Raw genomic sequence first — 115,343 nt, 5'->3', positions numbered from 1 at the left:
GCTGTCAGCAGCAGGGCGAGGTGGTGGTGACGGTCAAGAGCAAGGTCGGCTTCTACAACCGCAACCCGCTGCGTGTGCAGGAAGAACTGGAGACCCTGGCGCGCAACGAGGCCCCGGGCGCCAATGCCAATACCGTCCAGGCGCAGGGCCAGCCGGCCGACGGAAGCCAGCGTTTCAACGCCTTCCGCTGCCCACCGCGCTGAACCGTTGGGCTGGGGCGGGGGCGATTCAAATGTAAAGATGCGGTAAAACCAGCCAGCGGCTAGACTGACGCCCCCTCGCCTGACGCCATGGCGCTACTTCGATGCTCTTCCAGAATGTCTCCATCGCGGGACTGGCGCATATTGATGCGCCGCACACGCTGACTTCCAAGGAAATCAACGAGCGCCTGCAACCGACCTACGACCGCCTCGGGATCAAGACCGACGTGTTGGGCGACGTTGCCGGTATCCATGCACGGCGCTTGTGGGACCAGGATGTCCAGGCATCCGACGCCGCCACCCAGGCCGCGCGCAAGGCGCTGATCGATGCCGGCATCGGCATCGAGAAGATCGGCCTGCTGGTCAACACCTCGGTGAGCCGCGACTACCTGGAGCCGTCCACGGCGTCCATCGTGTCCGGCAACCTGGGGGTCAGCGACCATTGCGTGACCTTCGACGTGGCCAACGCCTGCCTTGCCTTCATCAACGGCATGGACATCGCTGCGCGCATGCTCGAACGCGGCGAGATCGACTACGCGTTGGTCGTCGATGGCGAAACCGCCAACCTGGTCTATGAAAAGACCCTGGAGCGCATGACCTCCCCGGACGTCACCGAGGAGGAGTTCCGCAACGAACTCGCCGCGCTGACCCTGGGCTGCGGCGCTGCCGCGATGGTGATGGCGCGCACCGAGCTGGTGCCCGACGCGCCGCGCTACAAGGGTGGCGTGACCCGCTCGGCCACCGAGTGGAACAAGCTGTGCCGCGGCAACCTGGACCGCATGGTCACCGACACCCGCTTGCTGCTGATCGAAGGCATCAAGCTGGCACAGAAGACCTTCCTGGCCGCCAAGCAGGCGATGGGCTGGGCGGTGGACGAACTGGACCAGTTCGTCATCCATCAGGTTAGCCGCCCGCACACCGCTTCGTTCGTGAAGTCGTTCGGCATCGACCCAGCCAAGGTCATGACCATCTTCGGCGAACACGGCAACATCGGCCCGGCCTCGGTGCCGATCGTGCTGAGCAAGCTCAAGGAGCTCGGCCGCTTGAAGAAGGGCGACCGCATCGCACTGATGGGCATCGGCTCGGGGCTGAACTGCTCGATGGCGGAAGTGGTTTGGTGAGTGGCTGTCAGGTCGAATGCCACAAGAACGTGTTAAAAAAAATGGATTTTTAGAACGCGTCGCTGCATCATGTTCGTTCTCGCAACATGAGTAGGTGACATGGACGACACCTCGGTTTTCGATCCGACCAATTTCGATCCGACCAAGCCCCATAACGCTCTCCCGCCGCTACCGCCGGCGGGAGATATCGAAACCCGCAGCCTGCTCAAGGCCTGCATCGTTGCCCGCACCGCGTTGGCCGAGCTGAAGCAGGCCACCGCGCTGCTGCCCAATCCGGCCGTGCTGATCAATACGATTCCGATCCTGGAGGCGCAGGCCAGTTCGGAGATCGAAAACATCGTCACCACCACGGACGAGTTGTTTCGTTACGCAGACGATCAGGAGCGCGCGCAACATCCCGCGACCAAAGAAGCGCTGCGTTACCGCAGTGCGCTGTACGAGGGATTTCAATCGCTGCAGCAGCGGCCGCTGTGTACCGACACCGCTGTTGTGGTGTGTAGCCGCATCAAAGCGGTGCAGATGCAGATTCGTCGCGTGCCGGGCACTGCGCTGGCCAACGACCAGATGCAGCAGATCATCTACACCCCGCCGGTTGGCGAAACGCTGCTGCGCGACAAGCTCGCGAACTGGGAGCGCTTCATCCATGAGCACACCGACATCGATCCACTGATCCGGATGGCGGTGGCGCACTACCAATTCGAAGCGATCCACCCGTTTACCGACGGCAACGGCCGCACGGGGCGGGTGCTGAATCTGTTGATGCTGATCGAACAGGGTCTGCTGGATGTGCCGGTGCTGTATCTGTCGCGCTACATCATTCGCCATCGCAGCGATTACTACCGCCTGCTGCTGGACGTGACGCGGCATGGGCACTGGGCTGAGTGGATTCATTACATGCTCGCTGCGGTCGCGGAGACCGCTGCCTGGACAACCGCGAAAATTCAGGCGATCCGCGGCCTGGAGACGCAGGCGCGTGATCACGTTCGCCGCCTTGCACCCAAAGCGTATAGCCGGGAGCTTGTCGATGTGATTTTCAACCAGCCGTACTGCCGCATTCAAAACGTGGTGGATGCGCTCGGCGTGACGCGCCAGACCGCAGCGCGTCATCTCAAGGAACTGGTGGATATCGGAGTGCTCAAGGAGCAGCGTCTCGGCAAGGAGAAGTTGTTCCTGCATCCGGCCTTCCTGCAACTACTCTCCGCTGACGGTCATCAACTGCCGCCTTACCGAGAAAGTCCGCAAGAAACCCCATGATCTCTAAGACTGCTGCCACTTTATGCATCCAGTGCTGCCGTCTGATAGGGCGCAGCATGCGATCGCTGCAGGATTTTTATCTGCATCGCTCGGGCCAACGCCAGCGCGATGTAGCTCTTCTTGAAACAAATCGGATCCCTTTGGCATGAACTACCCAGGCTACCCCTTCACCCCCAAGCGCCTCGATGTGCGGCCCGGCGTTGCGATGTCGTATTTGGACGAGGGTCCACGCGATGGCGAGGTGGTCGTGATGCTGCACGGCAATCCATCGTGGAGCTATCTGTGGCGGCATCTGGTCAGCGGGCTGTCCGATCGCTACCGCTGCATCGTGCCCGACCATATAGGCATGGGTTTGTCCGACAAGCCGGACGATGCACCCGATGCGCAGCCGCGCTATGACTACACCTTGCAGTCGCGCGTGGACGATCTGGATACCTTGCTGCGGCATTTGGGCATCACCGGGCCGGTCACGCTGGCGGTGCATGACTGGGGCGGCATGATCGGGTTCGGCTGGGCGTTGTCGCATCACGCGCAGGTCAAACGATTGGTGATCACCAATACCGCCGCATTCCCGCTGCCGCCGGAAAAGCCGATGCCATGGCAGATCGCGATGGGACGCCATTGGCGGCCGGGCGAGTGGTTCATCCGCACCTTCAATGCGTTTTCGTCCGGCGCTTCATGGTTCGGCGTATCAAAGCGCATGCCCTCGGCCGTGCGGCGCGCCTATGTGGCGCCCTACAACACTTGGCGCAACCGTATCTCCACGATCCGTTTCATGCAGGACATTCCGCTGTCGCCGGCCGACAAGGGCTGGTCGTTGCTGGAGCGTTCCGCACAGGCCTTGCCGTCGTTTGCCGACCGCCCTGCGTTTATCGCCTGGGGCCTGCGCGATATCTGCTTCGACAAGCACTTTCTGGCCGGTTTTCGCCGCGCGTTGCCGAATGCGGACGTGACTGCATTCGAGGATGCCAATCACTACGTACTCGAAGACAAGCATGACGTGTTGGTGCCGGCGATCCGAAAGTTTCTAGACACGCATCCGCTGTAAGCGATGCACGCCGCTGCTGACCCATGCGCAGGTGCGCAGGTCAGCAGCGAGGCATTTTCACGAGGTTGGCAGCGGATTGCGCTGTGCGTCGTCCACGCCGATCCAATCGTCCTGCGTCAGCGCATGCAGCCCATGCGCCAGGCGCGATTTGTCGCATTGCGCACTGCGCTCGCCGAATTCCAGCGAGGCCGGTACGGCGGCGCAGGAGGACGGGCGGCGGTCGTGGATGCTGCAGCGGCTGTAGCGGCCGATGTCCGCATCCAGGGCGATGCAGCGCGGTTGCGATTGCGAGGTGCCGCGCATCACGCGCTCATGCGTGCGCAAGGAGTCGGTCAGTTCGATCGGCACCCTGCCGCCCAATGCGGGATCGGCTTCGCTCCAGTGGAAACTGACGCGGAAATAGGCGCAGCAAGCGCCGCAGGTAAGGCAGGGGTGTGCCATGGAATGCCGGGCCTGGCGCGGCGAAATCGCGTGGGGAGCGCGGCATTTTGACCGAACCGTGCTGCGATACAAGGGGCGTGGTGGCGCGTAGGTCAGCGATTCATCTGCCTGGACGGATCAGGACCGGCAAAGAGCATGCATGCATTGCGCGGTGGTTAGGCCGCACGGCGCCAAACAGGCGCCGCATCCGTACGTCGGCTCCCGTTCGATCAGTCCGGTCGCGGCGTGCGGCGCGCCATCCCTGCAAGGGCTAGTGCGCGCCTGATCCTGGAAATAGATGCAAGCGGCCGGCACCATGAGTGCATGAGTGATAATACGGCGATGACCACTCTCTGCAATATCGCTGCCACCTTGCCGCAGCTGGCGCGCGAGCGCCCCGATCAGATCGCCATCCGCTGCCCCGGCCGCCGCGCCGCCAACGGGTTTGCGGCCTACGACGTGACCTTGAGCTATGCCGAACTGGATGCACGCAGCGATGCGATCGCGGCCGGCCTGGCACTGCACGGCATCGGCCGTGGCGCACGTGCAGTGGTGATGGTGCGGCCGTCGCCGGAGTTCTTCCTGCTGATGTTTGCGTTGTTCAAGGCCGGTGCGGTGCCGGTGCTGGTCGACCCGGGCATCGACAAACGCGCGCTCAAACAGTGCCTGGACGAAGCGCAGCCACAGGCGTTTATCGGGATTCCGCTCGCGCAGCTGGCGCGCCGGTTGCTGCGTTGGGCGCGCTCTGCCAAGCAGATCGTCACTGTCGGTGGACGCTACGGCTGGGGCGGGGTGACGCTGGCGCGCGTAGAGCGCGATGGCGCCGGCGCTGGCAGCCAACTGGCCGATACCGCACCGGACGATGTGGCGGCGATCCTGTTCACCAGCGGCTCCACCGGCGTGCCCAAGGGCGTGGTGTACCGGCACCGGCATTTTGTCGGACAGATCGAGCTGCTGCGCAACGCGTTCGGCATGCAGCCCGGTGGCGTGGATCTGCCGACGTTTCCACCGTTTGCCTTGTTCGATCCGGCCTTGGGGCTGACCTCGGTGATCCCGGATATGGACCCGACCCGTCCGGCCACCGCCGACCCGCGCAAGCTGCACGATGCGCTCAACCGCTTCGGAGTGACGCAGTTGTTCGGCTCGCCGGCGCTGATGCGCGTGCTGGCCGACTATGGGCAGCCGCTGCCCAACGTGCGCCTGGCAACGTCGGCAGGCGCACCGGTGCCGCCCGATGTGGTGGCCACCATCCGCGCGCTGCTGCCGGCCGATGCGCAATTCTGGACCCCGTACGGCGCCACCGAATGTCTGCCGGTAGCGGCGATCGAAGGCCGCACGCTGGACGCGACCCGTGCCGCCACCGAAGCCGGGGCCGGCACCTGCGTGGGGCAGGTCGTCGCGCCCAATGAGGTGCGCATCATCGCCATCGACGATGCGGCCATTGCCGATTGGAGCGGCGCGCGGGTGCTTGCCTTGGGTGACGTCGGCGAGATCACTGTCGCCGGCCCCACCACCACCGATACCTACTTCAATCGCGACGCGGCCACACGCATCGCCAAGATCCGTGAGCGCAGCGACGATGGCAGCGAGCGCATCGTGCACCGCATGGGCGATGTCGGCTATTTCGATGCGGAAGGACGCTTGTGGTTTTGCGGGCGCAAGACCCATCGCGTGGAAACGGCCACCGGCCCGCTGTACACCGAACAGGTGGAGCCGGTGTTCAACGTGCATCCACAGGTGCGGCGCACCGCCTTGGTCGGTGTAGGCGCGCCCGGGCAACAGCAACCGGTGCTGTGCGTGGAGTTGCAGCCGGGCGTGTCGGCATCGGCTTTTGCGGACGTGCAAACCGCATTGCGTGCGCTGGGCGCGGCGCATCCGCATACCGCCGGCATTACGCGTTTTCTGCGGCATTCCGGCTTTCCGGTCGATATTCGCCACAACGCCAAGATCGGCCGCGAAAAACTGGCGGTCTGGGCGGCGCAGCAGCGCTCCTGACGTCCACGATGTCCGCGCATTATCGTCTGGATGATCTGCGCATCGATGTGGCGCGGCAGCGCGTGGAGCGCGACGGCGTGGCGCTTGAGGTGGGTGGGCTGAGTTTTCGCCTGTTGCACTACATGCTGCAGCAGGGCCAACGCGTGGTGGATTTTGACGCATTGATCCAGAACGTGTGGGCACCGGCGCTGGTCAACGAAGAAACCGTCACCCAACGTGTGCGGCTGCTACGGCAGGCCTTGGGCGACGACTCGCGGCAGCCGCGCTATCTGCGCTCGGTACGGGGGCAGGGCTATCAACTGTGCGTGCCGGTGCAGCAGGAACAGGCGCCACCTGTGCCCGCGCCACGGCGGTATGGCGCCTGGATCGCCGCTGCCGTGGCGATGCTGGTCGTGGTAGGCGGCGGTGCGGCCTGGTGGGTGCAGCGTGGCGACCCACCACCCGCGAAGGCGGCGTTGCTGCAACGTGCCGACTACTACGCCGGCATCGGCCAGCGCGACGACAACGACCGCGCAATCGGTCTGTATCGCCAACGTCTGCAGCAAGCGCCGGACGATCGGCAGGCCCAGCTCGGGCTCAGTCGTGCCTACGCCGCACGCGTGTGCCAATACGATGGCGACGGCGGATTTGCACAGCAGGCCCAGCAACTGGCCGATGCGGTGATCAAGGCGCAACCACGCCTTGCGGCCGCCTACGCTGCGCGTGGTTACGCGCTGGATTGTCAGGGCCGCAATGGCGCTGCACTGGCCGCCTACGAGCAGGCGTTGCAGCTGGATCCAGCGGCCGATGCCGTGCGCGGCTCGGCCGCCTACCTGTACGAGCGACAGGGCAAACTGGTGCAGGCGCTGTCGGCCAACCTGGCCGTGCGCGAGCCAAAACGCGTGCGCTTTCTGCCGATCCAGATTGCCAGCAACCTGAGCCTGCTCGGCTATGCGAGTGGCGCCGAAGCACGCTATCGGCAGAACTTTCAGCTGTATCCGGACGATGCGTTTTCCAATCTGGCCTGGCCCACGTTTCTGTTCGAGCATGGCCGCGCGGCAGAGGCGCAGACGGCATTGAACGAAGCGTTGGGCCGCGGCACCGACTATGCCGGGCTGTCCTTGTTGCAAGCGCAGCTGGCGTGGTCGCGTGGCGACACCACGCTTGCACGCAGCGCGGCGCGGCGGGCCTTGCAGCTGCGTCCACAGGGTAGCTTTGCGCAGACGGTGGTGTGGGCGCTGCACGCCGAGCCGCCTCCGCCAGCCGCCACGCTGACCGCGCATGCGCAGGAGTTGCTCGGCAGCGTCGCGCGTGGCGGCGACCCGTTCGATGCAGTCGATGCCGCGGTGCTGTTGCTGAGTGCGGATGCGCCCGACGCGGCGATGCGCGCCTTGCAACGCGCCGAGGCCGCCGGCTACCGCAACGCCGGCTATTTGCGTCAATCGCCGCTGCTGCAGCCATTGCGCGGGTTGCCGGAGTTTGCCGCCTTGCTGGCACGTATCGATGCCGATCTTGCTGCCCAGCGTGGTCAGGTACGGCGTGCTGATGTGCTGCGTGCGCAGGCAACATCCAACGACGACTGACACTTGGGTGAGCGTGCTCCGGACGGGCCGACTGCATGCTCAGACGGTGAGGCCAGATCCAGAATGGGCCATTGATATCTGCGCGCAGCAGGCACCGGCCGCGCCCTGCGGCGCGTCGGTGTGGTGTGGCATCGGTTGCCAGGTCCGGGGGGCGAACACGCCATGCACGCCAACTAGCGTTTTGGAGCGGCTAACTGACAGCTGCGTTCACCGCCAGGCAGGTGCGACCGGTGCTCGGTCTGGCAGTGCCACGCGTACATGCCGAGTCAGAGCGCGCCGTCCACACCCAGCTGACGACTGCTTGCGACGTTGTTTTACCCGCTCTCAGTGCTCAGGCAGCGCCTTGAGCACATAGTCGGTCAGCAAGCGCTGCGACTGTTGGTGCATCTGCCGCGTGTTGTACGCGCTGCGTGTGAGCACCACCACCAGGCGTTCGTCAGGCACCACGAACACGTAGTTGCCGCCATTGCCGGACATCGCCCAGGTATCGCGTTGCACACCGCGCACCGGAAACCGGAAGTGCCAGATCAGATAGCCGTAATCGGCATCCTCGCGTGCCTGCGCATGCACGCTGGTCATCGCCTGCACCCAGTCGGCAGGAATCACCTGGCGGCCTTGCCAGCGGCCGTGTGCCAGCAGCAGTTGGCCGAGCTTTGCCAGGTCGCGGCTGCGGTAGCGAGTGCCGCCACCGCCCATGCCCACACCTTCGGACGACAGGTTCCACTGCGCCCGCTCGATGCCCAGCGGTGTTTCCAACACTTGCGCCGAAAAGGCCTGCAGCGGCTTGCCGGCGACTTTTTCCAGCATCGCACCCAGCAGGAAGGAGCCGGCGGTGCAATAGGAAAACGCGCGGCCGTGCGGGCTCTGTGCGGGCCGCGGCGTCCACGGCGCATAGCCGCGGATCGGTAGATCCAGCGCGAACTGCGTCCAGTCCGCACTCACGTACATGCGTTCTTCGTTGCCGGCCGAAAATGTATTTTCGTCGTTGCATTCCAGCTGCGAGCTCATCGTCAGCAGGTCTTCGACGGTGATCGCACGCTTGCGCGGATCGGGGTGCTGCCAGTGCCGCTCGCCAAAAGCGTCGTAGACCTTGGCCTGCACGTCGGGGATCAGCTTGCGCGCGATGGCCGCCCCGACCAGCAATCCGGTCACGCTCTTGGTCAACGAGCGGGTGTCGTGCAGGGTCTGTCGATCGGCATCGCCCAGGTAGCGCTCGTAGACCAATACGCCGTCGCGTGCGATCACCAGGCTGGTGGTGGAGGGGGCCAGATCGGCGGCGAGCGCCTGCTCCATCTGCGCCAGCAGCGGAAGGTTCCAGCCCTTGGCGGCAGCGTTGGCGACCGGCCAGCCGTCGTCCAGGGCTGGCGGTGTGGCGGCCGGCGGCGCGGGCGCTGCTGCTGTCGAGGCGGCAACTGGTGCCGCGGCGTGCAGCGCGGAGACGTAAAACAGGGGCAGCAACAGCAGTGACAGGCGGGTCATGGCAACTCCAGCGATCGAGGGTCCGGCCATGACGCCTGCGCCGCGAATGAACTGCCTGATGCTGCAATGAAGATTTATGAAGGGCTTTGCGATCAAGGGGTTAGCTACACCGCTCGCGAGAAAAAATGCACGCCGCGTCGCCCTGACGGTCCTGTCCGGCTATTGTGTGCGCCCTGCAGGAGCGATGGGTGTGGCGTGATGAAAGTGCTGGTGACCGGCGGTGGTGGATTTCTTGGCCAGGCGTTGTGCCGCGGCTTGCGTGCGCGCGGGCACGAGGTGGTGAGTTTCCAGCGCGGCGATTACCCGGTGCTGCAGACGCTGGGCGTGGGCCAGATCCGTGGCGACCTGGCCGACCCGCAGGCCGTGCGGCATGCCTTCAGCGGGGTCGATGCGGTGTTTCACAACGCCGCCAAGGCCGGCGCCTGGGGCAGCTACGACAGCTATCACCAGGCCAATGTGGTGGGCACGCAGAACGTGCTCGACGCGTGCCGCGCCAATGGCGTGCCGCGGCTGATCTACACCTCCACGCCCAGCGTCACCCATCGCGCCACCCATCCGGTGGAGGGCCTGGGCGCCGACGAAGTGCCGTATGGCGAAGACCTGCGCGCCGCGTACGCAGCGACCAAGGCGATCGCCGAGCGTGCGGTCCTTGCGGCCAACGATGCGCAGCTGGCCACGGTGGCATTGCGTCCGCGGTTGATCTGGGGGCCGGGCGACAATCATCTGTTGCCGCGGCTGGCGGCACGCGCACGCGCCGGTCGCCTGCGCATGGTGGGCGATGGCAGCAACCTGGTGGACAGCACGTACATCGACAACGCCGCACAAGCGCATTTCGATGCGTTCGACCATCTTGCGCAGGGCGCTGCCTGCGCGGGCAAGGCGTACTTCATTTCCAACGGCGAACCGTTGCCGATGCGCGAGTTGCTCAATCGCTTGCTCGCGGCCGTGGACGCGCCGGCAGTAACGCGCTCGTTGTCGTTCAAGACCGCGTATCGCATCGGTGCGGTGTGCGAAACCTTATGGCCACTGTTGCGTCTGCCAGGCGAAGTGCCGTTGACGCGGTTCTTGGTCGAACAGTTGTGTACGCCGCATTGGTACAGCATGGAACCAGCGCGCCGCGACTTCGGCTATGTGCCGCGTATCAGCATCGAAGAAGGCCTGAATCGGCTGCGATCCTCATCTTCCAACGACATCGCCATCACTCGATAAAGACCGCCATCTGATCAGGATACGTCTGCGCCGATTCGGCACGACAACTTCTGGAACCCTTGCCATGCTGCATTACGCCATCATCTTTTTCGTCATCGCCATCATCGCCGCTGTGCTGGGCTTCAGCGGTATCGCCGGTGCGGCGACCAACATCGCCTGGATCCTGTTCGTGGTGTTCCTGATCCTGGCAGTGATCTCGATGTTCCGTCGCGGCAAGGTCTAACGCCTCACCGCGATACGTCACGGCAGCGGCGCTGCCGGTCGGCGCTCACATGGCCCGCTTCCGCAAGGAGGCGGGTCATGTGCGTTATGGCGATTTTTAGCCGGATTTTTGCATCTCACAGCAACTTTTCCAGGTATTGCACTTGCTTGCCATTGGCCAACACCGTATCGCCGATCGGCACGAATCCCAGGTGTCGATGCAATGCGAGTGAGGCCGGGTTGGGCGGGCTTAGATTGACTTCGCACACCACGCGCGGTTGCGCTGCTGCACGCGCGCTGCGGATGAGGTCGTCGTACAGCTGCACAGCAAGGCCGCGTCGCTGCGCATGGGCGGCGATCACGATCCGGTCCACGTACACAAAGCGCGCGAAGCGCTCCGCCAGCCATGCAAAGTTCGCATTGGCATAGGCAGCGCTCTGATCCAGTGCGATCAACAGGCCGTCGGCCGGTGGGACGAGGCGGGCGTGCCAGGCCATCTGCAACAAAGCAGTGAGCCCATCGGCATCGAGCAACGACAGTGCGGTGGCGTGCGTATTGTTGAGTGCGAGCAGTGCCGCATGGTCGTGCGCTTGCACTGCGCGTAACTGCGCCGCACTCATGCGCGCGCGTCCACCGCGCTGCGCAGCAGTTGATCGTCCGCATGCCGTTGCAAGGCCAGCTCGATCAACTGCGTGATCAAACTACGATAGTCCAGCCCGCTTGCCTGCCATAGTTTTGGATACATGCTTATGCTGGTGAAGCCAGGCAGCGTATTGACCTCGTTGATCACGATGCGCCCGTCCGCACACAGGAACACATCCACGCGTGCCATGCCGGCACAGTCCAGTGCTTGTACGCCTGCACCGCAAGTTGCTGGATGCGCTGCTGCGTCTGCGCATCGAGATCGGCGGGGATCACGATGTCGGCGCCATCTGCGCTGATGTATTTGGTGTCGTACGAATAAAACGCATCGTGTACCACCACCTCGCCGCACACGCTGGCCTGTGGCGTGGCATTGCCCAGCACCGCGCATTCGATCTCGCGACCGACAATGGCCGCTTCCACCAGCACCTTGTGGTCGTAGGACAACGCCAATGCGAGCGCGGCGGCAAAGGCGTCCGCGCTGCGCACCCGGCTGACGCCCACCGATGAGCCCTGGTTGGCCGGCTTGACGAACAGCGGCAACCCCAACTGCGCGATCAGCGCATCCACATCGGCCTGCGCGGCGGTGTGGCGGTTGAAGCAGACAAACGGCGCCACCGCCAGGCCTGCATCGCGCAGCACGCGCTTGGCCATGTCCTTGTCCATCGCCACCGCCGAACCAAGCACGCCGGAGCCGACGAAGGGCAGGTTGGCCATGCGCAACAAGCCCTGCAGCGAGCCGTCCTCGCCCAGGGTGCCGTGCACGATCGGAAACACCACATCGATCTGCGCCAGCGCCTGCTCGGTATCCACCGGCCGCAGCTGCGCCTGCTCAGCGCCGGGTAGCACCGCCACCGAGCGGCCGCTGCGGTGCAGGGCGATCCGGCCCGGGTCGTCGGCATCGTGCAGAAAGCTGTCCGGCGCGCTCAGATGCCACTGGCCCTGCTTGTCGATGCCGATCAGCACCGGCTCGAAGCGCTGCGGGTCGAGCGCGTCCAGGAGGTTGCGCGCCGATTGCAGCGAAACCTCGTGCTCGGCGGATTTGCCGCCAAAGATGAGACCGACCCGGATCTTGCGCATCGCCTGCTCCTGCCAACTGTTCGAGAAGGGCGCCAGCATGCCCGTGACCGGCCGGCCGAAGGAAGTCGGCAGATCCTGCGCGGTCGGCAGCTGTGCACGGACGCCGCGCTCATCGCCGCAGGGCGCGATGGCCCATGACGTGCGGCCTACAAAGCGCAGCATCCCGGCGAGCCGCCGTGCAGTGCGCGCCGACCGTCCAGGCAATCCAGGCAATCCAGACAGCGACCCCTGCATCGATCGCTCCACCGCCAAGCACGCGCCTGCCATGGCCACCGCAACAGCCTCCGGCGCGCAGCGCCTCATCACCGTCAGTCAGCTGCGACATGCAGGGGCGGTAGAATGCGCCCATGCCCGGATCACTCTTCAATTCCCTCAAGCCGCTCGCCGGCCAGGCCCTGCAGGCCGCGCTCAATCGCGCACTCGCGCTGGACCCGGATACCCGCGACGCCCTGTTGCCGCTGGAAGGCCAGCGCATCGCGCTGACCCTGGACGCGCCCGCCTTGGCGCTGCAGATCCGCGTGCACGAGTGCCAGCTGCTGGTCGGCCCGGTCGATCAGACACACGAGCCGGATCTGGCGGTGCGCAGCAGCCTGGCCGGGTTGCTGGGGCAGCTGCCGTTTCTGGCCAACGCGCGCCGCAGTGGTGCACCGGCGGGGCGGCTCAAGGTCTCCGGCGATGCGGAACTGGCGCGTCAGCTGCAGCAACTGGCCGGCCGCTTCGACCCGGATTGGCAGTTGCCGTTCGTGGCGGTGTTCGGCGAGATCCTGGGCGTGCAGATCGCCGGCGCGGTGCGTGCAGCGTTGCAGCAGGCGCGTCGCAGCGCCTCGGATCTGGCGCATAGCGCGGCCGAATTCGTCACCGAAGAATCGCGCGATGTGGTGCCGCGTGCCGAGCTCGAGGCCTTCCACGATGATGTGGACGAACTGCGCGACGACGTGGAGCGGATGGCCGCGCGCGTGAGCCGCCTGCGTGCCGCCGGAGGCGCGGCATGAAGGCGATTTTGCGGGCCAGCCGCATTGGCCGAGTGATTTTGCGCTACCGCCTGGACGACCTGCTGCAAGGCACCGCCGCCGAACGCTGGCTGCGCTTGGCCAAGCCGTTCGTGCCGCGTGCCAGCGCCGAAATCGCCGCGCAATCGCGCGGTGCACGGCTGCGGTTGGCATTGCAGGAACTCGGCCCGATCTTCGTCAAGTTCGGGCAGATCCTGTCGACCCGCCGCGACCTGATTCCCGCCGACGTGGCCGAAGAACTCACCTTGCTGCAGGACCGGGTCAAGCCGTTCGATGGGCAGGCCGCGCGCCTGATCGTGGAAGGCGCGCTCGGCCTGCCGGTCAGCGTGGCATTCGCCTCGTTCGACACCGTGCCGCTGGCATCGGCCTCGATCGCGCAGGTGCATGCGGCCACCTTGCCGCCCGATGCCAACGGCGTGCGCCGCGAAGTGGTGGTCAAGGTGTTGCGCCCGGACATCGAGCGTCAGATCGACGCCGATATCGCGCTGCTGCATTCGCTGGCCACGCTGGTCGAACGCACCCATCCGCGCGCCGACAAGATCCGTCCGCGCGAAGTGGTGGCCGAGATCGAAGGCACCTTGTCGGCCGAACTCGATCTGCAGCGCGAAGGCGCCAATGCCAGCGTGCTGCGCCGGTTCTGGGAAGGCTCGGACGATCTGTACGTGCCGGAAGTGATCTGGTCGCACACCGCCGAGCGCGCGCTCACGCTGGAGCGCGTGTACGGCATTCCGTCCGACGACATCGCCAAGCTCGATGCCGCCGGCATCGACCGCAAGGCGCTGGCGGCCAAAGGCGTGCGCGTGTTCTACACGCAAGTGTTCCGCGACAACTTCTTCCATGCCGATGCGCACGCCGGCAACATCTGGGTCGATTCGGACCCGGAGCGGCGCCTCAATCCGCGTTTCATCGCGCTGGATTTCGGCATCATGGGCCAGCTCTCGCAGGAAGATCAGTACTACCTGGCCGAGAACTTCATGGCGATCTTCCACAAGGATTATCGCCGCATGGCCGAGCTGCACGTGGAGGCGGGCTGGATGCCGTCCAACGTGCGCATCGACGAGTTGGAAGCGGCCGCGCGCTCGGTGTGCGAGCCGTACTTCACCCGGCCGCTGTCGGAAATTTCGCTGGCGCAGGTGCTGATCAAGTTGTTCCGCGTGGCGCAGCGCTACGAGTTGACGCTGCAGCCGCAGTTGATCCTGCTGCAGAAGACGCTGCTCAACATCGAAGGTGTCGGCCGTCAGCTCGATCCCAAGCTGGATATCTGGGCGGTGGCGCGACCGGTGCTGGAGCGCATCCTGCGCGAGCGCTACAGCCCGCGCAGGATGCTGGGCGAACTGAGCAAGCGGCTACCGGAAATCATGACCCACGCACCGGACATGCCGCGCCTGGTGCACAGCTGGTTGAAGCAGCAGGTGGAAGGCCGGCATCAGCTGGACATTCGCTCGAGCGAATTGCGCGCGCTGGACATCAGCCTGCGCAAGCTGCAGACCCGCGTGGTCACGGCCATCACCGGCAGCGGGCTGTTGGTGGTGGCGGCCGTGTTGTACGGCCTGCATCCGAATGGCTGGTACCTGGGCACAGTGCCGGTGTGGAGCTGGATCAGCGGCGGCGCCGGGTCGGTCGCGTTGCTGGTCGCCTGGCTGCGTCGCTAGGCAACTGGCTGCGCGACAATCCGCGCGTGCACGCTGCTGCACTGCCCGCGTGCAGCGCATCGCTGCACACCGCGGCCGTGACATGCAGCGCGATGTTGCCGGGCACACGCGAACGGGTGGCGGTTCGCGCCCTGGTGTGAGCCCGCACCGCCAATCCTGCACACCCGCGCGTCAGGGCGCGCGGTGGGCGTGCGCCACTTGGTCGAAGAACTGATAGATGCCGTCGTCGCTCATCTGGCGTGCGTTGGCCAGCTCGCCGGCACGCGTGGTGTAGAGCAGCGTGCCGGCCGGCGATACCACCACCGCAGCCGGGATGCCGTTCTGGATCGGGTCGCCGTAGCGCTGGCTGATGTCCAGGTTGTGGTCGAAATTACCCACGTTCACCTTGACCACAACAAACGAGCGGTCGATCAGCGGCGCGTTCTTTGCGCTGTGCAGCGAGGTATCCAGCGCACGGCAGTCGTGGCACCAGTTGGCGCCGAAAATCACCAGCGTGGGTTTGTGGGTTTTCTTGCCGGCGGCCAGCGCATCGCGCAGCTGGGTGCCGGCGTCGGCATGGTCGTCGTACGGCAGGGTCGAAGACTGCGCCAGCGGAGCGACCGCCAGCAGGCAAAGCAGGAGCAAGGCGCGCATGGGGGACGCTCCGTGAGGGGGAATCGGCATGCTGTGCCAGCGGCCTGATGCGGTCAACGGGCGCGTGGATAGCGCAGCGCAGTGGCATGCGGTGTCAGCGATGCGGATAATCCGCCGGTGAGCATATCCTCCAAGCATCTGCAGATTCTCTACCAGGACGACGTCCTGGCCGTCGTCGACAAACCCGCGGGCCTGATGGTCCACGACAGCAAGCTGGCGCGCGGCGAGGACGACTTTCTCGCCGACCGCCTGCGCGAGCAGCTGGGCAAACCGATCTTCCTGGTGCATCGGCTCGACCGCGCCACCAGCGGCTGCCTGCTGCTGGCGTTTGACCGCGACAGCGCCAGCGCGCTGGGCAAGGCCTTGATGGCCGGCGAGGTGGATAAAAATTATCTGACCGTGTGCCGCGGCTGGCCGGCCGAGGATCGGTTCATCGTCGATCACGACCTGGATGGCGGCCCCGGTAAACCGGTCAAGAAGCCGGCGGTGACGCACTTCCAGCGGCTGGCGACCGGCGAGCTGGAGATCCCGTCCACCGGCTTTGCCACCTCGCGGTATGCGCTGCTGCGCTGCCAACCGCAGACCGGGCGCTTTCGGCAGATTCGCCGGCACATGAAGCATCTGTCGCATCACATGATCGGCGACACCAGCCATGGCGATGGACGCCACAACCGCAGTTTCCGCATGCTCGGTATCCACCGCATGCTGTTGCACGCCGAGCGCCTGGAATTTCCGCATCCGGCCGATGGCAGGCGCATCAGCATCACCGCGCCGCTGGATGTGGAATTTGCCAAGGCGTGTGCGTTGTTTGGGTGGGAGATTGCGGAGTTGGGAGTAGCGCAACCAGCGTGATGTGGCGTGCCTGGTTCAGAGATCGAGACGTCCACTCAGCCTGCAAGACATCTGCGCAAGCATCCCCTCACCCCCCCAACCCCTCTCCCGCAGGCGGGAGAGGGGCTCAAGCGCGACGCGCAATATTCGCCTTCCCGCGTTGCCGCCCTCCCTGGTCGCCTTCCCCGCGTGGCTTTCTTCCCTGCGTTGCTTCCTTCCCTCGCTTGCGGGGGAAGGTGCCCGAAGGGCGGATGGGGGCAGGCTCGCCGCTGCGGGCTCAAGGCAGCAGCTCTTCCGGCGGCAGAAGCGCCAAGAGAGATCGAGACGTCTACTGAGCCTGATCGAAACGTCCACTCAGCCTGCTAGACATCTGCGCAAGCATCCCCTCACCCCAACCCCTCTCCCGCAGGCGGGAGAGGGGCTCACGCGCGACGCGCAATGTTCACCTTCCCGCGTTACCGCCCTCCCTGGTCGCCTTCCGAGTTGCTTCCTTCCCTCGCTTGCGGGGGAAGGTGCCCGAAGGGCGGATGGGGGTACGCTCGCCACCGCGGGCTCAAGACAGCAATTCTTCCGGCGGGAAAGCGGCAAGACAGTCGTCTTCCGCCAGCTGAAAAGGTGACGCACCCGTCACCGGCAACGCACGCAACTCGCATCGGCAACCGTTGCAGGAATCGCGCACCGACGAATTCCCACTCCTCATTCCCGGCTGCCTCCTCATTCCCGGCTGCCGTCCTTCAGGGCTTCTTGGCCGCCGCAGGCTCGTTGACGATTTTTTCCAGATCCTTCTGCAGATCGGCAAACAGCGGCAGCATCTTCTGCTGGATGGCGCCCATCAGGTTCTGGGTCAGCGCCGGTGTCTTGTCCAGCAGGCTCTGGCCGGCCGAGCTCTCGTAGAACTCGGCCATCGCCAGCACGTCCTCGCGCGAGAACGAGCGCTTGTAGATGTCCACGTACATCGGGCGCAGCTCCGACCACGACAGCGCCTTGCGCACGGTCTGGCGGGTGCGTTCCTGGATGCGTTGCAGCTGCGCCTGCTGATCGGCGTCGAACTGGCGCTGCGCGGTGAGCTGGGCGAATTGCTGCTGCTGCATCGCTTCGATCTGCGGCAGCATGGTGTCGAGCATGGTCTGCGCGCGCGAGGCGGCCAGCAGACGGTTGACGTCGGCATCGGTGGGTGCCTGCGCCAGCGCGGCCGGGGCGGCCACCGCCAGCAGGGCGAGCAGCAGCAGACGGCGGGCAAGCGCGCCTGCGGCGGCGAACGAATGAGGTGTCATCGGAGCATCCTGCGATCGGGGAACCGGCCGCAGGATACGGGAAGCAGGCGTTCGCGCGCGCGTCCACGCCGCTGCCGATACAATCGCGGGCTAATGGCCAGCGACCCGATCCAGATCACCCCCAGCCTGACGATTCCGCCTAGCGAACTCGTCGAACGCTTCGTGCGCGCCAGCGGCGCGGGCGGGCAGAACGTCAACAAGGTGTCCACCGCGGTGGAACTGCGTTTCGACGTGGCGGGGTCGCCCTCGCTGCCCGAGCCGTTGCGTGCGCGGCTGTTGTCGCGTCGCGACCGCCGCATGACCGCCGAGGGCGTGCTGGTGATCGACGCGCAGCGCTTTCGCACCCAGGACCGCAACCGCGACGATGCGCGCGAGCGGCTGGCCGAGATCATCAGTGCATGCCTGTCGGTGCCCAAGCGTCGGGTCGCTACCAAACCGAGTCACGGTGCCAAGCTGCGGCGGCTGGATGCCAAGCGTGAGCGCAGCCATATCAAGCGTGGACGCTCTGCGTCCCACTGGGAGTAAGCGTGAGTCACACCGACCCGTCGTTGCCGCCGGTCGCACAGGCCAACATCCTGCTGCAGTCAACCCCGCCCAGAATGCCGCGTGCGCACGGTCGCTTCGGCCGCTGGCTGGGCCGTACCGCTCTGCGCCTGACCGGCTGGCGGCTGCTTGGGCGGCTGCCCGACGAGCCCAAGTTGGTGATGATCGTGGCGCCGCACTCGTCCAACTGGGATGGCTTTGTGGGCTTTGCGGCCAAGTTTGCGCTCGGCTTCGATGTGCGCGTGCTGGGCAAGGCGCAGCTGTTCTGGTGGCCGCTGGGGCCGCTGCTGCGCAAGTTGGGCGCCATCCCGCTGGACCGCAGCTCGCCGCAGGGCACCATCGGCCAGGCGGTGCGGTTGATTCGCAACTCCGAACAAATGTGGTACGTGATTACCCCCGAAGGCACGCGCAAGCGTGTGGAGCAGTGGAAGGCCGGTTTCTGGAAGATCGCTTCCGATGCCAAGGTGCCGATCCTGCCGGTGTATTTCGACTACCCCAGCAAGACCGTGGGCATCGGCGAACCGTTCTGGACCGGCACCGACATGGCCGCCGACATCGCCGCCATCCGCACCTGGTACCGGCCATGGCGCGGTAAGCATCGCGATACGTTGTGAGGGGCGGGAGAGCAGCCGAAGAGTTGCTCAGGGTCTCCCAACTTATGTAAAGCGGTATGGAGGGCTGATGGACATTGAAACTTGGGCATCGGCGTACATCGCCTTTCAGCAAGATGGCGCGGGCACAAACGAAAACCACCCGCTTTGGTGGGCAGTTAAAAGATTCATGGATGCTCCAGGCAGTGATGAATCTTGGAGCACGATTCTCGCAATCCTGGGCAAGAATCCTCCCGATTCCGTGATTGGCGTGCTCGCGGCTGGGCCACTTGAAGATCTAATTCAGGATTCCGGGCTCGACTATATTGAGCGAATCGAGCTGGAGGCACGCCGTAATCCGGCATTTCGTCATTTACTTGGCGGCGTGTGGAAGAGCGGCACACCAGAGGTGTGGGCGCGTTTAGAGGTGGCAAGGAGTTCCACTTGGTGACGCTCAACAGTTCATTCGAGCCTAATTTACTTTGCGGATCAGCTAACTCCTGATTTTCGGCTATCACCCGGTGTTAGTGCGACCCCACTGCGCAGCCGATAGAGCGCACCGGAATTGGCGAATATGTCGAACCCGCCTTCGCTGATCGCGCTTGCCGCTTGCCCGACACCGCCGGTCACTCAATCAACTTGCAATGAGGAAACACCATGATCGCTTCGTCCGCTCGCGCGCTATGCCTCTCACTATTGCTCTGTACCGGCCCGGCGCTGGCCGCCACGCCGATGCTGGTGATCCATGGGGGCGCGGGCGTGGAAAAATCCAGTCTTTCGCCCGACGAACAAGCGCAGGCACGTGAGGCGATGCAACGCGCGCTGCGGGCCGGCCATGCGGTGTTGACGCGCGGCGGCAGCGCGGTGGATGCGGTGGCCGCCACCATCACCGTGCTGGAGGACGCGCCGCAGTTCAACGCCGGGCGCGGTGCGGTGTTCACTCACGACGGCAAGAACGAGTTGGATGCGGCGATTATGGATGGCGCCAGCGGCAAGGCCGGTGCGATTGCCGGTGTGCACACGGTCAAGAACCCGATTCTGCTGGCGCGCAGCGTCATGGACCGCTCCAAGCACGTGATGCTGGTCGGCGACGGTGCCGAGCAGTTTGCGCGCGAGCAGGGCGTCACCTTGGTCGAGCCCAGCTATTTTCGTACCGACAAGCGTTGGCAACAGCTGCAAAAAGCGCTTAAGGCCGAAAGCGGCGACCGTCAGGCCCAGGCCGCGCTCGACCTGGAAACCGCCAAGCACTTCGGCACCGTCGGTGCGCTCGCGCTGGATCGCGACGGCCATCTGGCTGCCGGCACGTCCACTGGCGGCATGACCAACAAGCGTTACGGCCGCGTCGGCGATGCGCCCATCATCGGCGCCGGCACCTATGCCAATGCGCAGTGCGCGGTGTCCGGTACCGGCTGGGGCGAGTTCTATATCCGTGCGGTGGCAGCCTACGACATCTGTGCGCGCATGAAATACGCCGGGCAGTCGCTGCAACAGGCGGCCGAGGCGGTCATCGATCAGCAGATCCCCAAGGCCGGCGGCGATGGCGGTGCCATTGCGCTGGATGCGCAAGGCAACATCGCCTTCCCGTTCAATACCGAAGGCATGTACCGCGGCTGGATCGGCGCCGACGGCAGCCCGCATGTGGCGATCTTCAAGGACGAGACGCTCTGACGGACGGGGTCGGCTGGGTCCCGGACCCGCTAACCGTTTCGACTGAGTGCTGCCTCGCGATCGAACCCAGGAAAGCCGCAAAACCCCCTGCTACACCGTGTCGCTCACACCGGCCAGGCGTCGAGCCTGCGGCTGCGCGCTTGCCTGCACCGTCCCCAAACCGCTGCATCCACCCAATCCAACGGCACATGCCAGCATCGCGCAAACCCGCTAGCGTGACCGGCTGCCGTACCCACTCAGGAATCACACGCCATGTCGCGTACCGTCGTTCTGGCCGCCGCCATCACCCTGGCATTGGCCGCATGTTCTGGAAAAGAGCCATCCGGTAAGGAGTCCACCACCGTGCCCGAAAAGACCACCACCCCGGCCGCCGACGCTGCGCCGAACCCGTTGCTGAGTGCCAGCACCCTGCCATTCCAGGCGCCGCCGTTCGACAAGATCAAGGACAGCGATTACCTGCCCGCGTTTGAAGAAGGCATGCGCCTGCATCTGGCCGACGTGCGCAAGATCGCCGACAACACCGAAGCGCCCACCTTCGACAACACCATCGAAGCGATGGAGCGCAGCGGCGAAACGCTAACACGCGTGTCGCGCATCTTCTTCGGACTGGTGCAGGCCGATACCAGCGACGCACGCCAGAAAATCCAGGAAGAGATCGCGCCCAAGCTGGCCGCGCACAAGGACGAGATCAACCTCGACCCGAAGCTGTTCGCACGCGTCAAAACCCTGTACGACCAGCGCGACACATTGAACCTGGAGCCGGAACAAAAGCGTCTGGTCGAGCATGATTACGAAGACCTGGTGCGCGCCGGCGCGCAGCTCTCCGATGCCGACAAGGACAGCCTGCGCAAACTCAACGTGGAAGAAACCACGCTATCCACCCAGTTCCATACGCGCCTGGTTGCAGCCTCCGCTGCCGGTGCAGTGGTGGTCGATGACAAGGCCAAACTCGACGGCCTGAGCGAAGGCGATATTGCCGCCGCCGCCGATGCCGCCAAGGCACGCAAGCTCGATGGCAAGTATCTTCTGACCTTGCAGAACACGACCCAGCAGCCGGTACTGGCGTCGTTGAAAGATCGCGCGCTGCGCGCCGAGGTGTTGAAGGCTTCCGAAACCCGTGCAGAAAAGGGCGATGCCAACGACACCCGCCAGACCATCCAGCGTCTGGCGCAGCTGCGTGCGCAAAAAGCCAAGTTGCTCGGCTTCGACAATTACGCCGCTTATAGCCTGGGCAACCAGATGGCAAAGACTCCGGAAGCGGCGCTGAAACTGCTGACCGACACCGTGCCGGCGGCCACTGCCAAGGCGCGCCGCGAAGTGGGCGAGATGCAGAAGGTCATCGACGCGCAACGTGCCGATGCAAAGACCGGCGATTTCAAGCTTGCCGCCTCCGATTGGGACTTTTACGCGGAGCAAGTGCGCAAGGCCAAGTACGATCTGGACGAGTCGCAGATCAAGCCGTATTTCGAACTGGATAACGTGCTGCAGAACGGCGTTTTCTATGCGGCCACCCAGCTCTATGGCATCACCTTCAAGCAGCGCACCGACATCCCGACCTACCACCCCGACATGAAGGTGTACGAAGTCTTCGATGCCGATGGCACCTCGATGGCGTTGTTCTACACCGACTACTTCAAGCGCGACAGCAAGTCCGGTGGCGCGTGGATGGACGTGTTCGTCGAACAGGACGGCCTGACCGGCACCAAGCCGGTGGTCTACAACGTCTGCAACTTCACCAAGCCCGCTGCCGGCCAGCCGGCGTTGCTGAGCTTCGACGACGTCACCACGCTGTTCCATGAGTTCGGCCACGCGCTGCACGGCATGTTCTCCAAGGTGAAGTATCCCTCGATCGCCGGCACCAGCACCTCGCGCGATTTTGTGGAATTCCCCTCGCAGTTCAACGAGCACTGGGCGTCCGATCCGAAGGTCTTCGCCAACTACGCCAAGCATTATCAAACCGGCGCAGTGATGCCGGCCGAACTGGTGGAAAAGATCAAGAAGGCCAAGACCTTCAACAGCGGCTACGCCACCACCGAATATCTGTCGGCAGCGCTGCTGGATCTGGCCTGGCACACCCAGCCGGCGGATGCGCCGTTGCAGGACGTGAGCAAGTTCGAAGCCGATGCGCTCAAGCGCTTCAAGGTGGACCTGGCCGAAGTGCCGCCGCGCTACCGCAGCAGCTATTTCGACCACATCTGGGGCGGCGGTTATTCGGCCGGCTATTACGCGTATTTCTGGTCGGAAGTGCTCGACGACGACGCTTTCGAGTGGTTCAAGGAAAATGGCGGATTGAACCGCAAGAACGGCGATATTTTCCGCGCCAAGATTCTCTCGCGTGGTAACACCGTGGATCTTGCTACGCTGTACCGCGACTTCCGCGGCAAGGATCCCAGCGTCAAGGCGCTGTTGGAGAATCGCGGTTTGACCGAGTGATCGGCAATCCTTAATCGGTGAACGAAACGGGATGGCGGTGCCATCCCGTTTCGTTTTTATCGCCAGTCATTCGCTCTCGCCAAGTCATCGGCCATTGCGCATGGGCACTATCCCTGGCCTATCGCCTTCAATGAGGTCATTGCATCTTCTGCAACAGCAAGCGCTGTCCTTAACCCCGCCATGCCGATCAGCTCGGCAGCACATGCCCGATGCCGGAAAACCGATTAACGTTGCCGGCTGCTGTGATCACTCAGGAATTCCATACTCCATGTCGCGTACCCTCATTCTGGCAGCTGCCATTACCCTGGCGCTGGCTGCCTGTTCCGGAAAAGAAGCGCCGGATACGCAGTCCGCGACCACGACCGGCAATACCGCCACCAGCCAGTCTTCTGTGGCCAGGTCAAATCCGTTGTTGACCGCCAGCACGCTGCCGTTCAAGGCGCCGCCATTCGACAAAATCCAGGACAGCGATTATCTGCCAGCCTTCGAGGAAGGCATGCGTCTGGAACTTGCGGACGCGCGCAAGATCACCGCCAACCCCGAGCCGGCGACCTTCGAAAACACCATCGAAGCATTCGATCGCGGCGGCGAGGTACTGTCGCGCGTGTCGGATATTTTCTCCGGGGTGATCTCTGCCGATACCAATTCGGCACGCGAGAAAATCCAGGAGGAGCTTGGGCCCAAGCTGGCGGCGCATAATAATGAAGTTATTCTGGATCCCAAGCTGTTTGCGCGCATCAAGGCGGTGCATGACCAGTCCGATGCGATGAAGCTCAATCCGGAACAAAAGCGCCTGGTCGAGATCACATACAAAGGGTTCGTCGCATCCGGCGCGCTGTTGTCCGATGCCGACAAGATCACCGTGGGCAAGCTCAATGTGGAGGAAACCACGCTGTCCACGCAATTCCACGCAAAGCTGGTGGCTGCCACGGCCGCCGCTGCGGTGGTTGTGGACGACAAGGCCCGGCTGGCTGGCTTGAGCGAGGGCGATATCGCCGCGGCCGCCGATGCCGCCAAGCAGCGCAAGCTCGACGGCAAGTATCTGTTGACCTTGCAGAACACCACCCAGCAGCCCATTCTCGCCTCGTTGAAGGATCGTGCGTTGCGTGCGCAGATCATGCAGGCTTCGCAGAAGCGCACAGAACAGGGCGATGACAACGACACGCGCAAGGTGGTCCAGCGACTGGCGCAGTTGCGCGCTCAACGCGCCAAGTTGTTGGGCTACGACAGCTATGCCGCTTACGTACTGAACGACCAGATGGCCAAGACCCCGGATGCGGCGCTAAAGCTGCTGACCGACACCGTGCCGGCGGCCACGGCCAAGACGCGCCGCGAAGCAGCCGAGATTCAGAAAGTCATCGATGCCCAGCAGGGCGGTTTCAAGTTGGCCGCTTCCGACTGGGATTTCTATGCCGAGCAGGTACGCAAGGCCAAGTACGATCTGGACGAGTCGCAGATCAAGCCGTATTTCGAACTGGATAACGTGCTGCAGAACGGCGTTTTCTATGCGGCCACCCAGCTCTACGGCATCACCTTCAAGCAGCGCACCGACATTCCCACCTATCATCCGGACGTGAAGGTATACGAGGTGTTTGATGCAGACGGCACCTCGATGGCGTTGTTCTACACCGACTACTTCAAGCGTGACAGCAAGTCCGGTGGCGCGTGGATGGGATCATTCGTCGATCAGAGCGGGCTGACCGGTGCCAAGCCGGTGGTCTACAACGTCTGCAACTTCACCAAGCCCGCTGCCGGCCAGCCGGCGTTGCTGAGTTTCGACGACGTCACCACGGTGTTCCATGAGTTCGGCCACGCGCTACACGGCATGTTCTCCAAGGTGACCTACGCGGGGATTTCCGGAACCAAAACACCGCGCGACTTCAAGGAATTTCCCTCGCAGTTCAACGAGCACTGGGCCTCCGATCCGAAGGTCTTCGCCAACTATGCCAAGCATTATCAAACCGGCGCAGTGATGCCGGCCGAGCTGGTGGAAAAGATCAAGAAGGCCAAGAGCTTCAATAGCGGCTACACGATCACCGAGACCCTGTCGGCATCGCTGCTCGATCTGGCCTGGCACACCCTGCCGGCCGATGCACCCTTGCAGGACGTGGGCCGGTTCGAGACCGATGCGCTCAAGCGCTTCAAGCTTGACATGGCTGATGTGCCGCCGCGGTATCACAGCAGCTATTTCAACCATATCTGGGAGATGGGTTATGCCGCCAGCTATTACGCCTACCTCTGGTCGGAAGTGCTCGACGACGATGCCTTCGAATGGTTCGAGGAAAATGGTGGCTTGAACCGCAAGAATGGCGATATTTTCCGCGCCAAGATCCTCTCACGCGGCAACACTGTCGATTCGGCCACGCTGTACCGCGATTTCCGCGGCAAGGATCCCAGCGTCAAGGCATTTCTGGAAAATCGTGGTTTGACGGAATAAGCGATGCGTTTGGGTGGCTATGTGTGCACCGGTGAGCGCTCGCAGTAGACGAAACGGGATGGCCCTTGTGCCATCCCGTTTGCGTTGGCGCAATCGAGAAGGTGCAGTAAACCTACGGCTGTTGCTGTTGCTGCTGTTTTCGCCATTGGCTTCCCAATCCCCATGCCGCAGCGGCAAGTCCGGTCGCGACAACCCGCGGGGCGGCGTGTATGGATGCGCGAGTTTTTTTGTAAGCAACATGCACGTCCCTGATAAAAATGTATCCCGCAGATTGCGAACCTGTCGCAGCGCAACGGGCTAAGGACGTGTTTCGTTGTTGCTCGATTGGCCACCGGCTGATGAAACATGCTTGCTTACTCGCGCAAGTCCCCACACGCAACAACGGCCCTTGCCATGCCTTTCGTCACTTCCACAGCCCATCGCCCAGGCGCATCGTCGGAGCGCCAAGCCGGCTGCCGACCACCCGACAGATCTCCCATGCACCCATCGCATCCCACCTCCCGCCTTCAGCGCGCCGCACAGTGGTCGCGCAAGGAACTGCTGCCGCTACTGGTCATGCTGGTCTTGCTGACCGCTGCGCGCTCCTCGTTTGCCAATCATTACCAGGTGCCCAGCGGCTCGATGCAGCCGACCTTGCAGCCGGGCGATCGCGTGGTGGTGGATATGCACGCCTACGGCTGGCGATTGCCGCTGAGCAACCGCATCGTCATCGATGGCGACCGACCGCAGCGTGGGGATGTGGCGGTGTTCGATTCGCCGCGCGATGGCACGCGGTTGATCAAGCGCGTAGTGGCCGTGGCAGGCGACCGTGTGGATTTGCGCAATGGGCATTTATCCATCAACGGCCAACCGCTGCAGATCGATGACGATGGTGAGCGCGAGCGCTTCGGTGCGCGCATTGCGCACCTGAATCTGGATGCCGGCGGTGGGCCGGATCTGCACGATGTCCGCGTGCCGGCCGGCAAGGTATTGGCGGTGGGCGACCACCGCGGCGATAGCCTAGATGGGCGCTATTTCGGTTTTGTCGATGCCTCGGCGGTGTACGGCAAGGCGGTGGCGGTGTATTACCGGCGCGGCGAAGGCCTGGAGTGGAACCGGCTGTAGGCACTAGCGCGGCAGTGCATGCACAGCGCGTGCGGGCCTGCAGGCCAACACGCGCAGCCGATACGCAACCGCCTGCAGCGGGTCGTGATCAGAACGCTACATCTGCCAGCGTGCAGGAGGTCTCCCACAAGCGCGTTGCCACCTGCCGGTCGTGGACCTGGCGGGCGATGGTGGCCGGGCCGGAGGCGCCCTTCAGTTCGAACAGGCCATCCGGGCCGTAGTATCCGCCGCCCTGTGCCTGCGGGTCGGCGGCGGCATACAACGTGGGGAGCGCGCCGGCGGCCGCGGAGTGGCTGATGTAAGGCCCCAGCAGCGCGGTCGCTGCACCGATTGCGGTGCGGCGACCACCAGCCGCCGGTCCGTTGGCGATCAGGGCGGTACGCGCCAGACCGGGATGCGCGGCGATGGCGCGCAGGCCCCAGCCCTGCGCGTCGCTGCGCCGCTGCAGTTCCATGCTGAAAATCAACATCGCCAGCTTGGACTGGCCATACGCCTTCCATGGCCGATACGGGCGTGCGGTCTGCAGATCATCGAAATCGATGCGGGCACTGCGATGCGCCAGACTCGACAGGTTGACCACACGCGGCGCCGCTGCCGCGCGCAGCAACGGCAGCAGCTGCGCGGTCAGCGCGAAATGCCCCAGATAATTGCTGCCGAACTGCAGCTCCATTCCGTCGGCGGTGGTCTGCCGCTGCGGCGGCGCCATCACGCCGGCGTTGTTGATCAGCAGGTCCACCCATTGCTGGCGCGCGCCAAGTCGCTCGGCGAACGCGCGCACCGATGCCAGGTGTGCAAGGTCCAGCGTTTCCACGCGCACCGTGGCGTGCGGATGCACAGCGAGCAGCGCCTGCCGTGCGGCTTCGCCCTTGTCGGCGTTGCGCGCAGTCAGCACCACGCTGGCGCCGGCACCGGCCAACGCCAGCGCGGTCTCATAGCCCAGCCCGCCCACGCTGGCGCCGGTGATGACGGCCACTTTTGCGCGCTGCGGTGGCAGGTCGGCCAGGGTCCAGCCGCTCATTGCGCCAACGCCAGCGTTTCGGGCAGCGTGCGCCACCAGCGCTCGCCGGTGGCCGGGCTGCGTAAATCCACCCGTTCGCCCATGTGCGGGGTGGCCAGTGCGATGTTCGCGGCCGCTGCGAGGGCCACGATGCGTTCCAGCGGCTCGGACCAGACATGCATGGCCAGGTCGAAGGTGCCGTTGTGGATCGGCAGCAAGGTGCGGCCGCCGATATCGATAAACGCCTGCAGGCTCTGCTCCGGTTGCATGTGCACGTCCGGCCACATCTGGTCGTAGGCGCCGTTTTCGATCAGCGCCACATCGAACGGCCCCAGGCGCTGGCCGATGGTCTTGAAGTGCGGGCCATAGCCGCCGTCGCCGCTGAAGAACACCCGCAAATCGGCGTCCTGGATCGCCCACGAGCACCACAGCATGCGGTCGCGGTCGAACAGGCCGCGGCCGGAAAAATGCCGCGACGGCGTGGCGGTGAGGGTCAGGCCACCCACGTTCACCGATTGCCACCAATCCAGCTGCCGCACCTTGCCCGGGTCCACGCCCCAGCGCACCAGCAGATCGCCCACGCCCAGCGGCGCGACGAATACACCGACGCGGTCGGCCAGGGCGCGGATGGTGGCGCGGTCCAGATGGTCGTAGTGGTTGTGCGACAACAGCACGCCGGCCAGCGGCGGAAGGTCGTCCAGCGCGATCGGCGGCGCATGGAAGCGCTTGGGGCCGGCAAACGCGAACGGCGAGGCGCGCTTGGAGAACACCGGGTCGGTCAACCACAGGCCGCCACGCAGTTTCATCAGCACCGTGGAATGGCCCAGCCGGAACAGGCTATGGTCGGGCGCGTCGCGCAGCTGCGCCGCGCTCAGTGGCAGCACCGTCAGCGCCTGCGACGGCATCGTGTGCGCGGGCTTGTTGAACAGCACTTCCCACAGCAGGCGCAGGCCAGCCAACACACCTGGCTGACTCAAGCGGGTGGGCAGTGCGTTGCGGAACCGGCCGTTGCGGAACTGCGGCGAGGCGGCATGCGAAGCGGTAGGCGGCAGGTGGCGGGACTGGGTGAGCACGACGCTATCCATCGTTGGGGGAGGGCGAGCCGGCGGTGCCGGCGCTGTAGTTACACTACACAGTGTAGTTTTATTTTGGAAATGTAAACTGCTCGGTGTAACATTGCGCCATGTCCAGTTCATCCGACGCAGCGCCGGCACCGCAGCGGCTTACCGACCGCAAGCGCCACGCCATTCTCGAAGCGGCCATCGCCGAATTCAGCCAGCACGGGTTCGAGGCCACCAGCATGGACCGCGTGGCCGCGACGGCGGGCGTGTCCAAGCGCACCGTCTACAACCATTTCTCCAGCAAGGACGCGTTGTTCGGCGAGATCCTGCGCGGGCTGTGGCAACGCAGTGCCGAGGCAGTGAGCCTGGTTTATCGCCCCGACCAATCATTGCGCACGCAGTTGACGCAATTGCTGCAGCAAAAGCTGCGGCTGCTCGACGATGCCGCCTTTATCGATCTGTCGCGCGTGGCGATTGCCGAATGCATCCACTCGCCCGAACGCGCGCGCGCCCTGCTGGCTCAACTGGGCAGCAAGGAAGAGGGCACCACCACCTGGCTGCGCGCCGCGCTGGCCGATGGCCGCCTGGCAGCGGTCGATGCGGAATTCGCCTCGCAGCAATTGCAGGCGCTGGTGAAGGGGTTCGCGTTCTGGCCGCAGTTGGCGATGGGCCAGCCGCCGCTGTCGCCCGCCCAGCAGGCGCAGGTGGCCGAGTCGGCGGTGGAGATGTTTCTGGGGCTTTACGGGCGCGAGTAAGTGCCGTGACAGTACTGCGGCGCGTCTAAGCGGTGCATCGCCGTAGCCTGCCGCCAGAGCGCGGCGTCGGTGAGCGTGCGGTGGCAGTGCGATCTGCAAGAAGCGTTGCAGCCGCAGAATCCGCTCCAGCGTCTTGGCGCTTTAGCCGAATGCCACGTGGCAGCGGCGCGGCATCCTGCGTTCGCTCAGGCCCAACGTGGCAGTGAGCTCACCAGGCGCATCGCCGACCCGGCTGAGCTGCCTACGCGGCAGTGAACCGACAAGGTCTGCCACCAGGGAGGCCTTGATCTTTCTGAGCTGCCTACGCGGCAGTGAACCAGCTCGTGCTGACGCCGCACCCAGTCACGCTTTTCTGAGCTGCCTACGCGGCAGTGAACGCCAACAAGATGAAGATGCGTCAGCAGCACATTTTCTGAGCTGCCTACGCGGCAGTGAACAAAATCTGAAGTTCAAATCTCCTGACTTGATTTTTCTGAGCTGCCTACGCTGCAGTGAACGCCGACAAGATGAAGATGCGTCAGCAGCACTTTTTCTGAGCTGCCTACGCGGCAGTGAACGTGATGCCCCTGGCGCTCCCTGGCGGCATGACTTTCTGAGCTGCCTACGCGGCAGTGAACGCGCTTACCCCGTCCTCGAAGATCTGGTCATCTTTCTGAGCTGCCTACGCGGCAGTGAACTATGACGGCGTTGGCTGGGGCGCGGTCGTCTCTTTCTGAGCTGCCTACGCGGCAGTGAACAAGCCCTGGGCGGCTACGTGGACAAGCTAACCTTTCTGAGCTGCCTACGCGGCAGTGAACAAGACGCGCCCACACATGCCGGCCTCGCTTCTTTCTGAGCTGCCTACGCGGCAGTGAACCCAGCTACGAGGGAGTGAGCGTCTATCACTCTTTTCTGAGCTGCCTACGCGGCAGTGAACATGGGCGAATTAATCAGCGCGTGTTCGGAGGCTTTCTGAGCTGCCTACGCGGCAGTGAACTTTCGGAACTTCCGCGAAAGCCGAAGAGTTGTTTTCTGAGCTGCCTACGCGGCAGTGAACATCGACACCCACGCGGCGGCACAGGAGCGGCATTTCTGAGCTGCCTACGCGGCAGTGAACGATTCGTGTATGGCGATCAGGTTTCCATTGATTTTCTGAGCTGCCTACGCGGCAGTGAACATCCAGAAACCGCTTACCGCCACCTCTCGGCAATTTCTGAGCTGCCTACGCGGCAGTGAACACTCATAGCCCTCGGTGTCGAAGTTGGCCATGTTTTCTGAGCTGCCTACGCGGCAGTGAACATCTCGGCACCAGCGAGGTTGGCCGACTGGATTTTCTGAGCTGCCTACGCGGCAGTGAACGAGATGGCGTTGGCACATGCGATCCGTAACAATTTCTGAGCTGCCTACGCGGCAGTGAACGTTGACATGGCCCGCCACGCCACCAGCTTGCATTTCTGAGCTGCCTACGCTGCAGTGAACTCGCACCGCTGCTGGGCCGCCAGTTCGCCCACTTTCTGAGCTGCCTACGCGGCAGTGAACGAAGAGATGCTGATTCATACACCGTTTTTCCATTTCTGAGCTGCCTACGCGGCAGTGAACCGCTTCTTCACCTGTGACAGCCCGCTATGCTTTTTCTGAGCTGCCTACGCGGCAGTGAACTCTCCGACGGGAGAATCTGGCTTTCCTGGCGCTTTCTGAGCTGCCTACGCGGCAGTGAACCTCATCACCGAGCCGTGGCGTACCACCATGATTTTCTGAGCTGCCTACGCGGCAGTGAACGCGCCATTCATCCCGCCGACTGCCTCGGTGGTTTTCTGAGCTGCCTACGCGGCAGTGAACTATTTCCCACTCATCTCTCTCTCCATTTCATTTTTCTGAGCTGCCTACGCGGCAGTGAACCATCAAGGTCTTGCACCGTCATTTCGCGGTATTTTCTGAGCTGCCTACGCGGCAGTGAACACGAATGCCCGATGTGTGGCGGCACGGGCGGCTTTTCTGAGCTGCCTACGCGGCAGTGAACACGTTCATGCATGAAATGGGGCATGTCTATCTTTTCTGAGCTGCCTACGCGGCAGTGAACAGCGTTTGATGCGTACCGGGAAGCTGCCAAATTTCCTGAGCTGCCTACGCGGCAGTGAACGTCGCACCCGCCTGCTGATGTTGTCTTTGACTTTTCTGAGCTGCCTACGCGGCAGTGAACTGTGCGGCACGCGGCGCATCTGCGGTGGTGATTTTCTGAGCTGCCTACGCGGCAGTGAACCTAGATCTGCGAGCACTTGCTTCTTTTCTTTCTTTCTGAGCTGCCTACGCGGCAGTGAACATGAAGTTGAGGCAGCGACCGTAGGCCCAATCTTTCTGAGCTGCCTACGCGGCAGTGAACATGACTTGGCCATCGGCATGGATGAGATCGCGTTTCTGAGCTGCCTACGCGGCAGTGAACGCCCCGAACGTGAAGCGCAGATACGCCGCGAATTTCTGAGCTGCCTACGCGGCAGTGAACGTGCAAGCCTGCGCGCAGCCGCGCCAGGCTGTTTTCTGAGCTGCCTACGCGGCAGTGAACATTCACGCCTTCAAGGTCTTGCGCCAGGTTGTTTTCTGAGCTGCCTACGCGGCAGTGAACAGCACAAGGTCTACTACCTCACGTTCCCTGACTTTCTGAGCTGCCTACGCGGCAGTGAACGTCAAAAACTGACCGTTCTGCAGGGCTGGAATTTTCTGAGCTGCCTACGCGGCAGTGAACTAGTCCTGCCCCAGCTTGGAACATTCCGCATATTTCTGAGCTGCCTACGCGGCAGTGAACTTTCGACGGGTTTGTTCCGACTGAAGCAGTTGTTTCTGAGCTGCCTACGCGGCAGTGAACCTGGATTCCGTGCCAGCACTGCGGCGAACGCCATTTCTGAGCTGCCTACGCGGCAGTGAACCGTGGCGGCGCGCATCGCGCGACGAACATCCATTTCTGAGCTGCCTACGCGGCAGTGAACAAGAGAAAAAGCCCCTCAAGGTATTGATGGGCAAAGCAAGATCGGCCAAACAAGGGCAGACACCCTTTTGACAAGGTGCCTGCCAAGTCGTTGATTTTAAAAGAAGCCTTTTCTTCGGCTGGAAAAGGGTCAGAACCAGGGCACGGTGGCTTCCTGGCTCAGGCCGTAGCTGTTGAAGCCGCCGTTTTTCGCCTCGGACAAGAGGGGGCCGTGGCGAATGAACAGCGGAAACGAGGCTTGTCCGGTGCTGCGGCTGCCGATGACCACGAAGGGCAGTGCCAATTGTTCGGCTGCGGCATCCGGGATGCGTTGTGTCGCTGCCTCGGCATCGATTCCATGACGCCGCATTGCGCGACGACGCAGACGCGACGGGCTGCTCTTGGCCTGCACACGTGTGACGTGCCGATGCTCGGTATCGGCAGGAACGGCCATCACGGGCGACACCACCAGATGGTCGAGTATGCCGTGAAGCCAGGGGCTGGCCATCAACGCCTGTAGGCCGGCCTGCTCGCCATGCAGACGCAGGTGCGTGCCCAGGCTCGGCTTGCGCGCGTCATGGCGAGGAAAGCTCACGCCAACGTCTTGGCGCTGCTGCTGCACGAGTGAGCGGTGCAGACGTCCATACAGGCCGCTGAGCAGCTGATGCGGCGCAAGCTCCGGGTCGGGACGAAGTTGGAGATCCACATAGTGGTCCATGGCGTCAGCCCGCGTCGCCAAACACGCCACCCCGGATCAGCGTGGCGATCACGAAGTGCTGCTGATCCGGCTCGGGGAGTTTGTCCTTGAGCACCCAGCTATCAAGCAGCGTGTAGAAATCCAACTTGGCCTTGGGCTGCCGGTAGGCCTTGCCTTGGGTGGTGACCGAGCCGTATGGCTCAACCGCAATCGGGCCATTGTCTTCTGCCTCCGGGTACCAGGTGTCGATGGTGCGCAACGCATTGCCGATCTTCTGCGAATGGATCGCGGCCACTGCGTTGTCGCCGTCGCCGACCGCATAGAGCGTCTTGCTCTTCTTGCTGCTGCCCTTGTCCAGAATAAGCTCTTGCGAGGGAAACACCTCCTGGCCCGCACCCACACGCACGAATGCGGTGACCTGCAGCAGAAGATGCGTATTGCCCGCCAGCGCCCCGGCGATCAGCGAGGACAGGGCGGCCAGATCTACGGATTCGGCGGCCGGCGCCTGCAAACTGCGTAGCAAATGATCGTGCGCCTGGAACGTCCACTGCGCTGCGGCGGCGCCGTTCTTCAGGTGCGCCACCTGCACCTCCACCTGCTCCGCACCGATGCGGTTGCGCCACAGAAAGCGCCCGTTGGCGATGTTGGCCGCGTAACGCTGGGCCAACGTGCCGAAGCCATGCTGCTGCACGTAAGCGGCGACGGTGGCGGTGAGCTTGCTGCGGTAGTCGGCGTCATTACAGGCCGAAGGTGTGCCGGTGCCACCAAGTACGCGCAGGGTGAATTGCACCTTCAGCGTATCGGCATCCAGCGGCAGGGCCGCGACGTCCACCGTCTGCAAGTTGGGGTTTTCGATCGCGGCATCGAGTTTGGCTGGGTCCTGGTCCTTGGTCTTGAGACGGTTGGAAATGGTGCCGCGCACGGATTTTTCGCGCAGTTTGACCGGCTGCCAGTCGGCGGACGTGGTGCGTGTTGCCCATGCGCCGGAAAACAGCAGCGCGTCGGAAGGATCGAGCTTGCGCTCGAAGGCGAGGACGGAGGCGGTCTTGAGTTCGTTTGCCATGCTGAGAATTCCTTGTCGTACTTCAGTCGAAAGAGAAGTTGAAATCTGGCGTTTCATCGTCAACGGCCACCGCAACAAAGTCGTTGCGACAGCGGTACATCTCCTGCTCGGTCACACCGCTGGCGTACCAGAGCAACTGCCGCGGTGCGTCCAGGCGGTGTGGGCTGATCCACTGGCCGAGCGAGTACAGACTCTCGACGAAGCGGAACGGTGTACTGGTGTCGCGCGCATTGACCACGCTGCCGGGCGTCTGCAGATCGCCTAGGGCGCCGTAGCCCACCGGGATGGGAACCGTCCAGCCACGCCCGGTGCGGTCGTTGGTCCATCCGGGCGTGTCATCGGGCGTGGCTTGGTCTTGGTAGCGCCAATTGATGCGCGCCAGCGACAGCCAGGCATCCAGTGCGGTGGCATCGGGATCGACGGCTCGCAACTCGGTCAGGCGGGCGTCGAGCAGGTCGGCGCGTTCCACCAGCGCGAAGCCTGGCAGCAGCCGCAGGCGTGCCTTGCGGAATTGCATGGCGCGGTCGTCCTCGGTGCCGGTCAGGTCCAGCGTCCATGGTTGGTAGCGATGGCGCCAGGGTTGCGCAGGCGGGCGTACGCTGCCGCCTGCGATCCGCATGCCGGCGAGCAGGTCTGCCACCGTGGCGGTATCGGCCTGCTGTGCCTGCGGGTCGTCCTGCCAGCGTTGGCTGGACACGCCCAGTACCAGGCTCAGCTCCAGGTGGATGCGGCCTTCCTCGACGATGGCGGCAGTCTTGCCGTCCTTGCCGACCGGGTTGCGGGTCAGATGAAAGGCCTTGACGAAGCCGCTGTCGGTCACCTGTTCCTGATGCGCGTGGCAGACCGCGCCGATCGCCTGAAACCTAAGTTCCAAACCGGCGGCGTGGACCTTACGCTGCAGCGCCCACATCAGTCCCAGAAACGCTGTCATCGAGGGGAAGCCGTGGGTAAGCGGGCTGGAGACGGCATTCGCGTTGTGGACGAGCAGGTGCGGCAGCACCAGCAGGTGGCTGACCATCGGGCACCGGTTCATGCCTTGCCTCCGGTGGGCGCACGCCGCTGCAGTGGCACCGGCCAGGTCGCCTCGACGATCGCCTGCTTGGCCCAGTGGCGGTATTCGCTGTCGCCGACACCGGTCAGCCCCAACTTGTGCAACCGCGCATTGACCCAGTTGGCGAAGCGCGCTGCCACCTGGTCCGGCCAGTCGCCGAACGTGTAGGCCGCGTTGAAGGCGTCGTCGTCGTGTGTCCACTCCGGGTGCTGCGGGTCGCGGCGCACCGGCAGTTCGGTGCGCTCGGGGTCCAGCCACAGCTGTTCGTCCAACGGCAGCATGCAGTCCGCATCGCGCGTCCAGCCGGGTGTGAAACGGGCATGGGTCTGGCTGGCGAACACCGCCAATTGCGCGCCAAGCGCCTGTTCGATGCGTTCACGGATCTGGTGCGTCTTTTCATTGGGCGTGGGATCGCCGAGCAGGAAGTCGGCTAGTTGCTTCACTAGCGCGCGTACCTCCTTGCCGTAGCCGAATCGCTCCATCGCCGACTCGGTCTTCAACAGGCTGCGCGGATGTTCCAGTGTCCAGCTCGGCGGCAGCGAGGCCAGCAGGTAGTTCACGCCACCGCGCTCGCTGTTGAGCTGTGAAATGTTCTGTGGCTTGGTCCCGCCGAGTTTGCGTGCGACCAGATGGCGGTAATCGCGATAGCTACCGACATGCGGTTGCTTGGCGCGCAGCGCCTGACGGCCCAGCTTGTTGGTCTCGCCAAAGCGGGCGTCCTGGATCTCGGCATGGACGACATGCGCCAGCGCGCTGGAGAACATCGGCTGCAGCAGGTGGTAGTGGGTGTCATCGGCTGGATCCGTGCCAGCCAGCCAGTAGACCTGTTTGGCCATGCCGTGTGAGCGAAGTTGTGGCTCGCTGCGAGCCAGCGCGCCGAATGCCTGCATCCAGCTGACAGCGATATCGGGGTCCTGATGCAGCGCATCGCGCAGAGCGCTGTCGCCGGCCTGCATCCACGCCAGCATGCCCTGTCCTTCGACCTCGATCTTGAGGAACTTGAAGACATCCAGTGCAGCGGCATTGCCCACCACGTCCTGTGCGTAGTGCGCACCCAATAGATGGCTGCCGATGTCGGAATGCTGCGGCAGGCTGTCGGGCGGCACGTGCAGGCTGCTGCCGCGCGCGTCGGGATGAGTGGCCTTGAGCACATGGGTGACGGCCTGGATCTGGCCGACGCGGCGCGCTGCATCTGCCAGCCAGGTTGCGTAGTCGTACTTCGATGCTGCGCCGGTATCGTCTTCTTCGTCCTTCAGCTTGGCCAGTCGCCGGGCTTCGATGAAGTCGGCGATGGCGGAGCGAAAACGTTCTACTCTCTTTGTTGGTTCTGTCATCCATGCTCTCCTTGTCGGTGCTCCGGTGTTTCGATGTGATACCTGTTTTGGGAATCATCGGGTGAGACGCACCGCCCGATCATCCTTTGTACTTCGCAAACCCTAGCCACGGGTGATACCGCCAGCCTTGTTCGGTGGTTGGCACTTCCACCGTGGTGAGTTTGCGGGCGCACGCTTCCAACGGCAGGTCGAGAGACTCGGCCTGCTCGGTGAGCAGGTCCGTCAACGCGAAGCGGCCCCAGGGGCCAATACCCGGTACCGATGCCAGCGCCACGTCATGGCGCTGGCTCTGCTCGATGCGCACATACAGGTCCACACCACGCTGATCCGTGGATTGCTCGACCCGATGCAGTCGCAGCACATCGTCTTCGTCCGGCAGGAAGACCAGGGTGGTGCGGCGCTGGCTGTCGTCGCGGAACGGTTGCTGCTGCGGCAGCACACCGGTGAGGGCGGCCTGGGGGTACTGCCAGGCGGCGAAGGCGTGGTCGGGCTCCAGTGCCTTGCCGTCTTTCGCAAGCGGCAGCATGCAGGACGCGATGCGCGCCTGCTCCAGATCCACCAGGCGCTCGCGGGGTTTCCACTGTGCGTGGTCGGGGCGCGGACGAATGCGTGGGATGGCGCTGAGCGTACGGTAGTCGTCCTCGCGCAGCAGTTCGCGTAGCCATGGCGTTTTCAGTTCAAATTTGCCTGGCTCTTTTGCTCCTGCCTGTTTGCTGCTGGTTCCTTTCTCGAAGCCTGGCCTGATGTAAGTCGGCCGATCCTGCCAGCCTTTGCGAAAATGCCGCACGTTGGTATCGAAGATCAGCACGTTGGGCATGGCGCCGGGCTTGCCGCGATGGCGCTGCACGCGCCCGGCCAGCTGGATCAGCGAGCGCATGGAGGACGGCTCGGCCACTGCCCAGTCGGCATCCCAATCGCGGCCGACTTCGCACACCGGCGAGGCCAGCACCACGAATAACTGCTCGCTTGCCGGATGCGCGTCGATCAACGCACGGATGCCCGGCAGGCGGTAGACGCCGTTGCCATCGCCACGCCGGTTGAAGGCCTGGTGGAGTTGGTGTTCGATGGCCGAACGTTGCACCAGCGGAAAGCGGGCGTGATAGACGCACAGGTGGATCTGTGTGCCTTCCGGCGCGCCGGCTGCATGCAGTGCTTGTGCAACGTCGAACAGCGGCTCGATATTGGCCATGCGCACCAGCCCGAAGCTGATGCGTTTGCCGCTGACCGGATCGGGTTCGGCATGGGCGTGGTGCAGGCGCAGGCAGGCGTCGCGGACATGCGGTGCGAACTGCATGTACAGCTGCGTGTCCGGCAGGTTGCGTGGCAGGTTCAGCGGAAGCAGGTCGCCACGTCGTAGGGCTGGGGCCTTGGCGAGCATGGCGATGCGTTTTTCGACGAATTGCATGTGCTGGTCAAGAAAGCCGCTACCGCTGACGCATGGTGCTGCCTGCACACCGAACTCGTCGCTCCACAGGCAGGGAATCTGGATCGCGGCGTCGGCGTGAGCGCCGTCCTGACCGCGGTTGCGCCGGTACTGCTGGCGGCCAGCGCGATAGGCCAGGTACATGCCTGTGACCAGCGAGGGCGGTAGCGTCGCCGAGGACAGCAGCACCCGCGTGCCGAGCATGCCGGCCCAGTGCACCAACCGGGTCAGCGCGGGCAGGTCGTTGAGATCGTAGTCGTCCAGTTCGTCGAGGATCAGATCGGCGCTCATCAGACGCAGCATCGGTGCGATCTGGCGTCCGGCACGCAACGCTTCGGTCGCCGGCACCATGTGGTCCACGGTGCAGACCAGCATCGGGGCCGAGAGCAGCTTGCCGATGTCCGGATCGTGCAAGGCACGTGAGAGCAGTGGATGATCGGTGGTGACGCCTTCGTAGAGCACATGGCTGTCTTCGTCGATCAGATCCTGCACTGACGCCGAGCCGTGCGCTTCGGCCTTGCGCTCGTAGAACTCGAACAACGCGCGGCTGGCAGAGCCACCGACGCGAATGGCCAGTTCGTCCTCGCCCAGATGCAGGTCGGTGCGGAAGCTGCGGCCGGTCTGCAGGGTGAGCGTGCGCAAGCCCAGCGCATAGGTGGCGCGCAGGCCCTGCTGCGGATCGGCCAATGCGTACAGAATGCGCGCGTTGGCCAAGGTCTTGCCGCAGCCGGTCGAGGCCATGTTGACAACGAAGGCGCCATGCTCGCGCGCCGCCTCGCGCATCACGGTAGCGGCGTCGAACGCCTTGTCCTGCCAGGAAAAGCGTGGATCGGCGCTGCGCTTGCGCAGGCCACGATGGTTGGCCAACCTGGGCAGGTGGCGCTCGAAGCCGGGCAGGGCATGCGCGATCAGGCCGGCATCTCGGGCGACGCCGAGCAGGTGTTCATCCAATGGCTGCTTGAGGCCATCGGGATCTGTATTGGCATAGAGCTGTGTCTTGCCATTGCTGTGCACGCGTAGCGGGGAGCTTTTGGGGAGTGCTGAGTAATGATGGTCGGCCAGCATCAATGTCAGTCGCGCAAGATGCAGCACGTAGGGATTGTCCAGCCAGTTGTCGTCACGGCGCTGGCGCAGTGCAAGCAGGCGCTTTGCCAGCCGCGCGGCCTGCGCGCGCCATTTCGGTTCCATCACCGGCAATGGTCCGGCGGGTGTCCAGTACGTAAGCGCGTGGCTGGGGTCGGCGGGCTGTTTGATCTCGTTCCAGTCGTGCGTCACCAGCGCTAGCGGCGTTTCCAGCCAGGTCGGGTTGAAGGTGTGCGACCGCTTGCCCAGCCACGCCTGTCGACCGTCTTCCTGCTGGACAGGCACCACAGGTAGCCGGTGATGGGTGAGTATCAGCCAGGCCACGGCGGCGGCAAGCGGCGGCAGATCGACGAAGGGTCGGCGTACGGTCGCATTGATGCCATCGCGTTGGTAACGCGCATCTCCTATCCAGTCTGCCTCGACGAACGCATCTGGGTCGGCCAGACGTTGCAGCCAGCCGGCATCGTCGTCGTTGCCGACAAACGCCTGAAACAGCCGCAACGAGACCCACTCATGGCGATACAGGTTGCGTTCGCGCAGGTTTCCACGCAGGCGTGCCTGAAAAGCGATACTGGCTTTGCCCAGATCGTGCAGCAATGCGGCTAACTGGGCGAGCAGGCGGATATCTTCGGCCGTGTGCCAGTCGTTTTCGTCTTCTCGGCGCAGGATGTTGCGCGTACTCGTATTTGTGGGCACTGCACCTTCGGCATTGAAGCGCCGTGCGTCGCCGACGATCCAAAGCAACTCGGAATGGTCGCGGCCGCGAATCCAATGGCAGGCGATGGCGCTGTTCTTGCGCGCTGTCTTGCGCAGCAGTTTGCGTAGGGTCGTCAGGCCAGCTTCGGTGATGGGGGTCTGCCAAGTACGATCGCCACGCCGTTCGGCGAATTGGTCCAGTATTCGGCGCGTTTCGGTGAGCGCACGTTTGTCGCATTGGGAGATCAGCAGGATGTTCACGGCCTCGAATCCATCTGCCTTGCCGCCGCGGTCTGCAACGCGACGGCCTTGAGCGTGTCCAGCATGAAATCCAGCGCCTCGCTGCGAGTGAGCGATTCGATGCAGTTGCGCCGAAACGCCTGCTCGTCATCGCCGCGCATTGCCGATAGAAATGCCTGCCGCAGGATGCTCGCGTCCTTTACCAGGTCGGCGATGTCGAACACCAAGCCACCCCTGCGCGTCTTGCCATGCAGTACCGCCAATCCGTGCGGCAGGCCGAGTACCCAGCTGGCTGTAGCGCCCAGCCCGTAAGCCAGATAATTGCCGTGATCGAGAAAGCGATTGGCCGGGTCTCCGCCGGTACCGCGCTTGGCGCGAGTGAACTCACCATAGCCAACGGTCTCGACCGCCAGTTTGAACAAGGCCTTGGTGAGCCTGGCCTCCTCGGTCAACAGTGCTGCATTGTCTTGCGCCTGTTCGATGTTGAGGCGTGTCTTGGTCAGCAGGGCGTCCAGCCTTGCCGCGTCGGGTGTAAAGCCGGCCTCCCTGAGTGCGCGCTGCTGCCACTGTTGGCCAATTCTTACCGCGCGCGCCTGCTGGAACGCTTTGGCCGCCATCAGGCGCAAGTCGTCATCGAACCAGAACGATACCCAAGCCTGCAGATACTCGGTGGGGCGATACTCGCTCTGCGGCGAAAACCAGGCCACTTCCACGTCCATCTCGTTGGCCGAGAACAACGGCGTGCCGCCTCCGCCGCAAAAACCGACCAGTACCCCCGCTTTGGCCAGCTCGCGCATCGCAGCCTGTGTGATTGACGTGCCCGTGCCTAGCAGCACCGTGGTGGTGTTGGCGATAGGGATATTCCAATACAGCGAACGCTTGCCTGCGTCGGTCACATACTCGACCCGCCCGCCATTGACCAGTACCCGGCAGTGCTGGAGGTAATAAATGTTGGCGCGCTTGGAGTGCAGGATGGTTTTGAGGTCTGAAGCAGACAGTTCTTCCACGTGCCATGTACTCCGTTTTCGCTGCCCGGGCAGTCATCACTGCGTTGAGGCTCGATACTAGGGAGCACCGGGGCGGCGACGCAATCCATCGATCATGCAGCCGCAATGTGGCGAGGATGTCCAGTCGCGGGCGCTATCGACTCCTGGGTCTTTGCGCAGGGCCGCGGCTCGCCGGAAGTTCGGAAGCCCGTGATCGCTGGCCCCGTTACTGTTGTGCGAGAGCGACTTTGTTCACCGCTCCGAATCGCCGCTCTCGTCATACCCGCGCGGCGTAAACAGATCCGGCTGGATCAATTCGATAAACGCGCGCGCCTGCGGCGACAGATACTTGCCCTTGCGCACCACCACGCCATAGCTGCGGGTGGGGAAGTATTCCTTGAGCGAGCGTGTTGCCAGCTTGTCGCGATCGGCATCGGTCACGCAGATCGCGGTGACGATGGAAATGCCCATGCCCATCGCCACGTACTGCTTGATCACTTCCCAGCCGCCCACTTCCAGCGCCACCGTGTACGGCACGCGTGCCTGCTGAAAAATCAGGTCGACCAGGCGATAGGTCACCTGCCGACGTGGTGGCAGGATCAACGGATAGGGCGAGAGATCCTGCAGCGACACCGTGGCCTTGTGCGCCAGCGGGTGATCGGGCGGGGTGATCAGCAGCTGCTCGAAGCGATACACCGGCGCGTAGTTGAGATCGGCCGGCACATCCAGCATCGAGCCGACCGCCAGGTCCACCGCATCCTCGCGCAACAGGTCGGTGCCGTCAGCGCTGATCGCGTTATGCAGGGTCAGCCGCACGTCCGGATGGCGGGCGCGAAAGTTCGCCACGATGCGCGGCAGCAGATACAGGATGGTGGAGCTGTTGGCGGCGATGTTGAGCTCGCCGGCATCCAGCCCGCGCACCTTCTCGCGAAAGCTGGCCTCCAGGCCGTCCAGGCTTTCCACCAGCGGCAGTGCCATGTCGTACAGCAACTGGCCCTCGCGGCTGGGCGCCAGGCGTCGCCCGGAGCGCTCGAACAAGGCCACCCCCAGGTCGCGCTCCAGCGCCTGCAATTGCAGCGTCACCGCCGGCTGACTGACGTATAGCGCCTCAGCAGCCCGTGAGACCGAGCCCAGACGGACCGTCTGACAGAACGCACGCAGCGGCTTGAGGCGATCGGATTTGTAGGAAAATCGAGGGGTTGGCGCCATGTCGAGCAGGCTTCCAGTATCAGTATAAGTACAGCTTATTTACAGCATTGATAAAACTGCTTTGTCAAATAGTTGCTCGGGGCGCACGGTGCAGGTCCGGATGCACAAGGACCTCCACATGTCTGCCACCGCTTTCGCTTCACGTCCCACCGCCCACGCCACGCCCGGTCTGTCGCTGACCACCCAGGTCGCAGGGCAGGCGGAGCTGCTGCCGCCGGCCGCGCTGGCGCTGCTGGTGTCGCTGCATCGGGCGATCGAGCCCGGCCGCCAGCAGCGGTTGGCCCAGCGACGTGCCCGCCAGGCCGCCTTCGACGCCGGCCAGCTGCCGGACTTCCGTGCCGACACCCGCGCCATCCGCGAGGGCGACTGGCGCGTTGCCGCGCTGCCGGCGGCGCTGCAGGACCGCCGCGTCGAGATCACCGGCCCGACCGATCCGAAGATGGTCATCAACGCACTGAACTCCGGTGCCAAGGTGTTCATGGCCGACTTCGAGGATTCCACCGCGCCGACCTGGCGCAACCTGCTGGCCGGCCAGCGCACCCTGGCCGCCGCCGTGCGCGGCGAGCTGACCTTCGATGCGCCCAATGGCAAGCACTACGCGTTGCGCCCCGAAGCCGAGCGCGCGGTGCTGATCGTCCGCCCGCGCGGTTGGCACCTGGACGAAAAACACGTCCACATCGATGGCCAGCCGCTGGCCGGCGGGCTGTTCGATGCGGCACTGTTCGCCTTTCATAACGGCCGCGCACTGCTGGCCAAGGACCGCGGCCCGTACCTGTATCTGCCCAAGTTGCAGAGCATGGAAGAAGCCGCGCTGTGGGACACCGCGCTGGCGCATATCGAAGCGATGCTGGGCTTGCCGCATGGGCAGATCAAGGTCACCGTGCTGATCGAAACGCTGCCGGCGGTGTTCGAGATGGACGAGATCCTGCACGCGCTGCGCGAGCGCATCGTCGGGCTCAATTGCGGGCGCTGGGACTACATCTTTTCGTATCTCAAGACCTTTCGTGCGCACCGCGACCGCGTGTTGCCGGAGCGTGGCCAGGTCACCATGACCCAGCCGTTTTTGAAGGCGTATTCGGAACTGCTGATCAAGACCTGTCACCGCCGCGGCGCGCATGCGATGGGCGGGATGGCCGCACAGATTCCGATCAACCACGACGAGGCCGCCAACGAGCAGGCCATGGCCCGCGTGCGCGCCGACAAGCTGCGCGAGGTCAGCGCCGGCCACGATGGCACCTGGGTGGCGCATCCGGCCTTGATTCCTGTGGCGATGAAACTCTTCGACGAACACATGCCCACCGCGCATCAGCAGCATGTGTTGCGCAACGATGTGCAGGTGACGCGCGACATGTTGATCGCACCGTCCGCCGGCAGCGTCACCCGCGCCGGTTTCGAAGGCAATGTCGAAGTCTGCGTGCGGTATCTGGCGGCCTGGCTGGACGGCAACGGTTGCGTGCCGATCCACAACCTGATGGAAGACGCCGCCACCGCCGAAATCAGCCGCGCGCAGCTGTGGCAGTGGCTGCATCACGGCCAGCATCTGGACGACGGCACCGCCATCGATCAACAGCTGCTGCAGGCAACCTTGCGCGCATTGCCGGCACGGTTGGGCACAACCACGGCACTCCCCGGCGCAGCGCGAATCGATGAAGCCATTGCGTTGCTGGAAGAACTCAGCCGCGCCGATGAACTGGCGGACTTTCTCACCGTGCCGGCGTACCGCTTGATCGACTAAGCATATCGCTGCAGCGACACCTCGCACGCTGTCGCTGCACTTCTCACCTCCACGCAGTACACCGCCCGTTGCGCGCATGCGCAACGACGGCCTCGCCATGCCGCATGCCATGTCATGCACGCCGTTTCTTCCTCGTTCCATCCGTCGTCCCTCTTCAGGAGAACGCAAGATGAGCACCGCACTGCAAAACGCCGAACAACTGCAGCAGGACTGGACCACCAACCCGCGCTGGACCGGCATCACCCGCAACTACACCGCCGCCGATGTGGTGCGCCTGCGCGGCACCGTGCATGTGGAGCATTCGTTGGCGCGCTTGGGCGCGGACAAGCTGTGGACTTCATTGCACGCCACCCCGTTCGTCAACGCCCTGGGTGCGCTGACCGGCAATCAGGCGATGCAGCAGGTCAAGGCCGGCTTGAAGGCGATCTATCTGAGCGGCTGGCAAGTGGCAGCCGATGCCAACCTGGCCGGGCAGATGTATCCGGATCAGTCGTTGTACCCGGCCGATTCGGTGCCGGCGGTGGTCAAGCGCATCAACAACACCTTGCTGCGCGCGGATCAACTGCATCATGCCGAAGGTAACGACGCCATCGACTTCCTGCAGCCCATCGTGGCCGATGCCGAAGCCGGTTTTGGCGGCGTGCTCAACGCCTTCGAGCTGATGAAGGCGATGATCGAAGCCGGCGCTGCCGGCGTGCATTTCGAAGATCAGCTGGCATCGGTCAAGAAGTGCGGCCACATGGGTGGCAAGGTGCTGGTGCCCACGCGCGAAGCCATCGAAAAATTGAATGCCGCGCGCCTGGCCGCCGATGTCTTGGGTGTGCCGACGCTGCTGATTGCACGCACTGACGCAGAAGCGGCCGATCTGATCACCAGCGACGTGGATGCCAACGATCAGCCGTTCACCACCGGTGAGCGCACCGTCGAAGGTTTCTTCAAAACCCGCAACGGGCTGGATCAAGCCATCAGCCGCGGGCTGGCGTACGCACCGTATGCGGATCTGATCTGGTGCGAGACTGGCAAGCCGGATCTGGAATTCGCGCGGGCATTTGCACAGGCCATCCATGCCAAGTTTCCAGGCAAGTTGCTGGCCTATAACTGCTCGCCCAGCTTCAACTGGAAGAAGAATCTCGACGATGCCACCATTGCCAAATTCCAGACCGAGCTGGCGAGCTATGGCTATAAATTCCAGTTCATCACCCTGGCTGGTTTTCATGCGCTCAACTACGGCATGTTCCACCTGGCGCACGGCTATGCGCGCCGCCAGATGAGCGCCTTCGTCGAGTTGCAACAAGCCGAATTCGATGCGGCGGAAATGGGCTTCACTGCGGTCAAGCATCAACGCGAAGTGGGCACCGGCTATTTCGATGCGGTGACGCAGGCGATCCAGCAGGGGCAGTCGTCCACCACCGCGCTGCGTGGCTCTACCGAAGAAGAACAGTTTCACGGCGAGAAGGCGGCCTAGCCTGCAGCGGGCTGCCCACGTTTCGCCACCCCGGGAGGGGGAAAGGGCTCGGGAAACCGGGCCCTTTTTTTTCACGCAGTACCCGACAATTCGTCTCTTTTGTAATGAGAACAAGTGTGATCTGGTGCTGAACAAGGGGGTCCTGTAGGATTTGTCCATGGGCTAACGTTGCAGGCCGGCCTAAGGAAACAGGATGACTTGCCACAACACCGCAGGCGCAGTCGAGCCGACGGGAAGCGTCGCCAAGACGCTCTCGGACGGGCTGCATGCGTTGATGACCGCTGACGAACTGGCGTTTTTCGCCCGTTTCGGCCGTACCCGTGAGCTTGCCGCAGGCCAGGCGCTGTTCGAGCGCGGTGCGATCGGCACGCAGATGTTCATCGTGGTGAGTGGCCAGATCGACCTGGATTTCGGCGAGGATCTGATGCTCAAGCATCTGGGCCCGGGCGAATTTTTTGGAGAGCTCGGGCTGCTGATCGGCGATCATGCGCGTAGTGCCGGTGCCAGCGCATCCATGGACAGCCGCCTGATCGAACTGGCGCACGACGATTTTCAGCGCCTGGTCGACCACGACCCTTCGATGGTCGCGCATTTCCTGCGTCGCTCCATCGTGCGCGTGGTCAACAACGAGCAGTTGCTGATCCGCCAGCTGCGCCGTCGCAACCACGATCTGGAAGCGGCGCTGGATAATCTCTACGTCACCTCGCATCAGCTCAACCACACCGAAGAACTCAGCCGTACCGACGAGCTGACCGGGTTGCACAACCGGCGCGGTCTGGCGCTGTATCTGCAGGAATGCCGACGTGCCGGCAACGTGCCGGGCGTCGGCCTGATCCTGATCGATTGCGACCGCTTCAAGCGCATCAACGACGAGTTCGGTCATCTTGCCGGCGACCGCGTGTTGCAGAACGTGGCGCATGCGTTGCGTTCGGTCATCGCCGAGGGCGACCTTGCCTGCCGTCTCGGCGGCGACGAATTCTGCGTGCTGGTCGCACAAGGCACCCCGGAACTGGTGCACCACATCGGCGAGTGCATCGTGCGCGCGGTGGAGGCGCGCCTGTGCAACGGCCAGAGCGAGCAGGGCTGCTCGGTGAGCGTCGGCCTGTGCATGATCGATGCCGATGCGGCCTGGAACGACTGGTACACGCTCGCCGACAGCGCGCTGTACGAAGCCAAGCGCCAGGGCGGCAATGTGTTGGCCATGCACGAAGCGCTTGCATCGCTGCCATCCGGTACCACGCTTGCACCGGGGCATCGCTAAGGCATGAGCGCCCGCACCCACGCACGCAAGGACGCGTCGTCGGAGGCGATGCAGGCGCCGCGTCTGCGGACCCTGTTGCTCACCGATCTGTGCGATTCGACCGCGCTGGTCGAACGCATCGGCGACAACGCCGCCGCCGCGCTGTTTCGCGAACACGATCGGTTGGTGGTCAAGCTGCAGCAGCAATGGCGCGGCCGCCTGATCGACCGCTCCGACGGCTTGCTGCTGTTGTTCGACCGCCCGATCGACGGGTTGGGCTTTGCGCTGGATTACGCGCGTGGGCTCAAGGCGATGAGCGATGCCCACGCGCTCATTCTGTGCGCGCGCCAAGGCCTGCATGTCGGCGAAGTGCTGACCTGGCGCAACAGCGACGAGGCGGTGAGCATCGGCGCCAAACCGCTGGAAGTCGAAGGCCTGGCCAAACCGACCGCCGCACGCCTGATGTCGATGGCGCGGCCTGGGCAGATCCTGATCTCGGCCGTGGCCGAATCGCTGACCCACCGCGCCGCGCGCGAACTGGGCGAGCGCGCCGAACGCATCCTGTGGAAATCCCACGGCCGCTGGCGCTTCAAAGGCGTGCCCACGCCGATGGAAATCTACGAGGTCGGCGAAGTCGGCCTGACCCCGCTGCGCATGCCAAAAAACTCGGCAAAGGCGTGGCGCGATATTCCACTGTGGCGCCGGCCGGCGGCGTTGGCGACGGAGGTCGCATTGATCGTGCTGACCGCCGGCATCTTGTGGGTCATCGGTCGTCCGGAGCCTGCCATCGCTTTTGCCGAACGCGATTGGGTGGTGGTCGGCGACCTGCACAACCTCACCGACAGCGCCGTGCTGGATGACCCGTTGCAGCAGGCGTTACGGCTCAGTCTCCAGCAGTCCAAGCACGTCAACCTCGTGTCCGAGAAACGCGCGCACGACATGCTGGAACTGATGAAGCAGAGTGATCGGGCCAAGATCGATCGTGCGTTGGGTGCGCAAATCGCCCTGCGCTCGGGCGCCAAAGCCCTGATATTGCCCAGCGTGGCGGATGTCGGCGGAAACCTCCGGGTCACCGTCGAAGTGATCGATCCTGTCACGCAGGCGACGATCTACATGTATCACTCGGAGGGCCGCGGCCAGCGCTCCCTGCTGTCTTCGATTGACACAGTCAGCTCCAATCTGCGCGCAGGACTTGGCGAAACGCTAGCGTCGATCAAGGTGAATTCTGCACCGCTGCCGCGCGTGTCCACGGCAAACATGGATGCATTGAACGCGTACGCACTGGCGCAGCGCGAATTTGGCACCGGGCATTATCGGCGTGCACGCGACTATTACATGAGGGCCGTGGAGCTTGATCCGACATTTGCACTGGCCAATGTCGGCGTGGCGCGCTGCAATTATTACTTGGAAGAGCCACTCCTCGGATTGCCTTATCTGGAAAAAGCCCTCAGCTTCCGAGAAAAGCTTCCTCCGCGCGAGCAGGTCTACCTGGACGCGTGGTACGCACAGATCAAGGATCCAATAAACGCATACGAGAAATGGATGCAGATGGCCAATCTGTATCCGGATGATTTCGCTGCGGCCGAAAATACGGCGTACGCGCTGGAGGCGCGCAATCGCTACAGCGAGGCGCTTGTCTATGCCAAGAGTGCGGCATCGTCGCGCTACGAATACGATCCGTTGGCATTGGAGCTTCTCGGTCGGATGCAGTTGGCGTTGGGAAAAAAGAAGGAAGCACTGGCAGCATTTCGCTCGGCAAGAGCGTCAGGTCTGGCATCGGCTGCAGTCTGGGAAGCGGTCACCCTGGCGGTGATGGGAGATTTTCCGGCTGCGCATGCCATCTGGCCGGACGAGAAACGCCTGGATGTCGCCTATTTCGATCAGGTCTCCATCTATATCGATGAAGGGCGCAGCGACAAGGCGCTTCCAGAAATACAGCGTCTTTCCAACGGGATAGAGCACACGTCGACACGCTATCGGCAATCGGTCGTCGCCATGGCCGCAGCCCAATATGCGCAGGGACAGCATGCCGAGGTCCTGGCGACGATCAAGGCGACGGTTCCTGAGGCGTTGGCGAGTATCTCGACAAGCGCGGATGGTTTCAGCCAGCGCTCCAATGCCGTGGTCGCCGCTTCCTTGGCATTGTTAGGGCAACGCCTGGGGCACGCGGCAACGGCCAAGGCGGTCTTGCAGACCCTCATGGCCAAGCCGGAGTTGGCCAAGATGCCCTCTGTGGCCGAGCTGGTCTTGCTGCTGCAGGCACGGACGGCGCTCCTTGAGGGGCGCGCCAGCGAGGCAGTCCAGCTGCTCAAGCCGCGTCTGGATGGTACTGAGGCGTACCAGTATCACGTCGTCTTGAAAGAGGCGTACACGTCTTTGAACGATCAACGTTCTGCGGCAAACGAATCCAGATGGCTGAAAAACGCGCATGGGCGCGCTTATGCCGAGTTCGGCGGCTGTGGGTGGTGCCAGCAGCCGATGAATGTCTTCGATGCCATGAAGGCTGGCGGCAAATGAACCAGGATGTCATTTGCCGCAGCACGATTACTTCTTGAGCTGGGGCGTCGATCCCGAGGGAACATTGAGTCGAATCGGCTGCATATTGACCGACGACGTCAGGCTGACGTGGATGTCGTCGCGTGCCTGTGCGATGGAAGCCTTGTCGGCCAGGGTTTCTACCTTGAGTTGAGCGGCGAGCAGTGCGGCATCCTCGGGGGGGTGACCGACCTGCACCAGTGCGGCCTTCGGGTCGTTCTTGAACAGATCGCGGAATCCATCATCGGTTGCCAGAAGATCCAGCAGCCTGTGCGCGGTGTCCGGTTGTAGCGGGGCAGGGCCTTTCTCGTTCTCGTTCATGCTCTTCAATGGTAGGGAGGTCTTCAAGAAATCTAAGTCCAGACCGCTAGAAGATCAATCTAAAGATGAGTTCAAGAACATGCGGGTAAGGCGTTGTGCGGTTGTCTATCTCGAGCCCAGAGAGTCTGTTGCGATTGATCTTGTCGATTTGTGCGCCGGAGGTGCCGGTACCTCACGTGCATTACGCTGGGTGGCGCTTGCGCCGCATCTGGATGCGGAGTGTGTGCTGACCGAAGCGGAGGCGCTTGTGTTGGGCCGGGTGAGTCCGAGCAACTGGCAAGACGCCATGACCATTAAAGACCCATCTGTTGTGCGATCGCTGTTGGACAAGGGTCTGCTACTAGAAGACAGCGAACAGATGCATCCGGCACAACAGCGCGATACCGTCCAGCGCCACAGCCAGTGGCATCCACTCGCAGCGACCTATCACGCCTTTACCCGTTGGAATGATGTCGACTCAGCGCGGGCAGCCAAGGACGCAGGCGCGGACACTGCAAGCGCATTGCTGCGGACCTTCGGCCCGCCGCCGCCCGAGCAGGTGCGACGGGGAACGACCGATGCAATCTGCCTCGCACGCGCCCATGACCACGGCTACCTGGACACAGTGCTCCGACGTCGTACCACCTGCAGAAATTTCGAAACCGATGCGCACATGGATGCTGCGGTGTTTGCGCGGATCATCGAGCGAACCTTCGCTGCAAATGCAGTGCTGGAGGCCGATCCGGAAACCGTGTTTCTCAAGCGCTCAAGTCCGTCGGGTGGCGGCCTGCATCCGTTGGACGCGTATCTATTGATCCGCAACGTGTCGGGTATCGCGGATGGGATTTACCATTATCTTCCCGTCGATCATGCCCTGGAGCCGCTTGGTGTGGAGGTGGACAATCTGCAGGATGTTGCGCTGACTCTACTGGCAGGGCAGGACTGGTTCGCCAATGCGCAGGTGATCGTGGCGCTCTGTCCGCGTTACTACCGCAATTTCTGGAAGTACCGCATGCATGCAAAGGCGTATCGCGCGCTTGCGCTGGAAGCAGGCCATTTTTCGCAAACGCTGTACATGGCAGCCACAGATGTGGGTTTGGGTGCATTCGTCACCTGCGCGATCAATGAAGTCCAGATCGAAGCATTGCTCGGCCTGGAGCCGATCATGGAAGGTGTTGTGGCGCTGTGCGGCTTCGGTGTGCGCGGCGATAGCATGCAAACCATGGAGCTTGATCCCAATAACGAAGTCTGGGCGTCGACCTAACCGACAATTCTTGCGTGATCGGCTGCTGCGTTGGGCGCCGCCGTCATGCCAAGCGCGCGTATATGTCGATGCCGAAAACGGTGGGCCATCCCGCGCACTGCGCGGGTGGCCCCACCGTGGGATCACGGCATCTGTTGTGGAGTGATGGCGTTCGGTCGATGTGCAGCACTCCGCATTGCGCTCGGTGGATAGCCGCCGAGCGCAATGCGATCAGTATCCGCAGATACATTCAGCCGCCTCCGGCTGCACCACCGGATACCTACTTCCGAATCGCCTGCGTATGCGTCTTCAGCGCATCGCTCAAACCGGTGACTTTGTCGGCACCTTCCGGGACGGTGAGGCTGGAGCCTTCGAAGTCCGCGCCGATCGGTTGCGCGCGGCCGCCCAGGCATTGGCTCAGGAACCCTTCGGTCACCGCGTTGAAGGCCTTGCTGTTTTCCGGGCGCCTGAAGCCGTGGCCTTCGTCGGGGAACAGCACGTAGGTCACCGGGATGTTCTTGGCCTTCATTGCGTTGACGATCTGGTCGCTTTCGGCCTGCTTGACGCGTGGGTCGTTGGCGCCTTGGCCGATCAGCAGCGGCTTGCTGATCTTGTCGACATGGGTCAGCGGGGAGCGTTCGGTCAGCCATTGCTTGCCGGCTTCGGTGGCCGGGTCGCCCATGCGCTTGGTCAGTTGCTTGTAGAGGCTGGCCCAGTACGGTGGCACGGTGCCGAGCAGCGTATTGAGGTTGGCCGGGCCGACGATGTCCACGCCGCACTTGAATGCGTCCGGAGTGAAGGTCATGCCCACCAGCGTGGCGTATCCACCGTAGCTGCCGCCCATGATGGCGACCTGGTCGGGCTTGGTGACGCCCTGCTTGACCGCCCACTGCACCGCATCGAGCAGATCGTCGTGCATCTTGGCGGCCCACTCGCCGTTACCGGCATTGGTGAAGGCCTTGCCGAAGCCGGTAGAGCCGCGGAAGTTCACCGACAGCACCGCGTAGCCGCGATTGGCCAGCCATTGTTCGTAAGGGCCGTAGCCATAGCTGTCGCGCGCCCACGGGCCGCCATGCACGAACAGCACCAACGGCACCGGCTTGTCGGCCTTGCCGTCGTGGTTGGCGTCGGCCTCGGCGGGGAGAGTGAGGTAGCTGACCAGGGTGAGGCCATCGCGCGCGGTCAGTGCCTGCGGCCACATCGGCACCAGCGGCTTGCCGTCGAGTGCGGGGCGGGCGGAAAACAGTTTGCTCAGCTTGCCGCCGTCGGCGCGATCGTAGCGGTAGTACGTGGTCGGCGTTTCCGCAGCCGAGTAGGCCACGATCCAGTTGCGGTCATCGAGCGTGCGTGCGGAGACCTCGGCATCGCCGGTGCCGAGCGACTTGAGTTTCTGCAGGTCGGCAGCGATCCCGGTATCCAGCGCCTTCCATTCTTCGCGGAGATAATCGGTGGAGACCGCCTGTACCACGCCGGTTTTGGGGTCGCTCAAGATTTTGCCGACGTCGACCTTCGGGTTTTCGAACAGCAGCGTGCGTGCATTGCTGGCGGTGTCGATGGCATACAGCGCAGCGGTATCGCGGCTGCGCGAATCCTGCATGTACAGCGTCTTGCCGTCGTCGGTCAGTCCTTGCGGCGAGGTATTGGTGACATCCTCGAACGGAATGCGATCCACGCTCTTCCACGCCTTGCCATCGGGCACCAGCAACTCACTGCCGGCATCGTCGGTGGCACGGGTGGCATAGCGCAGCTGGTAGTCGCCGTCGAGCAGATAGGTGCCGAGGCTGTCGGTGTTCTTCTGCACCAGGGTGCGTTTACCCGATGCCAGATCGACCCGATACAGGTCGTGCCACTTGGCGTCGCGGTCGTTCATGCCGACCATGATCGACTCCGGGTGGTGTGCGCTGATCCTGACCACCTCGGCATTGGTTTTCTGGAACGGGGTGAGGTCCTTGCTGCTGCCATCGCTCAGGTTGACCGAGAACAGATGGAAATCCTCGTCGCCGCCGTTATCGCGCAGGTACAACAAGGTGTCGGTGTGATGGGTCCAGAAATAGCTGCGGATGCCGCGTGCGGTGTCCTTGGTGATCGCGCGTGCCTGATCCGGTGCATCCACTGGCGCGACCCAGACGTTGAGCACGCCGTGCAGCGGGGCCACCCAACTCAGGTACTTGCCGTCCGGACTGATGCTGACGTTCGCCCGCTCGGGATTGCCGAACAGCGCGTCGCGGGTGATCAGTTCCGGCGCTGCCGCCGGTGCACGCGTGGCAGCCGGCGTCGGGGTTGCCGCAGTGCTGTCGGCCGGTGCGGTCTTGTCGCTGCAGGCGGACAAGGCCAGCAGCATGCTGGAAACGAGAAGCAGGCGTTGCATGAAAGTCTCCGGTTGGGGTCGCGGCCAATCCAGCCGATACTGCCACGCTACGACCAGGACCGACGCGCGCGGACGTGCCGTTGGTCACCCTGCCGGGCGGGTCTACGTTTTCGCGGACACGAATTCCACCAACAAGGCGGCGTCGGCGACCAGATCGCCTTCGGCCACCAGATACGCCTGTACCGTGCCATCGCTTGGGGCGTGCAAGGTGTGTTCCATCTTCATCGCCTCCAGCACGACCAACGCCTGCCCGCGAGTGACCGGTTGCCCCACTGTCGCGACCAACGCCACGATGCGGCCGGGCATCGGTGCAGTGAGTCCGCCGGCGTCGTGCGCTGGCTGGTCCGCCTCCAGCAACGCGTCGTGGTGATGGAAGATCGCGCGTTGGGTGGAATCACTGACGATCAGCGCGGTGCCATCACGCAAGGCGTGCGCACGCCACTGGCGACCATCCAATTCCACCCGCAGTGCGTTGTCGTGTGCGTGGTAGCGCAGGGTGTGTGTGGTGCCTGCGTGCGTGACCTGCCAGGCATCGGCGAGGCGACGCACGCCCAGTTCGCGATGCTCGCCAGCGGCTTCCAATCGCACGGTGTGCGCTGCATGCGCGCCGATGCGCCAGCCATCGCTGTCCTGCCACGGCGAAAAGGGGTCGGCCGGGTCCGGCGTCGCCTTGGGCAACGCGTGTGTCATCAACACCGCCGCCAGACACCACCAGGCGGTGTCCGGGACCACCGCATCGGCGAACAGCGCTGCGTGTTCGCGTTCGATCAGCGCGGTATCCAGATCGGCAGTCGCAAATGCGTGGGTGCCGACGAGACGCGCAAGGAAGGCGCTGTTGGTAGTCACGCCCACTGCATGCACCTGTGCCAGCGCCTCGCGCATACGCGCCAGTGCGGCGGCGCGATCGACATCCCAGACGATGAGTTTGGCGATCATCGGGTCGTAATACGGGCTGATGGTGTCGCCTTGCTCCACGCCTGCATCGATGCGCACATGCGCGCTGGCAGCCGGCAACTGCAGCCGGCGCAAGGTGCCGGTCGAAGGCAGAAAACCGCGGTCGGCATCTTCGGCATACAGGCGCGCTTCCAGTGCATGCCCGTGGATACGCAGCGCATCCTGGCGTTGCGGTAGTGGCCCGCCTGCGGCCACGCGCAGTTGCCATTCGACCAGATCGGTGCCGGTGATCAACTCGGTTACCGGGTGCTCTACCTGCAGCCGGGTATTCATTTCCATGAAATAAAAATCGCCATCCGGCCCGGCGATGAATTCCACCGTGCCTGCGCCGACGTATCCCACCGCGCGCGCCGCATCCACGGCTGCCTTGCCCATCGCCGCGCGGCGTTGTTCGGTCATGCCGGGTGCGGGCGCTTCTTCCAGCACCTTCTGGTGCCGGCGCTGCACCGAGCAATCGCGTTCGAACAGATACACCACCTCGCCATGCGTATCGCCGAACACCTGGATCTCGATATGCCGCGGACGCTCGACATATTTCTCCACCAGCACGTGCGCATTGCCGAATGCCGATTGCGCCTCGCGCTGGCAGCTGGCCAATGCCTCGTCGAACGCGGCGCTGGTATCGACCCGCCGCATGCCCTTGCCGCCACCGCCGGCGCTGGCCTTGATCAAGACCGGGTAGCCGATGGCATCAGCTTGTGCACGCAAAAACGCAGGGGACTGTTCGTCGCCGTGATAGCCCGGCGTCAACGGCACGCCCGCACGTTCCATCAACGCCTTGGCGGCGCTCTTGTCGCCCATCGCGCGGATCGCGCTTGCAGGCGGGCCGATGAACACAATGCCGGCCTGCGCGCAGGCGTCTGCAAACGCCGCGTTTTCAGAAAGAAATCCGTAACCGGGGTGAATCGCCTGGGCGCCGCTGACACGTGCCGCATCGATAATCGCATCGCCGCGCAGATAGCTCTGTTGCGCTGGTGCCGGGCCGAGATGGATCGCTTCGTCGGCCAGACGCACATGCCGCGCATCGCGGTCGGCATCCGAATACACCGCCACCGTGGCAATACCGAGCTTGCGGCAGGTTGCCATGATCCGGCACGCGATCTCGCCGCGATTGGCGATCAGGATCTTGTCGAACGGCCGCTGCGGTATTGTGGCAATGGAGTCGTGCTGTGTCATCGGGTCGGTCTCTGCACATCGCCAGCGTGGCCGGCGGTCGTGCGATTAAAGTCTTGCGATTAAAAGCGCGGATGTGTCGTTGTGCGAAGACAGCAGGTGCGATGCATGCGTTGGAGACGGACAGGTGATGCTGACATCTGGTCGAACGCTACCTGTCTGGCGATGGAGCAACAGCAGCGCGCAGCCGGCAACACCTGCAGTGCCTGCCAGCACACGCTGCCGCTTACATGCGAAATACGCCAAAACGCGTTGGCTCGATCGGCGCATTCAACGCCGCCGACAAGCCCAGACCCAGCACACGGCGTGTATCGGCCGGGTCGATGATGCCGTCGTCCCACAGCCGTGCGCTGGCGTAGTACGGATGGCCCTGCTGCTCGAACTGCGCGCGGATCGGCGCCTTGAAGGCGTCTTCGTCGTCGCCCGACCACGCGCCGCCCTTGGCTTCGATGCCGTCGCGGCGCACGGTGGCCAAGACGCTGGCGGCCTGTTCGCCACCCATCACGCCAATGCGCGCGTTCGGCCACATCCACAGGAAATTAGGCGAATACGCACGGCCGCACATGCCGTAATTGCCGGCACCGAACGAGCCGCCGATCACTACGGTGAACTTGGGTACTTTGGCGCAGGCCACCGCCATCACCAGCTTGGCGCCGTCTTTGGCGATGCCGCCATGTTCGTATTTGCGTCCCACCATGAAGCCGGTGATGTTCTGCAGGAATACCAGTGGGATGCTGCGCTGCGTGCACAATTCGATGAAGTGTGCGCCCTTCAACGCGGACTCGGAAAACAGGATGCCGTTGTTGGCGATGATGCCCACCGGGTAGCCGTGCAGATGCGCAAAGCCGGTGACCAGGGTGCTGCCATAGCGCGGTTTGAATTCGTCCAGCTGCGAATCATCGACGATGCGCGCGATCACTTCGCGCACATCGAACGGTTTGCGCGTATCGGCAGGGATCACCCCATACAGCTCGTCGGCGGTATGCCGCGGCGGCAACGGCGCCTGCAGCGCCAACGATGCAGCCGGCTTGCGCCAGTTGAGCTGCGCAATGATCGCGCGCACGCGTGCCAGTGCCTGCAGATCGCTATCGGCAAAATGGTCGGCCACCCCGGAGATGCGCGTGTGCACATCGGCGCCGCCCAACTCTTCGGCGCTGACTTCTTCACCGGTGGCGGCTTTGACCAACGGCGGGCCACCGAGAAAGATCGTGCCCTGTTCGCGCACGATCACCGTTTCATCGCTCATTGCCGGCACATAGGCACCGCCGGCGGTGCACGACCCCATCACGCAAGCGATCTGCGGGATGCCCTGCGCCGACAGGTTGGCCTGGTTGTAGAAGATGCGCCCGAAGTGATCGCGATCGGGGAAGACTTCATCCTGCAATGGCAAGAATGCGCCGCCGGAATCGACCAGATAGATGCACGGCAGGCGATTCTGTTGCGCAATTTCCTGCGCGCGCAGATGCTTTTTTACCGTCATCGGGTAATACGTGCCGCCCTTGACGGTGGCATCGTTGGCCACGATCACGCATTCCACGCCGGACACGCGGCCAATGCCGGCCACCACGCCCGCGCACGGCACCTGATCGTCGTACAGACCATGCGCCGCCAACGGCGCGATTTCCAGCAGGGCGCTGCCGGGGTCGAGCAGCGCGTCGATGCGTGCGCGCACCAGCAGCTTGCCGCGTGCGACGTGCTTTTCACGCGCGGCCTCGCTGCCGCCGAGCGCTGTGTGCGCCAAGGTGCGGCGTAAATCGTCGACCACGACGCGCATCGCCGTGGCGTTGGCCTGAAAGCTGTCGCTGCTGATCTGCAGCTTGCTGGTGATCACGCTCATGGTGGCTCCGTCAGGCGGTGCGTTCGAACAGCTCGCGGCCGATCAACATACGGCGGATCTCCGAGGTGCCCGCGCCGATCTCGTACAACTTCGCATCGCGCCACAAGCGCCCGGTGGGGTAGTCGTTGATGTAGCCGTTGCCGCCCAGCACCTGGATCGCCTGGCCGGTGAGCCAGGTCGCCTTTTCGGCAGCGTACAAGATCGCCCCGGCTGCATCCTGGCGCGTGGTGCGCCCCGCATCGCAGGCGCGCGCCACCGCATACACATACGCGCGGCAGGCATTGAGCCCGACGTACATATCGGCCAGCTTGGCCTGCATCAACTGGAAGGTACCGATCGGCTCGCCGAACTGCTTGCGCTCATGCACATACGGAAACACCACATCCATCGCCGCGGCCATCAATCCAAGCGGGCCACCGGCCAGCACCACGCGTTCGAAATCCAGCCCGGACATCAGCACGCGCACGCCACCGTTGAGCGTGCCCAGCACGTTTTCGGCAGGCACCTCGCAGTCGGTGAACACCAATTCGCAGGTGTTGGAGCCACGCATGCCCAACTTGTCGAGTTTCTGCGCGGTCGAAAACCCTGGCATGCCCTTTTCGACGATGAACGCGGTGATGCCGCGTGCGCCGGCATCCGGGTCGGTCTTGGCGTACACCACCAGCACGTCGGCATCGGGGCCGTTGGTGATCCACATCTTGCTGCCGTTGAGTACGAAGCGGTCGCCGCGCGCGTCGGCGCGCAGCTTCATCGACACCACGTCCGAGCCGGAGCCGGCCTCGCTCATCGCCAGCGCGCCGACATGCTCGCCGGTGCACAACTTGGGCAGGTAACGCTGCTTCTGCTCGGGCGTGGCGTTCTTGCGCAGCTGGTTGAGGCACAGGTTGGAATGCGCGCCGTACGACAAACCGATGGCGCCGCCGGCGCGCGAGATTTCTTCCATTGCCACCACATGCGCCAGGTAGCCCATGCCGCTGCCGCCGTATTCTTCTTCCACGGTCAGCCCGAGCAGGCCCTGTTCGCCGAACAGGCGCCACAGCTGCGACGGAAACACATTGTCGTGATCGGCCGCGGCGGCGAGCGGGGCGATATGGTGGCTGGCGAACGCTGCGACGCTTTCGCGCAGCAGATCGATCTCTTCGCCAAGCTCGAAGTTCAAGGACGGCACATGCATGGAGCGACTCCACAAGGATCGGGGCGTGCCGGGTGGGAGCGGGCGGGCCGCACGGCGTATGTGGGGCAGCCTAGCGGTCCGCGACAAAAAAGTGAACTAAAATTCAACTATTGAACCCAGAATCACACCATGGCTTATCGACGCTCCGCCCTGATGGAAGAACGCCTGGCCGGCAATCGCGAACGCATCCTGCACGCGGCCCGCGCCCTGATCGCCGAAGGCGGCTATCGCAATGCCCCGATCACTGCGGTCGCGGCCGCCGCCGGGGTCTCGACCGGGCAGATTTATCGGCATTTCCCCTCCAAAGCCGAGCTTTTCGTCGAAGTTCTCGACGCGGCGGTGCAGCGCGAGATGGCCATCCTGCGCGCTATCGCCACCACCGATGCCAGCGCGGCCGAGCGCCTGCGCAGCGCCATCGCCACCTTCGTGCGACGGGCGCTGGCCGGACCGGCGCTCGCGTACGCCTTCATCGCCGAGCCAGTGGAGAGCGAGGTGGATGCCGAACGTATTCGTGGCCGTCGCCTGTTTGGCGAGGTGTTTCGTCAGTTGCTGGCCGAAGGCGTGGCGGCCGGAGAGTTCCCCGAGCAGTCGCTGGATGCGGCCGCGGCCTGCATCGTCGGCGCCTTTACCGAAGCTCTGGTCGGGCCGATTGCCCCCAGCCGGGGCGACCCGCAGCAGGGCGAGCACTTGGTGGAGGCGATCTGCGGCTTCTGCCTGCGCGCCGTGGGCGCAGCCGCGCCCGCCTGAGGATGCGCTGACTATGCATTTGGCTGTGCTGGATGGAGGCGGATTACTGTGCATATACTGTGCGCACTCCGTATCGAAGCACATGCCATGGTCGCCGTCCTCAATCCGCTGTCCCTGACCGAGCGGCTGCGCGCGCCCGATCGCACCATCCTCTCGCCGTCGGCCATGGCGGGCCTGCTGGAGTTGTCGCAGCAGGAGTTGGCCGAGCTTGCCGGCGTGCATCGCAACAGTCTGCGCGTGCACCCGGAGAGTCCGCGCGTGCAGGATCTGCTGCGCAACCTGTCGCGCCTGTTGGTGGCGATGGCGCAGATCCAGCCGGACGAGCGCCAACTGGTGTTCCATCTCAAAAACACGCCAATTCCTGCGTTCGAATTCGCCACGCTGCTGGAAGTGGTCAAGCAGGGCCGCACCGATGATGCGCTGACGTATCTGCGCACCGTCGCCGCCGGGGCCGCGGGTTGAGGCTGAGCGCCCCGGCGCACTGCACGCTGTATCGCGCCTTCACTCCGCGCTGGGCCGCCGAACCGCTGAGTGGTGCGGGCGCCGCGCGATCGGGCGGGCGCTTCAACCGCTTCGGTCAGCCGGCGCTGTATCTGGCGATGGAACTGGACACCGCTGCCGCCGAATATGCGCAGGCGGCGCCGTTCCTGCCGCCGTTTACGCTGGTCAGCTATGCGGCCGCGTTGCCTGCGCTGGCCGACCTGCGCTTGCTCGACGCAAGCTGGGACGCGCTATGGGCCGACTGGACCGACGACTGGCGCAAGGCGCTGGTCAACAAGGTCGAGCCGGTCAGCTGGGTGCTTGGCGACATGCTGCGCGAGGCGCTGATTCCCGGCGTGATCTTCCCCAGCATGGCCGCGCCCAATGGCGTCAACGTGGCGGTGTTCCTGGACATGCTGCAGCCCGATCAGGTGCTGCGCGTGCTCGACGATGGACGCCTGCCGCGCGATGGCCGCAGTTGGGGCGACCCGCCGACAGCGGTGTAGCGGCCAGACGCGCGGCAGTTGCGGATCCTGCATCGAACGCACGCAATGTCATTGCGGCTGCGATGCGGCAAAGACGCGCGTGACCAATGTCCTGAAGATTGCCTGGCGCGTCCACGTGCCCGGCAACGCCGCGTGCGCGAAAGCACCGGAAATCGCAGCACACCAGAAATCGCGGCAACCCAGTGCAGTGCCCCGCTAAAACAGCGCGACCGGGTTTAACCGGCCAGCAGCTGCGCCATGCCGGCCAGCACCGGGGCGGCCATCGCGGCCGGCAGGATCAGTGCACGCCGGTAAGGCAGCAGCCATAGCGATAACAGTGCCGCTGCAGCGGTCACTGTCCCCAGCCATAGCACCGGGCCGATACCCCAGCCTTGTGCATGGACGGCGATGCCGAAGGTGAGCGACAGCAGCAACCAGCCGACGATGCGCAGCTGCCTCGTGCGGGCAGTGCCGAGACTGCGGCCACGGACCTCGTGCTGATGTTTTTCCATTGCCAGACACAGCGCGGCGAATCCGGAAAAATTCAGCGCCAGCAACAGCAGCACGCTCATGCGCCTTCCTGCACAGGGACGTTGTTTTGCACCGCTGTCGCAGTCGTGGCGGCGCGTGCACGGCGCGCGGCTGCCGATTGCGGCGCCTTCCAGTGCTGCAGGCGCCAGCCGGCAATGCCCAGGCACACGCCCAGGCCCAGGCACACCAGATCGACACCGGCCAACGCCCATTGCCCGGCCGGCAGCGTGACGCCCAGATGCACGTCGGTGGTCAGTGCGTTGACGAGCGGCACCAGTGCGAACAAGGCGGCGCCCAGATACAGCTGCCAGCTCCACATCGCGCGACGCGGCCACACGAACGCGGCCAGCAACGCAGTGCCCCAGGCGGCGAAGAACAGGTTCGCTTCCATCGCCGCGCGCGATTCCAGCGTCACCGGCAACAGCCGGTTGGCCCAGAAGAAACTGGCAAAGGCGATCGGCAAGCCGGCCACCGTGCCGATATTGAGTGCATCCACCAGGCGCAATCCAAACCCGATGCGGCCGGCTTTCAGATGCTTGGGCCGTTCTTTCACCGCCCACATCACCACGCCGCTGGCCACCATCAAACAGCCCAGCAATCCGGAACTGAAAAACAGCACGCGTAACCAGGGGCCGGCGAAGTGCGCGATATGCAGGCCGACCATCACGCCGCGTGTTTCGCTCGCGCCACCGGGCGCACTACTGCGTTGCAGGCGCTCGCCGCTGACTGCGTCGTACAGCATGGACGGCGCGGTGGTGGACAGCTTTGCTGCCAACTGGCTCACGCCAACGGCAGCATGCGCATCGTTGGGCAGCGACACCGCCACGTTGCCGATGTCGGCCCCATGCAGATCGCGGCGCGCACGCTCCACAAACTGCTCCAACGGCAGCATCGGCGCCCGCGTACCCGCCGCTTGCCGCGTGTCTGCTACGCGGTTGGCCGACTCGTCGTAGAAGCGCATCTCATCGTCGGCGTAGCGTGCCTTGATGCCCCACGGCAGGTACATGAACATCAAGGTCACGATGCCGGTATAGGTGATCATCGCGTGGTAAGGCAACGCGGTCACCGCACTGACGTTGTGGAAATCCAGCCACGACCGCAGGCCTTTGCCCGGGCGGAAGGTAAAGAAGTCCTTGAAGATCTTCTTGTGCGTGATCACGCCGCTGATGATCGCCACCAGCATGAACATTGCGCAGAACCCCACGATATAGCGCGCCCACAGCACCGGCAGATAATGCAGATCGAAATGCAGCCGGTAGAAGAACTCGCCGCCCAGCGTGTCGCGCGCGGCGATCTCCTTGCCGGTGGCCGGGTCGATGATGGCATTGCCATACAGTTGCCGGCGGCTTGCCGGTTTGCCGTCGGCGGGCGCAGGATTTTGCCAATACATGCTCACCACCGGGTTGCGCGTCTCCGGCAAGGTGATGTTCCAGCTCAGCGCATCGGCCGCATGCGTTTGCAGATAGCGTTCGGCGCTGCGCAGTGCGACCTCTGTGCTCACCGTGGTGGTGGGCAGCTCCGGGCGCATCCAGCGGCTGATTTCGTCGCGGTAATAACTGGCCGTGCCGCCCATGAAGATCAGCAGCAATACCCAGCCGACCAGCAGCCCGGTCCAGGTGTGCAGCCAGGCCATCGACTGGCGGAATCCCTGCTTCATGCCATACCCCGTTGCAGCCAGGTGGCCAGCGCAAACATCAGTGCCGCCGGCACCGCAATCCCGGCCCAGGCACGCCACACGCTGGCGGTGGCGAATGCCCACAGCGGCGCACATGCGCACACCACGATGCCGACCAGCATGCTGGTCAAGACCGCTTCGCTACGCGGCAACGGCAAGACCAGTGCAAGCAAGAGATTGGTCGCGCTGGCCAGCGCGTAGCCGCCGAAGATCGCCGCCAGCGTGCGCGCAAGCACGCCCAGCCACGGGCGCCGGAACCACGGAAGCGACAGGGGCGATGCACTGGACATCAGGCGGGCGACAGGCGTGGTTGACCTAACGCGATGCTTATTCGGCGACGAAGGTCAGGGTGCTGATGTGATGCACCATCGACACCTGCTTGCCGGCGATCTCACGCGTCACCGGCTCCTTGTTGTTCACCACCAGAATGTGGCGACCGGCGCGCAGTTTGGGCAGGGTGACCTGGCCCTTGTCGTCGGAGGTCAGCGTCTTTTGCCACTTCTGCGGGTCGATCACGGTGACCTCGGCCTTGGGCAGCGGCTTGTTGCGATAGAGCACGGTGAGCGTGCTGCCGTTGGCGGTGGTGGGCACCAACTCCAGATCGAGCTTGGCCGCTGGCGTGCTGCGTCCGGCACGGGCGTAATAGCTCACCGTCTCGAACCCGCCGGCTTCGCCCTTCCACGGTTCGAACACGCTGTCATCGCTCAGCCACGCATCGCCGGCACCGGAGAGCGGCGCGGTCAGGACGTCGTCGCCACGCGTCAGGGCACCGGCCTTGCCGGCGGTACCGAACACGCTCGGCTTTACCACGCGCTTGATCTCGTCCTGGCCGTGGTCGAGGGTCTCCTGCGCTGGCTCGCCGAAGAAGATGCGTACCGGGCCGCTGCCATCGCGTTCGATCCAGATTTCGTGGGCCTGGGCGGACAGACTGATGCTGGCCAAGGCCAGGCAGGACAGCAGGAAAGACTTCATCGCGGCGACTCCTCGTTGACGGGACCGGGCGAGGCAGCAGGCGCGTCACCGTGGGTTGATGGGAATGATACGCAATTCCCTTCGCAGAGACCAACATGCCATGCGGCACTGCGGCAATTTGTCGGCGGGCGCGAGCGCGCCCGCGCACGGGGGCTACAGCCGGCCAGGGCGCAGCGCACATCGCGGCAAAAACTGTCATGCACGCTGGTCAGACGGGCATGAACTGTGCTCTATACTCCGGCGTTAGCAGAGGTCTTCGACCAACAGCCAGGGGTGAGCGCGTGCGGAATTACGACCTCGAGTTCCTGAAAAAATTCTCGATGGTGATCGGATTACTTGTAGTCATCACCCTGGGCCTGATCGCCCTGGCAGCCTATTTGCAGCGTGCCATCCCCGATGAGGTGTCGCCGACGGCCGTCAAGCGCGTGCAGCAGCGCATCGCACCGGCGGGCGCGGTCTATGCCGGCACCACCGGTGCAGCCGCACAGGCCGCGGCCCAGGCCGCAGCGCTGGCCAAGGCGTCCTCGCAGTCTGCCTACGGTGGCACCACCGACGGCAAGACCATCTTCGACAACCTGTGCACCGCCTGCCATACCACCGGCGTGGGCAAGGCGCCGACGCTGGACCACTCGCATTGGGACGCGCGTATCGCCCAGGGCAAGGACACCTTGTACAAGCACGCGATCGAGGGCTACACCGGCCCGGACGGCGGCATCATGCCGCCCAAGGGTGGCAACCCGGGGCTGACCGAAGAACAGGTGCGCGCCACGGTCGACTGGATGCTGGGCAATCTGAAATAACCTTTTGCGGCGTCGGCGACAGGCCCGCGTCCACTGTGGCGGCGCGTCTGTGGCGGGTGCGTCTGATGAGCTCGCTCGCCGGGTCGTTGCGCGCTTCATTGCACGAGTCTGCCAACGTGACGACGTGCACACCGGGTGCCGCCGGTCCGCCATGTACCGGTCGACGCAGGATCTGGCAGCACTTCCCAGCGTTTTGTTAGCCTGCTCCTGCGCCCCGTCCTCACGCGCCGCCTTCCGGGCGGCGTTTGCGTTTGACCTATCTTCTGGAGTGTTTCGATGTCGCGTTGCCCGCTGCTTGTGCTCGGTGTGATCGGTTTGCTGGCGCCGCTGCTGTGCAGCGCGGCCGACAGCGCGCCGCAGCGTCTGTCGATTGCCGACGTGCAGGGCGAGGACACCCGCAGCCCCTACGACGGCCGTGTGGTCGACGTGGAAGGCATCGTCACTGCCGATACGCGTGCCGGGCTGGCCGGCCTGTTCGTGCAGCAGCCCGGCTTCGAGCCGCGGCGCTCGCATGGCCTGTTCGTCACCGGTGCAGGCAATGCCGAGGTGGCGGTGGGCGACCGCGTCCGCATCATCGGCACGGTGCGCGAGGTGTCGGCAGGCGGCGAGGCGAGTCTGACCTCGGTAGATGCCAGCAGCATCGAACGGCTCGCCAGCGGCCAGCCGGTGCCGGTGCGCATGCTCAGCGGGCCGCCGGCCAACTGGGAAGCGCTGGAAGGCGAGCACGTGCGCATCGCCGCGCTGACGCTCAACGGTAGCGACCGTCTGGACACCTACGGCGAGCTGGTCGCCGCATTCGGTGGGCGGCTGTGGCAGCCGAGCGAAGTGGCTGCCGCTGGCACCCCGGCCTTTGCCCAGGTCGACACCGAGAACGCGCGCCGCCGCGTGCTGCTGGACGATGCGCGCAACGGACGCAGCCCCAAGACGGTGGCGTATTTGCAACCCGAGGCGGTGCTGCGTAGCGGCAGCCTGCTCAAGTCGGTCGACGGCATCGTCGACCAGCGCTATGACGGCCAGTACCGCATCCAGGTGCTGACTCCGCTCACGCTGCCGGCCATGCCGACGGCGGTGGCGCCGCAGGTTGGCGGCGATCTGCGCATTGCCTCGTTCAATCTGGAGAACTTCTTCAACGGCAATGGCCGCGGCGGTGGTTTCCCGACCAAGCGCGGCGCGCGCACGCACGAGCACTTCCAGGCCCAACTGACCAAGCTGGTTGCCACCATTCTGCCGTTGCAGGCCGACGTGGCCGCGCTGATGGAGCTGGAAAACGACGGCAACGGCGCCGATGCGGCCGTCGCGCAGCTGGTGGCCGCGCTCAACGCCGCCGGCAAAGACAAAGACTGGCAGTTCGTCGATACCGCCAGCGGCCCGGGCGAGGACGCGATCCGGGTCGGCATGCTCTATCGCAGCTCGCAGGTCACCCCGGTGGGTAAGCCGGCCACGCTGACCGGCGGGCCGTTCGACAACCATAGCCGCGTGCCGCTGGCGCAGGCTTTCCGCAGTAGCCGCGGCGCCACCTTCGTGGTCGTCGCCAACCACTTCAAGTCCAAGGGTTGCGGCAACGCCAGCGGCGCCGATGCCGACCAGCAGGACGGCCAAGCGTGCTGGAATGCCACGCGCACCGAATCGGCCAAGCGTCTGCACCAATGGCTGCAGACCGACCCCACCGGCGCGCAGACCAAGCTGGCCGTGCTGCTGGGCGACTTCAACGCCTACGCGATGGAAACGCCGATGCGCAGTTTGCGCGCCAGCGGCTGGCAAGACGCCTTTGCGGTGGCTGGGGTGAAGCAGCCCTACAGCTACGTCTACGACGGCATGAGCGGGCGCCTGGACCATGCGCTGCTCAGCCCGGCGATGGCCAAGCAACTGCGCGGCGCAGTGGAATGGCACGTCAATGCCGATGCGATGGACGACGCTGGCTATGCCAAGCGCAACCTGCCCGGCCCGTGGCGCAGCTCCGATCACGACCCGGTGTTGTTGGGCTTTTCGTTGTAGGTGACGCCGAGGCGCGGTCGTCGCGGCGGTGCTGGTGCGCGGATGCAGCGACCAGCTACATGCGTTGCCGTGATGCCGTGATGCCGGATCACGGAGGTATGTTGTCACCGATGCCTGCGATCAGGCGCGCGTGCAGCAGTGCCGTCGGCAAACGCCATCGTGCCGATAGCCAGTACAGCGATTGCAGCGGCGAGTCTCCGCCAAAACGGCCATCAGCGCGTGTGATTGCACCGCCTGCTCGCGGTTTGAACGCCATCGGCCACAACGCCGTCTAGGCCGGGCCGGGCCGGGCCGCAGCAGGTTTAGCTCTCACACTGCCCAGCGCTGCGGCGCAGCCGCAGATTGAGCAGATGCGCGCTGGCCAGGAGCAAGCTGCCTGTGACCGTGATGGGTGTTTCCAGGGTGCCGCCTGCAATGCCGCTGGCACCCAATGCCAGGCCGGCCAGTCCCAGGCCCGCCAACACCCACACCGGCGCCGGTAGCGCGTGGCGTCGATGCGTGCTCCACAGCGCGAAACCACTCAGCGGCACCGCCGCAGCGGCAAACACGACGTGCACCCATTCGGCCCGGCTCCAGGCACCCAGCAGTGGCAGCGCAACGGCCAGCAGAGGCAGTGCCAGGCAATGCAGCAGGCACAGGCCGGACAAGGCGATGGCCGAGGTATCCAGTAACGAAGCGGTTGCACGCATGGACGCGGTCTCGTTGAGTAAGTGTTATATAGTAACACTTCACTCCCCCGAGGTTGTCCGGATGTCCCTGTCCCCCACCCGCGATCCGCGTCTTCCCGTCACCGTGTTGTCCGGTTTTCTGGGTGCCGGCAAGACCACCTTGCTCAACCGCATCCTGCACAACCGAGAGGGCCTGCGTGTGGCGGTGATCGTCAACGACATGAGCGAGATCAACATCGATGCGCAGCTGGTGCGCGACGGCGGCGCGGCATTGCGGCGGACCGAAGAGACGCTGGTGGAATTCAGCAACGGCTGCATCTGCTGCACGCTGCGCGACGACCTGCTGCAGGAGGTGCGCAGGCTGGCCGAGCAGCGCCGCTACGACTATCTGCTGATCGAATCGACCGGCATCGCCGAACCGATGCCGGTCGCGGCGACCTTCGCAGTGCGCGACGCAGATGGCTTCAGCCTGTCGGATATCGCGCGCCTGGACACCATGGTGACGGTGGTGGACGGCAGCCGTTTTCTCGAGGATTTCGGTTCGGCCACGACGCTGGCCGAGCTGGGTCAGCAAGCCGGGCCGGACGATACGCGCGGCTTGGTGCAATTGCTGGGCGAACAAGTCGAGTTCGCCGATGTGCTGGTGATCAGCAAGTGCGACCGTATCGATGCAGCGCAGCTGCAACGTCTGCGCGCGGTGCTGCGTGCGCTCAATCGCGAGGCGGCGATGGTGGATGCGACCCACGGGGATGTGCCCTTGCATCAACTGCTCGATACCAAGCGGTTCGATTTCACCCGTGCGCAGCTGGCGCCAGGCTGGATGCAGGAACTGCGCGGTGAGCACACGCCGGAGACCGAGGAATACGGCATCAGCAGTTTCGTGTATCGCGCACGTCGGCCGTTTCACCCGCAGCGGTTTGCGCGCATGGTGCACAACGGGTTGCCGCAGGTAATCCGCAGTAAGGGATTTTTCTGGTTGGCCAGCCGCATGGATTGGGTGGGCGAGTTGTCCAGCGTGGGTGGCGCCACCCAGACCAATGCCGCCGGCTTCTGGTTTGCCGCACGTCATCGCGTGGATGCGCAATCGATCGGCGAGCGGCTGCAGACCAGCATCACGCCGCTGCCGTACACCGACATCGGTTGGCAGCGGCAGCAGACCCAATGCTGGACCGCGCCGCTACCGCAGCTGCATGAAGTGGGCGATGCCACCGAGTACGCCGCCATGCAGCGGCTCTGGCACCCGCTATGGGGGGATCGTCGCCAGGAGCTTGCCGTGATCGGTGTGGAGATGGATACGACGCACACGCGCGCCGCCCTGGATGCCTGTCTGCTCAGCGATCACGAACTGCGCCAGGGTCCGGCGCAGTGGCAACTGCTGGAGGACCCATTCCCGCAGTGGGAGCGTTGAAGTCTTTGCACGCTGTCATGCGGGCGCCGGTGGCGTACGGATGACAGCCGCGACGTGACTAGGCAACTGGCCCCTCAGCGCGAGCCCCAGGCAATCAGCGCAATCGCCAGCACCGCCAATCCCAGACCCACGCGCGTCCAGCGCGTGGTGCGCTCGCCGAACACTGCGATACCGGCCAACGCACCGAGTGCCACCACCCCGATGTTCATCGTCGCAAAGACCGTGGCGGGGCTGTGCGGCAGCTGTTGGTGGGCGCGCACGTAAAACAGGATGTTGCCGAAATTGAGCACGCCCAGCAGCAGCCCGGCGGCCATGCTGCGCGGATGCAGCCGATGGCCGCGGCGCATGCGCACCAGCTGTACGCACAGCAGTAACCCGAACGCGATTGCAAAGCACAGCGTCAGCGCAGTGAGTGAGGTCGTGCCCGAAAGCGCAATCGTCTTGAGCAGGATATCGATCAGCGCAAAGCCCACCCATACGCCCAGCAGCCAGGGCCACGCACGTGCCTGCGCGCCGGTGGTAGATGCGGGCTCGACCGTCGCCGGTGCATGCGCGCGCTGCACGATGCCGACCATCGCCAGCAATCCGACGCCCAGCCCTGCCAGCTTCCAGGGCCCGACCGCCTCGCCGAAAACGGTAAACGCCGCCGCCAGCGACAACAGCAGCGACAGCCGTTGCGCCACGTCGGTGCGCACGATGCCGGCCACGCGCACCGAGCGCGCCAGCACCAGGAAAATGCCTGGCAATGCAACCGCCAGCCCCAGCAGCGCCAGCCACGGCGTGGTCGCCGCGCTCAGGCTGGAAAATGCGGGGTTGAGCAGTGCCACGGCCAGCACGCAGGCGGTGGCGTAATTCCAGGTAATGGCCTGAAACACGTCGATCTCGCGACGCGGTGCCAGCTTCAACAACACCGACACCAACACGCTGCAGACAACGGCAAACAGCAGAAAATGCATGGGCAACGCAACGAAGTGTGCAGGCAGGGCGATGAACGCGGCCGGCGGGGCGGCTATTATGCAGGCATGTCCAATCCCCCATTTCCCACCGAATCCACAACGTTGACGCTGGATGGGCCGGTCGGTCCGCTAGATGTCGCGGTCGATCTGCCCGAGCCGGACGTTGCCGCGCAACCGCTCACGGCCATTCTCTGCCACCCGCTCTCTACCGAGGGCGGCAGCATGCACAACAAGGTCGTCACCATGGCCGCGCGCGCGCTGCGCGAGCTCGGTATCACCGTGGTGCGTTTCAATTTTCGCAGCGTGGGGACCTCGGCCGGCAGCTTCGATCATGGCGACGGCGAGCAGGACGATCTGCGCGCGATCGCCGATTGGGTGCGCGCGCAGCGGCCGGGCGACACGCTCTGGCTGGGCGGTTTCAGCTTCGGTGCGTATGTGTCGTTGCGTGCTGCCGGTGCGCTCGCGCCGCAGGTGCTGATCTCGATCGCACCGCCGGCCGGGCGCTGGGATTTCAGCGACATGCAGCCGCCGGAGCAGTGGTTGGTGATCCAGGGCGATGCCGACGAAATCGTCGATCCGCAGGCGGTGTACGCCTGGCTGGACACGCTGGAGCAGCAGCCCGAGTTGGTGCGCATGCCCGACACCAGCCACTTCTTCCACCGCAAATTGATCGACCTGCGCGGTGCGATCCAGCATGGTGTCCGGCGCTGGTTGCCGGCCGCTGTCTGACCGCGGCATGGACCACGCGTATCGCCTGGCGATGCGCCGTTGAGCGGGCAGGGCAGCAGCCGGCCCGCGGAGAACATAATGAGTGAGATGACCCCGTCGCAGCGCTACGCCGCCGGCGTGCAACGCGGCGACTGGCGCGCCGATCCTGCGCAGCAGGCGGCGCTGGCGGAACTGGACCGTATCCACGAGGCCTTGGTGGACAGCGCGCAGGACGGCTGGCTGGATCGGCTGTCGGCGTTCTGGAAAAAGCCCGAGCCGGTGCGCGGCCTGTATTTCTGGGGTGGCGTGGGGCGTGGCAAGACCTTCCTGGTCGATCTGTTCTACGACGGCTTGCCGATCAAACAGAAGTACCGCACGCACTTCCACCGCTTCATGCGCGGCGTGCACGAGCAGTTGCGCGAACACGCCGGGCAAAGCGATCCGTTGGCCAAGATCGCCCAGCAATGGCGCGAGAATCTGCGCGTGCTGGTGCTGGACGAATTCTTCGTCACCGACATCGGCGATGCGATGTTGCTGGCGCGCCTGCTTGAGCGCCTGTTCGCCGAGGGCGTGACCCTGGTGACCACCTCCAACACCGCGCCGGCCAACCTCTACGCCAACGGCTTGCAGCGTGACAGCTTCATGCCGGCGATCGGGCTGCTGCAGAAATTCTGCGTCGAGCTCTATGCCGAAGGCACCGAGGATTACCGCATGCGTGCGTTGACGCGCTCGCCGGTGTATCGCGCGCCGCTGGATGCGCAGGCCGATGACTGGCTGCTGCAGCGCTGGAGCGAATTGAGCGGCAATGCCGAGGCACGCGTCGGCAATATCGAAATCGAAGCGCGCAAGATCGCGGTGCGCGCGCGCGGCAAGAGCATCGCCTGGTTCGATTTTGCTGCGCTGTGCGAAGGACCGCGCGGTCCGGCCGATTACATCGAGATCGCATGCGAATTCACCACCGTGTTGCTCGGTGGCATTCCGCATTTCGATCGCATGAACGAGGACGCCGCGCGGCGCTTCGTCAACCTGATCGACGAACTGTACGACCGTCACGTCAATCTTGTCTGCACCGCGCAGGACGCACCGCCAGCGTTGTACAGCGGCCAGCGCCTGGCCGGCGCCTTCGAACGTACTGCCTCGCGTTTGATCGAAATGCAGAGCGCGGAGTATCTGGCGACTGCGCATCGGGCGTGAGCGCGCACGCGCGTCCTGCGCCGGGGCGCTACAAGATCGGCGCCATCGAAGAAGAGTGCGGGTAGGGGAAGTTTGGCGGCGGCGCGTGGTTGAACGAGATGCCGTGGTTGCCTATCGACCCCTGACCCGTCGACCCCCCAGCCGATGCTGCCGAGCGTCATGCTGACCGACCTGTTCCTGCCCAGTCCCGTGCTGGCCGATGGCATGGCAGCGACGGTGTTTGCAGCGATCAAACGGCGAGGCGACGGCGACCGCCGGGCTGCGTTGTGCAAGGTAGCCTCTCTCCGCAAAACCAACGCGACAACATCGCGTCGAGCGATGCCAAGACCTAGCCTGCCGATACCGATACCGATAGCGCCGCTAGGGACCGCTGGACTCGCGGCGACATGGCCGCGGCAGTCCATCACAAACGCACAAAAAATAGCTTGCAATTAAATAGTGCGCTATGTAAATTGCAGCCCATGGACACTGTCACCGCCACCAACGACCGCACCAACGCCTTGCTGCAACTGGATAACCAGCTGTGCTTCGCGCTGTATTCGGCCAACCTGGCGATGCACAAGCTCTACCGCGGGCTGTTGAAGGATCTGGACCTGACCTATCCGCAGTACCTGGTGATGCTGGTGCTGTGGGAGACCGATAGCCGCAGCGTATCGGAGATCGGCGAGCGGCTGTATCTGGATTCGGCCACGCTGACGCCGCTGCTCAAGCGGCTGCAGAGCGCGGGCCTGGTCACCCGTACGCGCGCCGTCAGCGACGAGCGCCAGGTCATCATTGCGCTGACCGATGCCGGGCGCGCGCTGCGCAGCAAGGCCGGTCGCGTGCCGGAGCAGGTGTTTTGCGCCTCGGCCTGCTCGTTGGACGAACTGCGTCAACTCAAGCAGGAACTGGAAAAGCTACGCTCCAGCCTGGGTGCGGGATAAGTCGGTCATCGCATCCAATCGCTCTATCCGCTAAGTAGCACGCTATTTAATCGCTAACAATTTATTCAACGCGCACTGCGCTCACTCAGGAGAACCACCATGGCCTCACCCGAAAAGATCCTCTACACCGCCCACGCCACTGCTACCGGCGGCCGCGAAGGCCGTGCCGTGTCTTCGGACAATGCACTGGACGCCAAGCTGTCCACCCCGCGCGAACTCGGCGGCGCTGGCGGCGACGGCACCAACCCGGAGCAGCTGTTCGCTGCCGGTTACGCCGCCTGCTTCATCGGTGCGATGAAGGCCGTGGCCGCGCAGGACAAGCTCAAGCTGCCAGGCGAAGTCAGCATCGACAGCAGCGTGGGCATCGGCCAGATTCCGGGCGGCTTCGGCATCGCGGTCGAACTGCGCGTCGCCGTGCCGGGCATGGACAAGGCCGAACTGCAGGCGTTGGTCGACAAGGCCCACCAGGTCTGCCCGTACTCCAATGCCACCCGCGGCAACATCGACGTCACCCTGACGTTGGCCTGATCCCACCCCGGACATCCCCATGAAACCCTACGCATCGTTGCTGTTGGTTGGCACGTTGGCGTCGGCAATCGGCGGCGCGCTTGCCGCGCCGACCGATTCCAGCGCACCGGCCGCCTCACCCAAAGTCCAGGCCTTCCTGGACGCGCTCAACTCCTCCGGCGGCAAGCCGATGGAGCAGCTCACCCCGCAGCAGGCCCGCAAGATACTGGTGGACGCGCAGGCCGGCGCCACGCTGCCGGCCGCCGAGGTCACCCGCAAGACCATCACCGTCGACGGCAAGCCGCTCGGCCTGGTGGTGGTCAAGCCGCCGGGCAGCGCCGGCAAGACCTTGCCGGTGTTCATGTTCTTCCACGGCGGCGGCTGGGTATTGGGAGATTTCCCCACCCATGAGCGGCTGATCCGCGATCTGGCGCGCGCCTCGGGCGCGGCAGCGGTGTACGTGGACTACAGCCCGTCGCCGGAAGCGCGTTATCCGGTTGCCATCCACCAGGCCTATGCGGCCACCAAGTGGGTCGCCGAGCACGGCGCCGAGCTTGGCGTGGACGGCACGCGCCTGGCGGTGGTCGGCAACAGCGTGGGTGGCAACATGGCGACCTCGGTGGCCTTGCAGGCCAAGGCGGCCGGCACGCCGGCACTCCGCTATCAAGTGCTGTTGTGGCCGGTGACCGATGCCGCGTTCGACAACGGCTCCTACCAGCAGTATCAGCAGGGCTATTTCCTCAGCCGCAACATGATGCGTTGGTTCTGGGACAGCTACACCACCGACCCGAAGCAGCGCCGCGAGATCTATGCCTCGCCGTTGCAGGCCAGCGTGGAGCAGCTCAAGGGCTTGCCGCCGACCTTGATCCAGACCGCCGAGCTGGATGTGTTGCGCGACGAAGGCGAAGCCTACGGCCGCAAGCTGGACCAGGCCGGTGTGGACGTCACCGTGACCCGCTACAACGGCTTGATTCACGATTACGGCCTGCTCAACGCGCTCAGCGAGGTGCCGGCAGTGCGCACCGCCATCCGTCAGGCGGGCGATGAGTTGCAGCAGCATCTGGCCAAGTAACCGCGGCCGTTGACCGGTCGGTGTTCGTCAGCCCCTGTTGACGGCGCGTTCGGCAGCCGAAAGTACGAGTGGTGCACACCCTTTAAGCGAACTGCCGCGGTCACTTCACGGTGCGCCGGATGGAGATGTGTGCCCGCTGCTCGGTGCCATCGTGTGAGTGTGGATTGCGACAGCAGATACGCCCGGTGCGGCCGCATCGGGCGTATGTGTGTGCGTCGTTTTGTGCATCGTGCTGGAACTGGAACAGCCGCAGGCGGTGTCGGATGCGTGACGCAACTGGCTGCTGCGCCAGGCAGCAATGGGGCAAACGCGGTCGATCGCCACGCGACTTTCCGTTAGCGCGTGGCTCTTCCGAAGAAGATGCGGCGCATCAGGCAATGGTCCTGGATTAGCAAATCCAGCACGCGGGCGACGCGCTCAATGCGCCGCGGCGGCAACCACGCTGGCAGACACCGGCGCGTCGTCCTTCTGCACGGGCGTGTTGAGTTCCAGCATCTGCAACTGTTCGCCCTGGAAGCGGTATTCCAGCGCCTGCTGGATGGCATACAGCGCTTGCGCATGCACGCACACCGCCTGCGCCTGTGTCTCCAACACCTGATTGCGCTGCTGCATGGTTTGCTCCAGCCGTGCATCCAGCTCCGCGCCACGGCGTTCCAGCTGCCCGGCACGGCCGGTCATCACCGTCCACATCACGCTGCGGGTGAGGCTGCCGGCCAGATCCTCAGCCGCGTCCTCGACGCTGGCCTCGAAGCGCTCGTCGAACAGTTGCTGCTCCCAGCGCCCACGCCCCAGGCTGCCATCCACCTGTGCCAGCGCGCCGGTGCGCAGTTGCTCGACCTTGCGTTGCTGACGTGCGCTTCCGGACAGCACATGCACCACACCGCCGAGCGCATCGAAGGTGATGTCGACCACCGAGTGGGCGATGGAGGTCACCGCCGGCATCAGCGCGCGGGTGCGTTGTTCGAGCTCGCGCAGCCGTTGCGCATCGGCTGCGCTGACCGGTTGCGCCTGACGGTCCACGTTGAGCTCGCCACCGTGGAAGAAAATCTCGCGTGGCGCGCCTTGCTTGCGACGCAGCCAGATGCCGCCGCTATCGGCCAGCACGTCGTAGGAGGTGCTGACCTCGCATTGCCGCGACGACAGCTGCGGCTTGGCGGTCTCGGCCTGCGCAGCGCAGGTTGCCAACACAAGCAGCGGCACAAGGACGGCAAGGCGCATGGGAGTGACCGCGGGCGGGGAACTGCAGCATCACGCAGCGGTACTTGGGCTGCATGGGCAGGAAGTCAGGGTGCCGGCCGTGCCGCTCCGACCGGCGGTCGTCGTAAAGCGTGAACCGGGTCGAGCATCGGCGCGCTGACGGTATCCAAACGACTGGCTCACTTGATTCTCACGGCGTATGGTGTGAATTATGTTGCATAGCAGCATCGGAGCTCAGCAATGCTCGACACACGTATCGAAAAGGTTGACCTGGCGCTGACCGAAATCGCCCAGGACCCATCGGAAAAGGTGGCGCTGTGGCAGTGGGCGTGCCGCGAGATGCTGCACGAAACCCTGATCGGCATGCATCAGTTGTCGCACCTGGCCGGCATTGCCCGCCACGTCGCCAACGACTGGCGCGCGCCGGTGGATGTGATCGCACCGCCGAAGCCTTATCTGGCCGCGTCCGCCTTGGCAGATCGCCGCCTGCCGCAGGTGCTGGACGGGCTGGGCAGCACACAGGACGACGACGACCGCGCCAATCTGTGGCGGCTGCGTTACGCGAGCCTGATCGCTTCGACGCTGCAAGGCATGCAGGCGCTGGCCGAAAAGCACCGTATCGATCGGCAGGCGATGGCGATGGGTCAGTTGAACTGATTGCTGTCCACGATGCCGCGCACTGCTGCGCGGCCAGCTGTTACCGGGGTGATGACGTCGCGGAGTAGAGCGCTCGCCATGCCGCGCGTTTAGGGCGTCGTGTGGTGCAGGTGTTGGTGTTGCCGGCAGCCTTATCGTGCCAGCGTGTGTTCGACGTTTGTAGTGTCAGCGCGCTTAAAAACGGCGGCTGATTCGCGCTTACAGCCCGACCTGATTTGATGCGGCTCGCGAAAGATATCCCCTTCCAAATCAAACAACGTGGCGGTGTGCAGTCATCGCGAGCATAGGGCGCTCAGCACAACACGCAGCACGCGCTTCTTGATCGAACTACGCTGCCGTCCATCCTGCAAAATTCTTGCGTTGTGCCAAAACGCAGGCGCCTTCAGTGCCGCACGCTTGCATCCTGCAGATGCTGCCAGGCATGGCGCACGATCCAGCGCGCCTGGTCCCACGGCACCGACAGCAGCGGTTGGTCCTGGTAGTACGCATCCTGCAGTACCCGGTACAGCTGCGCTTCGGTGGCGCGCGGATACGCCAGGTAGATGTCGTAGCCCAGCATCAGCAGGCGGGCGTAATCGGCAAACGCGTAACCGCCGAGATGCCCTTCGGCATGGACATCGCGCCAGTAGGCGATCTCTGCGTCGACATTGACGGTATTGCGGGTCAGAACGGCTGCGCTGTGCATGGGTAGGACTCCGTGACCGGGCTACCCCCCTGTGCGGGTACCGTAGCAGCGCCGGTGGCGGCTCACCAGTCCGCGACGACGAGCGGTCGCCACCGCTGTCGACGCATGTAGCGCAAAGCGCGGCTAACACCGTAGCGAGCAGTGTCAGGTGTGTGGACGGAGCACTCAGAACCGGAGTGTCTGAGTGCTCCATGCCGTACCGCGTGCCGACTGCGCCCGCCTGGTGGTGAGCGCAGCCGTTTTGTCAGCCGTTCTCAGCCCGCTACATGCGTCGGTGCACCATCAGTCCCAGTCGGGTGCGATGGCGTGCGGGTTGGCTAGCCGCTGCCCGCGGTCGAGTGCGGCGATTTCGCCCATGTCCTGCTCGCTCAGGCGCAGGTCCTGTGCCTTGAGATTGCTTTCCAGATTCGCCCGTTTGGTCGATGACGGAATCACCGAATATCCCTGCTGCAGTGCCCACGCCAGCGTGACTTGCGCCGGGGTGGCGTCGTGGCGCGCGGCAATGGCCAGGATTGCCGGATCCTTCAGTACCTCGCCCACCGCCAACGTCATGTAGGACGTCACGTGGATCCCCTGTTCGCGCAGGAATGCAATCAACGCGCGATTTTGCAGGTACGGGTGCACCTCGATCTGATTGGTGGCAATCGCCTCGGCGCCCAGGATCTCGATCGCCTGCTTGACCAGGGCAATGGTGAAGTTGGACACGCCAATCGCACGCGTCAGGCCCTGCTGCTTGGCGTCCGCCAAGGCTTCCAAATATTCGCGCATCGGTACCTGATCCTTCGGCGACGGCCAGTGGATCAGGGTGAGGTCGACATACTCGGTGCCGAGTTTGCGCAGGCTCTCCTGCAGACTCGGCAGCAGCGCATCGCGGCCGAACTTGTCGACCCAGATTTTAGTGGTCACATACAGTTGGTCGCGCGGCACGCCCGAGGCAGTGATCGCCTGGCCAACCTGCGCTTCGTTGTCGTAGATCTGTGCGGTATCGACGGCGCGATATCCCAACGCCAACGCGTTGCGCACCGAGTCGATAACGACCTGATCTTTGAGACGGAAAGTGCCGAGGCCGAATGCGGGGACAGTCATTGTGTTCCTTTTGGAATGGGGAATGGGGAATGGGGAATGGGGAATGGGGAATCGTAAGAGCCGGTAGAGCGCTGCGCATTGGTCAGTCGAGTGCGACGACCGCTTTGCCGAAGTTTTCGCCGCGCAACAGGCTGATCAGCCCCTGCGGTGCGGCATCCAGGCCATGCAGCACATGCTCGCGATACTGGATGCGGCCTTCGCGCAGCCACTGGCCCATTTCGCGCAGAAATGCCGGCATCAGGCGGATGAAATCGTGCTGGATGAAACCGCGCACGGTCAGTCGCTTGCGCAGCACATGGCCCATGAAGTCCGGCAGGCGATCGGGCCCAGGCAGTGCCTGCCCACGGCTGTTGTAGGTGGCGATCACGCCGCACACCGGAATGCGCGCAAAGTCGTTGAGTTGCGGCAGCACCGCATCGAACACCTTGCCGCCGACATTTTCGAAATAGATATCGATGCCGTCGGGCGTGGCGGCGCGCAACTGCGCAGCAAAGTCGTCGGCGCGATGATCCAGCGCCACATCCACCTGCAACGACTCACGCAGGTAGCGCACTTTTTCTGCGCCACCGGCAATGCCCACCACGCGCAAGCCTTGCAGGCGCGCCAACTGCGCCACGGTGGCGCCGACCGGCCCACTGGCGGCGGCCACCACCAGCGTTTCGCCGGGCTGCGGCTTGCCGATCTCGTGCAGGCCGGCGTAGGCGGTAAAGCCGGGCATGCCGTAGACGCCTAGCGCGGTGCTCAGCGGCAGGCTGTCGTCCTTGGGCAGTTTGCGCAGCGGCGTTGTCGGGGTGAGCAGGCTATAGGTCTGCCAACCGCCGGAGAGCACCAGCAGGTCGCCGGGCTGATAGTCGGCATGATGCGACTCGACGACTTCGCCGATGGTGCCGCCTTCCATCACCGCATCGATGGCCACGGGCGCCGCATACGACGGGCCATCGTCCATGCGGCCACGCATGTACGGGTCGAGCGACAGGAAGCGGTTGCGCACCAGAATCTGGTCGTGTCCGGTGGGCGGCAGGGCGACTTCTTCGATGCGGAAGTTGTCTGCGTTGGGTTCGCCGTGCGGGCGCGACGCCAGCACGATGCGGCGGTTGGTGATCGATGTCATGCGGAAGATCCTCGCAGGGGAGCCGCGCGTGCGCGGCCGAGGGAACACAGCGACAGAAGTCGCCGTGCGAGTGAATGAACAGGTAGATGCTGCGCTGTTGCGGCGTTACGCTGCAGCCGGTTCCGGCGCGCTTGCGCCATCCAGTTGCGCAATCTGCTCGGCGCTCAGCGACAGCTGCGCCGCAGCCAGCACATCGTGCAGCTGGGTCACGCTGGTGGCGCTGACGATTGGCGCGGTGAGGCCGGGGCGTGCGATCAACCAGGCCAGCGCGATCTGTGCCGGCGTGGCGTTGTGGGTCGCGGCCAGGTCGTCCAGCGCCTGCAGAATGCGCAGGCCACGCGGGTTGACGTATTGCTTGACCACCGAGGCGCCACGCGCGCTGCTCTTGCCGGCATCGTCGGCACTGCGGTACTTGCCGGTCAGAAAGCCGCTGGCCAGCGAGTAGTAACTGATCACGCCGAGCTCGCGCTCGCGCACCAGCGGTTCCAGCTCGGCTTCATAGCCGGCGCGGTCGTAGAGGTTGTATTCGGGCTGCAGGCTTTCGTAGCGCGGCAGCGTGTATTGCTCGGAGATATCCAGCGCATCGCGCAGGCGCGACGCGCTGTAATTGGACGCGCCGATCGCGCGCACCTTGCCTTGTTCGATCAAGCGGCCGAACGCGGCCAGCGTGGCTTCCAGCGGAATCGACTCATCGTCTTCGTGCGCCTGGTACAGGTCGATCACATCGGTCTGCAGACGCGTCAGCGAATCTTCCACCGCCGCTGCGATGTTCTCCGGCGACAGGCCGGGATGCTCGCTCCACTTGGCGACCTTGGTCGCAATCAGCACCTTGTCGCGCTTGCCGCTGCGTGCAAGCCAACGCCCGATGATGGTTTCCGATTCGCCGCCGCGATTGCCCGGCACCCAGCCCGAATACGCATCGGCGGTGTCGATCAGATTGAAGCCGGCATCGACGAAAGCATCCAGCAAGGCGAACGAGGTCGCCTCATCGGCGCTCCAGCCGAACACATTGCCGCCGAAGACGATCGGTTGAACCTGCAGGCCGGAGCGGCCCAGTGCGCGGGGGTGAGTCATCGTGGAAGCTCCTGATGCGAACTGCCGACAGGATAGTCATGCGCACCGATCATGCGTGTGACATCGATGTGGATTCAGCGTTCCGCCGATCGTGTGCATCGGCTCACAGGATATGAACATCTCGCGGATGCACAGCGATGCGAACCACCGCTGAGCATTGCGATTCGGGCACATGGCAGGCCCCGGGCCGCGTGCTAGGCTCGCGCTACTTTTACCCGGAAGAGGGCGCTGCGATGATCCGCAACAAGCTGGCCTGTGCGTGTGTGATGAGTGTCATGGTGGCGATGAGTGCGCCCCTGGCGATGGCCATGAAGCCGGCCGACAGCGCGAGCCTGCCGGCGCCCGATGCCGCGTTGCAGGCGGCCATCAATGGCAACTGGCGCGACCGTGTGTACGTGCAGCGCGATCAGTACCGTCACCCGGGCCAGACGCTGGCGTTCTTCGGTATCAAGCCGACCCAGACCGTCATCGAGATCACGCCCGGCGGCGGCTGGTATTCGGAAATCCTGTCGCCTTACTTGCGCGAGAAGGGCAAGTACGTGGCGGCGGTGGTCGACCCTGCGTCGGCATCCGAAGGCCGTAACCGCGATTACGCCCAGCGTGCGCGCGACGAGCTGGAAAAGAAGTTCAAGGCCAAGCCCGAGGTGTATGGCAAGCCGTCGTTCGTGTCGTATGTGCCCAAGTCGCCGTCGTTCGGCGTGGACAACTCGGCCGACCTGGTGCTGACCTTCCGTAACGTGCACAACTGGCGCATGGCTGGCAGTGCCGAGGCGATGTTCGCCGGCTTCTACAAGGTGCTCAAGCCCGGCGGCGTGCTGGGCGTGGTCGAGCACCGCGCCAAGACCGACGTGCCGGCCGACGACAAGAGCGGCTATGTCGGTCAGGCGCAGGTGATCGCGATGGCCGAAGCGGCGGGCTTCAAGTTGGCAGGCAAAAGTGAGCTCAACGCCAATCCGCGCGATACCAAGGATTACCCGGGCGGTGTGTGGACGCTGCCGCCGAGCAACAGCCACGACAAGGCCGACGATGCCAAGTACAAGGCGATCGGCGAGAGCGACCGCATGACGTTGAAGTTCGTCAAACAGTAAGCACGTGTCTGCATGCCGGCGCAGATGCGGCCGGCATGCAGTGGTTGCTGCACATGACGGCGGTCATGTGGCGTGCGGTTGGGTGTGTATGACAGCCGGCGCAAGAACGCAGTGCATGTGCGTTGCGAGTGCGTCGAGACGGGATCTGCGATGCGTGGCGGACAGCGGCGTTTGACCATGGTGTGACCTGCGCACCCGAAGTTTCCGTTGTTCTCACGGGATGCCGCATGCCAGCGACCGCGCTGCTGGCGGCGCGCATCTTGCTTACGTCATACAGCCACGCGCGGCGATCGCTGCGCGCAGCGCTCTCCTGCAACAGGTCTGTCCATGTTGGTGCTGTTGAACAAACCCTATGGCGTGCTGTCGCAATTCAGCGACCGCTCGCAGCCGCCCAAGCGCACGCTGGCCGAGTTCGGCCTGCCGCCGGACGTGTACGCGGCGGGCCGCCTGGACCACGACAGCGAAGGGCTGTTGTTGCTCACCGACGATGGCGCACTGGCGCATCGGCTCACCGACCCACGGCACAAACAGCCCAAAACGTACTGGGTGCAGGTGGAAGGCGAGCCGCAGGAAGCACAGCTGCAGGCCTTGCGCGATGGCGTGCTGCTCAACGATGGCCCGACCCGGCCGGCAGCGGTGCGCACGCTCGACCCCGCGCCGGAGCTGTGGCCGCGCAATCCGCCTGTGCGTGTGCGCAAGACCGTGCCCGATGCCTGGCTGGAACTGCAGATCACCGAAGGCCGCAACCGTCAGGTGCGTCGGATGACCGCATCGGTCGGTCTGCCCACCTTGCGTTTGGTGCGGGTGGCGATCGGCGACTGGAGACTGGATGCGCTCGCGCCTGGGCAGTGGCGTGTGGATGACACGCCTGGCCCGCGACAGGGGCGTGGGTCGCGCAGATAGCGCTAGGGTGTTGCGATCACCTCAATGGCGCGATGGCTGCAATCGCCAGTGATGCGATCGAACTGCGGCGATTGCATGCCTCGTTCAAGGAGCGGCTGACGACACGTAGCGAGCAGCTCTTACGTGGGTGTGGATGCCGCATTCGTATCCGGCGTCTAAGTGTACGGGTAGTCCACGCTGCACCGAGCACCGAGCACAGGCCGCGCCCGCCTGACGGTGCGCGTCGTCGTTTGCTTAGCTGCTCTCTAAAGCGGCGTAGCGATCCGGCAACGCAGTGGGGTGCTGTGCGGCTGCGTGCCACACAGCGCTGTGCAATGCCTGCCCACAAACGACAACGCCACGGCGCGAGGCCGTGGCGTTGTGGCGTGCAATCCGCCTGTTCGGCGGACTCGGTGTCTTATTCGACGCCGTCGCTCGGGGTCACTGCAGCGCGGCGCTGGTAGGCGGCGCGACGTGCGTTGGCATTGCTGGCGTGTTCGCGATCCAGACGATGCACGTTGCCACCCAGCACCTGCTGATCGCGCTGGCGCTTGCGATACACCGCATAGCCGATCAGGCCGAGGCCGGCAACAGCAGCCGCTACGGTGATGGCCGGGTTGCGCTTGACCAGCTTGCTGGCTGCCTTGCCGCCGCTGCGCACTGCGCCCAGGGCCACGCCGGTCTTCAGCCATTCGCTGGCACCCGGACCGAAATGACGCAGGCTGCTGCCGGCGCTACGTGCCTGGTCGCCCGCAGTGGATGCGGCATGACGCAGTTGGTCGCCGGCGGTGCCGGCCAGTTCCAGGGCACGCTCCAGGGCGCGTTCGGTGATCACAGTCAGCTTGCTCATTGAAGGCGTTTCCTTTCCGAGTACGTGGCCTGCAGTCTGTGGCCAATGGCGTATAGGCGGCGTTAGCGGCAGTAAGCGCCGTTTGGCTAACGGTTAAAAAGCGTTGTTGCCTGCGTTCAAAAGAGATGCCGCATCGCATTGCACGATCAATGCGCGGCCGTCCCCTCACCCCAACCGCTCTCCGGGCGGGAGAGGGGCTACAGCATGGCGGGTCAGGTGCCGCGCGGTTTTGCGCGATGGGTTGCGGCAGCTGTCCAGGGGTCGTCTGGCCATGGGTGTCTGGGATACCGGCCCTTCATTTCTTTTTTGACGTCCGGATAGGTGTTGGCCCAGAAGCTTTTCAGATCCTGCGTGACCTGCAGTGGGCGGCCGCCGGGCGACAGCAGGTGCAGGGTCAGCGGGATGCGGCCATCGGCAATGCGCGGGGTTTCGGCCAGGCCGAACAGTTCCTGCAGTTTGACCGCCAGCACCGGCGGCAGCGGTTGCTGGGTGTGGTCGAGTGCGTAGCTGATCTGGCGTTCCATGCCCGACGGCACGTTGATGCGGGTGGGAGCGTGGCGGTCGATGGCCTGGCGGCGTTCCCACGGCAGTGCGGCTTTGAGCGCCTCGCCCAGGCTGGACTCATCCAGCGCGTCGAGCCGGGTCTTGCCGGCGAAGGCCGGGCGTAGCCAACGGTCCAACGAGGCAAGCAATGCGGTATCGGAGAGATCGGGCAGCTCCAGCTCGGGCATCCACACCCGCAGCGACAGCACGCGCGCGCGCCATTGCTGCAGGGTCTCGGTCCAGGGCAGGGCATCCAGGCCGAGCTGACGCACCGCCTCGGTCAGGGCGCCGGCGGCCTGGGCTGGATCGACGCGGCCGGCGGGGCGGCTGTCGAGCACGATGCGGTCGAAGCTGGATTGCCGGCGCGCGACCAAGGCGCGTTTGTCGGCGTCCCACTGCACCACGTCCTGCTGCACGAAACGCTCGGGCAGGCTGCGGCGCAGATAAGCCTCGTCCACGGGCGCAGCGCGCAGCAGCAGGGCGTCCTTGGCTTCGTAACGCAGCTCGCTGGCCACAAGCCACGGTTCGCCGCGCAGGTCGCTGTGGTCGAACAGACGCGCGCTGCGGCCGTTGGCGAGCAGATAGCGCAACGGGTCGGTCGGGTGGCGTGCGGCGATGCGGTCGGGGAAGGCATGCGCGAGCAGGTCACCCAGCGCGTGCGCCTCCACGCTGGTGGGTGGGGCGGTGTCGCAGCGCAGTCGGCGGCGCCATTGTTTGGCGGCACTGTCGATCGCGGCCAGGCCGCCGCGGTTGGCATCGGGCGCGCTGCGGCCCTGGCGAAATGCCGCCAACGCGCGCCAGCGTGCGGCCAATCCATCGCCGCCCTGCCGCAGCGGGTCGCGCGCTTCCAGCAACGCGGCCAGGTCGCAGGCCAGTGCCAGGCGCGATGCAGCGCCGGCCTGCGCCAGCATCGCGGCCAGACGCGGATGCGTGCCCAGCGCCAGCATGCGGCGGCCCAGCGCGGTGATGCCGCCGCTGTCGCTGAGCGCGCCCAGCCGTTGCAGCAATTCGCGCGCGGCCGCCAGCGCGCCGGTGGGCGGGGCATCGACAAAGCGCAGCGCATCGCTGCCCCAGGCGGCCAGTTCCAGTGCCAGGCCGGCCAGTTCCACCTGGGTGATTTCGGCGCGCCGTTGCGGTTCCAGGCGCTGCGATTGCGGCCACAGCCGGTACGCCCAGCCGCTGGCCACGCGTCCGGCACGGCCGGCGCGCTGGTCGGCCGACGCCTGCGAAATAGTGGCTACATCCAGCCGCGAAAAGCCGCTGTTGGGGTCGTAGTGCGGCTCGCGCGCCTGGCCGCTGTCGATCACCGTGCGCACGCCGGGCAAGGTTACCGAGGACTCTGCCACGTTGGTGGCCAGCACCACGCGGCGGCGGCCCTGCGCATCCGGCTGCAGCACCTGGCTTTGCGCGTCCACCGACAACTCGCCGTGCAGCGGCAATACCTGGATGGCCGGGTCCAGCGCGTCCTGCAAGGCGCCTTGCACGCGCGCGATCTCGCGTTGGCCGGGCAAAAACACCAATACATCGCCGGGATGGGTGAGCAGGGCATGCTCCACGGCGCGCCGCGTCTGTGGTTCCAGCGCTTCGTCGCGGCGCGCGGGGAAATGTGCGATCTCCACCGGAAAACTGCGCCCGGCACTGCTCAGGCGCGGCGCATCCAGAAAGCCGGCCAGCCGCTCGCCATCCAACGTGGCCGACATCGCCACGATGCGCAGGTCCTCGCGCACCTGTGCCTGCACGTCCAGCGCCAATGCCAGGCCGAGGTCGCCGGCCAGATGGCGTTCGTGGAATTCGTCGAACAGCAGCGCGCCCACGCGTTCCAGCATCGGGTCGTCCTGGATCATCCGGGTCAGGATGCCTTCGGTGACCACTTCGATCCGGGTGCGCGCAGAGGTCTTGTTTTCGAAGCGGATGCGGTAGCCCACCGTCTCGCCGACCGGCTCGCCCAACTGGCGCGCCATGAACAGCGCAGCGCTACGCGCGGCCACCCGGCGCGGTTCCAGCATCACGATGCTGCGGCCGGCCAGCCACGGCGCATCCAGTAACGCCAGCGGCACCTGGGTGGTCTTGCCGGCGCCGGGCGGGGCTTCGAGCACCAGACGCGGATGGGCGGCAAGGCTGTCGCGGATCTGCGGTAGCAGTGCGGCGATGGGGAATGCAGGTTCGGTCATGCGCGGCAAGGATACGGGCCTGCTCGCGCCGGTGCGATGGTCGGGGATCGAGGTGAAGCCTGTCAGGGAATGGCGTGTGGCCTGTCGGCAACGCAACTGCTTGGGCTTGCCGCCAGCGCTTGCTGCCCGGCGACGTGCTGCGGACCAAGAGCCTGCGTGCACAAAGATGTGCGCCACTTAGCCGCTCAGGCAGCGTCCGCTCGGTTGTTGCGCGGCGGATCCGACGAATGCAAATGCAGGAGGCTTGCATGCTTCAGAGTGCATGGCCGGCGTCGATAACCCGGTTGAACCCGTCATTGGATTGACCATGTCCACCCCGTCCCCGCGTTTTGTCAGTCTGCAAAGCAAGCTGCTGGGCGCCCTTGCGCTTGGTCTGTCGATCATCCTGTTATGCGCACTTGGCGGTCTGGGCTCTGCCTGGTTGAGTCTGTCCGGCAAGGTGCCGGTGGAAGTGGCGCAGGCTTCGGCCAGCGAAGAACTCACCCGCGATTTCCGCCTGCAGGTGCAGGAATGGAAGAACGTGCTGATCCGGGGCCGCGACCCTGCACAACTCGAAAAACATCTGACTGCCTTCCGCGACAAGGGCAAGAGCGTGCAGGGCACGGTCACCTCACTGGCAGGCGCGCTGGCCGATCCGCAGGCGCGCACGTTGGCGCAGGACTTTGCCAAGGCGCATCTGGAACTGCAGGTCAGCTACGAAGCGGCGTTGGGCAAGTTTGCCGAGTCCGGTTACGACACCCAGGTGGGCGACCAGCTGGTCAAGGGCAAGGACCGCGCGCCCAGCCAGACGTTGGAGGCGTTGGTCGCGCGCAGCAAGGCGTTGGCCGATGCGGCCGTGCTGGCAAGTTCGCAATCGGCGCAGCACATGCTGGTGTATTCGGCGCTGGCCACCATTGCCGCGGCGTTATGTCTGGTGGTGGTGTTGGGGTGGTGGATTCGTCGCTCGATCGTGCGGCCCATCGAAAACGTCGCGCGTGCGGCACGCCTGGTGGCGGCCGGCGATCTGTCCGCGCGCGCTGCGGTCAGCAACCGCGATGAAATCGGCCTGCTTGGCCAGGCAATGGGGCAGGTGGTCAACACGCTTACCGATGTCTCCAGTGCGCAGGCGGACATGGCGCAGCGCCACGAAGCCGGGCAGATGAGCTACCGCATGGACGCGCAAGCGTTTCCCGGCGCTTACGGCCGCATGGTCGATGACACCAACGGATTGATCGGCGCGCAGGTGGGCCTGATCGGCACCATGCTGCAGGTGATGCAGCATTACGCGGTGGGCGACATGTCGGTGGACATGCCGCGCCTGCCGGGCGAAAAGGCGCAGATCACCGATGCGATGGACACCACCAAGCGCAACCTGGCGGCCATCAATGGCGAAATTCGCGGCCTGGTGGAAGCGGCTGCGGCCGGCGACTTTGCCACCCGCGGCAATGCCGCTGCCTACAAGTTCGAATTCCGCGGCATGGTCGAGGGCCTCAATGGCCTGATGCAGAACGTAGACCAGAATCTGGGCGAGTTGTCGCAGCTGCTCAAGGCGATTGCCGATGGCGATCTGACCGCGCGCATGCGCGGTAACCAACAGGGCGTGTTCGCGCGGATGCGCGACGATGCCAACGCCACCGTGCAACGCCTGACCGATATCGTTGGCGATATCACGCTGGCCGCGCAGACCATCCGCACCGCCTCGGCAGAAATTGCCGCCGGCAATAGCGATCTGGCGCAACGCACCGAACAACAGGCGGCGAATCTGGAAGAAACCGCCGCCTCAATGGAAGAGCTCACCTCTACCGTGCGGCAGAACTCCGACACCGCGCAGCAGGCCAGCCGGGGTGCGCAGGCCGCTGCCGACATCGCCGGCCGTGGCGGCGAGATGGTCGCCAGCGTGGTCGATACCATGGGCGAGATCGAAGTGTCGTCGAAGAAGATCGCCGAGATCATCAGCGTCATCGACGGCATCGCGTTCCAGACCAATATCCTGGCGTTGAACGCGGCGGTGGAAGCCGCGCGCGCCGGCGAACAGGGCCGCGGCTTTGCGGTGGTGGCCTCCGAAGTGCGCGCGCTGGCACAGCGCTCGGCCGGTGCCGCCAAGGAGGTCAAGCAGTTGATCGATGCATCGGTGGAGAGCGTGGCGCGCGGGAGCGCACGCGTGGATCAGGCCGGACGCACGATGCAGGACATCGTGCAATCGGTGCAGCAGGTCACCACGCTGATCGCCGAGATCTCCGCTGCCTCGCGCGAGCAATCGTCGGGCATCGAACAGGTGGCGCGCACCGTCAACGACATGGACGAAACCACCCAGCGCAATGCAGCGTTGGTGGAAGAAGCCTCGGCCGCCGCACGTGCGATGGAAGAACAGGCCGTGGAGCTGAGCGAAGCGGTGTCGGTGTTCCGACTGGATGCACGCAAGCCGCGCTTGGTGGCGGCTGCGTGAGTCTGCAGACGGGCAAGATAGCTGGATGAACGGCCTCTCGCGTGGGAGTGCTCTCACGCGAGAGGCGGCAGTCCGCCGTATGCACGAACACGCATGATGTGTGCGTGTGTATGCGATCGGTCATCGCGTAGGGATGCAGTGCTGCGACGCTGATCGACAGAACGTCGAAAGCATCGGCATTGAAACCATCACCCCGCTTCGCGCACCCGGGCGGTCAGGCCTTTGAGGAAGGCGCGCAGCAGTTGGTCGCCGCAAGGGCGGAAGTTCTTGTGGCCGGGCTGGCGGAACAGGGCCGACAGTTCCGGCTTGGACAGGGGGAAGCCGGCGCCAGCGAAGATGGCGTGCATGTCCACGTCCTTGAGTTCGAAGGCCACGCGCAGTTTCTTCAGCACCAGGTTGTTGCCGACGCGGGTTTCCAGCGGGCGGGCCGGCTGACTTTCGTCGCGGCCGCGGAAGCGCAGCACCAGGCCATCGAGAAAGCGCGCCAGCATCGCATCGGTGCAGGGCTCGAAACCGGGCTCGTCTTCCTTCTTCAGCCAGGCCTGTACCTGCGGCTTGTCGAGCGCGAACTCGGGGTCGGCCAGGTGAGTGATTTCCACCACCTTGTCGTCGCTGAGGTCGAGCATGTAGCGGATGCTGCGCAGTACATCGTTGTGGATCATGACAATTCCGGGGCCCCGGCCTGTCGCCGGAAAGGCGTCATTCTACGGGGCCGGGGTGGAATGCGGCGTGTGTCGCGCCGATCCGTTACCGATCTGAAGCCGCCCGGAAGCGGCTGACAAGGCGTTATGGGCAGCCGTCGTGAGCCGCTGTCGGGTGCGTGCGGCCGGTGCGCGGGAGTTGCAGGTTGAGCGGTAGGCGTCGGCCCACGGTATCGACCGCGCCGGCCTTGCGGGCGAGCGCAGTCGGCCTGAGCGCCACTCAGCTGCCGCGATAGGTGGAATACCCGTACGGCGACAGCAGCAGCGGCACATGGTAATGGCCGTGGTCGGCAATGCCGAAGGCGATGGGCACCTGTTCCAGGAACGGGGGGTCTGCCAGTGCGGTGCCGGTGGCGCGCCAGTAGCCGGCCACATCGAATTCCAGCCGGTAGCGGCCGGGTGGCAGGGTCAGGGTAGCCAGCGCCGGGCAGCGCCCGTCCTGGTCGGTGACCGCCTCCAGCTGCAATGTGTCGCCGGCGAACAGGCGCAGCGGCACACCGGCAGCAGGGCGACCGGCGGCGGTATCCAGCACATGGGTGGACAGGGTGCTCATGCGACGGCCTGGGTCGGTTGCGGCCACTGGCCGACGAATTCGGGTTGGTCGTAGGCCAGATAGCTGTCGACGATGGCCTGGCGGTCGTCCAGGAACAGCTGGTCGGCCACCGCACGGGCCAGCCGCGGCAACGCAACCTTGAGCCCGGATAGCGCGGCGGCCGACGGGCCGTGGTTGATCAGCGCCGAATAGTTGAAGGCAAACAGCCCGTGCAGCGCTGCAGCGTCGTCCGGCGTGCGTGGCAACAGTTCGAAGCCCGGCCCCAGGTACGGGTGTGCGTCCAACACCGGGTTGGCCTGGCCCGGCGGCGGTTGGTAACGGTCTGCCCAGCAGGCGATGCGCCCGGACAGCGCGGCCAGTTCCGGGCGCAACTGCGGGTCGGTGACCAGGCCGGTGGCGACGGCCAGGAAATCGAAGCGGTGCTCGCCGTGCGGGGTACGCACCACCACCGCGCCATCGCGCTCGGCCACCTCCAGCCATGGCGCGCCCAGGTGCAGCGCAAAGCCTGGGTGCGCGCAGGCGCGCTGGAAGGTGTCGTTGGTGGGCGGTTGGTTGTGTGCGAAGAAGCTGGCCATCATCCGGTACTTGTCCGCATCGGGCAGTGTCAGAAACCGCGGAATGATGCCGGCCTGCTCCATGTGGCGGAACGGGTTGATGCGCGGCAGCTCGCTGCGGCGCACGAACACTTCGGCGGTGGCGACGCCTTGGTCCAGCGCAAAACAGGCGTTGTCGAATGCCGATGCGCCGCCGCCCAGAATGCCCACGCGCTTGCCGGCAAGCGCGGCGAAGTCGATGTGGCTGGAGGTGTGTGCGTAGCGGTGGCTGGGCAGGGCACGGCCGATCCAGTCCGGCACCACCCACTGGCCGCCGCCCTGGATGCCGGTGGCCAGGATCAGCTTGCGCGTCAACAGCGGCGCGCCCATCGACAGATGCAGCCGGTGGATGCCGGGTGCGACCTCCGGTTCGACGCGTGCCAGCTGCGTGGCGTTGCGCACCGGTAGCCGCAGCGCCGCGCGGTACCAGCGCAGGTAGTCCATCCAGCGGGCGCGTGGAATCTTGTCCAGCGTGTCCCAGGCCGCGCTGCCGTGTTGCGCTTCCCACCAGGCGCGGAAGGTCAGCGACGGCACGCCCAGGTCGATCGAGGTGATCTGCTTGGGTGTGCGCAGTGTCTGCATCCGCGCGTAGGTGACCCAGGGGCCTTCCTGGCCGGCCGGGTTTTCGTCGATGACCAGCACGTTGTGCACGCGTTCGCGTTGCAGTGCGAACGCCGCGCCCAGCCCGCTCTGGCCGGCGCCTACAATCACCACGTCGTAGACATGCCCGGCCGGATGTACGCGCGGTTGCACCCAGGCATCGCCGCCGTGGGCCAGACGTTGCAGGTCGCGGGCGAGCTCGCGTTCGAGTTGGGCCAGGCTCATGGCAGTGCCTCCAGGCGCAAGTGGACGATCTTGCCGATCTCGGCGAGGGCGGTGGCGATCTCGGCGTCGCGCGAGGCATCCATGCGCCGCTCCAGCGCGGCCAGAATGCCGGCCTTGTCGTGCAGCCGCACGCAGATCACGAACGGGAAACCGAAGCGCTGGCGATAGGCCTGATTGAGCGCACGGAAGCGGGTGAATTCGTCCTCGCTCAACCGATCAAGACCGGCCGAGGCCTGCTCTGCGGCCGAGGCGGCGGTGAGCGTGCGATCGATGGCCGCCTTGCCGGCCAGCTCCGGGTGCGCGCGAATCAACGCGACCTGATCTTGCGGCGATGCATCGAACACCACCTGCATCAAGCCGCGATACACATCCTCGAACGGGCGGCGACGCGCGGCGCGCTCCACCACCCACGGCGAATGTTCGAACACCTCGCGATAGCGCGCCACGAAGGCGGCATCGTCCAGCACACGGTCGTCGGTCACGCTCATGCGTGAGTCCCTTGCAGCGACACGTGCGCGGCCACCACTTTCCAGCCATCGGCAAAGCGTACCCAACTCTGACTCTGGCGGCCGCGCGCGCTGCTGCCTTCGCGGACGAATTCCGCATGGGCGGTTGCGCAGTCCTGGCCATAGCTGTGCACTTCTACATGCGCAAGCTGGCGTTGTGGCGAGCCGCCGCGGCCGATGCGAAACGCGCGGATCGCGTCGATGCCGTACAGCACCTCACCCACGCCGTAACGCACGGTGCTGGGCGCTGCATGAAACAGCGCATCCATCGCGGCGATGTCATCGCGCATCAATGCGCTTTCGTAAGCGTGGAAGGCGGCAGTCACCTGCGCGATCACCTCGGGCAGATCGATGTCGGCAGTGACAATGCTCATGCCGGATGCACCTGCAGCCAGTGGCGTGCGATATCGATGCGTCGCGCCACCCACGCATCGCCGCTGGCCAGCACGTGATCGACAAAGCGCGCCAGTGCGGCCGCGCGTGCGGGCTTGCCGACGATGCGCCCGTGCAGACCGATCGAGAGCATGCGCCCGCCTTCGCTGCGCAACTGCTCAAAGCTGTCGCGCAGATAGCGAAAGAACGGTTCGCCATCGGCAAACCCGTTGTAGGCGACGAACTTCATGTCATTGGCATCCAGCGTGTACGGCACGATCAACTGCGCTCGCCCGTGGCGGCTGTCGTAATACGGCACATCGTCGGCATAGCTGTCGGCGTCGTAGACAAACCCGCCTTCTTCGGCAACCAGGCGTGCAGTGTTGGGGCTGGTGCGGCCCTGGTACCAGCCCAGCGGACGGCTGCCGGTGACGCGGGTGTGCACCGCAATGGCCTGTGCGATATGCGCGCGCTCGGTGGCTTCGTCGATATGTTGGTAGTCGATCCAGCGCAGCCCGTGGCTGGCGATTTCCCACTCGGCGGCCTGCATCGCGGCCACCGCGTCGGGATTGGCGGCCAGCGCGTTCGCCACGCCGAACACGGTCACCGGCACCGCGCGCGCAGTGAACAGCCGATGCAGCCGCCAGAACCCGGCGCGGCTGCCGTACTCGTACAGGCTTTCCATGGCCATGGCGCGCGCGCCGGCTTGGGCGTGTGCACCGACCATTTCCGACAGAAACGCCTCCGAGCCCGCATCGCCGTTGAGCACGCAGTTTTCTGCGCCTTCTTCGTAATTGATGACGAACTGCACGGCGATGCGCGCGCCACCCGGCCACTGCGCAGCCGGCGGGGTGGCGCCGTAGCCGACCAGGTCGCGCGCCGCGCTCACGCAGCCGGCTCCGCATGCCAGGCCGCCAGGGCGGCTTCCACCGCCAGACCCGGTGTGCAGATGTAGCCTTCGGCACGCAGCACCGCTTCCAGCGCGGCCAGGGTGAGCAGCACCTTGTGTTTCATCGCGTTGTAGCCCATCGCGCCGATGCGCCAGATCTTGCCTTGCAGCGGGCCGAAGGCGGTGCCGATCTCGATCTCGAAATCCTCGCGCATGCGCCGACGCACCGCGTCGTTGTCGATACCCGCCGGGATCACCACGCCGGTGACGTTGGTCATGCGATGCGCCGCGTCGCCGAACACCTCCAGGCCCATCGCGGTGATGCCGGCGCTCACCGCACGGCCGGCGGCGGTGTGGCGCGCGAACCGTGCATGCAGGCCTTCCTGCAGCGCGACGCGTGCGCATTCGCGTGCGCCGTACAACATGGTGGTGGCTTCGGTATGGTGGTTGAGGCGCTTGTCCGACCAGTAATCCATGATCATCGCCAGGTCGAAATAATTCGACGCGATGCGTGGCCCGGTGCCGTTGACGATGTCGTTGCGCACGATGCCGCGTTCGACATGCCGGCGCGCAAAGATCGCCTCGGCCGCGCGCTCGGACACGGTGATCGGTGCCGAGCCGGACGGCCCGCCCAGGCATTTCTGCAGGCCGGCGGTCACCACGTCCACGTCCCAGCGGTCGCTGGCGATCTCCATGCCGCCGATGGTGGCGGTGGCATCCACGTAACTCAGCGCGCCGGCCGCGCGGCACAGTGCGCCCAGGCCATCGAGCGGCTGCGCCATGGTGGTGGAGGTGTCGCCGTGCACGGTGGCTACCAGTTTGGGCGCCACCCGTTCGATCGCCTCGGCAATGGCGGCCAGCGGCACCACCTCGCCCCATGGTGCATCCACGCTGTGCACGTCGGCGCCGAGGCGCTGCAGGATTTCGGTAAGCAACAAGCCGAAGCGGCCGAAGTTGATCACCAGCACGCGGTCGCCCGGTTGCACCAGCGATACCAGCGCCGCTTCGATGCCGGCACGCGCGGTGCCGTCGACCAGAAACGTCCAGCGATTTTCGGTGCCGAACAATGGCCGATACAGCGCCATCACCTCGTTCATGTAGGTGGTCATTTCCGGGTCGAACTGGCCCAGCAGATCGGCCGCCATCGCACGCAGCACGCGCGGATGCGCATTGACCGGGCCGGGGCCCATCAACAGGCGTTGTGGCGGATCGAGTTCGCCAAAGGTATGCAGGTGGCGCAGATCAGGTGACAAGGGGGTCTCCCAGGTGTTCGATGAAATGGCGCATGACCGCCAGGGCGACCTCGGCATCGGCCGGGTCGACGTGTTCGTCCGGATGATGGCTGATGCCGCCGGCGCAGCGCACGAATAGCATTGCGGTTGGGCAGAGCGCGGCCATCGTCATCGCATCGTGGCCGGCACCGGAGACCAACCGCCGAGGGGCGATACCTTGCGCGGCGACGGCGTGGTCGAGCCGGGTCATCAGCGTCGGTGCGCATGGGCTGGCGGCAAGGGTTTGCAGCGGGGTGATGGCGATGGCGATGCCGCGCGCTGCGCCGATACGCGCCAGTGCCTGTTCGATGGCGCGCACCGCGGCATCGCGGGTGGCGTCGTCGCCGGCGCGCACGTCCAGCGTGCACTCCACGCGACCGGGCACCACGTTGACGGCGCCGGGTGCGAGCTGCAGCTTGCCGACGGTGGCGACCAGATCGTTGCTGCCATCGCGCGCGATGCGCTCGATCGCCAGCAGCGCCTCGGCCGCAGCGCTCAAGGCATCACGACGCAGCGCCATCGTGGTGGTGCCGGCATGCCCGGCGCAGCCGTCAAAGCGCAGCGCGAAGCGGCGTTGCGCGGCGATTGCGGTGACGATGCCCACTGGCAGGCCGTCGGCTTCGAGCACCGGGCCTTGTTCGATATGGGTTTCCAGATACGCCAGCACGCTGCCCGGCGTGCGTGCGGCGTGCTGGATGTGCGCGATGTCCAGATCCCAGTCTGCCAACGCGCTGGCGACGTCGATGCCGGCGCCGTCGGTCACCGCCAACGTGGTCGGGTCGAGCGTGCCGGCCACCGCGCGGCTGCAGAACATCGAGGACGGAAAGCGCGAGCCTTCTTCGTCGCCGAACGCGATCACTTCGATGGCGAATGGTAAGCGGCGCGCTTGCGCGTGCAGTGCGGCGACGCATTCGATGCCGAGCAGGATGCCGAGCGGGCCGTCGTAGCGGCCGGCATCGCGCACGCTGTCCAGGTGGCTGCCGATCAGCAGCGCGGGTGCGTCGGCCTGCGTGCCGTCGTAGCGGCCGATCAGGTTTGCCGCCGCGTCCAGGCGCACCTGCATGCCGGCCTGGCGCATCCACGTGCTCACCTGCGCGATGGCAGCGCGGTGCGCCGGGCTGAGCCAGGCGCGGAACAGTCCCTCGGGTGTGTCGCTGTAGGGCGCGACGCCCAATGCATCGCAACGCGCCACCGCACGTGTGCCGGAGCCGCTGTCCGGTGAGAGGCGCTGGGTGCTCAGCATAGGGCGTGGTGCGGGTGAGCCGATCCAAAGGCGCTGCGCGGACCGCGATGCGATAGCGACTGATGCATGGAGCCTCCGCAGGCGGTGGGGAAGGGCGAGGCATCGCCGGGCGATGGCGTGGCGACAGGCGCTTACCGAGCGGGCAGCGCCTTGAGATCGACTATACGAACCACCCCCGTCACCCCAAAGCGGTTTTTTTAGGGTCACGCGTTGCAAAAAATGCGACAGGCACCGTGGCCATGCGTCTCTTCCTCCATCGGGAGAAGGGGCCCGAAGGGCGGATGAGGGGCGCCGCAGAGCGCTGTCAGTCCCTGCAAGGACAAACGCCTCGCCACGCGCCTATAGAAGCGAGGCACCGCCTGCTTCGCCAAGCCCAACTCATCCCAACCCCCGCTCCACGCCCCGGCCCACGCTTGCGGCGCGGGCGCACCAATGCACGCACGCCAGGGGCGCGCACGCCGTGCCTTGGAGCCCCGCAGGAAAGTGGCGATAACCGCGCCGCCTCGAATCCAAACGGCTGCTACAGTCGGCGCATTCCATGAAAGAGATTCACCAATGGCGCGCGACAATTTCAAGGATTTGTTGGCGCTGATCGCCATCGTCCGCGAAGGTAGCTTCACCCGGGCCGCGGCCACGCTGGGCGTCTCGCAGTCGGCGTTGAGCCATACCATCCGTGGGCTCGAAGCCACGCTGGGCTTGCGCCTGCTGACGCGCACCACCCGCAGCGTGGCGCCCACCGAGGCGGGCGAGCGTCTGATTCAGACGGTGGCGCCGCGATTTACGGAGATCGAAGACGCGCTGTCGGCGCTGAGCGAAATGCGCGATACCCCCGCAGGCAACGTGCGCATCACCGCCACCGACTATGCCGCGCGCGCGATCCTGTGGCCCAAGCTGTCCAAGCTGCTGCAGCAATACCCCGACATCAACGTTGAAATGTTCATCGACAATGGACTGACCGACATCGTTGCCGATCGCTACGATCTGGGCGTGCGCCTGGGCGACCAGGTCGAAAAGGACATGATCGCCGCGCGCATCGCGCCGGACATGCGCATGGCGCTTGTTGCATCGCCGTCGTACCTGGCGCGCCGGCCGCTGCCGAAAACGCCGCAGGACCTCACCGCGCATCGCTGCATCAACCTGCGTATGAAGACCGCCGGTGGCATCTATGCCTGGGAGCTGGAGAAGGACGGCCGCGAAGTCATCGTGCGCGTGCAGGGCCAGCTGACCTTCAACGGCACCTATGAAGCGGTGGACGCGGCCGTCGACGGTTTCGGCATCGCGTTCGTGCAGGAGGATCTTGCCCGCGCACATATCAAGGCCGGACGCCTGCGCTGGATCATGAAGGATTGGTCGCCGACCTGGCCGGGCCTGCATGCGTTCTATCCCAGCCGCCGCCACTCGTCGCCAGCGTTCAATCTGGTGCTGGATGCATTGCGTTACAAAGGCTGAGGCGCGCGCGTGATGGCGGAGCACTCGTTGCAGGCGTGCGACGCGTTGCATGGATCTGCAGAGATCGGCCAAGCGTTGCTTATGTGAGTCGAACGGCGGCACCGTGAGCCAGGGCGTTGAACCTGAGAACCGGCGCCGCAGCCGCGCAGCTGCGGCAAAGATGGCGTCTGGATGGAGGCTGCACCAGCATTGCATTCGATCTGCTTGCCTGTGCGTGTATGGACGCACCGTCGAACTACCGTGCATCGCGCGCTTCACCACGATCATCCACAGACCACGCTCATGAGTGCACCTCATAAGCCCGTGCGGCGCAGGCGTCTTACTCCGCGCACGCGGACCACGTAACCTGCGCAACCTCCATACACGCGTATGCCGGCGCCGCGATCATGCGCTGCATCACGTTTGTCGTGCGGCCGAAGCAAGCGAGGGCCGTTGCAGTCCATCGCCGCCCGTAGCGTATCCATCCCGAACAGCACAGTCGCTTGCGCGCCGTAGCGCGCCCATGTGCCGTGTGTCCTGTCTCTTACCTAAGGCTTCCCCATGCCAGCCAACACCTTGACCACCGATACAGCCCAGCCCGATGCCGTTGTCGCGACCCGTCAGACCTGGAGCGCGGTCGGCTCGATGTCGCTGTGCGTTGCGCTGTTGATCGCATCGGAATTCATGCCGGTGAGCCTGCTGACGCCGATCGCCGCCGATTTGCACGCAAGCGCCGGCATGGCCGGGCAGGCGATCTCCATCTCCGGCCTGTTTGCGGTGATTGCCAGCCTGCTGATCGCGCCGCTGTCGTCGCGTTTGAACCGGCGCCATGTATTGCTGGGCCTGAGCGCGGTGATGTTGCTGTCGTTGTTGCTGATTGCCAGCGCACACAGCTTTGGCATGTTGATGGTCGCGCGTGCCTTGCTCGGCATCACCATCGGTGGGTTCTGGGCGCTGTCCACCGCCACGGTGATGCGCATCATGCCCGAGCATTCCGTGCCCAAGGCATTGGGCATCGTGTTTATCGGCAATGCCGTGGCAACCGCGTTTGCCGCGCCGCTGGGCAGTTACCTCGGCGCCATCATCGGCTGGCGTGGTGTGTTCTGGGGAATGGTGCCGTTGGTGTTGCTGGCCATTGCCTGGCAATGGCGCAGCCTGCCGTCGATGCCGGCGCAAGGTGCCAGTTCACTGCGCGATATCGCCAGCTTGTTGAAGCGCCGCTACGTCGCCCGCGCAATGCTTGCGGTGATGCTTGGCTTTGCTGGCGCATTCTCTGCATTCACCTACTTCCGCCCGTTCCTGGAAACCGTCGCGCAGGTCGATGTGTCGCAGCTGTCGTTGTTGCTGCTTGGCCTGGGTCTTGCCGGCTTCGTTGGCACCTACGCGGCCACCGCGCTGGTCGCCAAGCGGCTGTTCACCCTGCTCAGCGTGTTGCCGGCCGCACTGGGCGTCGTAACGCTTAGCATGTTGCTGGGCGGCCACGTGCTGTGGGCGGTGGCGGTGGCAATGATCGCCTGGGGCACGCTCAACGCGGCAATTCCGGTGGCGTGGTCCACCTGGCTGAGCCGCTGCATCAAAGATGCGCCGGAAAGCGGCGGCGGCCTGATGGTGGCTGCGATCCAGTTGTCCATCATGCTCGGTGGCGCGCTGGGCGGTGTGTTGCTGGATCACCTGTCGATCGGCGCCACATTCATTGGGGCAAGCGTATTGCTGCTGGCGTCGTCGCTGGTGGCTAGCAACGGCGCGCGGCTACAGCCGTGATGCCAGCGCCCTCGCCGGCACGGACGCAGCAACACGCAATGCGTGTTGCCTTAAGCGCCGTGCCAGCTGAGCTTCGCGCGGCGCGTACGCCAGGGCTGGAATCAGCCCATGCCGAATTGCTTGTGCAGCACCTTGTCCAGCAACGCGCGTGGCAAAAAGCGCCTGGCGAATGCGCCTTGCCGTGCCGACTTACCCGAGGGATAGCGCAGCTTGGGGTGCTGGTCGCGGGCCGCCCGCACGATGGTCTCGGCCACGCTGTCGGCGCTGTCGGCAACTGCCATCGCCGTGTCGTAGGCGCGCTGGTAGCTGGCGCGTAGCGCATCGTAGGCTGGCAGCAGGCGGTCCGCCGTTGCGGTGCCCGACTCGAAACCGGTCTTGGTGGCGCCCGGCTCGATGACCGCCACGCGAATACCGAAGCCGCGCACTTCATGATCGAGCGATTCGGAATAGCCTTCCAGCGCGTGCTTGGTGGCCGAGTAGTACGCACTGAAGGGTGCCGGCAGCAAGCCCAGACCCGAGCCCACGTTGAGGATGCGTCCGCTGCGTTGCGCACGCATGATCGGCAGCACCGCATTGGTCACCCGCACCACGCCATGCACGTTGGTGTCGAACAGCGCACGCACCTGCTCGATCGAGCTTTCCTCGGCGGCTCCGGTGATGCCGATGCCGGCGTTGTTGACCAACAGGTCGATGCGTCCTTCGCGCGTCTGTAGCGTGGCGATGGCGGCCTGCACCGACGCATCGTCAGTGACGTCCAGCGCCAGCAACGGAAAGCCGCGCTGCCCTGCATCGGCGCCGCGGCGGCTGGTGCCATAGACGGTGTAGCCGGCCGCAGCCAGTTGCGTGGCCGCGGCAAGGCCGATACCTGAAGAAGCGCCGGTGACCAGCGCCACGGGATGCTTGGATGTCATGGAATGTTCTCGATGGTCACGGTGAAGAAGGAGCGCGTTGCCACACGTGGAGCGTGCGATAACGCGTGGCTGTGTTGCTGTGCAGCCGGCTGACGCGCGGCGTGCAGGGCTGTTGTGGCCTCGCCCGCGCAGCCGCGTCGTGGATTGCGCTTAGGTGCTGGTGTGATACCGCTCGGCCGCATGCGCCTGGCGCAGGTCCGACAGCAGGCCCTGGCGGGCGCCGTCCAGTGCGTCCCAGCGTTCGGCCACGTGCAGCGGCGGGATGGTGATCAGCTCGCGGCGGTCGAAACCGACCAGCGCCGCATCGACCAACTCCTCCACGTCCATGACCTCGGGCAATGCATTGACGTCCATCCCGGCGCGCTCCCAGATCTCGGTGCGGGTGGCGGCCGGCAGCACGGCCTGCACGTAGACGCCCTTGGGCGAGAGTTCCACGTGCAGGCCCTGCGACAGGAACTGCACGTAGGCCTTGGTCGCGCCATAGACGGTGGCGGCGAACTCCGGCGCCAGCCCGACCACCGAGCCGAGGTTGACGATGGCGCCGCGACCGGCAGTGGCAAGGCGCGCGGCCACCGCCGCCGCGAGGCGGGTCGGTGCGGTGGTGTTAAGCGCGACCAGGCGCTCGATGCTGGCGGCATCCTGGTCCAGAAACCCGCCGGACTGCGCAATGCCGGCGTTGTTGATCAGGATCTCGATCTGGCTGTCGTCGCGCAGGCGCGCCTCGACCGCCTCCAACTCAGAGTGGCTGGTCAGGTCTGCCTGCAAGACGTCGACCGTGACGCCGTGGGCGTCGCGCAAATGCGCGGCCAATGCCTCCAGGCGCTGCTTGTCGCGCGCCACCAGCACCAGTGCATGGCCGCGCTGCGCAAAGCGCTGGGCATAGACGGCGCCAATACCACTGGAAGCGCCGGTGATCAGAACAGTGGGACGCGTGGTCATGACAGGTCTTCGGGTTGAGATGGAATTTATGATGATTATCATCATCTAAAAAAGCAAGCGTTTGCTGATGCTCGATATCGGGTCCTGCCAAGGACTGGTTGGATGGGCGCCGCGCGTGCCCGGGCAATCGGCCGGGCAGGGTGTTGTTGGGTAGGCGCGGTGTAGCCCCGTGCAGCGCTGTCGCCAGACTGGCGTTGCATCGACAATCCGAACGGCTGCCTTGGGACTTGCGAAGTCCGCTGCGTCAACGTGACCGGTGACGAGCGCTGTTTAACGCCGTGGCGTACGCATCCTGCGTGCGCCTGCCAGGTCTACATCCCCGGGCGTCGGCTGTCTCGGCAATGCAGTCGCAGCCGGCTAAGCCAGCACTGTTGGGCCGTGATTCCGGTGCACTCATCGAGCAGGCGCAATGCAGCAATCCCGTCGACGTGGCCTGACTGGCTAGCCGCTGCATGAGGGGACAACCCGAGAACAGTGGCGGCGAAACGTCTAGCTCAGCGATGCAGCAGAAATCAGATCCTGCCGCAGGGCATCCACGCAGTCGTCGACAAACGTGCGCACCTTGGATGAGCCCCGACGGCCTTCCACGTAGACCACATGTACCGGTTCCGGTGCGATCTCGAACGTCTCGAGGATGCACGTGAGTGTGCCGTTCTGGAGGTATTCGCGGATCTGGTAAGACGGCACTTGCGTCAGTCCCCAGCCCTGTACCGCGGCGCCGATGGCGGCCTTGGACGAGGTCACGCTGAGGCGTGAGCCAACCTCGACCAGAGACTCACGCCCATCGATGCGAAACGGCCACTTGGGTGCGCGCTCCGAAGATGCGACCGAGAGGGTGCGGTGCTGCAATAGATCGTCTGGGTGCTGCGCAATGCCGTGTTCTGCCAGATAGCCCGGCGACGCGCAGACCATGCGACGCACACTGCCCACCGGGATCGCGGTCAACGATGAATCGGGGAGTGCGCCGATGCGCACCGCGACGTCGATGCCCTCGTCCAGCAGTGGTAGCACGCGGTCGGCCAGAATGGCGCGTGCTGTGACCTTTGGGTAACGACTGAGAAAGCGCGTCAACACCGGCATGACATGCAACGCGCCGAACATCTGCGGAGCCGTCACCGTCAGCGATCCGCTGGGGAGTGCGTGCAACCCGGCTGCTGTGTTTTCGACATCCTCCAGGTCGGCCAACAGGCGTCGGCAGTCGATGGCGTACTGCTGTCCAGCCTCGGTGAGCCGCATGGTGCGGGTGGTGCGCACCACCAGCAGCACGCCGAGGCGTTTTTCCAGCTGCGCAATGGTGCGCGTCACCGTGGCGGTGGAAATGCCAAGGCGGCGCGCGACGCCGGCAAAGCTCGCTTGCTCTGCAAGTGCGGCAAACAGCGTCATTTCCTGGATGCGATCCACCGGTGCCTTACGCCTGGTTATCGCCACAGAGTAGCAGTGCGCCGCCGATGCACGGTGCAGGGCAGGGCGTGTGCAGGGAGCGCCGCAGCATTGCGAGCGCCGCAATGGTCAATTGATGGGCGCGGTGGTTCTGCTGCTGCGAAGCGAGGCCTAGCATGTCGATCACTTCATCCGATCTTCGACGTGCCATGACGCAGTCCCACTCACCCATCATGCTCAATGCCGATCACGCGATTGAACTCGGCCGCCGCAAGATGCTTGTTTGGTGCATCGGAACGGCAGTCGCGCTGGGCGCCGGCAGCCTGCATGCAGGCGCGCTTTCCGGCAACACGCAGACCAACAAAGGAGCCGCTATGTCTCATGATCCAAGCATCAACGTGACCTACAAGACCCAACGCGTCGGCGATGTCGAGGTGTTCTATCGCGAAGCCGGGCGCGCGGATGCGCCTGTGTTGCTGTTGCTGCATGGCTTCCCCAGCGCCAGCCACATGTTCCGCGATCTGATGCCGTTGTTGACAAGCCGCTACCGGTTGATTGCACCGGACCTGCCGGGCTTCGGCAATACCAAGGCGCCGCCACGCGGGCAGTTCGATTACACCTTCGAACAGCTTTACAAGGTGATCGAGGGCTTTACCGAAGTACTGGAACTGCGCCGTTACGCGCTGTATCTGTTCGATTACGGCGCGCCGGTCGGGTTTCGTCTGGCTGCGGCAAATCCGCACAAGGTGAGCGCCCTCATCAGCCAGAACGGCAATGCGTACCTGGACGGCTTCAGCGACCAGTGGGGTGCGTGGCAAGCGTATTGGCGCGACCCGACTGACGCCAATCGTGAAGCGTGCCGCGCCACCTTGTCGCCGCAGACCACGCGCGACTGGCAATACGGCACCGGTGCCGACCCGAGCAAGCTCTCGCCCGATGGCTACACATTGGACATCGCGTACATGACGCGCCCCGGTGCGGAAGACATCCAGCTGGATCTAATCTTGGATTACCGCAGCAATGTAGCGGCCTATCCGGCATTCCACGCGTATTTCCGCAAGCATCAGCCGCCGTTGCTGGCGGTGTGGGGCAAGCACGATCCGGCCTTTATTCCGGCGGGCGCGCAGGCGTATGCCAAGGATCTGCCGAAGGCCGAAATCCATCTGCTGGACACGGGGCACTTCGCGCTGGAAACGCATGCGCCGGAGATCGCGCAGTACATCGGTGAGTTCCTGCAGCGGACGCTCACGGCATCGGCGTAACCGGCGCGTTTGCACGCACGCTGCGGGCGTGGCGACAGGGCTGCGTGCGCACGCAGATGTGGGGCTGCAGGCGCGTGCTAGTTTGCTGCGATCATTGCCCAGAGAACGACCGAGATGCTCAGCGCGTACCGATGGAGCGGATGGCTGGTGCTTGCCAGCCTGTTACCGGTGTCTGCCTTTGCCGGCACGCCCGATGGCGGTTACCGGCAGCCGCCGGAGCCGCTCTTGAGCGTGTTGCGCGCGCCGCTCAATCCATCGCCGCGGCTGGATCCCACCGGCAAGACCCTGTTGCTGGTGCAGCGCACGCAGTATCCACCGATCGCGCGCGTGGCCGAGCCGTACCTGAAGCTGGCCGGCGTGCGGGTGGAGCCGCGCACGCATAGCCGTCACGACATGTCCAGCGGCTACGGCATTCGTTCCTGCCTGGAAGGCTTCAGCCTGGTCGACGTCGCCACTGGCAAGCAGACCGCGGTGACCCTGCCGGCCGGCGCCTGCCCGGCAGCGCCGGTGTGGTCGCCGGACGGGCGTCGCTTCGCCTTCAACAACACGGCCGCCGATCGCGTCGAGCTCTGGGTGGGCGAGGTGGCCACCGGCAGCGTTCGCAAGATCGACGGTGTGCAACTCAACCCGGTGCTGGGTGGCGAAATCCAGTGGTTGGGCGGCAGCGACACCTTGCTGCTGAAGACAGTGCCGCATGACCTGGGCGCCGCGCCGCGCAAGGCGGCGGTGCCACCGGGCCCGGAGGTCAAGGAAACCATCCAGGGCAAGGGCGAAAGCAGCACCTACGAGGCGCGCGACACGCTCTCCAGCCCAGAAGACGAGGCCTTGTTTAGCTACTACGCCACCTCCCAGCTGCTCATGGTGGATGCGGCCACCGGCACCCAGCGCAAGCTCGGTTCGCCTGCGGTCTACAGCAACGTGGATGGCGCGCCCGATGGCCGCCATGTGCTGGTGGAGCGGTTGAAGCAGCCGTATTCCTACGTCACTACTTATGCGCGCTTCGCCCACGAGGTGGCGGTGCTGGATCTGGCCAACGGCAGCGAGCGCAGGCTGGCCGATCTGCCGGTTGCCGACCGGGTGCCGGTGCAAGGGGTTGCGATCGGCCCGCGCGCCTACTCCTGGCGTGCCAATCAACCGGCCACGCTGGTCTGGGCCGAGGCGCTGGATGGGGGCGACTGGAAAACCAGCGTGCCCGCGCGCGACAAGCTGATGACGCTGGCTGCACCGTTCACCGCCAAGCCGCGTGAACTCACGCGCGTGCAGCAGCGCTATGCCGGCCTGTCGTGGTTTGCCGAAGGCGGCCGGGCGCTGTTGGACGAGTACGACGAAAACCGCCATTGGCGTCGCACCACGCTGCTGGATGCCGACCGCCCCGGTACTGCCGGGCGGGTGTTGTTCGACTTGTCCACCGACGACCTGTATGCCGATCCCGGCGTGCCGGAAACGCATCTGCTGGCCAACGGCCAGGCCGTACTGCGCGAAGAACAGGGTGCGTTGTTCCTGAGCGGGCAGGGCGCCTCACCGGCGGGCGACCGGCCGTTTCTGGATCGCTATGCACTGGCCAGTGGCAAGACCCAGCGACTGTTCCGCAGCGACGCCAGTGTGGACGAACTGTTCTTCGGCTTTGCCGGCGATGACGTGTCGCGCCTGCTGACCTGGCGCCAGTCGCCGACCGACCCGCCCAACGTGTATCTGCGCACGCTGGGCCAGCCGTTGCCGACGGCGGCGACGGGTGAGGCGATCCTTGCCTCCACTGCCACGCCGGTCACCCGTTTCCCGGATCCGACCCCGCTGGTGCGGCAGATCAAGAAGCGTCTGGTGACCTACAAGCGCAAGGATGGCGTGGAGCTGTCGTTCACCCTGTACACGCCGCCCGGCTATAAGGAAGGCACGCGCGTGCCGGCGATCCTGTACGCCTACCCGCTCGACTATGCCGACCCCTCCAAGGCCGGCCAGGTCAGCGGCGCCAGCGAGCGCGACTTCACCCGCCTCAGCTACTACCAAGTGCTGCTCTTGGCCGGTTACGCGATCATCGACGATGCCGCCTTCCCCATCGTCGGCGACCCCAAGACCGCGTACGACACCTACCTGCAGCAGCTGGTGGACGACGCCACCGCCGCGGTAGACAAGGCAGTGGAGCTGGGCGTGGTCGACCGCCAGCGTATCGGTGTCACCGGGCATAGCCACGGCGCGCTGATGACGGCCAACCTGTTGGCACACACCGACCTGTTCCGCGCCGGCGCCGCCACCAGCGGCAGTTACAACAAGACGCTGACGCCATTCGGTTTCCAGAGCGAGCGCCGCTCGTTCTGGGCCGCGCCGGAGATCTACGCGCAGGCGTCGGCATTCTTCCACGCCGACAAGATCAACGAGCCATTGTTGATCGTGCACGGCATGGACGACGCCAATCCCGGCACCGAAACCACCCAGGCACCGCGCTTGTTCCAGGCGATTCGTGGCAACGGCGGCACCGCACGGCTGGTATTGCTGCCGTTCGAACCGCACTGGTATACCGCACGCGAATCCACCGAAGACGTGGTGGCCGAGATGCTGGACTGGTTCGATCGTTACGTGAAAAATGCGCCGCCGCGTGAGACGGCCGGCAAGCCAGCGCGGTAAATCATGGGCCACTGGCGCTGGCTGGAACAGCGGCGGCAACGCACGCAGCCTTCGCCGTTGTGCAGCGCTGCAGCATGCCTGGAGATCCGTTCGAACAGTTTGATGTGAGGTGGCGAGCACCTCACATCAATGCCGAGCCTATCGGGCTTAGTCTGCCGACAGCGATCCCAGCGTAAAGCCGGACACGGCATTGACCTTGCCGCGCCACAGCACGCCGCGGTTGCTCGGCAGCGGCTGGCCGCCGGGCGAGAAGCAACGTGACTCGATCAGGTGAATGAACTGCGGCGGCCTGCTGCTTTGCTGCGCATCGTCCTCGGTGTCGTAGATGCTGGCATGGCTGGCGAACGCGCGACGGATATCCTCTTTTTCCTCGGCATCGCCGGGATAGGCAGCGGAAAATTCCTGCGCAAACGCCTCGAAGTACTGCTTCCCGCTAACCAGCTGGCCGGAAACGATGATGCCTTCCACAAACAGCGTGATGCCGAACTGCACGTTCGAGGTGTTGACGGTTGCGACCAGCTTCTGCAGATACCAATCCAGGCTCTGGCCGTCGAACGCCAGCTTGACGTCTTCCAGACTCGGTTGATTGTCTTCTTGATCTGTCATGTGGCTCTCCTTGGTGGAAGGTTTGATACGTCTGTCGAAATAAGCGCGGCGACCTACCTACTCATCGCCCCGCATGCCCAAGAAAGCAAGTGCATCACTGTCCAGTGATTGGCGCAGTTGGGTCCGCTATGGTCGCCTTGGAGAGCATGCCCAGAGTCTATGACATGTTCACCTTGTCGGCCTGCTTCGTCCGGAATCTCGATCCTAAGCGCCAGCGCGTACTGCTGCGCAGGCTATCTGCTCGCGTGCGTGTTCGATTGGGGTGTCGGTCAACGTTTGTTCTTGAGCACCGGGCAGTCGCGGCGCAGCTTGGCGGTCCGCAGCGGTGTGAGCGACGGCTGGGCATAGGCCTGGATGACCACGGTTCTCTGCGGAACGTGCGCGGCTGGAGGTGGCTTGCTTCGACACGTGTCAGCCTTGATGGCTCGCCATGCCTGCCTCTTCATTGAGGAGCGCCGATACAATCACACCGCGTCGAGAGAACAGGTCAATCGTCGTGGCTACCTGCTAGGCGGTGGATTTCAAAAAAAACGCCATCGGCTGCGTGTTGCCCAGCCAGCACTGGAAGATGTAGAGCCACTTGCGAGGCTGGTTGCCGAGCCAAGAACGGGCATGCCATTGCAACGATTTGGCTCGGTTTCGATCAAGATTTACCTGTGTCGTCCAAAAAGAAGCGCGCCGCCAATGAAGACTGTAGAAGCTTGCAACATGCTGGTTCAAGAGGGATATCTCTCTCCAGAGAAGTGGGAGGCGAATCTTGCGCAAGCTCAGCGGCTGCTTTGCGAAGCGCTGGTGGACGATTCAGACAACCCGCTCCTGCGCACCTGTCTGGGTGCGGTTCTTTGCGATCAAGGCCAACACACAGACGCCGCACTGCAATTGCGCCATGCGATAGCGCACGGCTCACAAGACAGAAATACCTTCTTCAATCTCGGGGTTGCACTGCTCAACTCCAGAAACGGCAAGGACGCCATGACGTTCTTCGACAAGGCACGATCATGTCAGGCCTCGCCTCTGTCCTGGCAGGCGTACTTCGACCCTCAGGCGCACTGAATCGATAGGGTGATGTGCAGTCTTTGAGCTGCGGCCTGGGATGCGTCAGTCTGCATTTGATCTGTGTGGTCCCCAGGGTTGAAAAACGCGCTAAGTTTTGGCTTCCCTGATCTTGTCGGCCCGCTTGGGTAACTCCAATCCCCAACCCTCACCACCCAGCCACCGCGCCATCTGAGCGCGGGTCACTGGCGCCGCTGATCACGCCATCCACCTCGCGCACCAATGCACCGGCATGGCCCATCACCGAGGTATGGGCGGGCAATAGTTCCACTGCATGTCCGGCGTCGCTTAGTGCCTGTACCACGGCCGGGTCGAAGCGGTCTTCCAGCTTCAGCGAGGTGCTGTCTTCGCCCCAGGTGCGGCCGAGCAGCCAGCGCGGTGCGGTGATGGCTTGTTGCAGCGGCATGCCGTAGCGGGCGTAGCGCGAGAACATCGCCGCCTGGGTTTGCGGTTGGCCTTCGCCGCCCATGGTGCCGTAGGTCATGACGCGGCCGTCGTCGAAGGTGGCCAGCGCGGGGTTGAGGGTGTGGAAGGGTTTGCGCCCTGGGGCGAGGGCGTTCCAGCCATCGGGTGCGAGACGAAAGCTGCAACCGCGGTTTTGCCAGGTGATACCGGTGCGTGGCAGGACCAGGCCGGAGCCGAATTCGAAATAGGTGGACTGGATGCAGCTGACCGCGCGGCCATGCGCGTCGATGGCGCCGAACCAGACAGTGTCGCCAGCCTGCGATGGTTGCGGCCACGGCAACGCGGTGGTCATGTCGATGCGCGCGGCGAGTGCGTCGAGCGCGGCGCTATCGTCGAGCAGCGCCTGTGCGTCGAGCGACATCCAGGCCGGGTCGCCGATGTGCGCATCGCGGATCAGGAAGGCTTGTTTGGTGGCCTCGATCAGGCCGTGCAGATGCGCGTAGCTGTCCGGCTGGTCGGCATGCAGGCGATCGAACAAGGCCAGGATCAGCAGCGAGGCCAACCCTTGCGTGGGCGGTGCATGGTTGTACAAGCGCGCACCGGCGATGGCGACCGACAGCGGCACGCTGGCGTCGGCGCTGTGCGTGGCCAGGTCGTTAGCCTGCAGCGGGCTGCCGAGCGTGTGCAGATCGGCGGCGATGTCGTCGGCCAGGGCGCCGCGGTAGAAGCTGTCCAGCCCATCGCTTGCCAGCCGCTGCAGGGTGCGCGCGAGTTGCGGCTGCTGCAGCACTGCGCCTTCGTGCAGGGGCGCGCCACGTGGCTCGAAGATGCGCGCATACGCGCCGGGCAGGCAGCGCAGTGCATCGCCCTTGCTGGCGGCGACGTGTGCACCGCCGAGGGTGATGGGGACGCCTGCGTCGGCGTGATGGATGGCCTCTTGCAGCAGCTGCGGCAAGGGCAGTGCGCCACCGGCCTGTTGCAGCGCCAACGCCCAGCCGGAGACAGTGCCAGCCACGGTGTTGGCTGCACCGGGGCCGCGCCAGGGGATCTGCGTGTGGCCGCGATAGAAGTCCAGCGTGGCCGCCTGCGCGGCGCGGCCGCAGGCATCGATGGCGTGCACGCGGCCGTCGGGCTCATGGATCAGCCAGAAGCCATCGCCGCCGATGCCGGTCATGTGCGGATACACCACGGCCAGGCAGGCGGCGGTGGCGACGGCCGCTTCGATGGCGTTGCCGCCGGCGCGCAGGATGTCGCGCCCGGCCTGTGCGGCCAGATGGTGCGGGGCGACGACCATGCCGCGACGTGCGCGCAAGGTGTGCAGCATCAGGGTGTCTCCGGCGGCGCGCTGAAGGCGAGCAAGCCGTCGCGCTCGAGTTGTGCGGCGAGCGCGAACAGGCGGTCTTCGCGGCCGGGTGCGGCGATCAACTGCACCCCCAGCGGCAGGCGCCCCGGACGCGGCAATGGTGCGGCCAGCACCGGGCAGGCGGCCAGGCCGAGCGGTTGGGTGAAGATGCCGAGATTGGCGCGCGCAGACACGGGCAGGCCATCGATCACGATGGTGTCCTGATCGATGCGCGGCGCAACGCAGGGCGTAGCCGGGGCGATCAGCACGTCCACGTCGTCCCACAGCTGTTGCATGGCTGCGCGAAACCAGTGTGCGAAGCGGTGTGCATCGGCCACCGCGCTGGCCGGCAGCTGCAGACCGGCGAACAGGCGGTCGCGCGTGGCCGGGTCGAATTGATCGCCGTGCGTGGTGAGTGCTGCGCGATGGCGGTGACCGCCCTCGGCCGCGGTGAGTACGAAGGCAGCCGCGCGGGCGCGCTCTGCTTCCGGCAATTCGACGAGCGTGCTGCTGTTGCACGCGGTCAGCAATGCGCCGATGCCGGCATCCAGCTCGGGATCGAGATTGCGTTGAAACCAGCCGCCGAGCCGGGCGATACGCAGGTTGGCGACGTTGCAACTGCGCAGCGCATGGCCGTGCATGACTTCGTACACGCGGCGCAGGTCGGCCACCGAGTTAGCGAACGGGCCGACCACATCCAGTGCATCGACGAACGGAAACACGCCCTCCAACGGCACGGCGCCATGGGTGGGGCGCAGGCCGTACACGCCGCACAGCGCGGCCGGCACGCGGATGGAACCGTTGGTGTCCGAGCCGAGTGCAAACGGCACTAGCCCGGCCGCCACCGCTGCCGCCGAGCCGCCGGACGAACCACCGGCCAGATGCCGGTGATCGTGCGGGTTGGCGGTGGTGCCGTAATGCGCGTTGACCGTGGCAAAGCCGTAGGCGAATTCGTCCATGTTGGCGGTGCCCACCAGTACCGCGCCGGCGTCGCACAGGCGTTGCACCACCGCCGCATCGCGGCTGGCGGGCGCGCACTGCGCGCGGACCACGGCGCCAGCGGTGGTGACCTGGCCGGCGACGTCGAACAGATCCTTGACCACGAACGGCACCCCGGCCAACGCACCGCCATCGCTGCCGCCGGCCAGCGCAGCCTGTACGCGCGCAGCATCGGCAGCGGTGCGTGCGGGCAGCAGGCGGGTGATCGCGCATAGGCGGTCGTTTGCCTGGTTGATGCGCGTGAGCGTCTGGGTGGCATGACGTGCTACCAGCGTGGGCTGGCTGCGGGTGGTGCTGACAATCGCTGCGATCTGGCCGCGCGGGGTGGTGGTGTCCGGTGATGCGGGACGCGGGACGATGAAGTTGGCGAGTAGCTGCGCGTGGCCGCGCAGGACCTCGCTATTGCGATCGATGCCGGCCTGCCACTGCGCTGGGAGTTGCATGGGGTCACCTTGGGTTGCTGGGAGTGCGGCGGGTGTGTGGTGCGTTGCTGGACCGCGGCGCCTGCGGCTGTGGGGCCAGGCGACGCTGCGGATGCGCGATCAAAGCACGATGCGGCGGGAAAGTGCGGCGATTTTGTCTCAGCGTGTTGCGCTCTGGACGCTAGCCGCTTTCTGCGGGTGATGCGTTAGGTGAGGGTGCCCGATAGGTTGGGGATGCGTGGGGCACTGGTGGCGCGCAAGTGGGTCATTGCGCTTGGCGCGGGGAAAAGGACGGCAGTGCGGCGACGATGGAGCGGACCTCGCATGCGTAGGAGCGTGCCTGCGCGCGATGACGCTGTATCGATGAAGCCCATCACGCAGACGCGCTCGCATGTTGCGTGTTTCATATGCGTGGTCTCGGCCCTAGTTGCGCTGCGCCAGCAACGTGCGCTCGTACTGCGCCAGGTCGGCTTCCAGCTGCCATTGCAGACGTGCCTTCTCGCTGGCCTTGCGGAACTCGGCGCAGGCCGCATCGTCGGTTTCGCGCTGCATCGCTGCGGCACAGGCCGGCACGGCGGCGCCTTCGGCGGTCCACAGGCTGTCGCCCGGCAGAAAGCTGTAACTCAGGCCGTTGCGTGCCAACTGTTTAAGAGTCGGGTAGTCGATGGCTTGCTCCTGCATGGCACGCTGATATTCGTGGGTCATGTCCGCACGCGAAACGCCGGCATCGTCGGTGGACAGCACCACCGGAACACCGGCGCGCAGATACATCGCCAGCGGGTGCGCGGCGCTCTTGACGCCCAGAATCACATCGTTGCTGGTGAGGTTGATTTCCACCGCGACCTGTTGGCTGCGCATCTGTTGCAGTAGCCCGTTGGAATCGTCTTCGTAGGGCAGATCCACCCCATGGCCGATGCGCCGCGCACCGGCGTCCACCGCCTGGCGGATATGCGAGCGCAGTTGCGCTGGTGGCACCAACCCCAGCGTCAGCTCGCCGGCATGCAAGGACAGCGGCACCCACGGATAGCGCGTAGCGAAGAAGCGGAACATCGCCATATGCCGGGTGTAATCGGCCAATGCCACCGGGTGGTCCTCGGGCGCGACGATATTTACCGCCACCGCGCGACTGCCGCCAGCGGCGATCAGGGCATGCGCAAGCGCCATCTGCCCGAACACCATCGGTTGCGGCAGCACGCGCAGCACATAGGGTACGTAGCGATAGCTCACCTGGCAGCCGGCGTGCGCATCGGCCTGGTCGCAGCGCAGGACGCGGCGTACCTGCGTGTCGGTGGCCGCCAGCTCGCGTTGTGCGGCCTGTACCAGCGGCGGCAAGGCGCCCTGCAGGGTGCGCAGGTTGGCGGCATCGTCATCGCCGCTCCACGGCAGCGACTGCATGCGCTGCGCTGCCTGATCCATCTGCGGCGGGTTGGCGATGATCTCCACATACGGCACGTGGTCGCGTGCGGCCTGGTCGAGCACCGCAGCCACGGTGTCTGCTACACGCGCACGCACTACCGCGTCGAACTTGCCGAAGGTGCTGAAGAACTGGTCATGCCCGCTGGGCTGGGCAGCATTAGGAAGAAACTTGCGCATCGACAATGCATCGACCACCCGCCCGTACAGCGCCGCATTGCGCGCGGCCAGCCCGCGTGCGGGCTCCTGCCCCTGACCGCACGGCGCAGCGCGCAGGCTCAGGTCGTCCAGCTGCACGCAGGCACCGTCTTCGCTGGCCCATTGCAGATAGTCCTCGGCATACACCGAACCGGAGAGATGATTGTGCAGGTCGCCGCCCTTGGGCATGGCCTGCAGCCACGCGCGCAATTGCGCGGGTTGCGCGGCCGCGTCGTGAAACAACTGCGCCACCTGCTGCTCGCGCTGCTGCGCAGGCACTTGCGCAGGACGTGCGAGCGTCATGCCCGGTAAAAAAGTGCACAAGGCAAGGATCAGACAGCGATAACGATGTGGCATGCGGTGAGCTCTGGGAAAGAGGCGGCAATGCTGTGGCGCTGCCGGTTGCGATGCAGCTTGCCGCGCGACGCGGTGCGTGGCCAGCGGGTGGTGAGATGGAACAGGCCGGGCGATCCGTTCATTCCAACGCATAGCGCAGCACGAACAGGCCGGCAATCGCCCAGGTGGCCGGATGCACCGCGCGCCAGCGGCCGCTGCCCAGCTTGAGTGCTGCGTAGGTGATGAAGCCGAAGGCCAGGCCGGTGGCGATGGAGTAGGTGAGCGGCATCGCCAGCATGCAGATCGCGGCCGGTAGTGCGTCGCCGACATCGTCCCACTGGATCTGCGTGCACTCGCGCAGCATTACCGACGCCAGGTAGATCAGCGCCGGTGCGGTGGCATACGCCGGCACCATCGCCGCCAATGGCGAGAACAACAGCGCCAGCAGAAACAGCGCTGCCACCACCAGCGCGGTGAGGCCGGTGCGCCCGCCTGCCTGCACGCCGGCCGCGCTTTCCACGTAGGCGGTGGTGCTGGAGGTGCCAAGCAGCGAGCCGGCCAGGATGGCGGTGCTGTCGGCGAGCAGGGCGCGGTCGAACTGGCGACGGTGCGCCGGGGTGCGCAACAGGCCGGCGCGCTGGGCCACGCCCATCAAGGTGCCGGTGGCATCGAACATCTCCACCAGCACGAACACCAGCACCACGTGCAGCACGGCGGTCAATGCGCCGCTGCCGCCATTGCCTTGCAAGGCGCCGGCAATATCGAGCTGCAGCAGGGTAGGCGCCAGGCTCGGCGGCAGCGACAGCACGCCCTGGTACTGCACCAGACCCAGCGCCAGCGCCGCCACGGTGACCGCCAGGATGCCCAGCAACATCGCCCCACGCACGCGGCGGACTTCCAGCACGCCGATCAGCAGCAGCCCCGCCAGCGCAAGCAGCGGTTCGGGACGACGCAGGTCGCCCAAGGTCACCAGCGTCTGTGGATGCGCCACCACCAGCCCGGCTTTTTGCAAGCCGATCAACGCCAAAAACAGGCCAATACCTGCCGCAATCGCACTGCGCAACGCGGGCGGAATGCCATCCACCAGCCAGCGCCGCGCGCCGGTGACGCTGAGCAGCAAGAACACGCAGCCCGAGACGAACACCAGCCCCAACGTCTGCTGCCAGCTGTAGCCCAGCGTGCCGACCACCGAGAAGGCAAAAAACGCATTCAAGCCCATGCCCGGCGCCATACCGATGGGATAATTGGCCAGCACGCCCATCAACAGCGAGCCGAGCGCGGCGGTCAGACAGGTCGCCACGAACACCGCGCCGTGGTCCATGCCGGTGGTGGCCAGAATGTCCGGGTTGACGAAGACGATGTAGGCCATCGTCAGGAAGGTGGTGGCGCCGGCCAGAACCTCCGTGCGCACGCTGCTGCCATTGGCGGCAAGCGCAAATCCTTGCCAGCGCATCAGCATGCACCTCTGCAAGGGCGGGCGAAGGCGATCACACAAACAACCATCGGCAGACATCTCATCGACACAGGGGGACACGCGCGGTCGCGGTGGACGCACGCGGGGCGATCATCTTGCACTCTGCGACGGCGGTTGCCACGGACCTTGGGCACGGAATGCGGCGCAGGCGCGTTGCGTCTTGCGTAGCAGGAAGGCATGCCGGCACCTGCCTGGCTGGGGTTGTGCCAACGTTGCGCTGTGCCTGCCTCAATCGTCCCGTGCAAGAAGACGCAGCGCCCACGCCTGTCCGCAGGCTTCGGCGGCGCTGGCGCGTGCATCGCGCTGCTGCGTTACCCGCATCACCCACCTGCGCGCCCGCTGTCGTCCTGTCTGCGCACGCGCATGCCGCACGGAGCGCTCAAAGATCCAGCACCAAGCGCGGCGAACGGCTGCGCGAGCAACACAACGTGATCTGCGCATTGGCGGCGCGCTCGCTGTCGCTGAGCACGCTGTCGCGGTGATCCGGTGTGCCGGCGATGACGCCAGTCAGGCAGGCACCGCACATGCCTTGCTCGCAGGACAGCGGCACCGCGATACCGGCATCCAGCAAGGCGCTGGCGATGCTGCAATCGGCCGGCACCTGCACCACGCGGCCACTGGCGGCCAGCTCCACTTCGAAGGCGTGGTCCGCATCATGCGCGAGGCTGAACTCGGCGGGGGCGAAGTGTTCGCGGTGCAGCTGCGCCGCCGTCCATCCATGCGTCCTGGCAAGTTGGGTGAAGTGGTCCATGAACGCGGCCGGCCCGCACAGATACAGTTGATCGCGCGCACCTGCCTGGGCGAGTGCGTCGGGCACATGTACGCGCGGACTCTGCCCGCCATCGCTCAGATGCACGTGCACCTGTCCATGGCTGAAGCCCTGTTGCAGCCGCTGCACGAAGGCCACATCGGCATGCCGGCGTGCGTAGTAATGCAGCACGAACGGCTCGCCACGCGCTTCCAGCGCTTCGGCCATCGACAGCAGCGGGGTGATGCCGATGCCGGCGGCCAGCAGCACATGCCGCTCGCCCGGATGCAGCGGGAACAGATTGCGCGGGCTGGAAATCTGCAGGCGGTCGCCGGTACTGAGCTGCTCGCACAGGTGCCGCGAGCCACCGCGCGAGGCGTCGGCCAATTTGACGCACAGCAAATAGTGATCGCGCGCATGCGGTGCGCTGGCAATCGAATACTGCCGAATCAAGCCATCCGGCAGATGCAGGTCCACGTGCGCGCCGGCCTCGAAGGCAGGCAGCTCGGCATCGATTGGTTCCAGCCGGATCGCACGCTGGCGATGGCCCTGGTCGACCACCGCGGCAACGCGCACTTGATGCAGGCTCATGGCAGTGTCCTTGGCGGTCAGCGCAGAAAGAAGTCGCTATAGCCCTGGCTGCGCAGGCCACGGCGATAGGCGATCGAGCTGCGGTCGGCCGGGATGTGCACCTCCAGCAGTGGGTCCAGCGGCAGGTATTCGGGCCGCTGCGCTTCGACCATGGCGCGGTCCTCTTCGAATACGCGAAGGTTGAAGGCGTGCACGTCTTCCACCGGCAGATGGGTGTCGAAGTTGCGTGCGATCGGCACCAGCAGCCGCGTCTTGTGCTTGGACACCGGGCTGGCGGCATTCATGATCACCAGCCGCTTGCCCGGTACCGGAAAGTGGATGGTGAGCGTGGCGGTAAACGGCAGATGGATTTCGAAATGGCGTAGCCACTGGAAGCTGGGGTCCACGTCCGGCAACGGCATGTCCACCGAATAGTTGGCCACGCTGCTGAGGTAATCGGCGTTGAAGCCTGTGGGCGTTTCGGTGGTGGTGTAGGCCGGCACCTCGCGCTTGTCCGGCTGGGCGAAGGTGGCGGTGTGCACGAAGGCGAAATGCGCCACGTCGATGAAGCCTTCCAGCTGGCGCGCGGCGCTGCCGCCGATATCGAACGCCGGGCACACGATCTGCTGGAAGCCGTCCTCGTCCCAACCCGGCATCGGCGGGATCTGCACCTCGGCCGCGCTCACTCCGGCCGGTTTGGCCAGGCACACCCAGATCAAGCCGTAGCGCTCGGCCACCGCATAGGTGTGCAGGCGCATCTTGGCCGGGATGTTCTGAGTTGGGCTGGCCGGGATGTGATTGCAGCGCCCGCCCGCGCCGAAACGCAGGCCGTGATACGCACACACCACGCCGCCACCGTCGGCAGTGCCCATGCTCAGCGGCACGCCGCGGTGCGGGCAGACATCGCGCGCGGCCACCAGCTCCTCGCCCAGCCGGTACAGCACCAGCGGCTCGTCCAGCAGGGTGGCCTTGAACGGCGCCTGCCCCACCTCGCTGCTCAGCGCCACCGCGTGCCAGTGCTGGGCCAGGCGCTGCCAGTCGGCGGCTTCGAAGGTGCAGTGCAGCGGCAGGGCGGGGACGGCGACATCCATGGGGCGGTCTCTGGCGTGAGGCGGGAGCGGTGCCCGATTGACTCTAGGAAGCCGGGGGTGTGTGATCAAACATCGTTTTTCCGCCAAGCCATTGCAAAAAATGCAACACCAACCGAGCCCCGCCGCATGCTGACCTTCTCCCGCTTCACCCGTTACTTCATCGAAGTGGCCCGCTGCGGCAGTATCCGCAAGGCGTCCGACGTGTTGCACGTGTCCGCCTCGGCGATCGACCGGCAGATCCTCAAGGCCGAAGAGGAGCTGGGCGCGCAGCTGTTCGAACGCCTGCCGGGCCGGCTGCGGCTTACCGCCGCCGGCGAGCTACTGCTGGTGGATGTGCGCGGCTGGGAGAAGGCCTACGCGCGCACCCTGGAGCGCTTCGACGAACTCAAGGGGCTGCGCCGCGGGCATGTGGAGATCGCCATGATCGACGCGCTCAGCGAAGGCGTGGTGCCGGCAGCGGTGGCCGCGCTGGTGCAGGAATACCCGGGCATCACCTTCAATCTGTCTACCGCGCGCAATCAGCGGGTGATGGAAATGGTGACCTCCGCCGACGTGGATATCGGCTTGCTGCTGGACCCGGTGAGCAGCGTGGACCTGGAG

94 protein-coding genes, 1 other RNA gene, 2 pseudogenes and 1 CRISPR repeat array (2 of these 98 running past the window's edge) are annotated in these 115,343 nt (G+C 65.0%); of the genes and pseudogenes, 45 read left to right on the top strand and 52 right to left on the bottom strand.

The window, feature by feature from the left end; translation table 11 throughout:
- From ABQZ00_RS19680 to ABQZ00_RS19665, 4 genes are all read left to right on the top strand, one after another.
- Window positions 1–203 carry the 3' portion of a DUF4156 domain-containing protein gene (locus tag ABQZ00_RS19680; RefSeq protein WP_055853702.1) on the top strand. 118 nt of this gene lie to the left of the window's left edge, so 203 of the gene's 321 nt are visible here — the last part of the coding sequence; its start codon lies off the left edge, out of view; the stop codon is at window positions 201–203.
- A 101-nt stretch (window positions 204–304) separates the two neighbouring features.
- Complete coding sequence (locus ABQZ00_RS19675) at window positions 305–1,321, top strand: 3-oxoacyl-ACP synthase III (RefSeq protein ID WP_055853700.1); 1,017 nt, start codon at window positions 305–307, stop codon at window positions 1,319–1,321.
- Window positions 1,322–1,420: 99 nt separating this feature from the next.
- Complete coding sequence (gene fic / locus ABQZ00_RS19670; RefSeq protein ID WP_115560940.1) at window positions 1,421–2,575, top strand: protein adenylyltransferase Fic; 1,155 nt, start codon at window positions 1,421–1,423, stop codon at window positions 2,573–2,575.
- Between the two features lie 145 nt (window positions 2,576–2,720).
- Entirely contained in the window at window positions 2,721–3,623 is a 903-nt protein-coding gene (locus tag ABQZ00_RS19665; protein WP_115552616.1) for an alpha/beta fold hydrolase, read from the top strand.
- 57 nt (window positions 3,624–3,680) lie between these two features.
- Here the strand turns inward: ABQZ00_RS19665 and ABQZ00_RS19660 are convergent, their stop codons facing one another.
- Entirely contained in the window at window positions 3,681–4,064 is a 384-nt protein-coding gene (locus ABQZ00_RS19660) for a YkgJ family cysteine cluster protein (RefSeq protein ID WP_055853696.1), read from the bottom strand.
- Window positions 4,065–4,385: 321 nt separating this feature from the next.
- On the opposite strand from ABQZ00_RS19660, the gene oleC reads away from it, so the two are divergent.
- The gene (oleC, locus tag ABQZ00_RS19655) at window positions 4,386–6,038 is read left to right on the top strand and encodes an olefin beta-lactone synthetase (protein ID WP_323538661.1); all 1,653 of its coding nucleotides are present in this window, start codon (window positions 4,386–4,388) and stop codon (window positions 6,036–6,038) included.
- Window positions 6,039–6,046: 8 nt separating this feature from the next.
- Entirely contained in the window at window positions 6,047–7,600 is a 1,554-nt protein-coding gene (locus ABQZ00_RS19650; protein WP_323538411.1) for a winged helix-turn-helix domain-containing protein, read from the top strand.
- A gap of 324 nt (window positions 7,601–7,924) precedes the next feature.
- Here the strand turns inward: ABQZ00_RS19650 and ABQZ00_RS19645 are convergent, their stop codons facing one another.
- The gene (locus tag ABQZ00_RS19645; RefSeq protein WP_323538412.1) at window positions 7,925–9,079 is read right to left on the bottom strand and encodes a serine hydrolase domain-containing protein; all 1,155 of its coding nucleotides are present in this window, start codon (window positions 9,077–9,079) and stop codon (window positions 7,925–7,927) included.
- A gap of 198 nt (window positions 9,080–9,277) precedes the next feature.
- Here ABQZ00_RS19645 and oleD point away from each other — a divergent pair, with 198 nt between their 5' ends.
- Window positions 9,278–10,288, top strand: coding sequence for a 2-alkyl-3-oxoalkanoate reductase (gene oleD / locus ABQZ00_RS19640; protein WP_323520997.1), 1,011 nt, complete (start codon window positions 9,278–9,280; stop codon window positions 10,286–10,288).
- Window positions 10,289–10,352: 64 nt separating this feature from the next.
- Complete coding sequence (locus tag ABQZ00_RS19635; RefSeq protein ID WP_003468167.1) at window positions 10,353–10,511, top strand: DUF1328 domain-containing protein; 159 nt, start codon at window positions 10,353–10,355, stop codon at window positions 10,509–10,511.
- A gap of 115 nt (window positions 10,512–10,626) precedes the next feature.
- On the opposite strand, the gene ABQZ00_RS19630 is transcribed toward ABQZ00_RS19635, so the two are convergent.
- Both ABQZ00_RS19630 and ddlA read right to left on the bottom strand, forming a co-directional pair.
- Window positions 10,627–11,109, bottom strand: a complete 483-nt coding sequence (locus ABQZ00_RS19630) for a GNAT family N-acetyltransferase (RefSeq protein ID WP_323538413.1) — start codon at window positions 11,107–11,109, stop codon at window positions 10,627–10,629.
- Window positions 11,106–12,211: pseudogene (gene ddlA, locus ABQZ00_RS19625) on the bottom strand (D-alanine--D-alanine ligase). The gene ABQZ00_RS19630 and the pseudogene ddlA overlap by 4 nt, the downstream one beginning before the upstream one ends.
- 347 nt (window positions 12,212–12,558) lie before the next feature.
- On the opposite strand from ddlA, the gene ABQZ00_RS19620 reads away from it, so the two are divergent.
- Both ABQZ00_RS19620 and ubiB read left to right on the top strand, forming a co-directional pair.
- Window positions 12,559–13,203: a ubiquinone biosynthesis accessory factor UbiJ gene (locus ABQZ00_RS19620; protein ID WP_323538414.1), complete on the top strand. Its 645-nt coding sequence runs from the start codon at window positions 12,559–12,561 to the stop codon at window positions 13,201–13,203.
- Window positions 13,200–14,873: a ubiquinone biosynthesis regulatory protein kinase UbiB gene (gene ubiB, locus ABQZ00_RS19615; protein ID WP_323538415.1), complete on the top strand. Its 1,674-nt coding sequence runs from the start codon at window positions 13,200–13,202 to the stop codon at window positions 14,871–14,873. The genes ABQZ00_RS19620 and ubiB overlap by 4 nt, the downstream gene beginning before the upstream one ends.
- A gap of 171 nt (window positions 14,874–15,044) precedes the next feature.
- On the opposite strand, the gene ABQZ00_RS19610 is transcribed toward ubiB, so the two are convergent.
- Entirely contained in the window at window positions 15,045–15,506 is a 462-nt protein-coding gene (locus tag ABQZ00_RS19610; RefSeq protein WP_323538416.1) for a thioredoxin family protein, read from the bottom strand.
- A gap of 81 nt (window positions 15,507–15,587) precedes the next feature.
- On the opposite strand from ABQZ00_RS19610, the gene ABQZ00_RS19605 reads away from it, so the two are divergent.
- Entirely contained in the window at window positions 15,588–16,358 is a 771-nt protein-coding gene (locus tag ABQZ00_RS19605) for a pseudouridine synthase (protein ID WP_323538417.1), read from the top strand.
- A gap of 713 nt (window positions 16,359–17,071) precedes the next feature.
- Here ABQZ00_RS19605 and ABQZ00_RS19600 read toward each other — a convergent pair.
- Window positions 17,072–17,647: a DUF2059 domain-containing protein gene (locus ABQZ00_RS19600; RefSeq protein WP_193552417.1), complete on the bottom strand. Its 576-nt coding sequence runs from the start codon at window positions 17,645–17,647 to the stop codon at window positions 17,072–17,074.
- A 57-nt stretch (window positions 17,648–17,704) separates the two neighbouring features.
- On the opposite strand from ABQZ00_RS19600, the gene arfB reads away from it, so the two are divergent.
- The 7 genes from arfB to lepB all read left to right on the top strand — a co-directional run bounded on the left by arfB (window position 17,705) and on the right by lepB (window position 26,386).
- Window positions 17,705–18,136 (top strand): alternative ribosome rescue aminoacyl-tRNA hydrolase ArfB, encoded by a 432-nt coding sequence (gene arfB / locus ABQZ00_RS19595; RefSeq protein WP_011257289.1) that lies wholly within the window; start codon window positions 17,705–17,707, stop codon window positions 18,134–18,136.
- A 2-nt stretch (window positions 18,137–18,138) separates the two neighbouring features.
- Complete coding sequence (locus tag ABQZ00_RS19590) at window positions 18,139–18,768, top strand: lysophosphatidylcholine acyltransferase (RefSeq protein WP_311239459.1); 630 nt, start codon at window positions 18,139–18,141, stop codon at window positions 18,766–18,768.
- 67 nt (window positions 18,769–18,835) lie between these two features.
- Window positions 18,836–19,195 carry a DUF6869 domain-containing protein gene (locus ABQZ00_RS19585; RefSeq protein WP_323538418.1) on the top strand — a complete coding sequence of 120 codons (360 nt, stop codon included), beginning with the start codon at window positions 18,836–18,838 and terminating at the stop codon, window positions 19,193–19,195.
- A gap of 206 nt (window positions 19,196–19,401) precedes the next feature.
- Window positions 19,402–20,412, top strand: a complete 1,011-nt coding sequence (locus tag ABQZ00_RS19580) for an isoaspartyl peptidase/L-asparaginase family protein (RefSeq protein WP_323538419.1) — start codon at window positions 19,402–19,404, stop codon at window positions 20,410–20,412.
- Window positions 20,413–20,664: 252 nt separating this feature from the next.
- Complete coding sequence (gene dcp / locus ABQZ00_RS19575) at window positions 20,665–22,845, top strand: peptidyl-dipeptidase Dcp (protein WP_161962982.1); 2,181 nt, start codon at window positions 20,665–20,667, stop codon at window positions 22,843–22,845.
- Between the two features lie 268 nt (window positions 22,846–23,113).
- Window positions 23,114–25,282: a peptidyl-dipeptidase Dcp gene (dcp, locus tag ABQZ00_RS19570; protein ID WP_323538420.1), complete on the top strand. Its 2,169-nt coding sequence runs from the start codon at window positions 23,114–23,116 to the stop codon at window positions 25,280–25,282.
- A gap of 477 nt (window positions 25,283–25,759) precedes the next feature.
- Window positions 25,760–26,386, top strand: a complete 627-nt coding sequence (gene lepB / locus ABQZ00_RS19565; protein WP_115552626.1) for a signal peptidase I — start codon at window positions 25,760–25,762, stop codon at window positions 26,384–26,386.
- Between the two features lie 88 nt (window positions 26,387–26,474).
- Here lepB and ABQZ00_RS19560 read toward each other — a convergent pair whose 3' ends face one another.
- A complete protein-coding gene (locus ABQZ00_RS19560) occupies window positions 26,475–27,404 on the bottom strand; it encodes an oxidoreductase (protein WP_323538421.1) in 930 nt (309 codons plus the stop codon).
- Window positions 27,401–28,468 (bottom strand): MBL fold metallo-hydrolase, encoded by a 1,068-nt coding sequence (locus tag ABQZ00_RS19555; RefSeq protein WP_323538422.1) that lies wholly within the window; start codon window positions 28,466–28,468, stop codon window positions 27,401–27,403. The genes ABQZ00_RS19560 and ABQZ00_RS19555 overlap by 4 nt, the downstream gene beginning before the upstream one ends.
- 98 nt (window positions 28,469–28,566) lie before the next feature.
- Between ABQZ00_RS19555 and ABQZ00_RS19550 the strand changes: the two genes are divergently transcribed.
- Window positions 28,567–29,199, top strand: a complete 633-nt coding sequence (locus ABQZ00_RS19550) for a TetR/AcrR family transcriptional regulator (RefSeq protein ID WP_055853661.1) — start codon at window positions 28,567–28,569, stop codon at window positions 29,197–29,199.
- A gap of 229 nt (window positions 29,200–29,428) precedes the next feature.
- A CRISPR array of direct repeats spans window positions 29,429–32,159; the repeat unit is 28 nt; unit sequence TTTCTGAGCTGCCTACGCGGCAGTGAAC.
- Window positions 32,160–32,288: 129 nt separating this feature from the next.
- Here ABQZ00_RS19550 and cas6f read toward each other — a convergent pair.
- The 7 genes from cas6f to ABQZ00_RS19515 form a co-directional block, all read right to left on the bottom strand.
- Window positions 32,289–32,843 carry a type I-F CRISPR-associated endoribonuclease Cas6/Csy4 gene (gene cas6f, locus ABQZ00_RS19545; protein WP_323538423.1) on the bottom strand — a complete coding sequence of 185 codons (555 nt, stop codon included), beginning with the start codon at window positions 32,841–32,843 and terminating at the stop codon, window positions 32,289–32,291.
- A 16-nt stretch (window positions 32,844–32,859) separates the two neighbouring features.
- A complete protein-coding gene (csy3, locus tag ABQZ00_RS19540) occupies window positions 32,860–33,897 on the bottom strand; it encodes a type I-F CRISPR-associated protein Csy3 (RefSeq protein WP_323538424.1) in 1,038 nt (345 codons plus the stop codon).
- Between the two features lie 22 nt (window positions 33,898–33,919).
- Window positions 33,920–34,930 carry a type I-F CRISPR-associated protein Csy2 gene (gene csy2, locus ABQZ00_RS19535; protein ID WP_323538425.1) on the bottom strand — a complete coding sequence of 337 codons (1,011 nt, stop codon included), beginning with the start codon at window positions 34,928–34,930 and terminating at the stop codon, window positions 33,920–33,922.
- Complete coding sequence (csy1, locus tag ABQZ00_RS19530) at window positions 34,927–36,282, bottom strand: type I-F CRISPR-associated protein Csy1 (RefSeq protein WP_323538426.1); 1,356 nt, start codon at window positions 36,280–36,282, stop codon at window positions 34,927–34,929. Before csy1 ends, csy2 begins: the two co-directional genes overlap by 4 nt.
- 79 nt (window positions 36,283–36,361) lie before the next feature.
- Window positions 36,362–39,745: a type I-F CRISPR-associated helicase Cas3f gene (cas3f, locus tag ABQZ00_RS19525; protein WP_323538427.1), complete on the bottom strand. Its 3,384-nt coding sequence runs from the start codon at window positions 39,743–39,745 to the stop codon at window positions 36,362–36,364.
- Complete coding sequence (gene cas1f / locus ABQZ00_RS19520) at window positions 39,742–40,731, bottom strand: type I-F CRISPR-associated endonuclease Cas1f (protein WP_323538428.1); 990 nt, start codon at window positions 40,729–40,731, stop codon at window positions 39,742–39,744. The genes cas3f and cas1f overlap by 4 nt, the downstream gene beginning before the upstream one ends.
- A gap of 231 nt (window positions 40,732–40,962) precedes the next feature.
- Entirely contained in the window at window positions 40,963–41,919 is a 957-nt protein-coding gene (locus ABQZ00_RS19515) for a LysR family transcriptional regulator (protein WP_055853659.1), read from the bottom strand.
- Between the two features lie 118 nt (window positions 41,920–42,037).
- On the opposite strand from ABQZ00_RS19515, the gene aceB reads away from it, so the two are divergent.
- From aceB to ABQZ00_RS19495, 4 genes are all read left to right on the top strand, one after another.
- Window positions 42,038–43,654: a malate synthase A gene (aceB, locus tag ABQZ00_RS19510; protein ID WP_323538429.1), complete on the top strand. Its 1,617-nt coding sequence runs from the start codon at window positions 42,038–42,040 to the stop codon at window positions 43,652–43,654.
- Window positions 43,655–43,823: 169 nt separating this feature from the next.
- On the top strand, window positions 43,824–45,119 hold the full coding sequence (gene aceA / locus ABQZ00_RS19505; RefSeq protein WP_323538430.1) for an isocitrate lyase: 1,296 nt from the start codon (window positions 43,824–43,826) through the stop codon (window positions 45,117–45,119).
- A gap of 193 nt (window positions 45,120–45,312) precedes the next feature.
- On the top strand, window positions 45,313–46,380 hold the full coding sequence (locus tag ABQZ00_RS19500) for a GGDEF domain-containing protein (protein WP_323538431.1): 1,068 nt from the start codon (window positions 45,313–45,315) through the stop codon (window positions 46,378–46,380).
- Window positions 46,381–46,383: 3 nt separating this feature from the next.
- A complete protein-coding gene (locus tag ABQZ00_RS19495; RefSeq protein WP_349775721.1) occupies window positions 46,384–48,876 on the top strand; it encodes a putative peptide modification system cyclase in 2,493 nt (830 codons plus the stop codon).
- Between the two features lie 27 nt (window positions 48,877–48,903).
- Here ABQZ00_RS19495 and ABQZ00_RS19490 read toward each other — a convergent pair whose 3' ends face one another.
- Window positions 48,904–49,215: an NHLP-related RiPP peptide gene (locus tag ABQZ00_RS19490; protein ID WP_115526751.1), complete on the bottom strand. Its 312-nt coding sequence runs from the start codon at window positions 49,213–49,215 to the stop codon at window positions 48,904–48,906.
- Between ABQZ00_RS19490 and ABQZ00_RS19485 the strand changes: the two genes are divergently transcribed.
- Window positions 49,214–50,458 (top strand): putative peptide maturation dehydrogenase, encoded by a 1,245-nt coding sequence (locus ABQZ00_RS19485; RefSeq protein ID WP_323538432.1) that lies wholly within the window; start codon window positions 49,214–49,216, stop codon window positions 50,456–50,458. The two genes, ABQZ00_RS19490 and ABQZ00_RS19485, sit on opposite strands and share 2 nt — an antisense overlap.
- A gap of 259 nt (window positions 50,459–50,717) precedes the next feature.
- Here the strand turns inward: ABQZ00_RS19485 and ABQZ00_RS19480 are convergent, their stop codons facing one another.
- The 4 genes from ABQZ00_RS19480 to ABQZ00_RS19465 all read right to left on the bottom strand — a co-directional run bounded on the left by ABQZ00_RS19480 (window position 50,718) and on the right by ABQZ00_RS19465 (window position 57,943).
- On the bottom strand, window positions 50,718–52,805 hold the full coding sequence (locus ABQZ00_RS19480; RefSeq protein WP_323538433.1) for a S9 family peptidase: 2,088 nt from the start codon (window positions 52,803–52,805) through the stop codon (window positions 50,718–50,720).
- Between the two features lie 102 nt (window positions 52,806–52,907).
- A complete protein-coding gene (locus ABQZ00_RS19475) occupies window positions 52,908–54,935 on the bottom strand; it encodes an acetyl/propionyl/methylcrotonyl-CoA carboxylase subunit alpha (protein ID WP_323538434.1) in 2,028 nt (675 codons plus the stop codon).
- 223 nt (window positions 54,936–55,158) lie between these two features.
- On the bottom strand, window positions 55,159–56,769 hold the full coding sequence (locus tag ABQZ00_RS19470; protein ID WP_323538435.1) for a carboxyl transferase domain-containing protein: 1,611 nt from the start codon (window positions 56,767–56,769) through the stop codon (window positions 55,159–55,161).
- A gap of 10 nt (window positions 56,770–56,779) precedes the next feature.
- Entirely contained in the window at window positions 56,780–57,943 is a 1,164-nt protein-coding gene (locus tag ABQZ00_RS19465; protein ID WP_055853639.1) for an isovaleryl-CoA dehydrogenase, read from the bottom strand.
- Window positions 57,944–58,072: 129 nt separating this feature from the next.
- On the opposite strand from ABQZ00_RS19465, the gene ABQZ00_RS19460 reads away from it, so the two are divergent.
- The 3 genes from ABQZ00_RS19460 (at window position 58,073) to ABQZ00_RS19450 (ending at window position 59,676) form a co-directional block, all read left to right on the top strand.
- Window positions 58,073–58,690, top strand: a complete 618-nt coding sequence (locus tag ABQZ00_RS19460; protein ID WP_082473618.1) for a TetR/AcrR family transcriptional regulator — start codon at window positions 58,073–58,075, stop codon at window positions 58,688–58,690.
- An 87-nt stretch (window positions 58,691–58,777) separates the two neighbouring features.
- Window positions 58,778–59,152 carry a hypothetical protein gene (locus ABQZ00_RS19455; protein ID WP_055853635.1) on the top strand — a complete coding sequence of 125 codons (375 nt, stop codon included), beginning with the start codon at window positions 58,778–58,780 and terminating at the stop codon, window positions 59,150–59,152.
- Complete coding sequence (locus ABQZ00_RS19450) at window positions 59,149–59,676, top strand: RES family NAD+ phosphorylase (RefSeq protein ID WP_055853633.1); 528 nt, start codon at window positions 59,149–59,151, stop codon at window positions 59,674–59,676. Before ABQZ00_RS19455 ends, ABQZ00_RS19450 begins: the two co-directional genes overlap by 4 nt.
- A 215-nt stretch (window positions 59,677–59,891) precedes the next feature.
- Here the strand turns inward: ABQZ00_RS19450 and ABQZ00_RS19445 are convergent, their stop codons facing one another.
- Genes ABQZ00_RS19445 through ABQZ00_RS19430 form a run of 4 tightly spaced genes read right to left on the bottom strand, consistent with a single transcriptional unit; the run spans window position 59,892 to window position 62,833 of the window.
- Complete coding sequence (locus tag ABQZ00_RS19445) at window positions 59,892–60,227, bottom strand: DUF3325 domain-containing protein (RefSeq protein WP_323521018.1); 336 nt, start codon at window positions 60,225–60,227, stop codon at window positions 59,892–59,894.
- Window positions 60,224–61,843, bottom strand: a complete 1,620-nt coding sequence (locus ABQZ00_RS19440) for a PepSY-associated TM helix domain-containing protein (RefSeq protein WP_323538436.1) — start codon at window positions 61,841–61,843, stop codon at window positions 60,224–60,226. The genes ABQZ00_RS19445 and ABQZ00_RS19440 overlap by 4 nt, the downstream gene beginning before the upstream one ends.
- Window positions 61,840–62,151 carry a DUF3649 domain-containing protein gene (locus ABQZ00_RS19435; protein WP_115560965.1) on the bottom strand — a complete coding sequence of 104 codons (312 nt, stop codon included), beginning with the start codon at window positions 62,149–62,151 and terminating at the stop codon, window positions 61,840–61,842. Before ABQZ00_RS19435 ends, ABQZ00_RS19440 begins: the two co-directional genes overlap by 4 nt.
- 37 nt (window positions 62,152–62,188) lie before the next feature.
- Window positions 62,189–62,833 (bottom strand): DUF4198 domain-containing protein, encoded by a 645-nt coding sequence (locus ABQZ00_RS19430; protein WP_323538437.1) that lies wholly within the window; start codon window positions 62,831–62,833, stop codon window positions 62,189–62,191.
- 281 nt (window positions 62,834–63,114) lie between these two features.
- Here ABQZ00_RS19430 and ABQZ00_RS19425 point away from each other — a divergent pair, with 281 nt between their 5' ends.
- Together ABQZ00_RS19425 and ABQZ00_RS19420 are read left to right on the top strand one after the other, a co-directional pair.
- Window positions 63,115–63,633 (top strand): c-type cytochrome, encoded by a 519-nt coding sequence (locus ABQZ00_RS19425; protein WP_055853623.1) that lies wholly within the window; start codon window positions 63,115–63,117, stop codon window positions 63,631–63,633.
- Window positions 63,634–63,909: 276 nt separating this feature from the next.
- Window positions 63,910–65,628, top strand: coding sequence for an ExeM/NucH family extracellular endonuclease (locus tag ABQZ00_RS19420; protein WP_323538438.1), 1,719 nt, complete (start codon window positions 63,910–63,912; stop codon window positions 65,626–65,628).
- 302 nt (window positions 65,629–65,930) lie between these two features.
- On the opposite strand, the gene ABQZ00_RS19415 is transcribed toward ABQZ00_RS19420, so the two are convergent.
- The gene (locus tag ABQZ00_RS19415) at window positions 65,931–66,317 is read right to left on the bottom strand and encodes a MerC family mercury resistance protein (protein ID WP_323538439.1); all 387 of its coding nucleotides are present in this window, start codon (window positions 66,315–66,317) and stop codon (window positions 65,931–65,933) included.
- 61 nt (window positions 66,318–66,378) lie between these two features.
- Between ABQZ00_RS19415 and ABQZ00_RS19410 the strand changes: the two genes are divergently transcribed.
- A complete protein-coding gene (locus ABQZ00_RS19410; protein ID WP_311239440.1) occupies window positions 66,379–67,704 on the top strand; it encodes a GTP-binding protein in 1,326 nt (441 codons plus the stop codon).
- 74 nt (window positions 67,705–67,778) lie between these two features.
- Here ABQZ00_RS19410 and ABQZ00_RS19405 read toward each other — a convergent pair whose 3' ends face one another.
- Window positions 67,779–68,660, bottom strand: coding sequence for an EamA/RhaT family transporter (locus tag ABQZ00_RS19405; protein ID WP_323538440.1), 882 nt, complete (start codon window positions 68,658–68,660; stop codon window positions 67,779–67,781).
- Between the two features lie 66 nt (window positions 68,661–68,726).
- On the opposite strand from ABQZ00_RS19405, the gene ABQZ00_RS19400 reads away from it, so the two are divergent.
- The 5 genes from ABQZ00_RS19400 to ABQZ00_RS19380 all read left to right on the top strand — a co-directional run bounded on the left by ABQZ00_RS19400 (window position 68,727) and on the right by ABQZ00_RS19380 (window position 73,064).
- Entirely contained in the window at window positions 68,727–69,389 is a 663-nt protein-coding gene (locus tag ABQZ00_RS19400; RefSeq protein ID WP_323538441.1) for an alpha/beta hydrolase, read from the top strand.
- A gap of 78 nt (window positions 69,390–69,467) precedes the next feature.
- Complete coding sequence (gene zapE / locus ABQZ00_RS19395; protein WP_115515017.1) at window positions 69,468–70,562, top strand: cell division protein ZapE; 1,095 nt, start codon at window positions 69,468–69,470, stop codon at window positions 70,560–70,562.
- Window positions 70,563–71,023: 461 nt separating this feature from the next.
- Window positions 71,024–71,485, top strand: coding sequence for a MarR family winged helix-turn-helix transcriptional regulator (locus tag ABQZ00_RS19390; RefSeq protein ID WP_055853609.1), 462 nt, complete (start codon window positions 71,024–71,026; stop codon window positions 71,483–71,485).
- 99 nt (window positions 71,486–71,584) lie between these two features.
- Window positions 71,585–72,013 carry an organic hydroperoxide resistance protein gene (locus tag ABQZ00_RS19385; protein WP_055853607.1) on the top strand — a complete coding sequence of 143 codons (429 nt, stop codon included), beginning with the start codon at window positions 71,585–71,587 and terminating at the stop codon, window positions 72,011–72,013.
- A gap of 19 nt (window positions 72,014–72,032) precedes the next feature.
- A complete protein-coding gene (locus tag ABQZ00_RS19380) occupies window positions 72,033–73,064 on the top strand; it encodes an alpha/beta hydrolase (RefSeq protein ID WP_228324924.1) in 1,032 nt (343 codons plus the stop codon).
- A 417-nt stretch (window positions 73,065–73,481) separates the two neighbouring features.
- Here ABQZ00_RS19380 and ABQZ00_RS19375 read toward each other — a convergent pair.
- Window positions 73,482–74,320: pseudogene (locus ABQZ00_RS19375) on the bottom strand (DUF2884 family protein).
- Between the two features lie 181 nt (window positions 74,321–74,501).
- Between ABQZ00_RS19375 and ABQZ00_RS19370 the strand changes: the two are divergent.
- Complete coding sequence (locus ABQZ00_RS19370) at window positions 74,502–74,918, top strand: hypothetical protein (protein WP_055853599.1); 417 nt, start codon at window positions 74,502–74,504, stop codon at window positions 74,916–74,918.
- Window positions 74,919–75,300: 382 nt separating this feature from the next.
- Here the strand turns inward: ABQZ00_RS19370 and ABQZ00_RS19365 are convergent, their stop codons facing one another.
- The 5 genes from ABQZ00_RS19365 to ABQZ00_RS19345 form a co-directional block, all read right to left on the bottom strand.
- A complete protein-coding gene (locus tag ABQZ00_RS19365; RefSeq protein ID WP_055853597.1) occupies window positions 75,301–75,603 on the bottom strand; it encodes a hypothetical protein in 303 nt (100 codons plus the stop codon).
- Between the two features lie 121 nt (window positions 75,604–75,724).
- A non-coding RNA gene (locus ABQZ00_RS19360) (sX9 sRNA) lies at window positions 75,725–75,796 on the bottom strand.
- Window positions 75,797–75,885: 89 nt separating this feature from the next.
- Window positions 75,886–76,689: a 2,5-didehydrogluconate reductase DkgB gene (dkgB, locus tag ABQZ00_RS19355; RefSeq protein WP_055853595.1), complete on the bottom strand. Its 804-nt coding sequence runs from the start codon at window positions 76,687–76,689 to the stop codon at window positions 75,886–75,888.
- A gap of 82 nt (window positions 76,690–76,771) precedes the next feature.
- Window positions 76,772–77,800: an NADPH-dependent curcumin/dihydrocurcumin reductase gene (gene curA, locus ABQZ00_RS19350; protein ID WP_323538443.1), complete on the bottom strand. Its 1,029-nt coding sequence runs from the start codon at window positions 77,798–77,800 to the stop codon at window positions 76,772–76,774.
- 105 nt (window positions 77,801–77,905) lie between these two features.
- Window positions 77,906–78,874: an aldo/keto reductase gene (locus ABQZ00_RS19345; RefSeq protein WP_323538444.1), complete on the bottom strand. Its 969-nt coding sequence runs from the start codon at window positions 78,872–78,874 to the stop codon at window positions 77,906–77,908.
- A gap of 233 nt (window positions 78,875–79,107) precedes the next feature.
- On the opposite strand from ABQZ00_RS19345, the gene ABQZ00_RS19340 reads away from it, so the two are divergent.
- Both ABQZ00_RS19340 and ABQZ00_RS19335 read left to right on the top strand, forming a co-directional pair.
- Window positions 79,108–79,962, top strand: coding sequence for a class I SAM-dependent methyltransferase (locus tag ABQZ00_RS19340; protein WP_055853969.1), 855 nt, complete (start codon window positions 79,108–79,110; stop codon window positions 79,960–79,962).
- A 327-nt stretch (window positions 79,963–80,289) separates the two neighbouring features.
- Window positions 80,290–80,865 (top strand): pseudouridine synthase, encoded by a 576-nt coding sequence (locus ABQZ00_RS19335; RefSeq protein ID WP_323538445.1) that lies wholly within the window; start codon window positions 80,290–80,292, stop codon window positions 80,863–80,865.
- A 397-nt stretch (window positions 80,866–81,262) separates the two neighbouring features.
- Here the strand turns inward: ABQZ00_RS19335 and ABQZ00_RS19330 are convergent, their stop codons facing one another.
- On the bottom strand, window positions 81,263–81,694 hold the full coding sequence (locus ABQZ00_RS19330; protein WP_055853585.1) for a hypothetical protein: 432 nt from the start codon (window positions 81,692–81,694) through the stop codon (window positions 81,263–81,265).
- Window positions 81,695–81,906: 212 nt separating this feature from the next.
- Window positions 81,907–84,408, bottom strand: coding sequence for an ATP-dependent helicase HrpB (gene hrpB / locus ABQZ00_RS19325; protein WP_323538446.1), 2,502 nt, complete (start codon window positions 84,406–84,408; stop codon window positions 81,907–81,909).
- A 307-nt stretch (window positions 84,409–84,715) separates the two neighbouring features.
- Here hrpB and ABQZ00_RS19320 point away from each other — a divergent pair, with 307 nt between their 5' ends.
- Window positions 84,716–86,833, top strand: coding sequence for a methyl-accepting chemotaxis protein (locus tag ABQZ00_RS19320; RefSeq protein ID WP_323538447.1), 2,118 nt, complete (start codon window positions 84,716–84,718; stop codon window positions 86,831–86,833).
- A gap of 188 nt (window positions 86,834–87,021) precedes the next feature.
- On the opposite strand, the gene ABQZ00_RS19315 is transcribed toward ABQZ00_RS19320, so the two are convergent.
- The 8 genes from ABQZ00_RS19315 to ABQZ00_RS19280 form a co-directional block, all read right to left on the bottom strand.
- Window positions 87,022–87,495, bottom strand: a complete 474-nt coding sequence (locus ABQZ00_RS19315) for a YehS family protein (RefSeq protein ID WP_055853578.1) — start codon at window positions 87,493–87,495, stop codon at window positions 87,022–87,024.
- Between the two features lie 259 nt (window positions 87,496–87,754).
- Window positions 87,755–88,087: a hydroxyisourate hydrolase gene (uraH, locus tag ABQZ00_RS19310; RefSeq protein ID WP_323538448.1), complete on the bottom strand. Its 333-nt coding sequence runs from the start codon at window positions 88,085–88,087 to the stop codon at window positions 87,755–87,757.
- Window positions 88,084–89,505 (bottom strand): FAD-dependent urate hydroxylase HpyO, encoded by a 1,422-nt coding sequence (gene hpyO / locus ABQZ00_RS19305; protein ID WP_323538449.1) that lies wholly within the window; start codon window positions 89,503–89,505, stop codon window positions 88,084–88,086. The genes uraH and hpyO overlap by 4 nt, the downstream gene beginning before the upstream one ends.
- Window positions 89,502–89,993: a 2-oxo-4-hydroxy-4-carboxy-5-ureidoimidazoline decarboxylase gene (gene uraD, locus ABQZ00_RS19300; RefSeq protein WP_323538450.1), complete on the bottom strand. Its 492-nt coding sequence runs from the start codon at window positions 89,991–89,993 to the stop codon at window positions 89,502–89,504. Before uraD ends, hpyO begins: the two co-directional genes overlap by 4 nt.
- Entirely contained in the window at window positions 89,990–90,385 is a 396-nt protein-coding gene (gene hpxZ / locus ABQZ00_RS19295) for an oxalurate catabolism protein HpxZ (RefSeq protein WP_323517898.1), read from the bottom strand. Before hpxZ ends, uraD begins: the two co-directional genes overlap by 4 nt.
- Window positions 90,382–91,272 (bottom strand): allantoinase PuuE, encoded by an 891-nt coding sequence (gene puuE / locus ABQZ00_RS19290; protein WP_323538451.1) that lies wholly within the window; start codon window positions 91,270–91,272, stop codon window positions 90,382–90,384. Before puuE ends, hpxZ begins: the two co-directional genes overlap by 4 nt.
- On the bottom strand, window positions 91,269–92,525 hold the full coding sequence (locus tag ABQZ00_RS19285) for a pyridoxal-phosphate-dependent aminotransferase family protein (RefSeq protein WP_323538452.1): 1,257 nt from the start codon (window positions 92,523–92,525) through the stop codon (window positions 91,269–91,271). The genes puuE and ABQZ00_RS19285 overlap by 4 nt, the downstream gene beginning before the upstream one ends.
- Window positions 92,515–93,786, bottom strand: coding sequence for an allantoate amidohydrolase (locus tag ABQZ00_RS19280; protein WP_323538453.1), 1,272 nt, complete (start codon window positions 93,784–93,786; stop codon window positions 92,515–92,517). The genes ABQZ00_RS19285 and ABQZ00_RS19280 overlap by 11 nt, the downstream gene beginning before the upstream one ends.
- Before the next feature lie 555 nt (window positions 93,787–94,341).
- On the opposite strand from ABQZ00_RS19280, the gene ABQZ00_RS19275 reads away from it, so the two are divergent.
- Entirely contained in the window at window positions 94,342–95,235 is an 894-nt protein-coding gene (locus ABQZ00_RS19275) for a LysR family transcriptional regulator (protein WP_115526780.1), read from the top strand.
- A gap of 540 nt (window positions 95,236–95,775) precedes the next feature.
- A complete protein-coding gene (locus tag ABQZ00_RS19270) occupies window positions 95,776–96,975 on the top strand; it encodes an MFS transporter (protein ID WP_311239145.1) in 1,200 nt (399 codons plus the stop codon).
- Between the two features lie 101 nt (window positions 96,976–97,076).
- On the opposite strand, the gene ABQZ00_RS19265 is transcribed toward ABQZ00_RS19270, so the two are convergent.
- From ABQZ00_RS19265 to ABQZ00_RS19255, 3 genes are all read right to left on the bottom strand, one after another.
- Window positions 97,077–97,886, bottom strand: coding sequence for an oxidoreductase (locus ABQZ00_RS19265; RefSeq protein WP_311239146.1), 810 nt, complete (start codon window positions 97,884–97,886; stop codon window positions 97,077–97,079).
- Between the two features lie 150 nt (window positions 97,887–98,036).
- Window positions 98,037–98,825, bottom strand: a complete 789-nt coding sequence (locus ABQZ00_RS19260; protein WP_323538454.1) for an SDR family NAD(P)-dependent oxidoreductase — start codon at window positions 98,823–98,825, stop codon at window positions 98,037–98,039.
- A gap of 489 nt (window positions 98,826–99,314) precedes the next feature.
- Window positions 99,315–100,208: a LysR family transcriptional regulator gene (locus tag ABQZ00_RS19255; RefSeq protein WP_323538663.1), complete on the bottom strand. Its 894-nt coding sequence runs from the start codon at window positions 100,206–100,208 to the stop codon at window positions 99,315–99,317.
- Between the two features lie 371 nt (window positions 100,209–100,579).
- On the opposite strand from ABQZ00_RS19255, the gene ABQZ00_RS19250 reads away from it, so the two are divergent.
- Together ABQZ00_RS19250 and ABQZ00_RS19245 are read left to right on the top strand one after the other, a co-directional pair.
- Window positions 100,580–101,467, top strand: a complete 888-nt coding sequence (locus ABQZ00_RS19250) for an alpha/beta fold hydrolase (protein ID WP_323538455.1) — start codon at window positions 100,580–100,582, stop codon at window positions 101,465–101,467.
- 114 nt (window positions 101,468–101,581) lie between these two features.
- A complete protein-coding gene (locus ABQZ00_RS19245) occupies window positions 101,582–104,086 on the top strand; it encodes a S9 family peptidase (RefSeq protein WP_323538456.1) in 2,505 nt (834 codons plus the stop codon).
- 147 nt (window positions 104,087–104,233) lie between these two features.
- On the opposite strand, the gene gvpU is transcribed toward ABQZ00_RS19245, so the two are convergent.
- On the bottom strand, window positions 104,234–104,692 hold the full coding sequence (gene gvpU / locus ABQZ00_RS19240) for a gas vesicle accessory protein GvpU (protein WP_055853542.1): 459 nt from the start codon (window positions 104,690–104,692) through the stop codon (window positions 104,234–104,236).
- 420 nt (window positions 104,693–105,112) lie between these two features.
- Here gvpU and ABQZ00_RS19235 point away from each other — a divergent pair, with 420 nt between their 5' ends.
- Window positions 105,113–105,745: a tetratricopeptide repeat protein gene (locus ABQZ00_RS19235; protein WP_323538457.1), complete on the top strand. Its 633-nt coding sequence runs from the start codon at window positions 105,113–105,115 to the stop codon at window positions 105,743–105,745.
- 148 nt (window positions 105,746–105,893) lie between these two features.
- Here ABQZ00_RS19235 and ABQZ00_RS19230 read toward each other — a convergent pair whose 3' ends face one another.
- The 6 genes from ABQZ00_RS19230 to ABQZ00_RS19205 all read right to left on the bottom strand — a co-directional run bounded on the left by ABQZ00_RS19230 (window position 105,894) and on the right by ABQZ00_RS19205 (window position 114,743).
- A complete protein-coding gene (locus ABQZ00_RS19230) occupies window positions 105,894–107,474 on the bottom strand; it encodes a gamma-glutamyltransferase family protein (protein WP_323538458.1) in 1,581 nt (526 codons plus the stop codon).
- Window positions 107,474–108,934: an AtzE family amidohydrolase gene (locus tag ABQZ00_RS19225; RefSeq protein WP_323538459.1), complete on the bottom strand. Its 1,461-nt coding sequence runs from the start codon at window positions 108,932–108,934 to the stop codon at window positions 107,474–107,476. The genes ABQZ00_RS19230 and ABQZ00_RS19225 overlap by 1 nt, the downstream gene beginning before the upstream one ends.
- A gap of 402 nt (window positions 108,935–109,336) precedes the next feature.
- Window positions 109,337–110,881 carry an adenosine deaminase family protein gene (locus tag ABQZ00_RS19220; protein ID WP_323538460.1) on the bottom strand — a complete coding sequence of 515 codons (1,545 nt, stop codon included), beginning with the start codon at window positions 110,879–110,881 and terminating at the stop codon, window positions 109,337–109,339.
- 118 nt (window positions 110,882–110,999) lie between these two features.
- Entirely contained in the window at window positions 111,000–112,313 is a 1,314-nt protein-coding gene (locus ABQZ00_RS19215) for an NCS2 family permease (protein ID WP_323538461.1), read from the bottom strand.
- 400 nt (window positions 112,314–112,713) lie between these two features.
- Window positions 112,714–113,673, bottom strand: coding sequence for a PDR/VanB family oxidoreductase (locus ABQZ00_RS19210; RefSeq protein ID WP_323538462.1), 960 nt, complete (start codon window positions 113,671–113,673; stop codon window positions 112,714–112,716).
- 17 nt (window positions 113,674–113,690) lie between these two features.
- Window positions 113,691–114,743 (bottom strand): Rieske 2Fe-2S domain-containing protein, encoded by a 1,053-nt coding sequence (locus ABQZ00_RS19205; RefSeq protein ID WP_115558767.1) that lies wholly within the window; start codon window positions 114,741–114,743, stop codon window positions 113,691–113,693.
- Between the two features lie 126 nt (window positions 114,744–114,869).
- Between ABQZ00_RS19205 and ABQZ00_RS19200 the strand changes: the two genes are divergently transcribed.
- Window positions 114,870–115,343 carry the 5' portion of a LysR family transcriptional regulator gene (locus ABQZ00_RS19200; protein WP_115515045.1) on the top strand. Its footprint extends 444 nt past the window's final position, so the window shows 474 of its 918 coding nt (coding positions 1–474); it begins with the start codon at window positions 114,870–114,872; the stop codon falls past the right edge of the window.

The organism is Xanthomonas sp. WHRI 10204 (genome assembly GCF_040202875.1).
Classification (GTDB): Bacteria; Pseudomonadota; Gammaproteobacteria; order Xanthomonadales; family Xanthomonadaceae; genus Xanthomonas.
Note: the sequence above shows the minus strand (reverse complement) of the source record. Positions and strands in the feature narration are given on the sequence as shown.

Coding starts and splice junctions, on each gene's coding strand:
- ABQZ00_RS19500 (WP_323538431.1), top strand. CDS start 45,313: ATGACTTGCCACAACACCGCAGGCGCAGTCGAGCCGACGGGAAGCGTC.
- ABQZ00_RS19480 (WP_323538433.1), bottom strand. CDS start 52,805: ATGCAACGCCTGCTTCTCGTTTCCAGCATGCTGCTGGCCTTGTCCGCC.
- ubiB (WP_323538415.1), top strand. CDS start 13,200: ATGAAGGCGATTTTGCGGGCCAGCCGCATTGGCCGAGTGATTTTGCGC.
- ABQZ00_RS19490 (WP_115526751.1), bottom strand. CDS start 49,215: ATGAACGAGAACGAGAAAGGCCCTGCCCCGCTACAACCGGACACCGCG.
- csy1 (WP_323538426.1), bottom strand. CDS start 36,282: ATGACAGAACCAACAAAGAGAGTAGAACGTTTTCGCTCCGCCATCGCC.
- ABQZ00_RS19400 (WP_323538441.1), top strand. CDS start 68,727: ATGTCCAATCCCCCATTTCCCACCGAATCCACAACGTTGACGCTGGAT.
- ABQZ00_RS19340 (WP_055853969.1), top strand. CDS start 79,108: ATGATCCGCAACAAGCTGGCCTGTGCGTGTGTGATGAGTGTCATGGTG.
- ABQZ00_RS19675 (WP_055853700.1), top strand. CDS start 305: ATGCTCTTCCAGAATGTCTCCATCGCGGGACTGGCGCATATTGATGCG.
- arfB (WP_011257289.1), top strand. CDS start 17,705: ATGGCCAGCGACCCGATCCAGATCACCCCCAGCCTGACGATTCCGCCT.
- ABQZ00_RS19645 (WP_323538412.1), bottom strand. CDS start 9,079: ATGACCCGCCTGTCACTGCTGTTGCTGCCCCTGTTTTACGTCTCCGCG.
- ABQZ00_RS19390 (WP_055853609.1), top strand. CDS start 71,024: ATGGACACTGTCACCGCCACCAACGACCGCACCAACGCCTTGCTGCAA.
- ABQZ00_RS19265 (WP_311239146.1), bottom strand. CDS start 97,886: ATGACATCCAAGCATCCCGTGGCGCTGGTCACCGGCGCTTCTTCAGGT.
- dcp (WP_323538420.1), top strand. CDS start 23,114: ATGTCGCGTACCCTCATTCTGGCAGCTGCCATTACCCTGGCGCTGGCT.
- ABQZ00_RS19380 (WP_228324924.1), top strand. CDS start 72,033: ATGAAACCCTACGCATCGTTGCTGTTGGTTGGCACGTTGGCGTCGGCA.
- ABQZ00_RS19255 (WP_323538663.1), bottom strand. CDS start 100,208: ATGACGCTGTTTGCCGCACTTGCAGAGCAAGCGAGCTTTGCCGGCGTC.
- hpxZ (WP_323517898.1), bottom strand. CDS start 90,385: ATGAGCATTGTCACTGCCGACATCGATCTGCCCGAGGTGATCGCGCAG.
- oleC (WP_323538661.1), top strand. CDS start 4,386: ATGACCACTCTCTGCAATATCGCTGCCACCTTGCCGCAGCTGGCGCGC.
- ABQZ00_RS19335 (WP_323538445.1), top strand. CDS start 80,290: ATGTTGGTGCTGTTGAACAAACCCTATGGCGTGCTGTCGCAATTCAGC.
- ABQZ00_RS19215 (WP_323538461.1), bottom strand. CDS start 112,313: ATGCGCTGGCAAGGATTTGCGCTTGCCGCCAATGGCAGCAGCGTGCGC.
- ABQZ00_RS19610 (WP_323538416.1), bottom strand. CDS start 15,506: ATGCGCGCCTTGCTCCTGCTTTGCCTGCTGGCGGTCGCTCCGCTGGCG.
- hpyO (WP_323538449.1), bottom strand. CDS start 89,505: ATGAGCCTGGCCCAACTCGAACGCGAGCTCGCCCGCGACCTGCAACGT.
- ABQZ00_RS19650 (WP_323538411.1), top strand. CDS start 6,047: ATGTCCGCGCATTATCGTCTGGATGATCTGCGCATCGATGTGGCGCGG.
- aceA (WP_323538430.1), top strand. CDS start 43,824: ATGAGCACCGCACTGCAAAACGCCGAACAACTGCAGCAGGACTGGACC.
- lepB (WP_115552626.1), top strand. CDS start 25,760: ATGCACCCATCGCATCCCACCTCCCGCCTTCAGCGCGCCGCACAGTGG.
- ABQZ00_RS19470 (WP_323538435.1), bottom strand. CDS start 56,769: ATGAGCGTGATCACCAGCAAGCTGCAGATCAGCAGCGACAGCTTTCAG.
- ABQZ00_RS19205 (WP_115558767.1), bottom strand. CDS start 114,743: ATGGATGTCGCCGTCCCCGCCCTGCCGCTGCACTGCACCTTCGAAGCC.
- zapE (WP_115515017.1), top strand. CDS start 69,468: ATGAGTGAGATGACCCCGTCGCAGCGCTACGCCGCCGGCGTGCAACGC.
- ABQZ00_RS19385 (WP_055853607.1), top strand. CDS start 71,585: ATGGCCTCACCCGAAAAGATCCTCTACACCGCCCACGCCACTGCTACC.
- ABQZ00_RS19560 (WP_323538421.1), bottom strand. CDS start 27,404: ATGAGCGGCTGGACCCTGGCCGACCTGCCACCGCAGCGCGCAAAAGTG.
- aceB (WP_323538429.1), top strand. CDS start 42,038: ATGTCTGCCACCGCTTTCGCTTCACGTCCCACCGCCCACGCCACGCCC.
- ABQZ00_RS19405 (WP_323538440.1), bottom strand. CDS start 68,660: ATGCATTTTCTGCTGTTTGCCGTTGTCTGCAGCGTGTTGGTGTCGGTG.
- ABQZ00_RS19445 (WP_323521018.1), bottom strand. CDS start 60,227: ATGAGCGTGCTGCTGTTGCTGGCGCTGAATTTTTCCGGATTCGCCGCG.
- ABQZ00_RS19410 (WP_311239440.1), top strand. CDS start 66,379: ATGTCCCTGTCCCCCACCCGCGATCCGCGTCTTCCCGTCACCGTGTTG.
- hrpB (WP_323538446.1), bottom strand. CDS start 84,408: ATGACCGAACCTGCATTCCCCATCGCCGCACTGCTACCGCAGATCCGC.
- ABQZ00_RS19460 (WP_082473618.1), top strand. CDS start 58,073: ATGGCTTATCGACGCTCCGCCCTGATGGAAGAACGCCTGGCCGGCAAT.
- ABQZ00_RS19330 (WP_055853585.1), bottom strand. CDS start 81,694: ATGAGCAAGCTGACTGTGATCACCGAACGCGCCCTGGAGCGTGCCCTG.
- ABQZ00_RS19550 (WP_055853661.1), top strand. CDS start 28,567: ATGTCCAGTTCATCCGACGCAGCGCCGGCACCGCAGCGGCTTACCGAC.
- oleD (WP_323520997.1), top strand. CDS start 9,278: ATGAAAGTGCTGGTGACCGGCGGTGGTGGATTTCTTGGCCAGGCGTTG.
- csy2 (WP_323538425.1), bottom strand. CDS start 34,930: ATGAACCGGTGCCCGATGGTCAGCCACCTGCTGGTGCTGCCGCACCTG.
- ABQZ00_RS19580 (WP_323538419.1), top strand. CDS start 19,402: ATGATCGCTTCGTCCGCTCGCGCGCTATGCCTCTCACTATTGCTCTGT.
- ABQZ00_RS19280 (WP_323538453.1), bottom strand. CDS start 93,786: ATGCTGAGCACCCAGCGCCTCTCACCGGACAGCGGCTCCGGCACACGT.
- ABQZ00_RS19665 (WP_115552616.1), top strand. CDS start 2,721: ATGAACTACCCAGGCTACCCCTTCACCCCCAAGCGCCTCGATGTGCGG.
- csy3 (WP_323538424.1), bottom strand. CDS start 33,897: ATGGCAAACGAACTCAAGACCGCCTCCGTCCTCGCCTTCGAGCGCAAG.
- ABQZ00_RS19220 (WP_323538460.1), bottom strand. CDS start 110,881: ATGCCACATCGTTATCGCTGTCTGATCCTTGCCTTGTGCACTTTTTTA.
- ABQZ00_RS19435 (WP_115560965.1), bottom strand. CDS start 62,151: ATGTCCAGTGCATCGCCCCTGTCGCTTCCGTGGTTCCGGCGCCCGTGG.
- ABQZ00_RS19245 (WP_323538456.1), top strand. CDS start 101,582: ATGCTCAGCGCGTACCGATGGAGCGGATGGCTGGTGCTTGCCAGCCTG.
- ABQZ00_RS19630 (WP_323538413.1), bottom strand. CDS start 11,109: ATGAGTGCGGCGCAGTTACGCGCAGTGCAAGCGCACGACCATGCGGCA.
- ABQZ00_RS19430 (WP_323538437.1), bottom strand. CDS start 62,833: ATGAAGTCTTTCCTGCTGTCCTGCCTGGCCTTGGCCAGCATCAGTCTG.
- ABQZ00_RS19620 (WP_323538414.1), top strand. CDS start 12,559: ATGCCCGGATCACTCTTCAATTCCCTCAAGCCGCTCGCCGGCCAGGCC.
- ABQZ00_RS19455 (WP_055853635.1), top strand. CDS start 58,778: ATGGTCGCCGTCCTCAATCCGCTGTCCCTGACCGAGCGGCTGCGCGCG.
- curA (WP_323538443.1), bottom strand. CDS start 77,800: ATGACATCGATCACCAACCGCCGCATCGTGCTGGCGTCGCGCCCGCAC.
- gvpU (WP_055853542.1), bottom strand. CDS start 104,692: ATGACAGATCAAGAAGACAATCAACCGAGTCTGGAAGACGTCAAGCTG.
- uraD (WP_323538450.1), bottom strand. CDS start 89,993: ATGAGCGTGACCGACGACCGTGTGCTGGACGATGCCGCCTTCGTGGCG.
- ABQZ00_RS19440 (WP_323538436.1), bottom strand. CDS start 61,843: ATGAAGCAGGGATTCCGCCAGTCGATGGCCTGGCTGCACACCTGGACC.
- ABQZ00_RS19370 (WP_055853599.1), top strand. CDS start 74,502: ATGCTCGACACACGTATCGAAAAGGTTGACCTGGCGCTGACCGAAATC.
- ABQZ00_RS19230 (WP_323538458.1), bottom strand. CDS start 107,474: ATGCTGCACACCTTGCGCGCACGTCGCGGCATGGTCGTCGCCCCGCAC.
- ABQZ00_RS19420 (WP_323538438.1), top strand. CDS start 63,910: ATGTCGCGTTGCCCGCTGCTTGTGCTCGGTGTGATCGGTTTGCTGGCG.
- ABQZ00_RS19555 (WP_323538422.1), bottom strand. CDS start 28,468: ATGGATAGCGTCGTGCTCACCCAGTCCCGCCACCTGCCGCCTACCGCT.
- ABQZ00_RS19365 (WP_055853597.1), bottom strand. CDS start 75,603: ATGCACAGCGCAGCCGTTCTGACCCGCAATACCGTCAATGTCGACGCA.
- ABQZ00_RS19315 (WP_055853578.1), bottom strand. CDS start 87,495: ATGATCCACAACGATGTACTGCGCAGCATCCGCTACATGCTCGACCTC.
- ABQZ00_RS19260 (WP_323538454.1), bottom strand. CDS start 98,825: ATGACCACGCGTCCCACTGTTCTGATCACCGGCGCTTCCAGTGGTATT.
- fic (WP_115560940.1), top strand. CDS start 1,421: ATGGACGACACCTCGGTTTTCGATCCGACCAATTTCGATCCGACCAAG.
- ABQZ00_RS19635 (WP_003468167.1), top strand. CDS start 10,353: ATGCTGCATTACGCCATCATCTTTTTCGTCATCGCCATCATCGCCGCT.
- dcp (WP_161962982.1), top strand. CDS start 20,665: ATGTCGCGTACCGTCGTTCTGGCCGCCGCCATCACCCTGGCATTGGCC.
- ABQZ00_RS19465 (WP_055853639.1), bottom strand. CDS start 57,943: ATGCATGTGCCGTCCTTGAACTTCGAGCTTGGCGAAGAGATCGATCTG.
- ABQZ00_RS19475 (WP_323538434.1), bottom strand. CDS start 54,935: ATGACACAGCACGACTCCATTGCCACAATACCGCAGCGGCCGTTCGAC.
- ABQZ00_RS19235 (WP_323538457.1), top strand. CDS start 105,113: ATGGCTCGCCATGCCTGCCTCTTCATTGAGGAGCGCCGATACAATCAC.
- ABQZ00_RS19485 (WP_323538432.1), top strand. CDS start 49,214: ATGCTCTTCAATGGTAGGGAGGTCTTCAAGAAATCTAAGTCCAGACCG.
- ABQZ00_RS19415 (WP_323538439.1), bottom strand. CDS start 66,317: ATGCGTGCAACCGCTTCGTTACTGGATACCTCGGCCATCGCCTTGTCC.
- ABQZ00_RS19250 (WP_323538455.1), top strand. CDS start 100,580: ATGTCTCATGATCCAAGCATCAACGTGACCTACAAGACCCAACGCGTC.
- ABQZ00_RS19320 (WP_323538447.1), top strand. CDS start 84,716: ATGTCCACCCCGTCCCCGCGTTTTGTCAGTCTGCAAAGCAAGCTGCTG.
- ABQZ00_RS19515 (WP_055853659.1), bottom strand. CDS start 41,919: ATGGCGCCAACCCCTCGATTTTCCTACAAATCCGATCGCCTCAAGCCG.
- ABQZ00_RS19270 (WP_311239145.1), top strand. CDS start 95,776: ATGCCAGCCAACACCTTGACCACCGATACAGCCCAGCCCGATGCCGTT.
- ABQZ00_RS19210 (WP_323538462.1), bottom strand. CDS start 113,673: ATGAGCCTGCATCAAGTGCGCGTTGCCGCGGTGGTCGACCAGGGCCAT.
- uraH (WP_323538448.1), bottom strand. CDS start 88,087: ATGAGCACCCTGTCCACCCATGTGCTGGATACCGCCGCCGGTCGCCCT.
- ABQZ00_RS19225 (WP_323538459.1), bottom strand. CDS start 108,934: ATGCAACTCCCAGCGCAGTGGCAGGCCGGCATCGATCGCAATAGCGAG.
- ABQZ00_RS19585 (WP_323538418.1), top strand. CDS start 18,836: ATGGACATTGAAACTTGGGCATCGGCGTACATCGCCTTTCAGCAAGAT.
- ABQZ00_RS19345 (WP_323538444.1), bottom strand. CDS start 78,874: ATGACTCACCCCCGCGCACTGGGCCGCTCCGGCCTGCAGGTTCAACCG.
- ABQZ00_RS19275 (WP_115526780.1), top strand. CDS start 94,342: ATGGCGCGCGACAATTTCAAGGATTTGTTGGCGCTGATCGCCATCGTC.
- ABQZ00_RS19495 (WP_349775721.1), top strand. CDS start 46,384: ATGAGCGCCCGCACCCACGCACGCAAGGACGCGTCGTCGGAGGCGATG.
- ABQZ00_RS19660 (WP_055853696.1), bottom strand. CDS start 4,064: ATGGCACACCCCTGCCTTACCTGCGGCGCTTGCTGCGCCTATTTCCGC.
- dkgB (WP_055853595.1), bottom strand. CDS start 76,689: ATGACTGTCCCCGCATTCGGCCTCGGCACTTTCCGTCTCAAAGATCAG.